Origin of the sequence: Rhizobium johnstonii 3841 (assembly GCF_000009265.1) — a bacterium.
Lineage (GTDB): Bacteria > Pseudomonadota > Alphaproteobacteria > Rhizobiales > Rhizobiaceae > Rhizobium > Rhizobium acaciae.
This window is the reverse complement of the sequence record NC_008380.1, coordinates 862017-976109: the sequence shown is the minus strand read 5'-3', so window position 1 is coordinate 976109 and position 114093 is coordinate 862017. Positions and strand designations below refer to the sequence as shown.

Here is a 114093-nt window from a genome sequence, read left to right as displayed (position 1 = left end):
AGACAAGTCCGCCGATGACTGTTGCCAGCGCCAGATTCGAGCCGACAGACAGGTCGATGCCGCGCGTCAGGATAACGAGTTGCTGCCCCATTGCTACAACAGCAATCACTGCTGTCTGCGCCAGGATGTTCCCCAGGTTAACCGGCTTTAGAAAAGCCGGCGTGATCAAACTGACGACGGCGATGAGCATAATCAGGATCAATAGAGGGCCGAGGCTCAATAGCTTCAGTCCGAATGTGATGCCAGATTGTCTCGGCTGGAAGGTTGCATCTTGCGAACCACCAGGCCGGGACGAATTCTGAGGCAGAATCCCGGAGTCTTCCAAATTCCCCTAGCCTCCCCCGTTTTTTATACATAAGAAACATATGATACACGTGCGTCAAATTGTTTTTTATGGATATCTAATCATACCGGGAGTTGCGCCATGAGAACGGATACGACTTTCAAGCGGGCATTCAATGATATGATCGACATCATTCGGACTCTCGATCTTGGGGCGGAATTGCCGTCCGAAAATGCACTGCGCACCCAGCTTGGCGTGAGCAGAACAACGGTGCGGAAGGTGCTGGCGGGGATGTCCGCACGTGGGATCATCATATCTGAAGCGCACAAGCGGATCATACGTGAGCAGCCACGGCAGAAAGAGCGCTATCCGAAGAAAGAGACTTTGGCAATTTCGGAACAGGTCGAGACGAGCTTCATGGAATGGATGCTGCGCGGTGATGCCTGTCCGGGCACAGAAATCAATGAGACGGAATTAGCTCGGAAATTCGGCGTCGCGACAACGATTGTCCGTGAGTTTCTCAATCGATTCCAGAAATATGGGCTGATCGAGAAGCGTCAGAATGCAGGCTGGGTTTTTAAAGGGTTCACAGCCAGTTTCGCGCTCGAACTGTTTGAGATCAGAGAGATGTTCGAAATGCGCTCCGCACGGCTTTTCGCTGCCCTGCCCGACGGGTCGCCCGTCTGGAAACAGATCCAATCTATGCGGGCGGCGCATTTGGAACTGCTCGCGGACATCGACGCTCGGTTTCAGGATTTCTCGGAGCTGGACAGCCGTTTCCACCGGCTGATTACCGCAGTCGCGCCAAACCGCTTTATCGAAAGCTTCCAAGACGTGATAACCATGGTCTTCCACTATCACTATCAGTGGAACAAGCGTGATGAACGCGCGCGGAATGAGGTCGCCATCAGGGAACATCTCGCCCTGATCGAAGCCCTCGAAAGCCGCAATATCGCCTTGATCGATCGCGCATGCCGGTTGCATCTGACTTCCGCCCGCGAAACTTTGCTTCACTCGATCGCGTGATAGCGTTGCATGCAGAGATGTGCGCAGAACGAGGCGTTTTGCAGCAGCCTGCTAGAGCCTTTCCGGGTTAGATTGAAGCATTCTGCCGGAGCAGGTTTTCGTCAGGGCAAAGGCGATTGGCGAAGGGCATACCCCAAGGTACGTGCGAGCCGATCGCCTTTGATCCTGGCGCAAAGATGCCCGGCCCTTCGGGTTGGCTGAAACGGGCCGGCTGATCGACCGGCCGGCTTGGCCGTAGAGCTGGGCTACGACGCGCGCCGGCCGGTCGACCATCCGACTCCGTTTGAGCCAACAGAATGCTTCAATCTAACCCGGAAAGGCTCTACAGCGGTTCAGCCTTTGCTGGAATCGCTTTAACTCCAGCCTTCATCTCCCGCAGGCGCCGTTCGCGGCAAGCGACAATCGCCCGGTCGATGATGAGGCTTGGGGCAAGGTGATCCTCGAAGACCATGTCGACCTCGATCACCCGGCTCTTTTCGACGAGCCGCGCCGCCTTGCCGTGATGGCCGGAAAGGCGGACGAAATCCTTGGAGGTGGTGACGATCAGGAGACCTTCACGCTCGGCGGTCGTCAGGATGTCGTCGATCTCCTCCTCGGTCAGGTGCTCGTGATCGCCGAAAGATTTGGCGACGACGATCTCCGCGCCGCGGGATTCGACCGTGCGGAAGAATTTGGCGGGATCGGCAATGCCAGCAAAGGCGAGCACCTTGGTGCCGGCCAGCGTATTGTCGCCGCGGACTCTCAGCGATGCGGTGAAATAGGGCTTTGCCGCGCGCGCCGCCATGCGGACGATCCTGTCGGCGGCGTTGCCGCCACCGACCTTCAGCAAAGCCGTCGCTGAACGCAGCTGCTGGCCGATCGGCGCGCGGACCGGGCCACCCGGCACGATATGGCCGTTGCCGAGGCCGCGCGTCGAGTCGATGACGAGCAGGGCATAGTCGATCGCCAGCCGGGCACTTTGGAACCCGTCATCCATGATGATGAGATCGGCGCCCTCCGCCACCAGCCGCGCAGCCCCTTCGACGCGCCGGCGGGAAATCACCGTCAGCGCTTCCTGGGCAAGCAGCAAGGGCTCGTCGCCGACGGCAATCGCCCGGTGATGATCGGGGTCGACGACGGTCGTCACATCGAGCGAGCCGCCGTAACCCCTGCTGAGAAAGCCGGGCTTCAGCCCCTTCGCCTTGGCGGCGCGGGCAATCGTCACCGCCGTCGGCGTCTTGCCGGCGCCGCCGACGGTGAAATTGCCGACGCAGATGACGGGAACCGGAACCGAGGCGCGGCGCGCATGGGCCATGCGGTGGCCGGCGATACGGCCATAGAGAAAAGAAAGCGGCAGCAGCAGCCAGGCCCGCCAATCGGCTTTCCTCCACCAGAACGGTGGCGCTTCAGATATCATCTTGCCGTCCCGCTCCCCTGTCCGGCTTGTTCTCACGCAATCCCTTGGGAAAGTCGCTGCGCGCTTTTCCCGGCAAAACCGCTATGCACTTTTGCTGGAATTGCTTTAGCCACAGCCAGTCCCTGCTTTTCGACCGGCCGGATTGAGAAGCCAAAACCTGAAAAAATGCAAGCCCTTACCCGTCAGGCCGGCTGCAGGTCCGGCAGCAGCGTCTCGATGGCGGTGATATCGTCGAGCACGTGGTCGGCCGCGGCGGCAAGCGTCTCCCGCGAACCGGTGCCGGTCAGGACCGCGATCCTCAGGCCGGTGCCGGCATTCAGACCCATGTGCAGATCGTGGTTGTTGTCGCCGACCATGGCGACCTCTTCAGGCGAAAGACCGGTCGCAGCGCAGAAGCCGAGCACCATGCCCGGCTCCGGCTTGACGCCGAAACCGCTGTCGTATCCGGCAATGTAATCGACATAGCGGGCAAAACCGAAGCGTTCCGCCGTCTGGCGGATCGATCGCTCATTGTCGCTGGAGGCGACACCGAGCTTGAAGCCGCGCCGATGCAGCCGGGCGAAGAAGCCGGCGAGGTCGGTCACCGGCACGGAAAATTCGGCGGCGCTGGAAAAGAGGTCATCGAGGCGGATGGTCAGTTCGCCGACGTCGACCATCGAGCCCGCGACAACGAGACCCTCGGCGATCTGGCGGGTATTGCCGGCGGCAAGCAGGCTGTCGGGAACGATATGGCCGGTCACCGGATCCATGCCGCAGGCCGACAGCAGCCGGTTGGCGAGAAGCTCATCCCCTTTGGCGGCGATGCGGGCAAGCTCGCGGTTGACCGGCAGCCAGCTCTCGTCATAATCGAGCAGCGTGCCGTCCTTGTCGAAGAGGATGCCTTTGATAGGGGACGCTGCCGACATCTTCGCTCCTCAGACCTGGGCCACGGCCTTGGGCAGCAGCCGCGCCTTCACCGTCAGCGGATTGATATAGGGTTCCAGCCCCTTTACCGTCGCCGTCAGCGCGCCGCGCATCTCGTGCACGGCGGTGATGCCGGCCTCGATCATGTTGCGGCGGGCCTCGTCGTTGATCAGCAGATAATGGACGCCCTTGGCCAGCATTTCAGTATCGCGCACCATGCGGGCGCTGCCGCTGCGGGCAAGCTTCTGATAGGCATCGCGGAAATTCTGCACATGGCCGCCGGAGAGAATGGCGCAGCCGAGCATGGCAGGCTCCAGCGGGTTCTGGCCGCCTTCGGCAAAGAGCGAACGGCCGACGAAGGCGATTTCCGTCAGGCGGAGATAGAGGCCCATTTCGCCGATCGTGTCGCCGAGGAAGATATCGACATCGGCCGACAACACATCGTCGCGGGTGCGACGGGCGACCTTCAGCCCCTGCTTGACGAGCGCTGCCTCGATCTCGTCGCTGCGCTCGGGATGGCGCGGCACGATGATCGTCAATTGATGGTCGCGCTCCCTGAGCGCCCGGTGAACGATGGCGGCGGCATTCTCCTCGCCGTCGAAGGTCGAGATCGCCGCCCAGGTCTTGCGCTCGCCGATCTGCTTCTTGTAGCGGGCGAAGACAGCGCTGTCGTAAGGCGGCGCGTCGGTATCGACCTTCAGATTGCCCGAGGTGATGACGGGGACGGCGCCGAGATCGCGGAAACGCTCGGCATCGACATCCGACTGGGCGATGACGAGGGCAAGATTCTCGAACAAGGCTTCGGCGATCGCCGGGCGGCGGCGCCAACGGGCAAAGGAGCGGTCCGACATGCGGGCATTGATCAGGATCTGCGGAATGCGGCGGCGGCCGAGCTCCAGAACCGTTGCCGGCCAGATCTCGGATTCGGCGATGATGGCGCAATCGGGCTGCCAGTAATCGAGGAAGCGGCTGACGGAGGGCTTCAGGTCGAGCGGCACATATTGATGGATCGCTTCCTGGCCGAGGCGCTCGGCGGCGAGCTTGGCCGACGTGATGGTGCCGGTCGTCAGAATGACATGAATGTCGCGGCGGCGGATTTCGCGGATCAGCGGGATGACGGCGTTGGTTTCACCGACGCTTGCGGCATGGAACCAGATGAGCGGGCCCTGCGGCCGGTTGGCGCTCGGATAGCCGAAGCGTTCCAGGCGGCGAGCCCGGTCTTCCTTGCCTTTGGCCGTGCGGTAGGTGATATAGAGGCCGACGACTGGAGAGGCCACGGTTCCCGCCAGACGGTATGCGCTCAGACCGAACCGCGCCATCCGGGAACTCATCGCGCCAGCCTCCGATCAAAACCGATCGACATCAAACCCATTCCCTAATTATCGTTGCGGCCGCAATGGCCGATTAATTTGTTCAGAATGCGTCAAACAATCCGGATCGACGGGCGCGCGCCATGCACCAAAGCCCGCTCGACGAGCGGCCGGCCGGCGGCACTTGCTAAGCTCAGCCCTTGGGCTTTTCCTGCGGATCGAGCAAACGATGCATGTGGACGATGAAGTAGCGCATATGCGCATTGTCGACCGTCTGCTGCGCCTTCGACTTCCAGGCCGTCAGCGCCGCGGCATAATCCGGGAAAATGCCGACAATATCGAGACCCTGCAGGTCACGGAACTGGACGTCATCGAGGCTTTCCAGTTCGCCGCCAAAAACGAGATGCAGAAGCTGCTTCTTGTCACCGGAGTCAGTCATTTTTTGTTCTCTTTCTGCCTATTCTCCTCCGCCACCCATCTGCGGGATTTTGACGGAAACGTCAACTGTCTCGTCGTCCCGCAAAGGCGGTGAGGAATTCATCGAGGCGGGGCGTTGGCGCCGCACATAGGACCTTGTGGGTAACTTCGGCGCGATTGTAGACGATCGGCCGGCCTTCGATGTCGACGAGGCCGCCGCCGGCGCAGGTAAGGATCAGATCGGCAGCGGCAAGGTCCCAATCATGTGAATTGCCCTTGACGAAGGTGCCTTCGAGACGACCGTCCGCCACCATGGCGATGCGATAGGCGAGCGAGGGAATGTATTTCTCGCGCGTCACCCGATCGCGGAATTCCGGTGGAAAGGTCTTCAGCAGGTCGTCGCCGATCGCAAGGCGGCTCATCTCTTCCGGTCTGGCCGCCGAGACCGTGAAGGGGACGCCGTTCTTCAGCGCCACGCCGCCCTCGACAGCCTCATAGAGCTCCTCGAGCGCCGGGGCATAGAGCACACCGGCGACCGGTCGGCCGCGATGAACCACCGCGACGCTGACGCACCAGACCTTCTGCCCGCCGAGGAAGGCGCGCGTGCCGTCGATCGGATCGATGATGAACAGCGTCTCGCGCGAGAGACGGTCGGCATCGTCGTCGGTTTCTTCCGACAGCCAGCCATAATCCGGCCGGGCCTTGCGCAGGATGGTCTCGAGCGTCTTGTTGGCGGCGAAATCGGCGGCGCTGACGGGAGACCGGTCCTCGTTCTTCCACCAGACCTCGGGAGACTGGTTGAAGAAGCCGAAAGCGACGGCGCCCGCCTCTCTCGCAGCATCGGCGATCAGCGTGAGATCGCTCTGCCAGCGGGCTTTCTCCATGTCGCTCATCAGATCAATCCATTTCTCAACGTCCGGCAAGCGTCATGCCTTCGATGGCGAAGGTGGGGGCCGCGACGCCGAACTTCCGGTCGATGTCGTTTGCCGGCGTCAGGCGCATGAACATCTCCTTGAGGTTCGAGGCGATCGTCACCTCGGAGACCGGGAAGGTGAGTTCGCCGTTCTCGATCCAGAAGCCGGTGGCGCCGCGGCTGTATTCGCCGGTGATCATGTTGACGCCGTGGCCGATCAATTCGGTGACATAGAAACCGTTGCCGACGCTGCGGATCAAATCCTCCGGCGAGATATCGCCGGGTTCGAGGGCAAGGTTGGTGGAGGAGGGCGAGACGGAAGTGCCGCCGCGCACGCCGCGGCCGTTGGTTTCGAGGCCGAGTTCGCGCGCGGTCGAGGTCGAGAGGAACCAGTGCTTAAGGACACCATCCTCGATCATCACCAGCCGTTCGCCGGACACGCCTTCGCCATCGAAGGGCCGCGAGGATGGGCCACGCACGATCAACGGATCGTCGGTGATCGACAGGCCTAACTTCAGCACCTGCTGGCCCATCTTGTCGCGCAGGAAGCTGGACTTGCGGGCGACGGCAGCACCATTGATCGCACCGGCGATATGGCCGACGAAGCCGCGGGCGACACGCGGGTCGAAGATGACGGTGACGTCCTTGCCGGTCGGCACCTGGCGCGGGTTGACGCGCTTGATCACCCGTTCGCCGGCGCGACGGCCGATTTCAGCGGGATCGTCCAGTTCGGCGTAATAGAGGCGGCTGTCATAATCATAGTCGCGCTCCATGCCGGTGCCTTCGCCGGCAATCACGCTGACGGAATGGCCGAAACGCGAGGCCATGTAACTGCCTTCGAAACCGTGCGAGGTGGCAAGAACAAGGCCGCCCATGCCGGCCGACGCGCCGGCGCCGGAGGAATTGGTGACACCCTTGACCGCAAGCGCGGCTGCTTCAGCGGCAAGACCCGCCTCGCGCAGCATCTCGGAGGAGACCTCGGTGGTATCGAGCAACTGCAGGTCGGGATAGGCTCTCGAAAGGCTCGCCTCATCCGCCAGGCAGGCGAAGGGGTCTTCCGGAGAAACCTTGGCCATGGCGACGGCGCGTTCGGCAAGCGCCTGAAGATCGAAGCCCGGATTGGCCGAAACGCTGGCGACACGCCTGCCGATGAAAACGCGCAGGGAGAAATCGTCGCTTTCGGAGGATTCCGTGCCCTCGACCTTGCCGAGGCGGACGCTGACCGATTGCGAGCGCGACCGGACGACGACGGCGTCGGCGGCATCGGCCCCTGCCTTCCGTGCCAGATCGATCAATTGACTTGCGCGGGAAAGAAGTGTCGAGGAATCAATTTCAGAGGACATGATTTGGCCTTTCCTTCGGCTTCCATTTATTGTGCACTCTCCCAAGCATCAAGGCCGCCGTCACCGATTCTTTATCGGGACTGCCTGCTTGCTCCCCGCCGTCGAAAGAATTGTCAGCATGTCAGCGTCCAATGCCTTTTTTTCCGAAACGATCCTGCTGCTTGGCGGGGCGGTGGTCGCCGCTCCGATATTCAAGAAACTCGGGCTCGGTACGGTGCTCGGCTATCTCGCCGCCGGCATCGTCATCGGCCCGGTCTTCCACGGCATCACCGATGGCGAACAGATCCTCGCCGTCGCTGAACTCGGCGTCGTCTTCCTGCTCTTCATCATCGGACTGGAGCTGAAACCCACCCGCCTCTGGCAGATGCGGCGCGACATCTTCGGCCTCGGCTCAGCGCAGGTGGTGCTGACGGGCCTGGCGCTGACCGCGCTTGCCTGGTTTTCCCAGGCTCTCGACTGGCGCGGCAGCATCGTTGCCGGATTTGGCCTGGCGCTGTCTTCGACGGCCTTTGCCATGCAGATCCTCGAGGGCGACGGCGACGTCAACACCAGATACGGGCAGCGCTCCTTTTCGATGCTGCTGTTCCAGGACCTGGCGATCGTGCCGCTGCTGGCGCTGATCACCATCCTCGACGGCGGCGACAAGGGCAGCAACGCGCCGCTGTTGGATTTCGCCATCGCCGTCGGCGCGGTTGCGGCGATGATCGTCATGGGGCGTTACCTGCTGACGCCGCTCTTCCAGATCATCGCCCGGACCGGCGCGCGCGAGGCAATGATCGCGGCTGCCCTCTTCGTCGTCATGGGATCGGCGAGCCTGATGCAGCTGGCCGGGCTTTCGATGGCGATGGGCGCCTTCCTTTCCGGCGTGATGCTTGCCGAATCCTCCTACCGGCACGAGCTGGAGGCGGATATCGAACCCTTCCGCGGCGTGCTGCTCGCCATCTTCTTCATCGCCGTCGGCCTGTCGCTGGAACTCGACGTCCTCGCTGACAACGCGCTCTTCGTCATCGTCGCCGTGCCGATCGTCATGGCCGTCAAGGCGATCATCATTTATGGGCTCTGCCGGATCTCGGGCTCCCCGCACAACGATGCGATCCGCATCGCCTTCCTGCTGCCGCAGGGCGGCGAATTCGGCTTCGTGCTGTTCACCGCGGCAGGTGCGGTCGGGCTGATGTCGACGAGCACGGCCTCGCTGCTGATCGCAATCGTCACGCTGTCCATGGCACTGACGCCGATCGGGGCGGCCCTTTCGAAGCGGCTGCTGCGCGGCGACGAACAGGAGGAACTGGACGAGGATTTCGAGGGCGCCGGCGCCGACGTGCTGATGGTCGGCTTCTCGCGTTTCGGCCAGATCGCCGCCCAGATCCTGCTTGCCGGCGGGCGCAGCGTCACCGTCATCGATTTTTCGGCCGACCGCATCCGCCAGGCCTCCTCCTTCGGCTTCCGTATCTATTTCGGCGACGGCGCCCGCAAGGATGTGCTGCGCTCGGCCGGCATCGACCGGGCGAAGATCGTGCTCGTCTGCACGCAGAAGAAGGAAATCACCGACAAGGTGGTGGAACTGGTGCAGGCCGACTATCCGCACACCCGGCTCTACGTGCGTTCCTACGACCGCATCCATTCGATCGAACTGCGCAACAAGGGCGTCGACTACGAGCTGCGCGAAACGCTGGAATCGGGCCTGCTCTTCGGACGGCGAACGCTGGAAGCGCTCGGGGTTTCCGAGGTCGACGCCTACGAAATCGGCGAGGATATCCGCAAGCGCGACGAGGCGCGCCTGGTGCTGCAGGTGTCCGAAGGGCTGCAGGCCGGGCGCGACATGCTGTTTTCCCACCCTGTCCGCCCCGAACCGCTGGTCAAGCCGAAACGCGCCGCCGATCCCTTCGAGGACGATCCGCTGGCCGGAACCGCGGATGCGACGGCGGATGCCTGATCACCCCTGAGCGGCTTGCGAAATTGACGCATTGAATATCAAGGGGGCGGCGTTTATCAAACATCCGATCGCAGCGATCCAAGAGGGAATCTTGATCAGACGGACGACACAGATCGAACAATGGGCGCTCCGCATCCTGTGCGCGGTCGCACTGGTGTTCGTCGGCTTCGCCCATCAGGTGCCCGCGGCAGCGGCTGGCGAATTCGATCCGGCCGAACTCGGCCAATATGTGCTTCCGGATGGGTCACTGCCGACACTTTGCGTCACCACGACGGACAAATCCGGTCAGAGCCAGCATGACAACGCGCATTCGCATGGTTGCGAAGCCTGCCGGATCGGCGCCGCCATTCTCCTGCCGGCGCCGATGGACATCGCCGGTGCTGCCATACCCTTTGCGGCTGCGGTTGAACTGCCGATCCGGGCCGAGGCCTTCCATCGCCAGCTTTTCCCACCCAATACCGGTCCTCGCGCTCCGCCTTCCGATCCGATCCCTGCCTGAACTTCGCGTTGCGGCAGGCGCCGTGATGCGCCTTTCAACGCCGGCCGACCTGCATGCGTGCTGTCGGCCGTGGATACGGATCCATTCTCATGTCGACTATTACTGCTGCCGAACCGGCAGAGGACGCCGCAAACGGCGTTTCGCTCTACCGTGCCATCTGGCGCTGGCATTTCTTTGCCGGGCTTCTCGTCATACCCTTCCTGCTCAATCTGGCCGTTACCGGATCGCTCTATCTCTTCAAGGACGAGATCAACAGCACCTTCTTCGGCTACCGCTACAGTGTCCAGCCGGCGGGCGAAGCGCTGTCGCCGGAGCGGATCGCAGAGATCGCCGCCTCCGCCGCGCCGGGCTCAACCGCGACATCCTACAAGGACCCGGTCCTGCCCGAGCGATCGGCCATCGTCACCCTCTCCAGCGATGCCGGCTCGATGCTGGTCTTCGTCAACCCCTATGACGGCAAAGTGCTCGATGTGGTCGGATCGACCGACGAGTTCAATTATGTCGTCAAGCGCATCCACAGCCTCGCCTATTTCGGCACCATAACGAACCGGCTGATCGAAATTGCCGGCGGCTTTGCCATGGTGCTCGTCGTCACCGGCATCTATCTCTGGTGGCCGCGACGCCAGACGGGCGGCGTTGTCAGCGTGCGGGGAACGCCCGGCCGCCGCGTTTTCTGGCGCGACCTGCATGCCGTGACGGGTGCCTTCGCCGGCATCCTGATCTTCTTCCTTGCGATGTCAGGCATGCCATGGTCGGGCTATTGGGGGGCGAACGCCAATGCCTGGCTGGCCGAACACGGCCTCGGCTATCCGGTCCAGCTCTGGGACGACGTGCCGAAGTCGCGAAAAGTCACCGAGGATATCCTTCCGAACAGCGGCTGGATCGTCGAGAAGGCGCCGGTCCCGCTTTCCGATATCGCCGCAGCGCAATCAGGCAAGCCAATCGGCCTCGACAAAGCGGCGGAGATCGCCAAACGGCTGGGCATGGCGCCAGGCTTCGACGTGGCGATCCCCTCCGACGAGACGGGCGTCTATACCGCCTCGCTCTTTCCCGACGATCTTACCGACGAACGCACGCTCCATATCGACCAGTATTCCGGCAAACCATTGATCGATATCGGCTTCGATCAATATCCGTTCCTCGGCAAAGCGATCGAGTGGGGCATCAATGTCCACCAGGGACAGGAATGGGGGCGTTTCAATCAGTTGCTGATGTTCGCAACATGCCTTGCAATTGTGCTCAGTTGCGTGACCGCCGTCATCATGTGGTGGAAACGGCGCCCGATCGGCCGCCTCGGCGTGCCACCCATGCCGCCAAAGCCTTCGATCTATTACGGCCTGTGGGTGATTGTCGGGATCTTCGCCGTCGCCTTCCCGATGAGCGGGCTCGCGATTGTCGCCATGATCGCCTTCGACCAGATCGTCGTGCGGTTCGTACCGTTGCTGAAACGCGTTCTCGCCTGAGGGAGGCCATCGGATGAAGAAGATCATCGCTATTCTTGCCGGCGTGCTGCTTGCGTCCATGGCATGTGCGGCCGACGACCCGCAACAGGCGATCCCGGCGAAGCTGAAGGTGATGTTCGAAAGGCTGGACAAGCCGCTCGATATCGCGCCGGTCGTGGTTCATGCCGATTGGGCGATCGTCGGCTGGCGGCAGGACGGACGCGGCGGACGGGCCCTGATGAAGAAGACCCATCACGGCTGGAGCATCTATCTCTGCAGCGGCGACAGCCTGAAGGATGCCGGGACACTCGAGACAATCGGGCTCTCCGCAGTTGACGCCGCCGGGCTGGCTGCGAAGCTGAAGGATGCCGAGGCCGGCCTCGATTCTTCCGCGCTTGCGCTCTTCTCAAGCTTCGAGGGCACGGTGACGATGAATGAGGCTTCAAACGGCGAGGGTCATGCCGGCCACGAGGGCCACGCCCAATGAGGAGAGCGGACAGCTAGCGTTTCAGCCGAGCCTCGATTTCCCGGTCAAGGGCGAATTTCAGGTCGTCCTTGACGCCGACGGACATGGCGAGGACTTCGCGGGCCTTGAGGAAATCCATGACGCCGGTGCGGCCGACAGTCGGGCGCAGGAAGATATGCGGCGGGCGAAGCTTCAACTTCAGCGAGATCGCCGTCTGCATCATCAGCTGGCCGGAGCCGAAGATGCTCTCCATACGGTTCGGAATATGGGTGCCGTCGCCTTCCGGCGCGCCGACGACATCGATGCCGACGACGATGTCGGCAAGATCCATCAGGCATTCATAGGGCACCGGATTGCTGATGCCGCCGTCGATCATCACCCGGTCGCGCAGGCGCACCGGCATGAAGACGGCGGGGATGGCGGAAGAGGCCGCGAGTGCGGGAAACAGTTCGCCCTGTTCGATGATGACTTCGCACTGCCCGTAATAATCCGTGGTGATCACCTTCATCGGGACCAGCAGATCCTCGAAGCGGGCCGGCAGCTCGGACGGCAGGAAGGCCTTGAGGATCCGCTCCAGATTGAACTGGCCGATGCGGATACCCTTGGCCACCGCATCGCGCACCGTCGCCGGCCTCAGGCCCCAGATGCGGGCGACGACGGCCGTCTTGTTGCCGACGGTCGCCAGTGCATGTTCGCGGATTTCGGCGCCGGACATGCCAGCCGCCATGCCGGCCGCCATGATCGCGCCGATCGACGAGCCTGATACCGCCACCGGGCGGATGCCGAGTTCATCGAGCGTCTCGATGACATGGATATGGGCAAGTCCGCGCGCACCGCCGCCGCCAAAAGCGACGGCGACCGTCGGCACATCGCTGATCGCAGGCAATTTCGGGCTGATGATCTCTGCCTGCTGCACGCCCGCCCCCGCTTATTGCGGCTGATATCGGAAGAAATGCACCCTCGTATCGCCGAAGATGCGGCTTTCGAGGAAAACATAGGAAGGATGGACGGAAACGACAATATCGGCGCGTTCTTCGAGCACCGCGATTGCGCCAGGCCGCAGCCAGCCGCCCTCGGCCGCCGCCGCCATCGCCTTCTCACCGAGACCCTTGCCATAGGGTGGGTCGGCAAAGAGCACGTCGAAGGGGTCGAGATTGCCGACGCTGCCGAGATCGGTCGCATCCCGGCGCAGGATGCGCGTGCGGCCATGCAGGCCGAGCGCATCGATGTTCTCCCAGAGCAGCGCCCTGCCCTCGACGCTGTTTTCGACGAAGAGCGCATGGCGACAGCCGCGTGAAACGGCTTCGAGCCCGACGGCGCCGGTGCCGGCAAAGAGGTCGAGAATCCGGGTGCCATCGACGCATTCCGGATAGGCATGGCTCAATATATTGAACAGGCTCTCGCGCGTCCGGTCGGCAGTCGGCCGGATCTCGTTGGATTTTGGCACGGCGAGAGGCCGTCCGCGAAACTCACCGCCGACGATCCGCACCGCGCGTCATTCCCTTTCCTTTAGCACCACCTCTGGACGGCCCGCCCGCAGGCCTATCGCCGCCCGGCCTGTCACCGCCCGGCTTCGCGCCTTTCGGCTTGCCGGAAAAACTCTTGGCCCCACCAGGTTTGGTCCCACCAGGCTTGGCCGCAAAGCCCTTGCCACGAGGCTTGTCACCCGAAGGCTTGTCGCCGAACGATCTTTCGCCGCGCGGACGCTCGGAGCGGCCCTCGCCGGCAAAACTTCTGGCTGCCCGCGGGCGTTCGTCACCGTCCTCGCGCGGCCTGCGATCAGCACGCGGCTTGTCGCCGAAGGGCCGGTCTCCACGCGGGGGACGATCACCGAACGGCCGGTCGCTGCGCGGACGCTCCGAACGGCCCTCGCCGGCAGAGCTTCTCGCGGCCCGAGGACGCTCGTCACCATCCGTACGCGGCTTGCGATCACCGCGCGGCTTGTCGCCGAAGGGCCTATCCCCACGCGGGGGACGATCACCGAACGGCCGGTCGCCGCGCGGACGCTCCGAACGGGCATCGCCGGCAGAGCTTCTCGCGGCCCGAGGACGCTCGTCACCATCCGTACGCGGCTTGCGATCACCGCGCGGCTTGTCGCCGAAGGGCCGGTCCCCACGCGAGGGACGATCACCGAACGGCCGTTCGCCGCGCGCCGGGCGGTCGCCAGAACCGCGGTCTTCGCGGGCGGGACGATCACCAAAGCCGCGCTTGCGGCCGAAGCCCTCGCCCTCATCCTTGCGACGGGGCTCTTCGCTCGAGCGGATCCACTCGCCATCCTCTTCACGCACGCGGTTCACCTGGGTGCGCGGGCGATCTTCGATGCGATCGAAACCAGCGCCTCTTGCCGGCGACTGCTCGCCGCGCTTGCGTGCGGTCTGCGCATTCTTGGCAGCTTTCGCCGCGGCCTTTTCGCCGAGCGGCCGGGCGCCCGGCGCCATCCAGACATTGGCGCTGCGGCGCTGGCCGAGCGGCTGGGGACGCTTCGGCCTTTCATCGTCCCGACGCCCGCCGTCGCGGCGGTCGTCCTCTTTGCGCGCGCCACCGTGGCGGTCGTCGCGCTTGGTGTCGAGACGGCTCAGCGCCCGTTCGCGCTTGTCCTCGTCGCGGCGCGGACGCTCGCGCCTTTCCGCTGCTGCGGGCTCTGCCTCTTCCTCGGCAGCGACCGCCGCCGCGTTGTAGATCGGCGCATCGAAATTCGCCTTGGCTTCCTCGATGAGGCGCGGGCCGAGCTGGTCGCGCAGTGTACGGCCGCGCACTTCGACGACATGGCCTTCCGGCAGGTCGCCGAGCTGGAACGGGCCATAGGAAATGCGGATCAGGCGATTGACGTCGAGGCCGAGCGCGCCGAGCACGTTCTTGATTTCGCGGTTCTTGCCTTCGCGAAGACCCATGGTGATCCAGACGTTCGAGCCTTGCGTGCGGTCGAGCGTCGCCTCGATCGAGCCGTAGAGCACGCCGTCGACGGCAATGCCGTCCTTCAGCTTGTCGAGCGCGTCCTGATCGATCTCGCCATGGGCGCGGACGCGGTAGCGCCGCAGCCATCCGGTCGCCGGCAGCTCGAGCGCGCGGGCGAGACCGCCGTCATTGGTCAAGAGCAGCAGGCCTTCGGTGTTGATATCGAGGCGGCCGATCGACATGACGCGCGGCAGTTCTTCCGGCAGGTTGTCGAAGACGGTCGAGCGGCCTTCCGGATCGGCATTGGTGGTCACCAGGCCGGCAGGCTTATGATAGAGCCACAGCCTGGTGCGCTCGATGCCGCGGATCGGCACGCCGTCGACTTCGATGCGATCGGCGAGCGTGACGTTGACGACGGGGGTTTCGAGAACCCTGCCGTTCAGCGTCACCCGGCCTTCCATGATCATGCGTTCGATGTCGCGGCGGGAGGCGACGCCGGCGCGCGCCATCACCTTGGAAATGCGTTCGGCCTTGGCCTCGCCTTCGGTCTCGGCGGCGACCGCGCGGGCGACCGCAGGCTTTGCCGGCTTCTCGCCGTCCGCCTTCGGGCCGGCTTTCGACCTGATATCCCGTGAAAGGGGCTTTGCGCCCGGGCGTTTTGGCTTGTCTTTGGGTGTCATTTGTTGTTTGCCTGCCTTTTGGGCCTGTCTATCAGGTCACGCATCTGCGGTTAAGTGGAAATTCTTGCGATCGTGAAGACAAATCGTTTCATGGAGATGGCGCTCGAAGAAGCGCGTGCCGCCGGAGAACGCGGCGAGGTGCCGATCGGCGCCGTCGTCGTTGTCGACGATATTGCCGTTTCACGCTCGGGAAACCGCACGCGCGAGCTCAAAGACGTGACCGCGCACGCCGAAATCGCCGCGATCCGGCTCGCCTGCGAAGCGCTCGGACAGGAACGTTTGGTCGGCGCCGATCTCTACGTGACGCTGGAGCCTTGCACCATGTGCGCGGCAGCCATCTCGTTTGCGCGTATCCGCAGGCTCTATTACGGCGCCGAGGACCCGAAGGGCGGCGCCGTCGACAATGGCGTGCGATTCTATGGGCAGCCGACCTGTCACCACGCCCCGGAGGTCTATTCCGGCTTCAACGAGGTCCAATCGGCCGATCTGCTGCGAAAGTTCTTTTCGCAAAGGAGAGAGGCGCCGTAATCCCAGCGCCGGTGCGCGGCGCCGTCATCCTTGCCGGCGCACCGAAAAGCTATTGCAGGAGGTTCCACCACTGCTTGCCGGTGTTGGCGACAGCTGCATCTTTCTTGCGCTTCTTCTGCTTCTTGAGCTCGGGCTCGCCGACATCATCGAGCTTTGCCGGATCGTCGACGGTGCGGTAGCCGGGCGGCGGATCGGATATATAGCGGCGCTGGTCGACATAGGAGCCCTTCTGCAGGGCACGGGCTTCACGATAGGCCTTGGTCTGGGCTTCCGTCGTGCGCCGGCCGCCTTCGATCGCAGAGCTGGCGAGCGGCGAGCGGTAATTCGGATTGTCCGAATTCGCGTCGGCTTCCGAAACGAGACGAGCACGCGTCTCCTCCGGCGATTCAAGCCATTGCGGATTGTCCTTGTTGGCGACCGTCTGCTGCGGCGCAACGAGAGTCTCCTTCTGCGCCTGCGCCGGTAGCACCAGCGTCGGACGCGGCGTGTACTTGACGCCCTTGTTCTTCGGGTCAGGGCCGGTCAACGACACGGACTGGCCGAGATCGTCGGTCAACTGTTCCATGGCGGTCTTGTCGGTGCCGTAGGTCGGGCTGCTGGCGCAACCGGACACCAGGGAGCATCCCGCCACTACAACAGACAGGCAGGCGCCTATACGGAACCAATGCGTTGCTAACATGAAAACCCTTCCACCCTGCCGGTGCAATCGTCGCCCAACCGGACAACCGTCCCCCTGACGCAAAAATCCGGCCATTTTCAGGCAGCTCTTACCGGATGAACCGCAAAAACGCAATTCACCCGGCAATATTCTTCACTTGAGCGCGGCAAGCTCGCGAAGGGCAGCAGCGTCGCGGGCCGAAACATCGGGATATTCCGGATCGGAACCGACATCCCTGGTGATGCGCCAGGAGCGGGCGCATTTCTCGCCCTCTGCAAGCTTCGGCACGACGCTGACCTCCGGCACCTCAGCCAGGCGGAAGGCATCCACGGGTCCTTCGCCGGCCTTGATCTCGATTGCCGAGGTGATGCAGACTTCGGTGAAATCCTGGCCTTCCAGCGCCTTCAGCAATTCCGGATCGGCGATGTGGACAAGCGGAGCCGCTTCCAACGAGGAGCCGATGCGCTTGTCCTTGCGCTCGATTTCCAGAGCGCCGGTCACAACCGAACGCACTGCACGGATCTTCTTCCACTTCTCGGCCAGGGCATCGTTGCGCCATTCCTTTGCGACCGGGGCAAACTGCTCCAGATGCACGGAAACGGCGGACGGGTTGCGCGACAGCCAGGCCTCCTCGGTGGTGAAGGGCAGCATCGGGGCAAGCCATGTCACCATGCAATCGAAGATCTGGCGGATGACGTGCAGGCTGGCGCGCCGGCGCAGGCTCGACGGCGCGTCGCAATAGAGCGCATCCTTGCGGATATCGAAATAGAAGGCCGAAAGCTCGACATTGGCGAAATCGATCAGCGCACGGGCAATCTTCTTGAAGTCGAAGGTGTCATAGTTCTCGCGCACCAGCTCGTCGAGCTCGGCAAGCCGGTGCAGCATCAGCTGCTCCAGCTCCGGCAGATCGGCAAGGGCGATCTCCTCGCCCTTATCGTGGGCAAGCGTGCCGAGCATCCAGCGGATGGTGTTGCGCAGCTTGCGATAGGCATCGACATTGGTCTGGATGATCGTCTTGCCGACGCGCAGGTCGTCAGCATAATCCGAGGTCATCACCCAGAGGCGCAGGATATCGGCGCCGGCATCCTTCATCACTTCCTGAGGTGCGGTGACGTTGCCCTTCGACTTCGACATCTTCTCGCCCTTCTCGTCCATGGTGAAACCATGGGTGAGGACGGCATTGTAAGGCGCACGGCCGCGGGTGGCCGCCGATTCCAGCAGCGACGAATGGAACCAGCCGCGATGCTGGTCGGAACCTTCGAGATAAAGGTCGGCCGGCCACTTCAGGTCCGGGCGGTCTTCGAGCGTGAAGGTGTGCGTCGAGCCGGAGTCGAACCAGACGTCGAGGATATCCATGACCTGGGTCCAGCGGGAATGGTCATGGTCATTGCCGAGGAAGCGCTCCTTGGCGCCTTCGGCAAACCAGGCGTCGGCGCCCTCATGTTCGAAGGCTTCGAGGATGCGGGCGTTGACGGCTTCGTCGACCAGGACCTCGCCCTCATCGTCGGCAAAGACGGCGATCGGCACACCCCAGGCGCGCTGGCGCGAGAGCACCCAGTCCGGGCGGCCCTCGATCATGGCGCGCAGGCGGTTCTGGCCGGCGGCGGGCACGAAGCGCGTATCGTCGATCGCACCCAGCGCGCGCGAACGCAGCGTCGTGCCATCGGCAAGGGTCTTGTCCATATAGACGAACCATTGCGGCGTGTTGCGGAAGATGACCGGCTTCTTCGAGCGCCAGGAATGCGGATACTGGTGCTTCAGCCGGCCGCGGGCAAAGAGTGCGCCGCGGGCGATCAGCTCCCTGATGACGCGGTCGTTGGCATCGCCCTTCTTGCCGTCATCGTCGATGACGCGGGCGCCTTCGAGGCCGGGGGCGTCGGCGGTATAGAAACCGCCGTCATCGACGGGGAACGGGATTTTAGTGTCGATGCCGCGGGCATCAAGCGTGCGGACAGCCGACATCCAGGCATCGAAGTCTTCGCGACCGTGGCTGGGAGCGGTGTGCACGAAGCCGGTGCCGGCGTCATCGGTGACGTGGTCGCCTTCGAGCAGCGGGACATCGAACGTATAGCCATTATCCAAATTTCTGAGTGGATGAGCGCAAACAACGTTAGCCAGTTCGTCGTCACTTACGTCCCGCACAAAACGCAAGGTTACTTTGGCTTTCGAAGCACAATCCTCAGCCAAGCGCTTGGCGAAAACCAATTTCTCGCCTGGCTGCGGGCCGAAATCATTCGTAGCGCTTTCGACCTCATACAGGCCATATTCAAGGCGAGCAGAAAATGCGATCGCGCGATTTCCCGGGATCGTCCAAGGTGTTGTTGTCCAGATTACGATGAACGCATCTTCATTGACCAACGGCGGGTTGACCTCATCCGCTGTGGGCGATGTTCCATCACGGCGATAATCGGCCGTCACTCCTCTAACGACTGGGAATTTCACCCAGATCGTGTCGCTCTCATAGTCCTGGTATTCGACCTCGGCCTCGGCCAGCGCCGTGCGCTCGACCACCGACCACATGATCGGCTTGGAGCCGCGATAAAGCTGACCGCTTGCGGCGATCTTCAAGAGTTCGCCGGCGATGCGCGATTCCGCGTGAAAATTCATCGTCGTATAGGGATTGTCGAAGTCACCCTCGATGCCGAGGCGCTTGAACTCTTCCGCCTGGACCTTGATCCAGCCGGCGGCGAATTCACGGCATTCCCTGCGGAATTCGTTGACCGGAACCTCGTCCTTGTTCTTGCCCTTCTCGCGGTATTTCTCCTCGATCTTCCATTCGATCGGCAGGCCGTGGCAATCCCAGCCGGGCACGTAATTGGCGTCGTAGCCGCGCATCTGGAACGAGCGGTTGATGACGTCCTTGAGGATCTTGTTCAGCGCGTGGCCGATATGGATGTTGCCGTTGGCATAGGGAGGGCCGTCGTGAAGGACGAATTTCTCGCGGCCGGCGGCGGAAGCGCGCAGTTTCTTGTAGAGACCCATCTCCTGCCAGCGCTTGACGAGTTCCGGTTCCTTCTGCGGCAGGCCGGCGCGCATGGGAAAGTCGGTCTCGGGCAAATAGAGGGTCTTCGAATAGTCGATCTTTTCGGCTGTGTCGGTCATGTCTGACAATCGTTTTCTGGCGGCCCAGGAAGGGGCGCAACGGGCGTGAAATAGCTGGTGACGGAAGCGCTCGTATCCAAGCGCCAAAAACCCGGACCTTCCGGCCGCTTAGCGCGCGCGGAAGGCCGGGCCGATAATTCGCATCATCATTGCCAGCCGATATTTCTTCATCGCGCCGGTTCATAGGCGTTTTTGCCGGGAAAAGGAAGAGAAGAATTCGCGGTTTCCAATCGGCTTCAACGGCTAGAATCGGCGGTGCCCGTATCGTTCCGGAAAGCCTAAGGCTGGAAACTCAGTGCGGCTTGCGTTATATACCTGACTATCTGACCAGATTAGATCGAGAGCCAGAGGCATGAAAAAAATCACGAAGCAAAGCTGGAAGCTCGAGGACGCGAAAGCGCGCTTCAGCGAGGTGGTCCGCCGCGCACATAGCGAAGGACCACAGCGCGTGACCGTTCGCGGCCGGGACAGCGTCGTCGTCATCAGCGCCGAAGAACTCGACAAACTGACCAAAGCCGAACCGAAAAAGCCTTTCGTCGCCTTCATGGAAAGCCTCGATCTCAAAGAGCTCGACCTCGAGCGAGAGGCAGATTACGGACGGGATGCCGAGCTGTGATCGGCTGGCTGCTCGATACCAATGTCATTGCCGCGCTGATCAATCCAAACGGCGCACCTTCCGTCAAATCCTGGGCTGCGGCTCAAGACGAGGAGCGGATGTTTATCAGTATCCTCACGCTGGCGGAATATGACAAGGGCATCGAAAACCTGCCTGAGGGCGATCAAAATCGCTATCGTTATGCGGCCTCCCGCGATGCGCTGGAGGAGAGGTTTGCACAACGCGTTCTTTCGCTGAGCGACGCAGCCGTCAGGCACTGGGGCGTCATTTCGGGGCGGGTAAAACTCAAGACCGGACATGCGCCGTCGGTTGTCGACACGATGCTCGCCGCCACCGCAATCGAGTACAATCTCTATCTGGTGACGCGAAACGTCAGGGATACGCGCTTCTCCGGCGCGGCGATCTTCGATCCATGGACGAACGATCCCGGTCAGTTTCCACTGAGCCGGAGATAACTCAAGGCGACCTCAGGAAAAGCACAGTTTCTGATCAAGAGTGCCGAGTGGCTTAACACCCGCAAGCAGCGCCCTCGCCTCTTCCTCATCACGCTTGATCTGGGCGACCAGCGGATCGAGGCCGTCGAATTTCAGCTCAGGGCGGAGATAGCCGAAGAACGAGACGGAGCAGAGCTGGCCGTAGAGATCGCCGCTGAAATCGAAAAGATAGGTTTCGAGCAGCGGTGCGCCGTTTTCCGTCACCGTCGGGCGGCGGCCATAGCTTGCGACGGCATCGTGGAGCGTGCCGTCCTGGCGGCGGAAGCGGACGGCGTAGATGCCGGCGGCAAGATCGACCTCCGGCGGCAGGCGCATGTTGGCCGTGGGAAAACCCAGCTGCCGGCCGAGCTTTTCGCCATCGATCACCTCGGCTTCCACCGTATAGCGGTAACCGAGCATGCCGGCGACTTCGCTGACATTGCCCTCCTTCAGCAGCGCGCGGATATGGCTCGAAGACACGACATCGGCGTTTTCGTCGCGAAAGGCATCGATCAGGGTGACGCCGAAGCCATAGGTATGACCGGCATTCATGAGGAAAGCCGGACCGCCCTCGCGGCCGCGGCCAAAATGGAAATCGAAGCCGGTGACGACTTCGGAGGCGCCGAGCCAATCCTTCAGGATCGAATGGATGAAATCATCGGCCGAGCGCTGCGAAAATTCGTAATCGAAGGGATATTCGATGACAGCGCTGAAACCCAGCGTTTCCAGGATGCGGGCCTTCAACGGCGCCGGCGTCAGGCGAAAGACCGGTGTCTGCGGTCGGAAGACCGTGCGCGGATGCGGCTCGAAGGTCAGCACCAAAGCGGGGATACCGCGCGTCTTGGAGATCTCCAGCGCCCGGCTCAACACCGATTGATGGCCGCGGTGCACGCCATCGAAATTGCCGATGGCAATGACGCCGCCCTTCAGATGGGGGGGTAGGGGTTCCCGGGTTTCATTGCGGTGGAAGACGGTCATCGGCTGGCTTCTCTTCATGCAGGCGTGTCTTCATGCAAGGCGGGGCATCCACCACTTCGGCGCGGCTTTTTCCCGTTCGAGATAGGCTTTGAGGATCGCCTCGTCGGTCTCGCCGTTGAGAGTGTATTCCTTAGCGTGGATACCGCCGCTGATGTAGAGGAGGTCGAGGCCGTAATTCAAGGCGCCGCGCACATCGGTCGGCATGCCGTCGCCGATTGCCAGCACGCGGTCGACTGGGAAATCGCCGCGAAGCTCGCGGGCAGCCGCTAGCGTCGCCTCGTAGATCGGCCGGTGCGGCTTGCCGGCGATGCGGGTTTTGCCGCCAAGCTGCTCGTAATGGGCGGCCATGGCGCCTGCGCAGGGGATGATGCGATGGCCGCGCTCGACAATGAGGTCGGGATTGGCGCAGATCATCGGCACGTCGCGGGCTTTGAAATCGAGAAGCATATCGGTGTAATCCTCCGGCTTCTCCGTCTCGTCGTCGAAAAAGCCGGTGCAGACCAGCGATTGCGCTTCGCCCGCCGGCCGGCGCTCGACGCCGATGCCTTCGAGCAGCGCCTTGTCGCGCTCGGGGCCGAACAGAAAGACGGTCTTCGGCCCTTCGGCGATCAAACCGCGCGTGACGTCGCCAGAGGTGACGATCCTGTCATAGGCGCTGTCGGGAACGCCGATCTGGCGCAGTTGCTCGACCACCTGCCAGGAAAGGCGCGGCGAATTGGTAATGAGGACGACGGCTAGACCGCTGTCGCGTGCCGCTTCAAGGGCTGCGGCCGCCTTCGGGAACGGATCGACGCCGTTGTGAACGACGCCCCAGACATCGCAGAGCACCACATCATAGTGACCTGATATCTCCGAGAAGTTTTCTATCCGCTTGGCCATCCCGATTTCCCGATTTGCTTCAGTCACCGGTGACATTGCAAAGGCGAAAGGCGATGGCAAGGCATTTTCTTCGCTGTCGGCCCAATGCGAGGAGCTCGAACGACGGTCCGGCAGAGCGGAAGGGCTAAGGGTTTTGACGATTATCGCCAAGCGGCAGATCGCCGATGGCGGACGAGTTCGGCAAAGTTCGGCAGCACCTGGTTTTCGGCCGCAATCTCGCACTATTCTCCGGCCTCTTCACAATTCCGGCACAAAAATTCGTGATTGCTCTCATTGACTCCTCGCGGAGCCATCCCTAAATGCTCGTCGCTAGCACTCACCGCAAGGGAGTGCTAACATCTATCCATGTGGGCCACTCCGGTCCGCGAATGTCATTCGATCGAGGGATTAGACAATGGCAAGCACCAACTTCCGCCCCCTTCACGACCGCGTCGTTGTTCGCCGCGTTGAGTCCGAAGCCAAGACCAAGGGCGGCATCATCATTCCCGATACCGCCAAGGAAAAGCCGCAGGAAGGCGAAATCGTCGCCGTCGGCTCCGGCGCGCGCGATGAGTCCGGCAAGGTCGTCGCACTCGACGTGAAGGCTGGCGACCGCATCCTGTTCGGCAAGTGGTCCGGCACCGAAGTCAAGATCGACGGCGAAGACCTTCTGATCATGAAGGAAGCCGACATCATGGGCATCATCGGCTGATCGGCCGACCTGCTTTCCCGAAATGGCTGACGGGCCTTTTGCCCGAACAACTCGAATTCAGGAGTTAAGAATATGGCATCTAAAGAAATCAAGTTTGGCCGCACCGCGCGCGAAAAGATGCTGCGCGGCGTCGACATTCTCGCCGATGCAGTGAAGGTCACGCTCGGCCCGAAGGGCCGTAACGTCATCATCGACAAGTCCTTCGGCGCCCCGCGCATCACCAAGGACGGCGTCTCGGTCGCCAAGGAAATCGAACTCGAAGACAAGTTCGAAAACATGGGCGCCCAGATGGTCCGCGAAGTCGCTTCGAAGACCAACGACATCGCCGGCGACGGCACCACGACGGCTACCGTTCTTGCCCAGGCGATCGTTCGCGAAGGCAACAAGGCCGTTGCAGCCGGCATGAACCCGATGGACCTGAAGCGCGGCATCGACCTCGCTGTCGCCGACGTCGTGAAGGATCTCCAGGCCAAGGCCAAGAAGATCTCGACTTCGGAAGAAGTTGCACAGGTCGGCACGATTTCGGCAAATGGCGACAAGCAGGTCGGTCTCGACATCGCTGAAGCCATGCAGAAGGTCGGCAACGAAGGCGTCATCACGGTTGAAGAAGCCAAGACCGCCGAAACCGAACTCGAAGTCGTCGAAGGCATGCAGTTCGACCGTGGCTACCTCAGCCCCTACTTCGTGACCAACCCGGAAAAGATGATCGCCGACCTCGAAGACGTCTTCATTCTCCTTCACGAGAAGAAGCTCTCGAACCTGCAGTCGATGCTCCCGGTTCTCGAAGCCGTAGTTCAGACCGGCAAGCCGCTCCTGATCGTCGCTGAAGACGTCGAAGGCGAAGCCCTCGCAACGCTCGTCGTCAACAAGCTGCGCGGTGGCCTGAAGATTGCTGCCGTCAAGGCTCCTGGCTTCGGCGACCGCCGCAAGGCCATGCTCGAAGACATCGCCATCCTGACGGGCGGCACTGTCATCTCCGAAGATCTCGGCATCAAGCTCGAATCCGTTACGCTCGACATGCTCGGCCGTGCCAAGAAGGTTTCGATCTCCAAGGAAAACACCACGATCGTCGACGGTTCGGGCGCCAAGACCGACATCGAAGGCCGTGTTGCCCAGATCAAGGCGCAGATCGAAGAAACCACTTCGGACTACGACCGCGAGAAGCTGCAGGAACGTCTTGCCAAGCTCGCTGGCGGCGTTGCCGTCATCCGCGTCGGCGGCTCGACGGAAGTCGAAGTGAAGGAAAAGAAGGACCGCATCGACGACGCGCTCAACGCGACCCGCGCTGCTGTTCAGGAAGGTATCGTCCCCGGCGGCGGTATCGCTCTGCTCCGCTCCTCCACGAAGATCACCGTCAAGGGTGCAAACGACGACCAGGAAGCCGGCATCAACATCGTTCGCCGCGCCCTGCAGTCGCTCGTTCGTCAGATCGCTGAAAACGCAGGCGACGAAGCCTCGATCGTTGTCGGCAAGGTCCTCGACAAGAACGAAGACAACTTCGGCTACAACGCCCAGACGTCCGAATATGGCGACATGATCGCCATGGGTATCGTCGACCCGCTCAAGGTCGTTCGCACGGCGCTGCAGAACGCTGCTTCTGTCGCATCGCTGCTGATCACCACCGAAGCCATGATTGCCGAACTGCCGAAGAAAGAATCGGCTGGCGGCGGCATGCCGGGCGGCATGGGCGGCATGGGCGGTATGGACATGATGTGATAGGCCAACGGCCTTTCACAGCATCGTTCATGAAACCGCCCATCATCTAAGATGGTTCAGCGCGTCAAGCGCGCTGAACTGGCGGTATGGACATGATGTGATCGGCGAAAGCCATCACTGACTACTATTCCGGCATCAGGAACAGGAAGGGCGGCCCTCGGGCCGCCCTTTTTCTTTTGCCCAAAGCGATTCGATGTACGGCACAGTGATTTGCATAGCCGACGAACGCCTGCCCGGCTCCCTCTTACGGGCCCCGGGCACGAAGCTTGCGCCAAACTTGCGCTGCCTGCGTATTTCTCAGCCTGCCGACATGCGAGAGATCGCAGTGCTGCTGCAACATTTCCGGCCTGACGGGGGGTGAAAACGTTTGCAAAGGTCTCAAGGATGATCTTCCCATGCCAATTCTCGCGAAATAGGCCGAAGATGCAGGCATCTCCCGAAATGAGGCCGATCCGAATACCCCTTAAAAAGCCGTTGCCGTTTGTCCAAAAGCCCCTATAAATCCGCGCTGCAATTAAAGCGCGCCCGGCGATAATTTTTCGCCAATAGACGAGGCCGGAGCGCGGAAGGCGATACGTGAACGTTCGGCTTCGAGGGGCTCCGGTTACGGAGGCCAGATGGCCGTGGCAATAATCGCCGGATGAAGCGCGGGCATCATGCCCGCTGCTGCGTGATCCTGTTTCTTTGTGTTTGCCGAGCGTGCGGCGGGAGCCGCATCCGAACGGGAGAACGCCTTGTTTAAGATCGCCAGAGCCAATACAGCCGTACCTTTGACGCCCGGCTCGTTTGATGACGCCAATCAAAATCACGAGATGTTGGCGCAGTTTTCCGTTTCCGAAGCCTGGACTGGAGATTTTTCGAGCGGCATGCTCCGTCTCGGCGAGTGGAGCGCGATGCTGCACGGCCTCGCCGCACAGGAATGCGGACTGCTCAGCCTGATCCGCTGCTATGATGCCAAGGACCGCAGCCACATATTGGAGCTGTTCGAGCAGGCGGCGACGCTCTGCTCCTCCTTCTGTTTTTCGACGACGATCATCATGCCGAACGGCTTTCGCCAGCCGCTCTTCTGCATGGGCGAGTCCAACGGTCTGGAAGAAAAATTCAGCGGCAGCATGGTCGGCGTCTTCGTATTTCCGCGCTTCAAGCTGGAAGGCGCAAAGCAGATATCAAGCCGGCGATAGGCCGGAAATCAAGATAAAAGGCCGCATCGAGGGCGGCCTTCGTGCTTTCCGGCGATCCGTTCGCTACTCCGGCTTGACCGGTATGTTGAGGCCCCTGGCACTTGCCGGACGAGCGATGCAGCGCTCCAGCCAATCCGAGACGGCGGGGAATTTCGTGTATTCGAGAACCTCGCGGCCGCCATAGAAAATATCGGCGCCGCGAACCCAGGTGAAGGTGGTGATGTCGGCGATCGTGTACTGGTCGCCCATGATCCACTGACGGCCCTTCAACCGGTCTTCGAGCACACCGAGCAGGCGTTTGGATTCATCGCGATAACGCTCCACCGGGTAGGAATTGTTGGCGACCTTGTCGGCGGCAAATTTGTAGAAATGGCCGAACTGGCCGAACATCGGGCCGATGCCCGCCATCTGGAAAAACACCCACTGGATGGTTTCATATCGGCCGGCGGCATCGGCAGGGATGAGCTTGCCGGTTTTTTCGGCGAGATAAAGCAGGATGGCGCCGGATTCGAAAAGGCCGATCGGCTTTCCGTCCGGACCGTTCGGATCGATGATCGCCGGAATGCGGCCGTTCGGGTTCAGAGATTCGAATTCCGGCGACTTCTGCTCGTTGGCGGCAAAGGAAATATAATGCGGCTCATAGGCAAGGCCGAGTTCTTCGAGGGCGACGGAGACCTTCACCCCATTCGGCGTCTGCAGGGAATAGAGCTGGATGATGTCGGGATTTTTCGCCGGCCAGCGCGTCGTGATCGGAAATGCGGAAAGATCTGCCATCGGATTCTCCATGTTGGGCGCCGACCATAAAAACCGGGCCCGACAAAGGCAAGCAGGCGGCGGCCAATGCATGTCGCCCAAAAGTGTGCAGCGGTTTTGGGACAACGACATGCATGAGAACAAAAGATCCAAGCGCGTCGCATGAAAGCAGTCGAACGCGACGCGCTTTGGAGATCGTTCGATATTAGTGAACGAAGTGTCCGCTTCCGTTTATCTTTCCACAACGCAAGAAAAGAGCGACATAGAGGCATCCGAGGTCGAACCGGTGCCGGGGCACCAAGATCTCCAAAGTCCTTGAAACGGAGACAACGTCCATGTCGAACAACGTCATCATCCTCATTGCCCGTATCCTGCTTTCCTTCATGTTCATCTTCGCCGGCTTCGGCAAGGTGACCGATCCGGCCTCGACCGCAGGCATGATCGCCGGTGCCGGCCTTCCGGCTTCCACCGCGCTCGCCTATCTCGCCGGCCTCTTCGAACTCGCAACCGGCATTGCCGTGCTCGTCGGCTTCCAGGTCCGCATCGTCGGCTGGCTGCTCGCCGTCTTCTGTGTTTTCACCGGCCTCGTCTTCCACCTTGCGCCGGTCAACGTTCCGGATTTCCCGGCTGCGGCTAACGGCTGGATCAACGGCCTGAACTTCGTCAATCTCATGAAGAACATCACGCTCGCCGGCGCCTATATCATGCTCGCCACCAACGGCGCAGGCGCCTACTCGCTCGACGCCCGCCGCGGTGCCTACGCGGCTGCGTAACGCCAGCAGACATCCTCCCGGACATACAGAACCCGCCGTCATCAGACGGCGGATTTTTCTATGCTTTTATGACTGAGATCAGAGGGCGGAGCGCACTGCTTCGATGATCGCCTGCACAGCGGGTTCGCCGGCATGGCCCTCCTTGCGGGCGCGCACCAGGCAGGCCTGCGAATGCAAGATGACGCCGTCCTGGAGCACCTTCAGGTGGTTGGCGCGCAGTGTCGAGCCGGTGGAGGTGATATCGACGATGATATCGGCCGAGCCGGAGGCGGGAGCGCCCTCGGTGGCGCCCAAGCTTTCGACGATGCGATAAAGCTGGATGCCGTGCTGGCTCGAAAAGAACTGCTGGGTCAGCCGCCAGTATTTGGTGGCGATGGCCAGGCGCCGGCCGTGGCGGGCGCGGAAATCGGCGGCAACGTCGACGAGATCGGCCATGGTGTCGACATCGAGCCAGATCTCCGGCACGGCAACGACGACATCGGCATGGCCGAAGCCGAGGCGGGCGCAGAATTCGACGCGCTTGTCGACCTCGGCAAAACCCTCCCGCATCAGATCCTCGCCGGTGACGCCGAAATCGACGGTGCCGTTGCCGATTTCACGGGAGATTTCGGAGGCCGAGAGGAAGGCGATTTCCACATCGTCCCAGCCTTCAACGCGGCCGCGATAAGAGCGATCGTTGCCGACCGCAGAAATCGTCATGCCGGCACGTTCGAAGATCGCCGAAGCGTCTTCCTTCATCCGGCCCTTGGAGGGAAGCGCGATGGTGATGGTCATGCGGCTGCCCTTTCGGTTTCGATGCGGTCGAGCCAGAAAGAGAAGCCGACGGCCGGGATGCGGTCCGTCGCACCGAGGAAAGTCAGGAGCCGATCGAAGCGGCCGCCGCCGGCCAGAACCGCGGTCGAGCCTTCCACCGTCACCTCGAAGACGAGGCCGGTGTAATAGTCGAGCGGCCGTCCGAAGGCGGCGCGGTAGTCGAGGCAGGAAAGATCGACGCCGGCATTGGAAAGCGCTGCAACGCGGCCGTTGAAGCGGGAGAGCGCATTGCCGAGTTTCAGGCCGGCAGCATCGGCGAAACCGGAAAGGGCCGCGGACGCATTGACGAGCGGCACGTCGAGCGACAGGAACTCTTCCAGCACATGGAAGGCGGCATCGTCGAGGCGCGTTTCGGACAGGATGAGCTTTTCCTTGAGCCGTCGGGCGATCTCCAGGGCCGAGCGGCCGGCATTCGTCGAATAGCCGGTCTTCTGCATCTCGCGCTCGAGATGGGCGACGAGCGCCTGCTCGTCGCCGGAGGCGACAAGCCTGGCGATATCATCGTCCAGCCCGGTGACGAATTGCGGGCTGACGAGGCTGGCAAGCAGTGCTTCCAGCTGGGTCATATTGCCGAAGGCGTGGATCAGGCGCTTCTGCCAGCCGAGCGGCAGGCCGAGCGCCTGGACGACAGCCTCGAACACAGCCTGGTCGCCCAATGTCACGGCTAAGTGCCGGCCCGGCAGCAGGCGGGCGAGAATGCCGGTGGCATCGCCGATGGCGCGGGCGTCGGCGTTTGACAGGTCGATATCGCCCAGATCCTCGATGCCGGCCTGATAGAATTCATTGGCGCCGTCGCGACGCTGGCGGAAAACCTCGCCGAGATAGGCATAGCGCTTCGGTGTGCCGGTCGCCGTCTCGATGTGGCGCAGACAGACGGGAATGGTGAACTCGGGACGCAGGCAAAGGCTGGCCCCGGTTTCACTCTCCGTCATGAAGATGCGGCGGCGCAGATCCTCGCCGGCGATATCAAGGAAAGGTTCGGCCGGCTGAATGACAGGCGTATCGATGCGCTCGGCGTTGCGCTCGACGAATTCGGCGATGAGGTCGTTGGCGAAGTCGGGGAGATTGATCAGGGGCATTGGCTTGACTTCCCTCTTCTCCCCAGCGGGGAGAAGATGCCCGACAGGGCAGATGAGGGGGATGAGGAGTGTAAACGACGAATGTCCTGAGCGGCGAGCGAAGGACAGCTTCTGCCGTGATGCCCCCTCATCCGACCCTTCGGGCCACCTTCTCCCCGAGGGGAGAAGGGGAGATTCCTCTCAAGCGTTCTCATCAGTGTCACCGACTTGGGCGGGATCATATGGAAGTGCGAAGCCGTAGGCCGCTCGCTTCCGATCCTCGGCCTGCGCAGCAAGGATCTCCCTGACCTTGGCCACGAGGTCGGCTTCCGGCGCCGTTTCCTGTGCCACGCGCGCTTCGCGCCAGCTGGCATTGTCCTCGATCTCGCCGGAGAGCCGCTTGCCTTCGATCAGATCCTTGATCTGCACGACGCTTGTCGCACGTTCGTCGCCGCCCTGGATGATGGCGACGGGGCAGCCGCGGCGATCGGCATATTTCAGCTGGTTGCCGAACTTCTTCCAATTGCCCTGGAACATCTCGGCGCGGATGCCGGCGGCGCGCAGTTCCTGCGTCATCTTCTGATAGCGGCCCATCGCCTCGACATCGCCGTCCATGACGGTCACCAGCACCGGCTCGATGACCTCGCTGGCGCCGAGCTTGCCGAGGTTCTTCAGCGCCGTCATCAGCCTGGAGACGCCGATCGAAAAGCCCGTCGCCGGAACCGGCTGGCCCATGAAGCGGGAGACGAGGCCGTCATAACGGCCGCCGCCGCCGACCGAACCGAAGACGACCTTCTCGCCCTTTTCGTTGGTGACGTCGAAGGTCAGTTCGGCCTCATAGACCGGGCCTGTATAATATTCGAGGCCGCGCACGACGGAGGGGTCGATCTTGATGCGGTCAGGGCCATAGCCGGCGCTGGTCACCAGCGCACCAATGAAATTCAGCTCCTCGACGCCTTCGCCACCCCTGGCGGTTCCCGCAACCAACTCGGCGAGACGGACAGCGCTTTCGCCATAGTCCGTGATGCCGACAAAGAACAGCACCTTGTCGATCTGCTCCTTGTCGAGACCGGCGCCCTTGGTGAAGTCGCCGGATTCATCCTTGCGGCCGGGACCGAGCAGCAGGGCCACTCCCTCCGGGCCAAACTTGTCGAGCTTGTCGATGGCGCGCAGCACGTTGAGCCGCTGGCCGGCCTTGTCGTCGCCGCCGAGACCGATCGCCTCGAGCACGCCATCCAGAACCTTGCGGTTGTTGACGCGGATGACATAGTCGCCGCGCTTGATACCGAGGGCTTCCAGCGTATCGGCCATCATCATGCACATTTCGGCATCGGCCTGAACACCAGGCGCGCCGACGGTATCGGCATCGAACTGCATGAACTGGCGAAAACGGCCCGGTCCCGGCTTCTCGTTGCGGAAGACGTAGCCGGCGCGATAGGTGCGATAGGGCAGCTGGATCTCGTTGAAATTCTCAGCGACATGACGGGCGAGCGGCGCCGTCAGGTCGTAACGCAGCGACATCCATTGCTCGTCATCGTCCTGCAGCGAGAACACGCCCTCGTTCGGCCGGTCGCTGTCGGGCAGGAACTTGCCGAGCGCATCGGTATATTCGAACAGCGGCGTTTCGAGCGGATCGAAACCATAATGCTCATAGACTTCCCGGATCTTTGCCGTCATCTCGTTGACGGCGCGGATATCGCCGGCCGTCCGGTCGACGAAGCCGCGCGGCAGGCGGGCCTTGAGCTTTTGCGGTTTCTTCTGCTTGTCGTTCATTTCCGGCAATTCCACTGACTGTGACAGTGGCGGTTTCCTAGCGGATTGGGCGGGGAGCGGCAAGGGCGAAGGCCCTTGATCTCAAGACCGGAATCGATTGAACGAAGAGGCATCCATCAGAAATGCGGATATGCTCATGATCACCGAGGCGCTTCTCTATGCCGCGACCTTGCCGCTGACCGGCAAGCCGCATCGAAAGTTCATCCGCTATTCCGTCAATCTCTGGTCGCGGGCCGGGCGCTGCGCGGCGGATTGGGCCGAACATGAGGAGATGAGCCGGAAGGCGATCCTGGCGGCAACTGCCGGCCTCAAGCAGAAGCGGACCGCCGTCGTCCTCGGCTCCGGCCTGTTGCGCGACGTGCCGATCGAAGTGCTGGCGCGAGATTTCGACACCGTCGTCCTGGTCGATCTCGTTCATCTCGCCTCGGCGCGCCTGTGGCTATCGGCCAAGTTCTATCGCAATGTCCGGCTGATCGAGCGCGATCTTTCCGGCTACGACGACCTCGCCGCCGGCCGCGAGCCGGAACCGCTCGGCTTCCTGCGCAATGTGCCCTATCTCGATTTCGTGGTTTCCGCCAACCTGTTGTCGCAGATCGGCCGCGGCGTGAAACGGCGCCATGAGGCCGAGGCCGGGCGAATGCCTGAAGACACGGTGGAAAGGCTGGTCTCGGCACATCTGACCGGACTGTCGGGGCTTCCCTGCCGCAGCTGCCTGGTGACCGACATCGCCTATGCCGTCATCGACCGCAACGGCAAGACGCATGAAGTGGCCGACCTGCTGCACGGCGTTTTACCGCCGCCGGCAAAAGCCGCCTGGACATGGCCGGTGGCGCCGCTCGGCGAAGAGAGCAAGGATTATAGGATCGAGCATAAGGTCATGGCTGCTTGGTGATCAGGATGTGACCGCCGGTCACCTTGGCTTGTATCCAGCATTCGCCTATAAAACAGCATGCGCACGCTCGCTCTCATCACGATGTTGCTCGGCTGGCTGGTCTACAGCGTCATGTCAGCATGGGCAGGCTGTCCGACATGCGCGTCGATGAATGCAGCCGCCATCGAAACCGGCATGCATCATGAGATGGCAGGCATGGACATGCCCCAGATGACGGAGAAGGCCGCTCCCTCGAAAGACCCCTGCGCCGCCGGCAACGCCGCACATATGCCGCTTTGCGCCGCCTGCCTGCTGTTGCCGCCGACAGTGACGGTCATGGATGGCGGAAAGTCCATTTTCGCCTATCCCGCCCCGGCGCTTGCCCGCGCCCTCGACGACGACAAGCCAGTACCGCAGCCGCCCCCTCCCCGACTGTCCTGAGAAACGCCTATCCATGCAGAATGGGCGGCCCGGCTGCCTGGAAGACCTATTGTCAGACAGAGGAAGGAACTCTCATGTCTTCGAAAATCATCACCCTCACCGCAATGCTCGCCATCATTGCCGCTCCCGTGCTTGCCGAAGACAAGCCGATGGACATGAGCAAGCCGATGGGCAACCACGATGCGGCGAGCCACGCCTTCAGCGAGGCGAACGCCAAGATGCACAAGGATATGATGATCGAATATAGCGGCGATGCCGATACGGATTTCGTCCGCGGCATGATCCCGCATCATCAGGGTGCGATCGATATGGCCAGGATCGAACTGCAATACGGAAAAGATCCCGATATCCGCAAACTCGCCGAATCCGTCATCAAGGCACAGGAAACCGAGATCGCCGAGATGAACGCCTGGCTCAAGGCCCACGGCAAGTAGTCGATCGTTGATGGAAAAGGGGAACGCCGGAAATGTCAGGCGTTCCCCAAGACTTATGTTGGCGAGGTCAGTCCTTCGGCTCGAAATCGGCCGGCCGGCGGCCGGCGCCCTGTCGCGCCAGCATCCAGCCCGGATATTCGGGCGCAAGCGCGCTCACCTCGTCGAGCTTCGTCATATCGTCTTCATCGAGCTTAAGCTTGACGGCGGCAAGGTTCTGGTCGAGCTGGTCGACACGCTTGGCGCCGATGATGACTGTGGTGACGAAAGGCTTGGCGAGGATATAGGCGAGCGCCACGGTGGCGACGCTGACGCCGTGTTTTTCGGCGACTTCGCGCATGACGGCGACGCAGGCCCAGGCCTTGTCCTTGTCGACGGGCGGGAAATCGAAACTGGCGCGGCGGCCTTCACCATTGCCGGGCGCGCCGGGGCCATATTTACCGGAGAGCAGACCGCCGGCGAGCGGCGACCAGACCATCAGGCCAAGCTTCTCTTCCTGCATCATCGGCACGATGTCGCGTTCGAGATCGCGGCCGGCGATGGAGTAATAGGCCTGCACGGTTTCGAAACGGGCAAAGCCCCGGCGTTCGGAGAGGCCGAGCGCCTTGGAAATGCGCCAGGCCTGCCAGTTGGAGACGCCGATATAACGCACGAGGCCGCGGGAAACCAGATCGTCAAGAGCGCGCAACGTCTCCTCGATCGGCGTCACCGTATCGGTCGCGTGGATCTGATAGAGGTCGATATGATCGGTCTGCAGGCGCTTGAGGCTTGCCTCCACCGAATCCATGATGTGACCGCGCGAGGCGCCGCGGTCGTTCGGCTTGTCGCCCATGACGCCGTAAACCTTGGTGGCGATGACGACGTCCTTGCGCGGGATGTCGAGGTTCTTCAGCGCCTGGCCGAGCAGCCTTTCGGACTCGCCGGATGAATAGACGTCGGCCGTGTCGATGAAATTGACGCCGGATGCAAGCGAGCGCTCGACGATCCGGTCGGCGGCATTCTGGTCGACGTCGGCGATGGCGCCCCACATACTGCCCTGTTTGGCTTCGCCGAAGGTCATCGTGCCCAGGCAGATTTCCGAGACGAAAAGTCCCGTATTTCCGAGTTGATTGTAACGCATGGTCGAAAAATTCCTTTGTGTCTGCCGCAAGAGGGGCTTGCGAACTCAAGAACTTCATTTTTTGATTATTGGCCTGCATATGACAGGCACAGCCGTGGCTGGCTGCAAAGTGAGGCGATTTTCATGTAGTGCGGCGGCGGCGCTTTTCAACGCCGTAGCGGAGGCGAATGCCCTTGTCTCGACACAGGCAGCCGATAGATTGCCGGCCATATTTTAAGAGGTGCGCATATGACGACGCGACCACTGACCACGATCGGCTTCGATGCCGACGATACACTCTGGCAGAACGAACAATATTACCGGCTGACGGAAGCCCATTTCACCGGGCTTCTTGCCGATTTCGCCGAAGGACCGAAGATTTCCGAACGGCTGCTGGAGGCCGAAAAACGCAACCTTCGCCATTACGGCTTCGGCATCAAGGGCTTCACGCTGTCGATGGTCGAAACCGCGATCGAGATCACCGAGGGTAAGGTTCCGGCGAGCGTGATCGCCAAGATCCTCGATACCGGCCGCGACCTTCTCAACCATCCGGTCGAGACTATGCCGCATGTGCGCGACACGCTGGAAGCGCTTGCCGGCAAATACCTGCTTGTCATGATCACCAAGGGCGATCTCTTCGATCAGGAGCGCAAGCTTGCCCAATCCGGGCTCGGCGACTTCTTCGATGCCGTCGAGATCGTCTCCGACAAGACGGCAGTCACCTATCGCCGCATCTTCGCCAAGGTCGGCGACGGGCCGGAACGGGCGATGATGGTGGGCAATTCGTTGAAATCGGACATCGTGCCGGCAATCGCCGCCGGCAGCTACGGCGTCTTCGTGCCGCACGAACTGACCTGGGTGCTGGAACATGTGGACGAGCCGAAAGAGGCGCCGCGTTTCCGCAAGATCGACCACCTCGGCGAATTGCGCGACCTGATCGACCGGCTCGGCTAAGCCGGGCGCTACCTCTGCCTCATTGCGGTTTCGGCGGGGCCTTCGGGAACAGCGAGGGGCGCTCCGGCTCGGCCGGCGGTTTCGGCTGCTGCGGGGCAGCCGCCAGCGGCTCGATCAGGATGCTGAAGGGAGCGCCGAGGCCGCGGCGCGGCGAAACCTTGGAATAATAGGGACGCAGCAGCCAGGTGGCGTTTTCCTTGATCGTCGTCTCGAAGCTCAAGCCGTCCTCGTCGGTGCCGAAGAAGGCCTCGTCATCGGGTTTCGACAGGTCGAAAATCGCCAGGAAGGCAAATTTGCTCTTGGTGGAAAAACTGATCTTCAGGTGCTGGCCGGCGCGCACCGGCAGCGTATAGACATGGCCATTGCCGAATTTCGTCCAGCCCTTCAACTGCATGGTGACAGCAGGGAATTGCAGCTTCTCCAGCTTCTCGCCGGGGTCGAGTTGCGGCGTCTGCGCCATGGCGGAGACCGTCAGGAGGAAAAGGGCGGCGGCGGCGATCAGAGTTCTCACGGAATCATCTTTCATGGGCGAACCAGAGCGGTGCGCATCGACTCGACCTCGGGCCGACAGAAGCAGCCTTCCAGATGATCGTTGACGAGACCCATCGCCTGCATGAAAGCATAAACTGTGGTCGGGCCGACAAAGGTCCAGCCGCGTTTCTTCAGATCCTTCGAAATGACCATCGATGTCGGCGTCGTCGGATTGGCGATGATATGCTCGCGGTCGACCACCGCCGGCCGCTCGTTATGGCCGGGCTCGTAGCGCCAGAAATAATGGGCGAGCGAGCCGAATTCATCCTTGAGCTCGATTGCGCGCTTGGCATTGTTGATGGTCGAGACGATCTTGCCGCGATGGCGGATGATGCCCGCATCGGCAAGACAGCGAGCAACATCCCCTTCGCCGAAGAGGGCGACCTTGTCGAAATCGAAACCCGAAAAGGCGGCGCGAAAATTCTCGCGTTTGCGCAGGATCGTCAGCCAGGAAAGACCGGACTGGAAGCCTTCGAGGCAGATCTTCTCGAACAGGCGGATATCATCGGTGACAGGGCGGCCCCATTCCTCGTCATGATACCGGAGATAGTCGGGCAGATTGGCGTGCCAGTGGCAGCGGCTCCTGCCGTCCTCGCCGATGATGATGCCTGTCTCGCTCATGATCCTTCATTCTGCGGGGGTCCGCTTCGTTCTCCGGGCTTTGATTCCGGCTTTACCATTTGCAAACCGTCTTTCCAAACCGAACGGTAACCCTGACGAAAAGTTTATCCGGCCGGTCGGCTTTTCATGAATCGATCTTTACCATTCGCTGGCGGATTGGGTGGCAGCGTCATTCACGCGCGGAACATCTCCGCCCCGGGCGGACATGTCCCGCCAGTGCATTTTCGGTCATTTGTAGAGAGTTCGTCCGATGATGAAACAGCTTGTTCTTGCCGCAGCCCTCTTCGGCATTTTCTCCACGGCCGCCCTTGCAGACGACCGCTACGCCACCCGCCCGCCCGTCGTGCTCAGCCCCGATCTGACCGCGCCCTGGATCAACCAGTTGGGCGGCGGCAGGGTTCGTCCCGTCGTCTATCAGCGGCCGGTCATCCAGCCGCAGCAGCGCGGCCTTTTCCAGCGCCGGATCATCCGCCGGGCGCCGCAGGTGTCACCGCAGACCGTTTCGGCGATCAATCCCGGCATCCCGTCGATCCGCCGTCCGATCGAGCCGCAATACCTGCCGCAGATGGTCGATTACGACACCACGGAAAAGCCCGGCACGATCGTCATCGATACCAACAACCGCTTCCTCTATCTGGTGATGCAAGGCGGCAAGGCGCGGCGCTATGGCGTCGGCGTCGGCAAGCCGGGCTTCGAATGGGCAGGCGCCCACAAGATCACCCGCAAGACCGAATGGCCGGATTGGACACCGCCTTCCGAGATGATCAGCCGCGAAGCCGCCAAGGGCCATTATCTGCCGGCCCGCATGGACGGCGGGGCGGAAAACCCGCTCGGCGCCCGCGCCATGTATCTCGGCTCGACGCTTTACCGCATCCACGGCACCAACGCGCCCTGGTCGATCGGCAGCGCCGTTTCCTCCGGTTGTATCCGCCTGCGTAACGAAGACGTCGTCGACCTCTACGACCGCGTCAATGTCGGGACCCGCGTCATCGTCATGTAACGGCGGCGCAATACTTGCAGCGCCGCGCGTCTTTTCTGATCCGCAAACAGCGCTGGAACCTTTAAATTGCTGCATAATTTTTCCTTAAGTCGATTCCGATTTGGGGATAAATTATGCAGTGGGAGCCGCAAGAACATCCGGCTCCCCTTCTCCAAAAATGCTTTATCCGGCCACACCGATCTTGAATCGGGCAGAAGTTCATGTAGCTTCGAGCGGATTTGCTTGAGGGGAATCGATCATGATCAAACTAATGCCGGGTCTGGCTGCTGCCGGACTTGTCCTGTCCTTGATGTCCACATCCGCCTTTGCTGCACCCGCCGGCTCCGCGTCCGACAATGCCCGGCGCCCGGCGCAGATCGTGCGCGTGGCGCAGATGCCGAAATATGTGAAGCCGCAGTTCAAGCGCAAGAAAGTGCGCCTGGTAACGACGGAGGCCGCCGGCACCGTCATCATCGATACCAACAACAAGTATCTCTACCTCGTCGAAGGCAACAACCGCGCCACCCGCTATGGCATCGGCGTCGGCCGCGACGGCTTCGGCTGGTCGGGGGTCGTCAAGATCGGCCGCAAGGCCGAATGGCCGAGCTGGACGCCGCCGGCGGAGATGCGCCGCCGCGAAGCCGCCAAAGGACATATTATTCCTGCGTTCCAGGAAGGCGGCGAGGACAATCCGCTCGGCGCCCGCGCCATGTATCTCTACCAGGGCGGCCGCGACACGATCTTCCGCATCCACGGCACCAATCAGCCCTGGACGATCGGTCTCAACATGTCTTCTGGCTGCATCCGGATGATGAACGAGGATGTGACCCATCTCTATGATCGCGCCGCTATCGGCACCAAGGTGATCGTCATCGGCCCCGGCAACAGGCAGGGCAAGGTGGCATTCGAGGACAGGGGCATCGACGTGCTGCGCACGATGTTTGGCGGCTGAGCAACACTTACCAAAAAAACGAAAGGCGCATTTGATGCGCCTTTTGTTTTGCTTGGACTTTGCGGCCAAAAGCTGGCAAATCCGCCTAAGAGTCGACATATTCATATCGGGGCTATTCAATGACATATGCGCTGCGTTCTTCCGCCTCCCTGCTTGCGGGCATCGCGTTTTTGACCATCTGTTCGGCAGTTTCCGCCTCGGCGGAAGACCTGCAATTCTCCATCTACGGCGGCTACCAGACCGCGCCGCACAGCGGCGTCGATCTTTCCGACGGCACGAGTTTCACCGCCGGCTGGGAAGGCAAATCCTTCGGCAGCCCGCCTTATTACGGTGCCCGCGTCACCTGGTGGCTCGAGAACTTCAACAAGCCGAACTGGGGTATCTCGCTCGATTATACCCATGACAAGGTCTATGCGGACGACGATACGCTCGCCAAGGCCGGCTGGTCGCATTTCGAATTCACCGACGGCCTGAACCTCATCACCGTGAATGGTCTCTATCGCTTCCAGGATCCGACCCGCCGCTGGACGCCCTATCTCGGCGCCGGCATCGGCGTGAACATTCCGCATGTCGAAGTGATTCGCCCCGAGGGCAAGACCTGGGCCTATGAATTCGGCGGCGTGACGCTGCAGGCCCAGGCCGGCGTCGACTTCAAGGTGACCGAGCGCTGGTCGACCTTCGTCGAATACAAGGGAACCTATTCGCGCATCGACGTTCCGATCGACAGCGGCGTGGACCTGAAGACCAACATCTTCACGAATGCCGTCAACGTCGGCGTTTCATTCCACTGGTAAGGATAAATTTCGGCTGCGGCTCTATTTGGTGCCGCAGCTGACCTTGCCCTCGACGGCATAGGGCTTTTCGCCGCCTGCTATCGTCAGGGAATATGTGCCGCTGAAATTTGCCGTCGGCTTGCCGCGCTCGCCGGCAACGACCACCAGATCCAGCGTTGCGCCGTCGGTGTCATCTTCGCCGCCGTCAAAGACTTCCATGAACAGTTCGCCGTCACGCGACCAATGGTTGGTCAGGTGCTGCGATTCGAAAACACGCTTTCCGAACACGGCCTCCTGGGCCGGATCCTTGACGATCAGCGCGCCGCGGAAATGGTTGAGCTTGTGGCCGGCAGCGCTTTCGAAACCGCTTTCGAGTGTGAAGCGCGCTTCCTTGTCATCGGCGGAACAGAAAAAACGACTGTCGGCATGGGCAGTGCCTGCCGCACCGAGCAGTCCCGCAAGCACAATCATTCCACGCCACATCGCCTAACCTCCCGAGACAGCGTCCTTTGCGGCTCTCGAAAAGATGCGCGGCGCTGTAATAGACCTCAGCCTAACGGCAAACCTGTTAATTTTTCCGGCACAGCGCCGCCATAGGCCCAATCGAGAAGCTCCACCGTATGCAGGATCGGCATGCCGGTGCCGGTGGCGATCTGGGTGATGCAGCCGATATTGCCGGTGGCGATGATATCGGCCTTGGTGGCCTCGATGTTCTTGACCTTGCGCGCCTTCAGCGCGGCTGAGATCTCCGGCTGCATGATGTTGTAGGTGCCGGCGGAACCGCAGCAGAGATGACCTTCCGCCGGATCGCGCACCGTAAAGCCCGCCGCTTTCAGCAATTGCTTCGGCGCCAGCGTGATGCGCTGGCCGTGCTGCATGGAACAGGCGGAATGATAGGCGACCGTGATTCCCCTCGGCATGTGCGCCGGCAGGTCGAGGGTTGCGAGATATTCGGTGACGTCCTTGGCCAGCGCCGAGACCCTGGCCGCCTTGGCCGCATAGGCGGGATCGAGGCGCAGCATGTGGCCGTAGTCCTTGATCGTGGTGCCGCAGCCCGAAGCGGTGATGATGATTGCGTCGAGGCCCTGCCCGTCGATCTCGCGCGTCCAGATATCGACATTGGCGCGCGCACTTTCGAGCGCCTGTTCGGCGCGGCCCATGTGATGGACCAGCGAGCCGCAGCAGACCTCACCTTCCGGCATCACGACCTCGACGCCGAACCGCGTCAGCAGGCGGATCGCCGCCGCGTTGATGCCGGGATCGAGCACCGGCTGGGCGCAGCCGGAAAGGATCGCCACCCGGCCGCGCCGTTCCGTCTCGGGCCGATACGTGCCGGGCTTTGCAAGGTCCGAAGCGGCCGGGATCCGCCGCGGCGCAAGCGCCAGCATGGCGGCAAAGGGTTTCAGCGCGCCACCGCGCATCAGGCCGGCGAAGGGCCGGCCGAGACGGGCAAGATTGAGCGCCAGGCGGAAACGGCCGGGATAAGGCAGCACGGCGGCAAGGATGGCGCGCGTCAGCCGGTTCATGAACGGGCGTTTATAGGTCTTTTCGATATGAGCGCGGGCGTGATCGACCAGATGCATGTAATCGACGCCGGAGGGACAGGTGGTGACGCAGGCAAGGCAGGAGAGACAGCGGTCGATATGGGTGACGACCTCGGCATCGGCGGGCCGGCCATTCTCCAGCATGTCCTTGATCAGGTAGATGCGGCCGCGCGGGCTGTCGAGCTCGTTGCCGAGCGTCACATAGGTGGGACAGGTGGCGGTGCAGAATCCGCAATGGACACATTTGCGCAGAATCTGCTCGGATTCGGCGACATCAGGGTCGAGGAGCTGGGTCGGGGTGAAGTTGGTTTGCATCTAGCGGGACCTCCGCTTTGGGAGGATGCCAGGTATCGTCAGACCCATCTTATCCCTCATCCCATCTTCCCGGGATTAAATATGCCGGCCGGATCGAACTTTTCCTTCACCCGCCGGGACAACATCGCCACCGCCTCGGGCTCCGGGTGGAAGGCAGCGGTGACCGCCCTCGCCTCACCGGAGGCACGGATCAGCGTTGCGTGGCCGCCGCCGAGCGCCTTTATGTAGCGACGGACCAGTTCCGCTTCGGGGCCTGCCTCCAAGCGCATCCAGACGAGGCCGCCCTGCCAGTCGTAGAAGGCGTCGACGCCTGCTTCCAGGCGGAGTGCCGCGACCAGCTGATGGCCGGTGCCGGGGGCGACCGAGACGCGCCAGACCGGCCGAGCGGTGCCGTCGGCATAGGGCAGCACGTCGCGGATGTCCTGCCAGAGCCTGGAGCTTTCCGGCTGTTCCAGCCGCGTGACCGTGGCGAGGCCCGACATTGCCGCGGCAAGCTTTTCGATGCGCACGTCGACCGAACCCGGCAGGCCTTCGATGCGCAGAACCGTTGCCTCACCCTCGGGCAATTTGCCGGCGAGGAATTTCCACGTCACCGTCAGCGGCAGGTGGGCGGCACCTGAGACTTCCACCGGCAGGGCCATCGCCGCCGCCATGGCGTTTGCCGCCTCGGCATCGTTGAGACCTGATAGCACCACCGTCCGCTCCGTCTTCGGGCGCGGAGGCACACGGAAGGTGACTTCGGTGAGGAAGCCGAGCGTGCCATGCGAGCCCGCAATCAGCTTGGCGAGGTCAAGGCCGGTGACATTCTTCATCACCCGGCCGCCGGCCTTGATGATCTCGCCCCTGCCGTTAACGAAGCGCACGCCGAGCAGGCTGTCGCGGGCGGCACCTGCGATCAGGCGGCGCGGACCGGAGACATTGGCAGCGAAGACGCCGCCGATGGTCGGCTCGCCCGATGTGCCCATCACAGGGCGATGATCCATCGGCTCGAAGGCGAGCATCTGGCCGCTCTCCGAAAGTGCCGCCTCGACCTCGGCAAGCGGCGTGCCGGATCGGACGGTCATGACCATTTCGCCGGGGTTGTAGGCGACGATGCCGGAGATTTCGCTCGAGCGCAGCCGGTCTTCGGCGGCAACCGCATTGCCGAAGCCCGACCGGCTATCGCCGCCGCAGATTGCGAGCGGCCGGCCGCTCTCCGCATGGGCGCGGACGATCGCCGACGCCTCTTCCTCGGTCTTGGGCATCAGATCGATCATGCGGCGGGACGCCCTTCGAGCGGGAAGACCTTCGACGGATTGAGGATCCAGCCGGGATCGAAGGCGGCGCGCGCCGCCATTTGCTGGGCGAGATCCACCTCGGAATATTGGTGCCGCATCAGGTCGCGCTTCTCGATGCCGACGCCATGTTCGCCGGTGAGGCAGCCGCCGGCATCGACGCAGAGCCTCAGGATATCGTTGCCGGCGGCTTCGGCGCGGGCGGCATCCTCCGGATCATTGGCGTTGAAGAGGATCAGCGGATGCATGTTGCCGTCGCCGGCATGGAACACGTTGGCGACGCGCAGGCCGTAATGATCGACGATCTCGGCGGTTCTTTTGAGCACGTGGGAGAGCTGGCTGAGCGGCACGGTGCCATCCATGCAGATATAGTCAGCGATGCGGCCGGTGGCGCCGAAGGCGGATTTGCGACCTTTCCAGATCAGCGCCGCCTCGGTCGCCGACTGGCATTCGCGCACGGTCTTGACAGCGTGCTGGCGGGCGATCTCGACGATGTCCTTCAGCGCGGCGTCCATCTCCGCTTCCGATCCCTCGACCTCGACGATCAGCAGCGCGCCGACATCGAGGGGGTATCCAGCATGGGCGAAGGCCTCGCAGATCTCGATCGCCGGCTTGTCCATGAATTCGATCGCAACCGGGATGATGCCGGCGGCAATGACATCGGCAACGCAGGCGCCGGCCTCCTCCGAATTCTCGAAGCCGAAGAGCACCGGGCGCGCGCCTTCCGGCTTGGCGATCAGCCGCACCGTCGCCTCGGTGACGATGCCAAGCTGGCCTTCATGGCCGCAGACGAGGCCGAGCAGATCGTAGCCTGCCGCATCCAGCGCCTTGCCGCCAAGCTCGATTACCGTGCCGTCGACCAGCACCATCCTGACGCCGAGCAGATTATTGGTGGTGACGCCGTATTTCAGGCAGTGGGCGCCGCCGGAATTCATGCCGATATTGCCGCCGATGGTGCAGGCAAGCTGCGAACTCGGATCGGGTGCATAGAAAAAGCCGTCCGCGGAGACGGATTCGGAAATGTTGAGATTGGTGACGCCGGCCTGGACCACGGCGACGCGGTTCGACAGATCGATTTCGAGGATGCTGTTCATCTTCGACAGGCCAAGAACGACAGCATCTTCCTGCGGAATGGCGCCGCCGGAGAGTGAAGTGCCGGCGCCGCGCGGCACGACGGGAATGCCGTAGCGATTGCAATAGCGCATGACGGCAGAAACCTCGGCCGTGGTGCGCGGCAGGGCAACGGCGAGCGGCAGGCGGCGGTAGGACACGAAGGCGTCGGTTTCGAACGGCACCAGCTCGCGCGCCTCATGCACCAGGCATTCCGGCGGCAGAAGATCGGTCAGATCGGCGACGATCTGGGCTCGGCGCGCCAGCACGTCGGCGCGAGGCTCGAGAAACGAAATGGCGTCGGACATGGCGTTCTCCCTGGCCCTGACGACGGGGAATGACAGCGGGAAGATGACAACAGAAACCGGCCGCGACCTCCCTGCCGCCGATAAACCGGCTTAGCACTTTCCCGAAAGTGGCGCAAATGCTAAGCACTTATGCCAAAAGGGGAAAAAGTCACAAAACCGTATGACCAATCTGGGTGATCTCGAAATCTTTGCCAAGGTCGTTTCGACCGGAAGCATGTCGCTCGCCGGGCGGGCGCTCGGCTTTTCGCCGGCCGTCGTCTCCAAACGGATCAAGCGACTGGAGGACCGGCTCGGCACCCGGCTTCTGCAACGCACGACACGGCAGATCTCGCTGACGGAGGCCGGACAGGGCTTCTACGACCGCGTTCTCGGCATTCTCGCCGGGCTCGAAGAGGCGGAGTTCTATATTTCCGGCCGCTCGGCGCAGATGCACGGCACGCTGAAGATCTCGGCCCCGACCTCCTTCGGGCGCATGCATATCGCGCCGCATCTGAAGGATTTCATGGAGGCGCATCCGGAGCTTGCGATCAACCTGGTGCTGACCGACGAATTCAGCGACATCGTCGGCGGCGGCTTCGATCTGGCGATCCGCATCGCCGAACTCACCGATTCGAGCCTCGTTGCCCGAAGGCTGGCGCCGGTGCGCCGGCTGCTCTGCGCTTCGCCGGACTACCTTGCAGCGCATGGCGAGCCGAAGCACATCGACGAGCTGAAACACCATCGCTGCCTGCCGGCGCACAATAACGACACCTGGCGGCTGAAGGGGCCGGACGGGGCGCTGAGTCTCAGGCCGGAAGGTTTGCTGATCACCAATTCCAGCGAGGTGATCCGCGAGGCTGTCATCGCCGGTCTCGGGATCGCGCTGCGCTCCACCTGGGATATCGGCGAAGAGCTCAAGAGTGGCCGACTGGTGCAGGTGCTGCCGGCCTATGAGAGCTCGCACAATGTCGCGCTGTCGGCGGTCTATCCCAGCCGGCAGTTTCTGCCGGCCAAGGTGCGGCTGTTCATCGACTATCTGGCAGAACTTTATGGGCCTATCCCCTATTGGGAGCGCTGATGGCGCCGCCGGTTCAGCGCGCCAGCCTCTCGATGACGAGATCCAGCAGGGCGCGCAGCCGCGCCAGGCGCTTCATGTCGCGGTGATAGCCGACCCAGGTGTCGCGGCCGGGCGGCGGTTCACCGAGATCGACCAGTTCGATGGTCGCAAGAGAATCGCCGAGCGGCCGTGGCAGGACGGCGAGCCCGGCTCCATTGGCACAGAGTGCCGCCTGCACGTCGCGGCTGTTGCTGCGCATGACGATGCCGGCCCGCGGCAACAGGCGCTGCAGCCAGCCGACATCCGGCATGTCGCCGAAAGCTTCGTCCATGGTGACGAGGCGGGTGCCCGCGCCGTCGCCGGCTTCGGGGTGCGGCGCGCCGCGGCTGATGTAAAGGCCGTATTCGATATGTATGAGCTTGCGCGATATGACCTCCGCTTCCGTGAAAGGCTGAATACGGAAGACGAGGTCGGCTTCACGTCGCGACAGGCTGAGAAACCGACTGTCGGTCAACAATTCGACCACCACCTTCGGATGGACTTGCGAGAATTCCGCCAGCACCGGTGAAAGCACATGCGCACCGAACCAGTCGGATGAGGACAGCCTGAGAAAACCATCGAGCTGACGGCTGCCGCCGGCAAGGACGCGCTCGACGGCGAGCGCCTCCTCCTCGATCCGTTCGGCGCCGGCGAACACGGCCGCACCTTCATCCGTCAGGACGAAGCCATCGGTCGTGCGCTGAAAGAGCATCTGGCCGAGAGAGGTTTCAAGGGCACGCAGCCGCCTGCCCATCGTCGGCTGCGTCAGTCCGAGGCTGCGGGCTGCTGCCCCCAGCGTACCGAACCGCGCGATCGCCAGAAACAGCTTGAGGTCGCTCCATTCCATCGTTCGCATCCGCCAAACAAAAATGCATGGACTTCAGTCGTTATCTTTCATTTTCATTCGCGTTTCAATGGACCATCTTCTTCCAGAACAAACTCATTGCGGAGGTCTCTACAGACACCGCACTGCGAATGAAGGAGAGTTCCATGTCCGTAAAATCAACGATGAAAGCGTTGCTGGCGGAAGCGCCGAATTCGCCATTGCGCAACGCCGATATTGCAAGACCGGTGCCCGGCGAAGGCCAGATTCTGGTACGCGTCAAGGCAAGCGGCGTCAATCCGCTCGACCTCAAGATCCGGGCCGGCAATGCGGCCCATGCCCGCCACCCGCTTCCCGCCATTGTCGGCATCGATATGGCCGGCATCGTCGAAGAGATCGGGGCTGGCGTCAGCGGTTTCCGCCAGGGCGACGCGGTCTACGGCATGACCGGCGGGGTCGGCGGCATTCAGGGATCGCTTGCCGAATTTGCAGCTGTCGACACCGCACTGCTGGCGCCAAAGCCGCAGAATCTGTCGATGCGCGAGGCAGCCGCCCTGCCGCTGATCTCGATCACCGCCTGGGAAGGGCTGGTCGACCGCGCCGGGGTCAAGGCCGGCCAGAAGGTTCTCGTGCTCGGCGGCGGCGGTGTCGGCCATATCGTCGCGCAGATCGCCAAGGCTGTGGGAGCCGAGGTCTATGTCGTCGACAGTGCTTCGAAAGCGGACTATCTCGCCGGCCTTGGCGCAACGCCGATCGATCGTGATGCGGAAACGGTTGAAACCTACCTCGCAAGACATACCGCCAGCAGGGGTTTCGATCTGGTCTACGATACGATCGGCGGCCAGGGGCTCGATACGGCATTCCGAGCGGTCAGCCAGTTCGGCCATGTCGTCAGCTGCCTTGGCTGGGGAAGCCACGCGCTGGCGCCGCTCTCCTTCAAGGCCGCCACCTATTCCGGCGTCTTCACGCTGCTGCCGCTTCTGACCGGCGAGGGACGCGCCCATCACGGTGAGATCATGCGGGAGATGACGAAGCTCGTCGAAGCCGGCAAGGTTATACCGAAGCTCGACCCGCGCCGCTTCAGCCTTGCCGATACAGATGAGGCGCATCGGCTGATCGAAGAGCGGCAGGCGGACGGAAAGCTCGTCGTCGAGATCGACTGATCTTAATCCGTCGGCTCTTAATCCGTCGGCGGAACTAGCGCGTCAGATCGAGATAGGCGTTCGCCACCAGCGCATCGATATCGGAGGGCACAGGCACGAGGCAGGATTGGGCACCGGCTTCGCCTCGGGCGATGCGCTCCAGGCAGCGGGCCTGAAGGGTGAAGCCGAGATCCATCGATTCGACGGTATTGCCGAGCGGCCGCGGGCCGGCGAGATTGGCCATGTGGCCGCCGCCAAGTAGATGGAAGGAGCGGCCGTCGCTGAGATGGAAGGTCTCGATGTGATCGGCCTCATAGCGGTCGATGCCGACGACATCGGGATGGCGGCGGAAAGCCTCGACATCGATCTCATGCGGGAAATGGCCGCCATTCATCAGGATCGCGCCGTCCTTGACAAGCGGCAGGTCGGCCGCCGTCACGATAGCGGCAAAACCAGTGACGGTGACGATGATATCGGCCGAGCGGATCGCAGCGTCGCGTAGCGGCGTGACGAAGCCGTCGAGATGGGCTTCGAGCGTCGTCACCGGATCGATATCGACGACGCTGACGGTGGAAAAGGCATTGCGGAAACAGGCAGCCGTGCCCTTGCCGCACGCGCCGTAGCCAAAGACCGTCACGCGTTTGCCGTTGGTGGAGCGGTTGGTGAAGCGCAGGTAGCTTTCGAACAGGCTCTGGCCGACGGCATGCCTGTTTTCGGCGAACTGCTTGATCGGGCTGTCGTTGATGACGAGGATCGGCATGTTCAGGCGCTCGCGCAGCAGCAGCAGCCGGGTGCGGCCGGAGGTGGTTTCCTCGGTGCCGCCGCGGAGATTGGCGTAGGGTTTTTCCGCCGCAATGGCGAAGAGATCGCCGCCATTATCGAGCAGCAGATCCGGCTTTTCGGCGATGACCGCTTCGAGGCTCTGATGATGCGCGGCGGGATCGGTCGTCTGCGTCGCGAAGACCGTGATGCCTTGGGAACGCAGGAATTCGACCGTCGACGGCTGGGTGCTGTTGAGATTGCCGGTGCAGACGAGCCGCGCGCCGCCGGCGCGAAGCGTCATCAGCAGCGCCACCGTCTTCGGCTCGAGATGAATGCCGGTGCCGATCGACAGACCTTCGAAGGGACGCGTCCGCTCGAATTCGGCCGCCGTCGCCTTGAGCAGCCGGCAGCTGTTGCCGATCCAGTCGATGCGGGTTGCGCTCTTTTCCATCATCTCTTTCCTATTTGCGTGTTGGTGCTGTTTTTAGCGGAGCAACAGGACTGCGAATATGGAAGTAATTCTGACGAATGGGCAGAAAATCTGCCCTTTCAGGCCGGTGTCCCGCAACGGAGCAACCAGCTGGCCAAGGCGGCAAAGGCAGGCCGTTTCGCATCCGGCGTGCGGCAGCAGAGGCTATAGCCCGATGGCCGGGAGATGAAGCCATAGGGCGCGACCAGATGCCCGCGCTGAAGATCGTCTTCGATCGACGCGCGCGGGGCAAGTGCGATGCCAAGCCCGGAGCGGGCGGCACCCAGCGCCAGCAGCAGATCCTCGAATTCCTGGGCGCGGGAAAAGACGACCGGCGGCGTGCCGCTTTCGGTAAACCATTCGTCCCAGAGCTTCGGAACGCTGCGGCTGACAAGCATCGTCAGCGCGCCCATCGCCGCCGGGGCGCTCGATAGTGTCGCGGCAAGCGAAGGCGTCGCGATCGGGCCGAATTCGTCCGCCATGAATCGCAGGGCGGTGATGCCTGCGGCCGGCCGATATTCGCCGCCCATGATCACGGCGTCCAATTCCGGGTGCATCTGCAGCGGCTCGACCATGGTCATCGGCACGATGTCGACGGTATCGCCGAGGCTCGCCTGCATGTCTGCTGCGCGCGGCATTAGCCACCAGACCGCGAAGGCGGAGGGCACGCCAAGGCGGATGCGGCCCGGCACGACGCCTTCGAGTTCCGAAGCGGCGCGCAGCAGAATGTCGAAAGCCGCGCTCGAAGCCTGGGCGAAAGCGCTGGCCTGCGGGGTCGGGACCAGCCTGCGGCCGTCACGCGTGAAGAGCTTGCGGCCGAAGTGATTCTCCAGCGTCGCGATCTGCTGGCGTACGGCGCCGCGCACCACCTTCAGCTCTTGGGCAGCCTTCAGAATGCTGCCGTGACGGCAGACGGCCTCGAAGGCGCGGACGGCATTGAGCGGTGGAAGGCGCATGAGGACGACATTCGCAAAATCATTGTGGATCACTAGATCTCGCCATTGAACGAAAGGCAAGATCACGCCATATTGTACAGCTGTGCAATATGACGCATTCGAGACAGGGTGTGACGGATTTTCCGAACCTGTCCCACCTCGATTTCCCTATGAATGGCGATCAGATCGCGTTTCGCGTCGTGCTGCGCCTTTTGAAATGCGTAAGCTTTCCGTGATATACGTATATGAGTGATTCCTAACGACGACTGCGAAGGTGACCCGACCATTGACTCTTTTCGCCCGACTGGCTTCCGATGTGCAACTGATGTTCCGGCGTCCGCCGCGACAGCAATATGGTGCGCTCTGCTATCGAGCGAAGAAGAAGAGCGGTGAGATCGAGGTGCTGTTGATGACGAGCCGCGACACCGGCCGCTGGGTCATTCCCAAGGGCTGGCCGATGACGCGCAAATGCGCCCATGAGGTCGCGATGCAGGAAGCCTTCGAGGAAGCCGGCGTCCGAGGCGTCGTCGAAACGGAAACGCTTGGCGCCTACACCTATTCGAAGGTGCTGCGTGACGGGGTACAAGTGATCTGCAAAGTGCAGGTCTATGCGCTAGAAGCCACCGACATGGCGAAGAACTTCAAGGAAAAGGGCGAGCGCCGGATCGAATGGGTTTCATTCGACGAAGCGGCCGGGCGCGTGCATGAACCGGAGCTCCGCCACCTTTTCCTCGCCTTCAAGCAAAGGATGGGCGACAGGCTTGCGGCCAAGGCGGCGAAGCAAATTCCAGAAGTGAGACAAATTCCGGCGGAATGAATCCTGCCATCTTGCACTGCTAGGAAAGCAGCGTAGAAGCAGATTCATCCTCAGGAACAAGAATGCCGCCACGTCCCGCAGTCCTCACAAAACGTACGCTCGACAAGGACCTCGACAAGATCACCCATGCCGAGGACGTGGCGAAGCATGTTTTGCGGCGGCTGGTGACGCCTGGACTCGGGCTGATCTTCCTCGGTCTGGCCATGCTCTTTGCCGGTGTCTATATGTTCGACCGGCCGGGAGCAGTGCTCGTCGTGGCGGCGGCAGCCCTTGCCGGCTACATGGCGCTGAACATCGGCGCCAATGACGTGACCAACAATGTCGGTGCCGCCGTCGGTGCGCGCGCCATGACGATGGGCCAGGCACTGGTCATCGCTGCGATTTTCGAAGTTCTTGGCGCCACGGTCGGCGGCGGCGAGGTCGTCAAGACGATTTCGGCAAACATCGTCGACGCCGTCCAGGTACCGCCGGCGCTGCTCGGCTGGATCATGATGGCGGCGCTGATGGCCGCAGCTCTCTGGATCAACCTCGCAACCTGGATGAACGCGCCGGTTTCCACCACCCATGCGATCGTCGGCGCGGTTATCGGCGCCGGCATCTCAGCTGTCGGGCCTGAGCCGGTGAACTGGCGGGTGATGTTGGAGATCACTTCGAGCTGGATCACCTCGCCGCTGATCGGCGGGCTGATCGCCGCCGGGCTGCTTTATCTCGTCAAGACCCTGATCATCTACCGCGAGGACAAGGTCGCGGCGGCTCAACGCTGGGTGCCGGTGCTGGTCGCGGTGATGGCCGGCGGCTTCATGGCCTATATGGTGCTGCAGCTCTCGCCCCCGGGCAGGTTCCCGCCGCTGACCGTCCTCCTCATCGGGATCGGCATCGGGCTGGTAGGCTGGCTTGCCGCCCGGCCGCTCGTTGTCACCCAAGCGCGGGCTCTCGAAAACCGCAACAGCTCGCTGCGGACGCTGTTCCGGCTGCCGCTGATCGGCTCTGCGGCGCTGCTTTCCTTCGCGCATGGCGCAAACGACGTTTCGAACGCGGTCGGGCCGTTGTCGGCGATTGTCCAATCGGTCGGCATCGGTGGTGGCGGCGGCATTGGGCATCCGCCGCTCTGGGTGATGCTGATCGGCGCCTTCGGCATCTCCGTCGGCCTGCTGCTCTTCGGCCCGCGCCTGATCCGCCTGGTCGGCGAGGAAATTACCAAGCTCAATCCGATGCGGGCCTATTGCGTCGCGCTGTCGACCGCCTTCACTGTCATCGTCGCCTCCTGGCTCGGCCTGCCGGTCAGCACCACGCATATCGCCGTCGGTTCGGTCTTCGGCGTCGGATTCTTCCGCGAATGGTACACGCGCCATTCCAAGCGTCGCATCGCCTATATAAGGCGCAGGGCCGAGAGCTGGGACATCGACGAACCGGAAGAGCCGAATATCCACGAGACACGGCGGCGCTATCTCGTGCGCCGTTCGCATTTCATGACGATCATCGCCGCCTGGATCGTCACCGTGCCGGTTTCGGCAGCGCTTGCGGCAATGATTTATTGGGTTATGTTCGCGCTCTTCGTCTGAGATCCCGAGTTTTTTAAATGCGCGCCAATTTCCGTATGCAACGGCTTTTCGTCGACGCGCCGCTTTCCAGCGGCGCCGTCGTGGAGGCGAATGCCGATCAGTTCAACTATCTCGGCAATGTGCTGAGGATGGAGGAAGGTGCGGAGATCCTGCTCTTCAACGGCCGCGACGGCGAGTGGAAGGCGACCCTTACCTTCCCCACGCGCAAACGCATCCTTTTGACGGCTACCGAAGAGACGCGGCCGCAGCCGCAGCCTTGCGACCTGCACTATCTCTTTGCGCCGCTCAAGGTCGGCCGGATGGACTACCTCGTGCAGAAGGCGGTCGAAATGGGAGCCGGCCTGCTGCAGCCGGTCATGACCCAGCACGTCCAGGGCAAGATCACCAATCTCGACAAACTGCGCGCCAACGTCGTCGAAGCGGCGGAGCAATGCGGCATCCTCGGCATCCCCGATGTGGCCGAGCCTGTGAGGCTTCTCGACCTGCTCGACCACTGGCCGAGCGAGCGCCGCATCATCTATTGCGACGAGGGCGATGCCGGGCAAAACCCGCTGCCGGTGCTGTCTGCGATCAGGGAAAGACATCTCGCTTTGCTCGTCGGGCCGGAAGGCGGCTTTTCGGAAGAGGAACGGGCGCGGCTTCGAAGCCTCGATTTCGTCACCGCCATTCCGCTCGGACCGCGCATCCTGCGGGCCGATACGGCAGCTGTTGCGGCCCTGGCGGTGGTGCAGGCGGCGATCGGCGACTGGAATTGACCTCGAAAACGGGTTGACATGGAAATCGGCGCTATTTTTTTGATGCGTCGTTGAAAGAATTTCACTTGCAACATAGGTGGCTTGGGTCCAAATCACCCTTCCAATTGCCCGGCCCCCTGGGCGCCTTTTTGAATACAGGTATCCCGCATGGCCCGCGACACTACCGACCAGACACCGCTCTCTTCGGTCCAGGATCTGACCGATTATATCGCCGCGGGCAACAAGCCGCGGGAGCGCTTCCGGATCGGCACCGAACACGAGAAATTCGCCTTCTTTCGCGCCGACAACAGCCCGGTTCCCTATTTCGGCGATGCCAGCATTTCGGCCCTCCTGACCGGCCTGCAGAAAAAAAGCGGCTGGGAGCCGATCACCGACGGCGGCAACATCATCGGGCTTGCCGAGCAGAACGGCATGGGCGCGATCTCGATCGAGCCCGGCGGCCAGTTCGAACTATCCGGCGCACCGCTGGAGACGATCCACGAGACCTGTCGGGAATCCAACCAGCATCTGGCGACGCTGCGCGAAATCGCCGAACCGATGGGCATCCGCTTCCTCGGCATCGGCGGCAGTCCGAAATGGACCTATGCGGAAACCCCGCAGATGCCGAAATCACGCTACGAGATCATGACCCGTTATATGCCGAAGGTCGGCACCCAGGGTCTCGACATGATGTACCGCACCTGCACGATCCAGGTGAATCTCGATTTCTCCTCGGAAGCCGACATGCGCAAGAAGATGCGTGTCTCGATGAAGCTGCAATCGCTGGCGACCGCGCTTTTCGCATCCTCGCCCTTTACCGAGGGCAAGCCGAACGGGCTGCTCTCCTGGCGCGGCGATATCTGGCGCGATGTCGACAACCGGCGCGCCGGCCTGCTCGATTTCACCTTCCGCGACGATTTCGGCTTCCGCGACTATGCCGAATGGGCGCTCGACGCGCCGATGTATTTCATCGTCCGCGACGGTCGCTATCACGACTGCACCCATGTCACCTTCCGCCAGTTCATGAACGGCGCATTGAAGGGCGAGGTCGCCGATCCGGCGCCGACGATGGGTGACTGGACGAACCATCTTTCGACACTTTTCCCCGACGTGCGGCTGAAGCGTTTCCTCGAAATGCGCGGCGCCGACGGCGGCCCGTGGCGGCGCATCTGTGCCTTGCCGGCCTTCTGGGTCGGCCTGCTCTACGACGATGCCGCACTCGAAGCCGTTGATGAGTTGACGAAGGATTGGAGCTTTGCCGAGATCAGCGCCCTGCGCAATGCCGTTCCGGCCGAAGCGCTGAAGGCACAATTTCGCGGACATCCGCTTTTCGACATGGCGCGCGAAGTGGTCGGCATATCAAGGGCCGGCCTCAAGGCGCGCGGCAGGCTCAACCGGGAAGGCCAGGACGAGAGCATCTTCCTGGCGCCGCTCGAAGAAGTGCTTGCCAAGAAGGCGACGCTCGCCGAGGATCTGCTGTCGCTCTATCACGGCCGCTGGCAGGGTTCCGTGGAACCGGTGTTCCAGGACTATCAGTACTGAACTGAGGCCTGAATAATTCCCTAAATCGGAACCGATTCAAGGAATATGCAGTGGCAAGCTGTGGTCACTGCGCCTGCGCGCGATTCCTGGCTTCGCGCGATCTTGCCGTGCGACGGGCGGGCCTCAGTTCCTCGATCGCCGGCAGCCACCACTCGGCGTCCTGAACTGGTGGCGTCTTCGCAGGCCAGGTGCGGACGAGTTCTTCCAATGTGGGCACCCGCCAATATCCCCAAACATGATCCTCGGTCACGCCGGCATAGAAGTCCGTAACGACGTTCGGGTCGACCAGTTCACCTGAGATTTCGGTAAAGACGACGATTCCGTAGGCGGTGACCACGGGACGACCTATCGGCGGCAAGTCGTCGCTCTGAAGCGGGTAGCGATGACGCTTCCGTTCCGCAGAGCGGAGCTTGCTGCGCACATCCTGTTCTGTTCCCTTCCGCTCCTCGGCTCGACGTCGTCTTTCTTCCGGCTCGTTTCTGCACGCCGCCGCCTCGATCTCCGGCCACCGGCGTCTGAGTTCCTCATAGGACCGGAAGGGAACGTGCCATATCTTGAGATCGCCGTCCCATCGCGAGAATGGCACCTCGCGCAATTCGTCGACGACGGTCTTTGAGTACGGCGTGCGAATTCGAAAGCCCGCCTTGCCGAGTTCAAGGTAAGGACTGTCGATGGGATCGAAGGCGAAGGCGTCGCGGCCCTTCGCATCTGCATGGGCGTCGGCTTCGACCTCCATCTCGGCAAGCCATCGCCCGATGCGGCGGGACGCCGTCCGCCCGGGAACGAACCAGGCCTTGCGGGCATCATTCCAGCGGGCTCGGGGGAAGCGTCTTCGGAATTGTTCGACGGTCATCCTGTCATAGGGGAAGGAAATGTCGGCGCCCGGCTTCGCACCGTCTTCACTCGGCGGCGCCTCGTCGTGACCAGTGGAGGATTTGGTTTCGGCCATGGAAGAAGAACGCCGGTGCGCAGGGATCGGTTTCCGGTGAGGATATCATATAGGCCGACGGAGGGTGACGGCCGGCCGTCGTTATGGCCGCATTCGCCCCGTCAGGCTAAGTTCTTATGGCAAAAAGCCGTTTGCGCATTGCCATTTCCGGTTATAGTGGCGTTACAACACGTCACGACCGGGGAAAGGAACTTCCATGCTGCCACTCTTCGACATGATGATGCAGGCGCAGAACGGCGCGGCGATGGAGGCGATCGCCCGGCAGTTCAACCTTGCGCAGGAGCAGGCGACGAAGGCGATGGCGGCGCTGATGCCGGCCTTTTCCGCCGGGCTGAAACGCAGCACCAGCAATCCCTATGATTTCGTCGGGCTGATGCAGGCGGTCTCCTCCGGCAACTATGCGCGATATTTCGAGGATATGAACCGGGCCTTCACGCCGGAGGGCATTTCCGACGGCAACAATATCCTTGCTCAACTCTTCGGTTCGAAGGAGGTTTCGCGCGCGGTCGCGGCCCAGGCCGCGCAGATGACCGGCATCGGCCAGGACATTTACAAGCGGATGCTGCCGGTGCTCGCCGATACGCTGATGGGCGGGTTGTTCAAGCAGACGACCGGCCAGATGGCCTCGCCGGTCAACCCCTTCGTCAACTCCGCGATGAACGAGACCATCCAAAAGTGGCTGGAAAGCACCGGCTTTGCGCCGAAGCCGAAGACGTCCCCGGAACCCAGCATCTTCGACAATCCCTTCACGCAGGCGATGCAGCTGATGTTTTCGGCGCCGAAGCCGGAAGCGACATCTCAACCGAACCCCTTCCTCGACAATCCCTTTGCCAAGGCTTTCCAGGAGATGATGGGCGGGCTCGGCCAGCAGCCGGCGGCCCCAACCAAGACCAAGACGCCGGAGGCGCCGAAGGAAGAGACGAAGGTCAATGCTGACAGCTATACCGAGATGCTGAACGCCATGTTCGACAGCGGACTTGAAGTGCAGAAGAACTACCAGCGGAACCTGGAAGCGATCTTCGAAACCTATCGGCCGAAGCCCTCCTCGGAAAAGAGCGAATAGCGCTCTGAAGCGCGTCGCGATCCTTCAGATTCGCTTGCCACGCTTTAGGTCCTTGGTTTCGCGCATATCGTTGCCGCAAAACCGCGACACACTTTTGCGCGACATGCTTTAGATTCTTGCGCATGTCGTTATCGCAAAACCGCGACACACTTTTGCGCGACATGCTTTAGCGCATAAAAAAACCCGGAGATGGCTTGGGAAAGCCGATCACCGGGTCAAGCGGCAGGGCTATTGGCTATCACCCTGCGGGGAAACTTAACGCTCCTGCTCCTCGTAGGGGCGCAAGAACGACGACAGGCGCCAACGATTGCGCGCCGAGCGCGTCAGATGTTCCGACGGGTCTTCGAAGAAGGTCGACGCCAGGAACGCGGAGGTTAGGTCGGCCCTGCTAAGGCCGATATCCCTCAGCTGAGCGTCGCTCAGATCGTGCAGCGTGTTGATCTCCATTCGATTGCGGAACCCGCGAAAGAGGGAGGTCAGCGGTGCGAGGCCTGCTGCCAGACGCTGGGGAAACGTCGGGGTGAGCTTGCCGCAGTCGAGTTCTATTGTTCTGTCTGTCATCCGCATGGGACTCTCCTTTCTTTCGATTTTCTTTCAGGCGCGCAACAACCCACCCCTCCCGCGAGGTCGCACGGGAAGGAGCAAGGCTGAATTGGCTCGGACAGGCAGGGTGTCTGTCCTTCACTTTGCTTGATTTGCATCCCGAAGATGCCAAAGACCTATTGATCAGTCCAACGAATGTTTCTAATGATTATCATCAGCTATCTTTATGGGTGACAACATGTCCGCGCCTCTTGATCTCGACCAATTGCAGACTTTCATCGCCATCGTCGATTCCGGCAGCTTCACCAAGGCCGCCGACAGGGTCTACAAGACCCAATCGGCCGTCTCCATGCAGATGCGCCGTCTCGAGGAGCGCATCGGCAAGCAGCTGTTCATCAAGGACGGCCGCGGCAACCGGCTGACGGTCGAGGGCGAAAAGCTGCTCAACTATGCCCGACGCATCATCCGCCTCAACAATGAGGCGATCGCCGCCTTCGACGACAACAGGCTGGAGGGGACGCTGCGCATCGGCACCCCGGACGACTACGCCGACCGCTACATGCCTGAAATCATCGGGCGCTTCGCCAAGACGCATCCGAATGTCGAGCTCTATATCGTCTGTGAGCCCTCGGTGGATCTTGCCGAACGCATGCACAAGGGCGAGCTCGACATAGCGCTTGTGACCCACAATCCGCGCGAGCGCATGTCGGATGTGGTGAGAACCGAGCCGCTCTGCTGGGTGGGCTCGGCCAACCATCCGATCCGCGACGACGCGCCGGTGCCGCTTGCCGTCGGCCGGCGCGATTGCCAGTGGCGCCAGCTCGCCTGCTCGGCGCTCGATGCTGTGGGACGCGAGCACCAGATCCTGTTCACCAGCTGGTCCTGCACCGTCGTTGCCGCCGCCGTGCTTGCCGGCATGGCGGTTTCGGTGATGCCGGAATCGGCACTGCGGACGGGCATGAAGGTGTTGAGCCAGGCGGACGGCTTCCCGGCGCTGCCGCCGGTGCAGATCGGCATCATGAAGCGACCGGGCGTTTCGCTCTCGCTGATGAACGCTATCACGGCGCATATCACCGCCTGCCTCGACAACATCACGCCCACTGTCGTCGATGACAGCCTCGAGGCAGACGTCAAATCCGCCCACGCGCGCCTTTATCCGCGGCTGAAGGCGGCCAATATGGTACCAAGCTGGTAAGAGATCAGGCGGCGCGCGCCACGGTCGTGGCGAAAAGGGAGGCGCGGATGACGCGCTTCCACTCATCGAGCATACGCCGCGCCAAGGCCTCCTCGCTGACGGCGGCAAGCCGGATGACGGCGCCGATCAGGTGGCTGAACAGGTAAGTGCGCGCATACATTTCTTCGTCGCAAAGGTCGGGAGCCAGCTGACGCACGGCGTCACGGAAGATGCCGGCGACGTGACCGCTGTGCTCGATATTCAGTTGCAGCAGATCCTGATCGGTCTCCGTTCCCATCCAGACGCCGAGATAAACGGGATCGTTGTGGTAGGAATCGTAATACCAGTCGATGGTGGCGCAGACGACGTCCAGCGCCTGGTCGATTGACTGTACGTCAGCAAACATCGCCGCCATCTTCGCCTGGATCGCCGAGGCGTGCTGGTCGAACAGGGCTTTGACGATCGCCGCCTTCTCCGGGAAATACTGGTAGACCGAACCGATCGGCACCTTGGCGGCGATGGCGAGTTCCGTCATCCGCATGGCGCTGACGCCCTTTTCGGCGATGATCTTGGCGGCGGCGGCGAGAATGAGGTCCAGCCTCTGGATGCTGCGCTCCTGCTTCGGCTTCCTGCGCAAGCCGATCCGATCCATGCTTTCCGCGCCCATGTCGTTCCCATTCTTTTTGTCGCGACGGAGGCATATGCCAGCCAGCGCGTCGGGCGGGTATGACATGCAAGCCTTCACCTGCCGTAAATGGAACCGTTCAGATTTTAACGGTCGGCAAAAGCCTGTGAAATCAAGGTCTCACAGCATATAGCGGGGATTGACGGAACATCGAAAAGACCTCGACAGGTTGTGCCATCCTCCCTCAGAGAAGAGAGACAGTCATCGCGTTGTCGAGGACATCGAGCACGGCCTCCTATTGGCTGCGATCGACGCAGGTTCAGCCGATTGCCATCCAAACGGCGAGCCAGATCCACATGGCAGCGAGTACGGCATAGCCTGCCGCAAAAAGCGGGCTGCGATAGCGCAATTCGTTGCTGGTGACGTGGACGGCGGCGTGAGCATAACGCAGGACGACGAAGGCCCAGGCAAGCCCGACGGTGACGATATTGTCGGCGTCCGTGATATAAAGAAGAATGCAGCAGACATGGAAGAGCACAGGCAGTTCGAACTGGTTGGCGAGACAGTTCTTGACGACGAGGCTTTCGGCCGGCTCGCTGCGGTTTTCGCGATAATCCGATTTCGCGATGCCGCCGGCACGGACCATTTTTGCGCGCCGAAGCCCAAGAAGCGCGTAAAGACCATAGACCAGGGCCACATGGGCAAGGAGTGGCCAGAAGATTTGATAGCCGGTCATGTGTGGCCGTTTCCTTTCCGCTTCCGCTTTCGACGCGAGCATTAGCTGAAAGGAAAGCCGGATGCCAGCGCTGCCCCGCATCGGCACCGGCGTTGCCAAATGCATGCCGTCCAGGCGTACCGGTTTTGCAATCCGTCACGGTGTTGGGTGGATTACCCGGCGCTTCAGTCCCGGCGCGGTGAGAGCCAGCGGGCGATGGCGAGCCGAGCGATGAGGATGAAGCAGATGGCGAGGCTTGCGAATTTCAATCGCGTCATCCAGGGCAGCAGGTACGTTGCAAGACCTGCATCCGCCCCGTTGCCGAAGGCGATGAGGCTCGAGATGTTTTCGCCGTAGTCGGCGATGCCGTAGATGAACGGCAGCAGGTAAACTGCCTTGCCGACAAACGGATGCACCGATTGACCGAACCACGAACCGACAGGACCGAGCTTGAGGAAGGCGAGGAACAGCAGCGCCGTCAGCAATGCCGGGAAGATCAGCTCCGGCCCGAAATACATGGCGCGCAGCAGCCTGGTCGCCGTCTCGTTCTCATCGAGCAGCTTCTGCATGTGGAAGACCGCCGACTCGTCGTAACCAGCGAAATAGGTATCGAGCACCGCTTGGCCGGTTTCGTGCTTGAACGGAACGACGAAGCCGAAGGTCGTCCAGGCGAGCACGGCAAGGCAGAGGGCTGCGAGCAGCGAGACGACCCAGAGAGGAATCCCGCTGCCCGCCTTCATGGTCAGAGGCCGGCGCCTGGATAGTTCGGGCTCTCGCGGGTGATCGTCACGTCATGGGCGTGGCTTTCGCGAAGACCGGCACCGGAGATGCGCACGAAAGTCGCCCGCTCCTGGAAATCCTTCAGATCCTTGCCGCCAACATAACCCATGGCCGCCTTGAGGCCGCCGGCGAGCTGGTGGATGACGCCCGAGACCGGCCCCTTGTACGGCACCTGGCCTTCGATCCCCTCAGGCACGAGCTTCAGCGTGTCGCGCACCTCAGCCTGGAAGTAACGATCGGCCGAGCCGCGGGCCATGGCGCCGACGGAGCCCATGCCGCGATAGGCCTTGAAGGAGCGTCCCTGGTAGAGATAGACCTCGCCCGGGCTTTCATCGGTGCCGGCAAGCAGCGAGCCGATCATGACGGCGGAAGCGCCGGCAGCGATCGCCTTGGCAAGATCGCCGGAGAACTTGATGCCGCCATCGGCGATGACGGGCACGTCCTGATCATTCGCGGCCTGAACCGCCGACATGATCGCGGCGAGCTGCGGCACGCCGACGCCGGCAACGATGCGCGTGGTGCAGATCGAACCCGGACCGATGCCGACCTTGACGGCATCCGCGCCGGCATCGATCAGCGCCCTGGTGCCGTCATAGGTGGCGACGTTGCCGGCCATGATGCGCACCGAGTTGGAAAGCTTCTTGACGCGGCTGACGGCATCGAGGACGCGCTGCGAATGGCCATGGGCGGTATCGACGACCAGAAGGTCGACGCCGGCCTCGATCAGCCGCTCGGCGCGCTCGAAGCCGTCGTCACCGACGCTGATGGCGGCCGCGGCGCGAAGCCTGCCCTGTGCATCCTTGGAAGCGTTCGGGTTCAGCTGCGACTTCTCGATGTCCTTGACGGTGATGAGGCCGACACAACGGCCTTCGGTATCGACCACCAGCAACTTCTCGATGCGATGCGAATGCAGCAGGCGCTTGGCCTCCTGCTGATCGACGTTTTCCTTGACGGTGACCAGATTGTCCCTGGTCATCAATTCGTGGATCTTCTGTTCCGGATCGGAAGCGAAGCGGACGTCGCGGTTGGTCAGGATGCCGACGAGGCGACCGGACTTCTCGACGACAGGGATGCCGGAAATGCTGTAGGACTTCATGAGCCCGAGCGCATCGGCAAGCGTCGCATCGGGGCCGATCGTCACCGGATTGACGACCATGCCGCTTTCAAACTTCTTCACTTGCCGGACCTGCTCGGCCTGCTCGATCGGCGTCAGGTTGCGATGAATGACGCCGAGGCCGCCGGCCTGGGCCATGGCGATCGCCAAGCGGCTCTCGGTGACGGTATCCATGGCGGATGAGATGATGGGGATGTTGAGTTCGAAATCCCGGGCGATGCGGGTGGAGATATTCGTCTGGCCGGGCATGACCTCGGAATGTCCCGGCTGCAGCAGCACGTCGTCGAAGGTAAGCGCGTCTGCGCCGGTTGCCGTTTCAATGATGCGTGCCATGGCCAAATTCCTTCGTTTAATAAAAATGCGACCCTGTCCGGAAACGAATCGTCCGCCCCGGCGGTCTGCATGGGTTGCTTGGAAGTTGGCGAGGGCTGGTAACACGTCTATGACAGGAAGGAAATAGCAAAAAGCCCGGCATGTCCGCCAGGCTCGTCATGGGTGCCATGCGCCCAGAGCATTTCGGGAAAAGCGCTAAGCACTTTTCCGTTCGAAATTGCATAAAAACAAGAAGTTAGAGCGGCCCAGCGCTTCCGTGAAAGGCTGAACCGCTTCGGATTAGATGTCGAACTGATAGGTCTTCGGCACGAAGCGATAACCGCCATCCTGCCTCTCGACGAAGCCGACTGCCGGGAATGGCATGTGATAACCGAGGAAGGCGATCTTTTCGGTCGCGATCATCTCGAAAACCTTGCGGCGGGTGGCGGCTGCCTGCGTCTTGTCCATGTCGAAGCGCACCTCCCAATCCGGCCGCAGCAGCGACAGGATATAATGGTTGGCCGTATCGCCTGTGAGCACCAGGCGTTTGCCCTCGGATTCGACGTGGAACACCATATGGCCCGGCGAGTGGCCGGACGCCAGCATCGCAGTCACACCGGGTGCGACGCTATCACCGTCCTTAATAAAGGTGGTCTTCTCGGCGAGCGGCACGACATTGGCGAGCACCGCCTTGTGGCCGCCCTCGGCCGGTGTGCCCTCACGTGCCTTGTCCGACCAGAAATCATATTCCGCCTGGCCGACGACATAGCGGGCATTCTTGAAGGCAGCCGCGCCGCCTTCCATCAAGCCGCCGATATGATCGCCGTGCAGATGGGTGAGCGCCACCAGCGTGACGTCGTCGGCCGAATATCCTGCCGCCTTCAGGCCTTCTGCAAGCTGGCCGGCGCCGCGTGCACGGCCGCCAGCGCCGAAGCCGGTATCGACGAGGATGACGTCCGAACCGGTATCGATGAGAGCCGGCGAATAGCCATTCATGAACTTGTCGGCCGGCAGGAAGTTTGTAGTCAGCAACGCCTTGACCGTTTCGGGATCCTGATTGGTGCCGAAGGTTTCATAGGGCTTTTCGACAATGCTGGTGCCGTCGCGGACGACGGTGAACTTATAGGAACCGAGCTTGAATTGATTGATCTCAGGCAAAGGCGTTCCATCCATATGATTGTGTGCTCCAGTTGCGGCCGCTTCGGCCTTCTCTCTTAAAACGACCGGCGCCGCCAGCAGGCCAAGACCTGCGGCAAAAAGGGTGCGCCGCTTTATTCCCGACGAAATTGTCATATGTCCATCCTTCATGACGTGCAGGCCTTCATGACGTGCAGGTGCGCCACCGCACGGCCCCCAGTGTCGATTCCGGCCGGATTTCTTGCCCCGGCCAGGTAAACATATGTCAATCTTGACAAGCGACGTTAATGCGCAAGCCGTCTCACGCAGACGTGAAGCAAACGTGTCATCGGCCCGGATTTGGGGATTGGCAGAACCCGCAGCTGGGACTAAACAGCACCGGCCTTCCCCGCTCCATTCCGCGCCCATCAAGGCTCCCGCCTATGAATCGCATCGTCCCGCTGATCCTTGCCGTCGCCCTCTTCATGGAACAGATGGATTCGACCGTCATTGCGACGGCGCTGCCGGCGATCGCGGCGGATCTCAATGTCGGGCCGATCACGCTGAAGCTGGCGCTGACCTCCTACATGGTGGCGCTGGCGGTGTTCATCCCGGTCAGCGGCTGGATGGCCGACAGGTTCGGCGCCAAGAAAATCTTCCGCCTTGCCATCTCGGTCTTCGTCATCGGCTCGATCTTCTGCGCAATTTCGTCCAACCTCATCGAATTCGTGTTTGCCCGCTTCCTGCAGGGCATGGGCGGCGCGATGATGACGCCGGTCGGCCGCCTCGTGCTGGTGCGCACGACGCAGCGCAGCGATCTGGTCTCGGCCATGGCGCTGCTCACCATCCCCGCTCTTGTCGGCCCTCTCACCGGCCCGCCGCTCGGCGGCTTCATCACCACCTATTTCAGCTGGCACTGGATCTTCCTGATCAACGTGCCGGTCGGCATCATCGGCATCTGGCTTGCGACGATTTTTCTGCCGGAGGTGGAAGCGACGGCGCCGCCGCGGCTCGATTTTACCGGTTTCGTGCTGACCTCGCTTTCGGCTGCAGGCGTCGTCTTCGGCCTGTCGGTGGTCAGTCTGCCGGCCCTGCCGCCGATCATCGGCGTCACCGCCACCTTGATCGGCCTCATCTGCGGCGTCCTCTACGTGCGCCATGCCAAGCGGCATCCGGCGCCGATCCTCAATCTCAACCTGTTCAAGAACCCGACGTTTCGGGCCTCCACCTTGGGCGGCATGCTGTTTCGCATTTGCGTCGGCGCCATGCCCTTCCTGACGCCGCTGATGCTGCAGCTCGGCTTCGGGCTGACGCCGTTCCAATCCGGCCTCATCACCTTTGCAGGCGCGATCGGGGCGATCACCACCAAGTTCATGGCGAAGCGCGTCTTCGCCGCCGCCGGCTTCCGCACAACGCTTCTCGGCGCCGCCATGGTGACGACCCTGGTGACTGTCGCCACCGGCCTGTTCACGCCGTCGACGCCGCACCTCGTCATCATCGGCGTCCTGCTGCTCGGCGGTTTCTCCCGCTCCTTCATGTTCACCGGCGTCAACGCGCTTGCCTTCGCCGATATCGAAGATTCGGAAGCCAGCCAGGCGACATCGATGAGTTCGGTGATGCAGCAGGTCAGCCTGGCGCTCGGCGTTGCGGTCGCCGCCGCGATCCTGGAGAGCTCGATCTATTTCCGCGGCGAAGCGCTGCAAGTGGCCGATTTCCACCTCGCCTTCTATATCATCGCCGGACTGACCGTCATTGCGACCATTCCCTTCATCCGGATGGACCGCAATGCCGGCGCACTCGTTTCCGGCCACCGCTCCAAGGCAATAACCGCAGCAACTGTTGAAGCCGAACAGCACGCGGTGAAATAAAGCGTGTCGCGCAAAAGTATGCAGCGGTTTTGCGGTAACGACATGCGTGGGAACAAGGACCTAAAGCGCGGGGAGCAAATCTGAAAGATCGCGACGCGCTTTCGGCAGCCGCTACTCCGGGTTTTCGCAAACGGCAGAGAGCTTGTTGCCGTCGAGATCGCGCACATAGGCGGCGTAGAAATGGGCATGGTAGGAGCGCAGGCCGGGCTCACCCTCATCCACGGCGCCTGCCGCGATTGCCGCCGCATGGAAGGCATCGACATCCGCTCGGCGTTCGGCCGCAAGCGCCACCATGGCGCCATTGCCTGAGGTCGCCCGGCGGCGATTGAACGGCGTCACCACCCAGAAGCGGCAGCGCGTATCGCCGTCGGCGGCATAGCCGATTTCCTCTTCGGAAGAGCGCTGCCGACGATAACCGAGCACAGGCAGCACGGCATCGTAAAAATGCCCTGCGCGATAAAGGTCGTTGGTTCCGAGCGTGACGTAAAGAAGCATGGGATCAGCGGTTCAAATCCTTGCAGCGCCGCGCCTCCTTTGAGACGCGCAAAGGAGGCTGTGGCGCTTTTAATTGCTGCATAATTTATCCCTACATCGATTCCGATTTAAGGAATTAGGCAGTCGATCGCCATCATCGGACAGGACCAGCCCAAAGATCAAGCTTCCTCTGCTTCACCTTCGGCCTTGCGCCCCTTGAACCCCTTGGCCAGCAGGAACATCTCGACCGATTCGGCGCGCGACGAGTTCGGTTTGACATGGACGACCTGGCGGAAGTTCTGCTTGAGCATGGCGAGCAACTCACGCTCGGTGCCACCCTGAAAGGTCTTGGTGAGGAAGTGTCCACCTTCCCCCAGCACTTCGACGGCGAAATGCGCCGCGACTTCGCACAGATGCATGGTGCGCAGATGGTCGGTGCGGTGGTGGCCGGTGGTGGGCGCTGCCATGTCCGATATGACGAGATCCGGTGTACCGCCGACGGCCTCCAGCAGCTTTTCCGGCGCACTGGGATCGAGGAAATCGAGCTGCAGGATCTTGACCCCCGGCAGTTGGGTCATTTCGAGGAAATCGATCGCAGCCACACGAATATCATCATCTGTCGAGCCGGTGACCTTGGCGGCGATCTGCGACCAGCTGCCGGGGGCAGCGCCGAGATCGATGATGCGCCTGGCGCCGCGCAGGATGTGATGTTTCTCGTCGATCTCCAGCAGCTTGAAGGCGGCACGGGCGCGATAGCCTTCAAGCTGGGCGCGCTGCACATAGGGATCGTTGATGTGGCGCTCCAGCCATTGGCGGGAGGAGGCCTTCATCTTCTTGTTCTTGACGCGCTGGCCGAGCTTGCGGCCGGTGCGGTTTCCCGCGATCGGTGCCTTGGTCATGCCTATTCCTTATCTCGCGATCTCACGCGCTGGCCGCGGCGGTTGCGGTTGCGCCGCCACACGCCGTCATCGGCCATCATGTCGGTGAGCAAGCCTTCCCTCAAGCCGCGATCGGCAACCCGCATGCGCGGGCTCGGCCAGCGGCGGCGGATCGCCTCGAGAATGGCGCAGCCGGCCAACACCAGATCGGCCCGGTCAGGCCCGATGCAGGGATTGGCGGCGCGGCTTGCGAAATCCCAGGAGAGAAGCTTTGCCTGCATGGCGGAGACCTCATCGTCGGACAGCCAGATGCCATCGACCTTGCGCCGGTCATAACGCGGCAGGTCGAGATGCACGCCGGCAAGCGTCGTCACCGTGCCCGATGTGCCGATCAGGTGAAAGTCGCCGGTCTGGGCGACCTCGATCTCCGGGCAATCGAAGCTTCCAAGCATGCCTTCGACTTCACGCACCATGCCTTCGAAGGCCTCCGGCGTGACGTCGTGCCCGCCATGGCGCTCCGACAGCGTCACGACGCCGACCGGAAGCGAGGTCCAGTGGGTGATGTGATTGGCAAGGCGGCTGAAGCGATTGTCGCCGATGCGGATGACGGCGATCTCCGACGAGCCGCCGCCGATATCGAAGAGCACGACGGAGCGCGTCTCACGACCGACCAGCGAGGAGCAGCCGGAGACGGCAAGCCGCGCCTCTGTCTCGCGATCGATGATCTCGAGCGCAAGGCCGGTTTCGGCAACGACCCGGCTGAGGAAGTCCTCGCCATTGACTGCCTGGCGGCAGGCTTCGGTGGCGATCAGCCGCATGCGGCGGATCTCCCGGTTCCTGAGCTTGGAGGCGCAGATCCTCAAGGCCTCGATCGCCCGCTCCATCGCCTCGTCGGACAAACGGCCGCTGGCCGCAAGGCCCTCGCCGAGGCGCACGATGCGGGAAAAAGCATCGACGACACGGAATTGACCCGGACGGGTCGGCTGGGCAATGAGGAGACGGCAATTGTTGGTGCCGAGATCGAGAGCGGCGTAGAGCTCCTCCGGCCACACATGCTCGCCGGCCTGGCGATCACCCTGATGCCCGGAATGGGAATGGCTTTCCTGGCGGCCCCTGCGGTTGGCGCTCGCGCCATTCAGTGCTTCACGCAGGTCGGCCCTGAGCACCGTTTCTTCCGCGCGGCTTTCCTGCTGCGGGGCACCTGCTGGTTTTGCCGATGTCAGCGGCCGGCCCTGTAGACCGCGCTTGCCGCGGTGTTTGCGGCGGCTGCGACGGCTCGGCGCTGAATCGCTATCGGAACGGACAGCATTGCCTGCCGCTGCCGTCTGTTCCATTGCCTGGGGGATAGATGGACCGTCCTGCACGGCACCATGGCCGCCACGACGGCGACGCTTGCGCTTGCGGGCCGGATTCCCGGCTGCATCTTCTATCGGGCGCGCTGGCTGTCCGGCACCGCCGGAAGGCTCATGCGAAGCGGGATGGGCCGCGTTGCGGGATTGCCCGCCACGTTTGCCCTTGCGGCGCCTGGACTTCTTGCCGTCCTTGCGCCCTGCCGCCGGCGCCCCGTCAAATTGCGGCTTTGCGCCGCCTTCGGGGTCTTCCACGTTGTTTTTCCATCGCGCCGCGCAAGTCTTGAGATATGCAGCAGGCGCTCATTCGATTTTTGCGTTGCGGCAAGAATATCAGCGCCCGCCGAAATCGCCAAATTCTTTTTTGGACCAAGGGATTTGCAGCGATTTCACCTTTCCGCGGCAGCACCGATTTTTTTCAAAACAGCTATTTGCAATTCCCCGGCTTTTGGTTATAAGCGCCGCACACCAGCCGACCGCCCGCCGGTTCGCTTATGCTGGGGAATAGTTCAATGGTAGAACGACGGACTCTGACTCCGTTAATCTTGGTTCGAATCCAGGTTCCCCAGCCAATCAATTTCTTCGACAATTTCAGTTAGTTAGTGAGCGATCAGCCCACTCAGTCGAGCCAGTCCCATGTCGCAAGCGTGTTACATCTGCTTGCGTTGATTTCCAAGCGTTTCAATTAGGTAGCGGCGAATCCACGCGACATGGAATGCAACATGCGGCCCTGACACCCCTGAGCCATCATTCCTCTTGCCAACGGACTTCGAGGATGCCCCCGAGCGCCTTGACGGCTTTGCTTATCGCCTTGAAATCTGGATACTTGCGCCTGCTGCCGTTTCTCTGAAAGTAGCGGCCTGTGCCGCTTTCCTCATCCAGGTCCCGCATTATCCACCCCAGATCGTAGCAAAAAGCTCGAACCTGATCATTGGCTGCGATGCCCGTTATGACGTATCGCTTCTTTTTTCGCCGATAACCATAATAGCGAGCAGCGGCTTGGATGTTTTCCCAGGGGATGTCGGGAAACGTGGCGCATATCTCTTCCCGAGAAGCCTCGGGATACAACTTTCGAAGCTTCTGCCGTTCTAATGGGCCCCAGCGGTGATATTTCCGCCCAAATCCAAGCTCGCAGCAGCGCGCTTGAATTGCCCGCGCCGTTCGATGTCTGAGTATTTGGCGCAGCGCGAAGTGGTCAAAATACAGAAGACGACAGAAATCGTCTTCGATCTCCGTCCATACCTTGTGCCCTGCGGGAGTTACGCCGAGGCGAGCCATCCTGGCTCTCACACGCTCAGCGGTCGCCGCATTCTTCGCATAGTATGCCAGCGTCAAAGTCAAATACGTCGGCTGTTGGGATTGCCTACGCCTTCTTCACACGCATCACACGGTAGGAATTGAACGTTCCGGCCTTGTCGGTGAACACGGACTCGACTGCGTTCGGCAGCCCTCCGATTTCACGAAGCTTATAGGCGAGATCGGCAAATTCTAGTTTAAGCCGATCTATCTGGCCTGCCATGACCTCCTGAATTCTGGTTTCAAGTTCCGCCTTTTGCCTCAAGAGATCATCAAGTTCAGACATCATCTTCTCCGGTTACGATGGTGACGCGCATTTTCTATGGCGCGCCTTGGAGACATGTCCAACGGGGATGCCGTTTAGGCTTGAAGAAGTTCTACGGGAAAAGCCGACCGGATCATTTTGGACCAAGCCGCCGCGGTGTGATTGACATGGACGCGAGTGGTGCCACTGTGTGGCGTACCACGAATTGGAGCCTACCATGACCCCTGCTCGTTTCACCGAATGCCTTCTCCACATCCGCTGGACGCCAATAAACCTTGCCAGTGCGCTGCAATGGACCTCTCGTGGGTGGAAGCGCTGGAAGCTGGCAATACTGAAGTGCCGGCGGGGTTAGCAGCATGGCTGGAGACGCTTGCGCGGTGCCATGAGGCTGCAGGAATTCCTACAACCTACCGCGGAAAGGGACACGAGTGATTGATCCGAATAAGAAGGATATGGCGATCGCAAGATAGATCCGAGCGCTCTCGGCTTATGCTCGTGAAAATGCGTGGCTTTATGTTAGGTCAAGCCCCCACCTTTCCACGAAATCTGAGGCTGACGCTCATAAAGCAGCCGTAGAGTCCGTCTGTGACGCCATGGACGCCCTCGCCAACGAAGCCTTGGAGCGCAAAGTGGCATATTCTGAGTTCGATGCTCTGCGGAAACATTTGATCAAACTGAACTCGTTTCCGCCAAATGAGTATTTCGAACCCGTCGCTCGGGCGTTCGCGGAAAGCGGCGCCCTTCAATAGCGCCAGGCTGATGCCATGGGCCGGCCCAACATGAAGCTGATCAAAGTAAGGATTGCAGCTTGGTAAAGGATGACACCGCCACCCTCCTCGAAGACGCCGCCGATCGGATCGCAGCTATCTCGCGAGCGGATCTTCAGATCATGCTTCGTCGCGCCGCTCTACGGCTACGCAATGCCGGCGGCGTCTCGATGGAGGATGATGTCGAAGACGCCTTGCGCGACCTGGCGGGCGAGCTTGGCAAGACGCGCAATGACATGATCAGGTTTATCGTTCGAGAGTGGATGGAGAAGAACACCTATCTGCCAGTGCACGAACTGGACGAAGATGGCGATGTTGATGGGATTGCCTGAGCCGCACCGTACTTGTGGACTCGCGAACACTAAATGGAGCATCAGCATGGCAAGCCTCGAGCAGATGACTGGTTCACTGCATATCCACAATTCTATATCGGGAAGTTGAAAGTTAGGCAGGAGCAGCTTTTCGTGAGCGATCCCGAATTGGCGATGCTTCTCGACAATGTGGCTGCGGTTCTGTCGGAGCACGCTGCGGTGTTGGCTGACGATATCGCTGACATGGAATGCGATGATTGATAGCGTAACAGCTTGAGCTATTCAGCGGAGGATCAATTTTCAATGATCAAGCCTGAACTCGCGTTCGCCATCATACTTACGAGCAACCTCGCAGGTCCGATCTTGGCTTTGGTCGCTGGTCGGAGATGGCCACATTGCCGGAAAACATTGCATTTTTTGGCGGTGATCTGGGTCGTTCTGTCATCATACGTGTGCGACAGAATGACGTTCACGCCAGATATCACCACTGTGGACGACTCTTATGACGATTTAGACCAGTTTATAGCCGTCGTCGCCATCTTGTTGCAGCAGCTAGCCATTCTAATGACCTACGTAGCTTGGTTTGCGTGTAGCGCATTTGTTAAGCGGCAGCGGCATCTCAAAAAGAAGAAGGACGCCACGTGTAATAAACATATGCCATTTCGACATGTGTTGGCTTCGTCATGCTGGCCGATGGTCGCATCGAGATCGGCAAGAACGCCGTCGAGAGTACCATCCGTTAGATAGCCGGACCTGAGTCATTGTGCGCTCCTTCTCTAAGTATCTGTAAACATTGGAAGCGTCTCCGTGTCAGCAATGCGACACGGGCGGCCCTTCAGGGCTATCGCGGCTTGGACCGTCGCAGAAGCCAGGTCGCTGACCCTGATTTGATACGGCGCACCGCGAACCACCTGTTCGGCGGACAACACCTTCATCTTTATCAGATGGCGTATTCGATGGTTAGTTACGCCTAATGCCGCCGCAGCCTCAGTCATGGTCAGCCATTCGCCGTCTTTGTCGGCTGATTTGTACGCGTGGATCGCACGTACCCGCCTTACAGAAGCGACCCGATGGGCGGTCCAGGTTTTTCCTTGCCCCGTTGGCATGCCCATTCGATTCAGCGACGCGGCGATATGTTCATCGGACCAGCGACCAGCCATGCTGCGCATCACCGCCAGGGCATCCTCAGTGGTGGCACAACCGTGTTCACCGGTCTGAGGCTTACGGACCTTGAGTTCCGAATGCTGGCCGCCCTTCCAATGGATCGTCAGCACGACGTCACGCACCGCATCGTCGACATCAACGACAATGTCGGCGATGAGTGTACGCAGCAGTTGCTGGCGCACGCGCATGGTCACATCGGGCGACTCCCAGGCAGCTAAGAGATTGTCGGCCAAGTTCGCGAAAGTGCCTGGATCGACCGCTATTGTCGAAGGACTGTCGGCAGGCTTGCGCTCCTCCAGATCCCGCACGCGGCGTAATGCAGTTTCCCAATTCTTCTCAAGCTGCGCGGCGATGAGACGATTGTCGGGATCGCATGCCGCATAGCGACGCTCAGCCAGGCTGGCCTCGTAGCGAGCCTGTTGTAGCTCCAGGTCGTGAATGTGCCGCTGGTCTTCTTGCCGCTCCCGGTGCATCCGCTCTGCTTCAAAGGTCGCTTCGATCGCTAACGGTTCTACCGCGCGCAACAACTCGCGCGCAACCGCCGCATCGACCTTCGGGCCACCGAACGTCATGCACCGGGGCAAGCCCATCATTAGATTCTGCTTGTCGCAGCGATAGACAGGATTGTGTGGATTGCCCGTATAAGCAACACTCAGCCGCCGCCCACACCGTCCGCAGGTCAGGAGTCCCGATAATAACGCTTTGCCGCCACGGCCCGATTTAGTCCCGCCCGAGCGGCCATAATTATTGAGCGCCAATTGCTGTTGGTTGCGCTCGTACTCGTCCCAACTGATGTAACCTTCGTGATGATCCCGGATCATCACCTCCCAGGTGCCGACAGGCTTGCCATGCCCATAGCTGCGACGCGCTCGTCCATCAACGATGGCAGTCCGCTTCTCGCTCTTCCCATAGACGTAGACGCCGGCGTAGAAGGGGTTTTTGAGGATGCCGATTACATTGCGATAACGGACCGGCGTCCAGACGAAGTTGGTCATGCGCCTTTCATCCGAAGGCCGCGGAAAGTGGATTTGATCTTTCGTCATCGACAGCAGCACCTGACGCGCGCTTCCAAGCTCGTGGAAGCGTGCGAATATAGATCGGATTACGTCTTGCAGACGCAGATCGGGGTCCAGTCCAAGCCCCGCCTCCCGATGCCAAATGTAGCCGAACGGAACGGAAAGTCGCAATTCGCCACGGCGCGCTTTCGATCTGGCGGCATCGAGCATGCGGGCTCTCAGCACGCCAAGTTCGAACTCGCTGATACTGCCCTTCATCCCCAGCAGCAGACGATCATTGGGCCGACATGGATTGTAGACACCATCGTGATCTATGACGCGGGCTTCAACGAGGCCACATAGTTCGAGCAGATGGTGCCAGTCGCGGCCGTTACGTGCGAGCCGTGAGGCGTCGAAGCATAAAACGGCACCAACTTTGCCGGCGCACAGCAGGGCGACGAGACGATCGAAGCCGGGGCGCGCGACCGTTCCGCTGGCGGAGCGTCCGAGGTCATCGTCGATGACCTCAACGTCGAGAAAGCCGCGCTGTCGTGCGACGTCAACAAGGTCATACTGCCGTCGCTGGCTTTCCAGATTGGTCATCACCTGTGACTGAGTGGACTGCCGAACGTAAACGACGGCCTTGCGTTCAAGCAGCACTGTCGGAATCAGATCAGTGCTGATCATCGTTGAGCTCCTCGACGGCCAGACCGGCCGCCTGCATCAGCAGGCAAGCCAGTGTTGATATCGCCTTCTTGCGATCCTTGTCGCTCAGTCCGTCGAGCGTGCGGGTTTTGAATATCAGGTCGAGCTGCCGGCCCGACGCCGGCACCAGCGTGTTGCGGGATCTCATCATCTTCCTCCTGAGTGATTCTATGTTCACCTCGGAAGAGTGCCGCCTTCGCACCGCCTGAGACCAGTCTGTTCAGTTCGATCAGCGCCGCAAGATCGACGCGTGCCGTTCCCATGGTCATGCCGCTGCACACCACAGGATCTATCATCCACCCCGAAATCGCGATCACGACACCTGTCGGTCCCAAAACCTTCAAAAACCGACCTGTCGCTCGTTCTTCGACGCGCCGAACAGACACCTTTTGGCCGAAATACGGATGCCAGCGATAATGGACTTCGACTTCGTCGCCGACATGGGCAGAATGAACGGGGGATTGCGCTAAACCGGAAGAACGCGTCAATGTGCGAGAGAGCGACAGCGCTTACGGATCAGCGGGGGCGCACCCTGATTTGGCCATGCCACTAAGGCAATGTGCTGCCATCTGACCGGTAACTGGTCTTTTTGCAGATGAAATCACATGGCACTGGGCGCAACGATCGGAATTGGAATAGGCGCCGCCTTCGGCCTGATGATTTTTGACGACGCTGTGATTGGCATTACCTTCGGTGCGTCGCTTGGTGCTGCCGTCGGCGCCCTCATTACCAGTAGATGACCATCGGTTTCTCCGGGGATCAAGCCGTCATCCTAGGACCGCGCTGTTCATGGCCGAATTCGTGCCGGAGAAAAACACGACACCACTCTTCTTGACTCTACGCCTTTGTCGCCAAATATTTATGAGGTGCAATTCTCCGAGGCAAAGGACATGAATTACGTTGAAACGAAGCGTTTCCGCTGTTCAAACGCTGAAGGTCGAAATTATACTGTCATTGAACAAATGCGGACTTCTCGGCGGTCCGTAAATACAAGGACCGACTACGTCACCGAAGAAGGGGACGTTGCAGAGCGCCTCGACGATGGCAGTTTTCTGCTCCTTTTATCCAACGAGGTAATTCGCGTTTCCTAGGTGGCGTAAGGATTAAACGGCCAAAGGAGGCGGGCCTTGCGACCCGCCTCGCATCACATCCGCGGCAGAAGTCCGATGTGCTGACCGGCGTAAATTCCGACGATGAACAGCGCCACCAGGAACATTGCGATCATAACCGCCCGCAGGCTGCTGCGCTGATCCATCTCGGCCTCCCACCTTATCTCCACAAAATCGATGTAGCGCGACGCGAGTTTGAGGGAATGGCGGGCGTCGCGACCCCCCGCTGGGCATTTCCACTATCCGATGTACACCCATCCAAGCTTTGGCAATTGCGGAGTTTCAACACTCAGTTGGATGCGGCATGCCACTTCGCCCGCGGAGTGGGCGGCATCCCGCCAATCACACATTTTATCCATAGCCACAAAACGTGTTCGGCTTACGGTCGACGCATCCGCGTCACCTCGGTAGAAGGTGGCTATGAACGATTCGAAAAACCAAAACCGAGACGAAGACGAACGGCCGGCGAAGCCGCCGCTTCCAAAGGGCGAGAAATTTTTCGATCCGTGGGACGCAGAGTTTCGCCGGGCTTACAAGTCGGACACGTTCGAATTCTAGAGCGGCGGGAGCCTACTCTATCTCAGAAACCCCGGCATTATCCTGCTCCTCCCGCAGCCCCTTGTGAGATGCGTGCCGCAGCTTGCCGTCGTCGGCCCACCCCCTATACTCGATCTCGGCAATGAGCTTCGGCTTCACGAAAATTGCTCCCTTGCGATCGACGACCGCAGCCGGCGTAGATGTGATAAGGCGGTCTAGCTTCTGACGAAGCTCATAAGCATTCCGCTCATTGAAGCCGGTCCCTACCCCGCCGACGTAAACCAGCTTCATACCCTTGCGCGCGGCGAGCAGAAGCCGACCGATGCCGGCGCGCGCGACTGTGGATCGCTTACAACCGACGATGACAAAGCTGTCGCTCAGGACGCGTTTGATCTTCACCCAGTCGCCGAGACGTCCCGACCGATAGGGCGAGTCCCGGCGCTTGGCGATGATGCCTTCCAACCCATGTTCGCAGGCGCTCGCCAGCAGCTGATCACCGTCGGTCTCGATCTCCTCGGAAAGCCGGATATCCCTTTGGCCGCCTGCCGGCACCAAATCATGGCCGCCGCGCGTCAGGATGCGAATGCCCGTCGGATCGATATGCACCGACAGGCGATAGCCATCCCATTTGATTTCATACACCCAATCGTCGCCCTTCGGCGGTCTGGCTTTGAGCAACGCTAGGCAGGGCTCGATGCGATCAGGCATCGGATCTAAGGGGAGATTGGGCTGGTTAGGATCTCGGCGCCGATGTGGGCGACTGTGTAGCAGCGCGTCGGCGTCACCGAGCAGCGGCTTAGAAGGCTTGCGAGGCGGCTTGGTCATGCTGGCAGTTCATCAACAACGCCTTAAAAAGCAATTCGCCTAGATTGATTATTGACTCGCATCCAGATGAGAACATAATAAGAACATCGGCGAGGCGGCCGCCAATCTGAAAGTCTGTCTCGAAGGAGAAACGACGATGCTAGAGCAATCGGCCGACAGCGAAGCCATGCATGATGAAGATGAGATGGACCTTTCCGGTCTCTATTGGACGCCACCGGGCCAAATGCAGCGGGAGGACGCGCACAAGAACTTGTTGGACGCGATTGCCGGAAGGCGACCGGATCAAGTCAAGCTCTTCAGTGCCAGCGCTTTTGAAATACCTTCGGCCTTCCCGGCTGGCTTCTTTGATGTAGCAATCGACATGGCTACGCTTGAAGCGTGCGGTGTTTACAGAGCTTATCGCGACCACAACGACTATGCGACGAAGCCGGAATGGTTCTCCAGCAAACTGAAGGACACTGACGAAATATTCAGCGAAGTTTACAACCGCTTGATTAAGTCAGGCTTTTTCGACTGGCATTTTCAGGGGAAGCGTCCCGAGGAGCCTGTTGACCAAGGCACGACATCACACGGCCGCTGACATGCCTGAGACCCAAGCAAAACGTGGTGTTGTCCCCATTCGGGATGACGTTGAGACCGAGCGGGAAATTGAAGCAGTTCTTGCTTGGCATGACGACAATGTCCGCGCAGCGATCGGCACGCTACTCGACGATATCCGGCACCTTCGCCGGCAGTTGGCATTGGCAGAAGGTGCCATGAGCCGAGGCATGACCCGCGGATGGCGGCCGGACTATGACCGTCGATGATTGGAATTCGTCCGACGCCGGCACGGGGCTAAAGTCATATGCGGGTAAGCGGGTGGGCGTGATCTGCGAGGAATGCGAGATTTTGAAATTCTTCGACGGGGACGCGCTCATTGCAAAGCATGGCAATGCTTCTATGCCTTCGCTCCTCCCAACGCTCGCAAAGGAAAATCTCGGATGCCAGCGCACCGAAAACAGATACTACCAGCGGTGCAAGCTTACCTATCACCACGGTCCCGAAGAATGGGCACGACGAGATGGCTATGTGAAGCCTGAGGACGCGCAGAAGAGGGATCGTGCCCTCGGCGATCTGGCCGAGTGGGAGGGTCTAGTGGCCTTTTGCAGGAACGTGGACTGCAAACGGAAACGGCCGCTTGATCGATGGGCACTGCAAAAACGGCTCGGCAAGGATACGAAGATTTCGGCAATAGGCCCGCGACTGTAATGCAAATGCGGTCACCGCGGCGCCAGCATCGTCATTGGCTATGTGTCGAGGTGATCTTGGAGCGCAAGAAAAGGAATGAGAATTGATTGCTGGATTGATTACTGCGCATCGTTGACCGTCGTTGACGGCGACACGGTGAAATGCGATGGGCAGAACATGCGGCTGCTGGGCGAAGGTGTTCCGTTCGTCTCGGGCATCGATACGCCGGAGATCGGTTCGCACGCAAAGTGCGTCAAAGAACGGAAGCTGGCGCCGATCGCCAAGGGACGGCTGAAAGAGCTTTTGGCGGAAAAAGGATTGCGTGTCGTGACGAGCGGCGCAGTCGACAAGACGCCGTCGCACCGGCCACTCGTCAACATCTATCGAACGAATGGGGAAGAGATCGGCAAGAAGCTGCTTCGGGAGGGCTTCGCACGGTCGTGGAGCCCGAAACGGAGGAACGACTTGTGCGACTGAACCGGCCATATCGGCGATACGCCACTGAGACGCCGCAACTCCACTAAGCAGCGAATATTTGGCCACTAGAGATCTAATTCAACGATTGGTACGGAACCGTGCAGGAACTTTTCCGCTTATCTATCGTTAGACCGGAAGGATCGCAGAGGTGCCCCTTTATGACGGGGCCGTACGCCAACTCTTCGTTCCTGTGCGATCCGTCTTTCCAAAACTGCCCCGTTCAGCGGGGCTCCTTTTTGATCCTCGGCGAGCGATGACGGGAACCTAACCGGTCCCCGTTTTGTTATATCAGCAGGAAAGCACGGGTGTTCCTCCTGTGCGATCCATGAACTTGCCCTGTTTCGGCGGGGCTTTTTTTGGATCGGGCGCCGCGGAAGTAAACGCAATATCAGTCAGTTGATCTTGAGCCAATGCCTCAACGCTGAGACAGCCCCGTCGCTCATGTAAGCGACAACCCCGCCGATGGTGAGGCCGGCGAAGGCGATCAGCCCTGAGATCCCGTAGCCCAGGGTTTTCATTTTTTTCCACTCCTCAAGAGTGGGGGCGACCGCTTCGTGGTTCTTCTCGACGGTTTTCGTCAGGCTCTTGATCTCCTCACGAAGGGTCGCATCAACGCCGCCGCTTATCGCCATTGAAGTGCCCCCCGATTTTGGGCCAGCAGAAGCTGGAATTTTCCGGGGTTATGAAGGCATTGTCCGACGGGTTTGATGCACCAAAACCTTTGCATAACCGCGATCGACATCGCGTCTACCGCAGGTAGAAAACGTGCAGTTCTTACCTGATCATTAAAGTGGATCGATTGTCGCGGATAGAGGTATTCACGTACGCTCTCATTATTTGTATCCATGCGGTTCCCATCGGAAACGGGTTCATCGCAACGTCTCCAGACCCCGCATAATCCGCAGCAGCACGTCCACGTCGACATCCCGACCGACGATCACACGCCGGTCTTTCGCACTCACCACCTCCATGCGACCGTGGTCGCTGACAGGCGGCGGCACAGCGACAGTCGCCGCAGGTGGCGTGTTCGCAACAACCGGCTCGGCAACAACGATCGCTGGAACAAACCCGTTTGTCGAGCGGTGGACAAGCCGTCCTTCCCGGGCGGCCCTGCGCCAGGCATTCAACTGCCAGCGCGTGATCCCATGACGCTGCGCCGTGGCCGTCACCTGCCGCGGGCCGTTATAACTCTCAGCCACAATCGCCAGCTTCGCTTCATCCGTGAAACGCCGGCGACGCCCGCTATCGACAATCTCCATCCGGCTGAAATGCCCGGTGAGATCATTCATCAAGTCCATGTGTGAAGCACCGTCTATATTGCCGTCTATATAGACAGAGCATCCACACTCTCACTCACTCCACAATGCGGCCCAACTCGGATGCGTACTGTGCACTAGCACCAGCCTTCGCTGTCGCGTATGCGTTTCCGGTTGGGAATCCGCGCTATGCAGTACCATTGTTTCCGTTGTACTTTTTCGTTACGTCGATTGGGGCAACTCACGTTATTGCATGGTCGCGACTTTTGAGAGTTCATCAAAAGAGCGGCTCAAATATCTCATCTTAGGTCAGATAGCGCTTTGAATTCCGCGCGCGTCAGCGTTGCGGCCATCATCTGTGTCGAGGCTACCGTGATCACTGAGGCCAAGTGCCAATTCCAGACGGGAAATAGCAAGCTGCCACCACTCAGGAGGTGTGCGTAAGATTCGCGAAAAAACCACCGGTATGATCAGTATGCTCCGATTGATGAAGATTGACTTTTGTGGCGAGAACACCCAATGAGGCGTAACTAATCCTTTCCGCGCGAGTCCGACATGGCAACTGTGCGGTCGTAGATAAAGAAGCCGGGAAGCTTCCGGTCATGCCACGGGTGCGCGAGCAAATATGGGCAGTTTTCCAAAAATATTCGTAGCCGGGCATACTGGTATGGTCGGCTCGGCGATCGTACGGCGCTTGGTCGCCGAAGGGCATCCGCCCGATTCCGTCATCACCGCAAGGCATCAAGACCTTGATTTGATAGAGCAGTTGGACGTTCGTCGGTTTTTCGAAAAGGAGCGACCTGATCAGGTCTACCTTGCAGCGGCGAAGGTGGGCGGCATATACGCAAACAACACCTATCCGGTTGACTTTATCTACGACAACCTGATGATTGAACTGAATGTCATGGAGGCTGCTTTCCGGAACGGCGTTCGGAAGGTTCTTCTGCTCGGATCAAGTTGTATTTACCCGAAGCTTTCCGACCAGCCGATCAAGGAAGATGCGCTTCTTACAGGTCCGCTTGAGCCGACCAATGAACCTTATGCAATTGCCAAGATTGCCGGCATCAAACTTTGCGAGAGCTACAATCGCCAATATGGCAATACTCACCTTGTAGACTACCGTGCTGTGATGCCCAGCAATTTATATGGTGTCGGAGATACATATCATCCCCAGAATTCGCATGTCATTCCGGCGCTCCTGCGGCGCTTTCACGAAGCGAAAACCAGGAGTGCGCCCAGCGTGCTGATCTGGGGCAGTGGGATGCCGCTGCGAGAATTTCTTTATGTTGACGACATGGCCGCCGCCAGCGTGCATATCATGAATTTGCCGGCAGAGCGCTACAACGCCCTGAAGCCAAAAGGCCAGACCCATATCAACGTAGGATCTGGAAGCGACGTGACTATTCGCGAGCTTGCGACGACTATCAGCGACCTTGTTGGCTTCCGAGGGAAGATAGAATTCGATACCTCCAAACCAGACGGAACACCTCGAAAGCTCATGGACAGCGGGGTGGCAAGAGAGCTCGGATGGTCACCGGTAACCGATCTGAAGGAAGGTCTCAAATTTGCTTACGAAGATTTCCTGTCTCGGGAGAACGTCGCATAATGTCTAAAGTCGCTCTCATAACCGGCGTTACCGGTCAGGACGGTTCCTATCTAGCGGAATTTCTTCTCGAAAAGGGATACACCGTTCATGGAATCAAGCGACGCATGAGTTCGTTCAACACGCAACGCGTCGATCATATTTACCAGGATCCACACAGCAAGAATATGTTGTTCAAGCTGCATTACGGGGATCTGACGGATACAAGCAATCTCATCCGCATCATGCAAGAGACGCAGCCGGACGAGGTCTATAATCTCGGCGCCCAGAGCCATGTTGCCGTAAGCTTCGAGAGCCCGGAATATACAGGCGATACCGACGCACTCGGAACACTCCGCCTGCTGGAAGCCATACGCATACTGGGATTTGAAAAGAAAACGCGATTTTATCAGGCGAGTACGAGCGAACTCTACGGACTTGTACAAGAAACCCCTCAGAAGGAAACTACGCCATTCTATCCGCGTAGTCCCTACGCGGTTGCGAAGCTCTATGCTTACTGGATCACCATCAACTATCGCGAATCCTATGGCTTATACGCGTGCAATGGAATCCTATTCAATCATGAGAGCCCTCGTCGTGGCGAAACGTTTGTGACGAGAAAAATCACGCGTGGTCTTTCCAATATCGCGCAAGGTCTTGAAGATTGCCTGTACATGGGCAATCTCGATGCGTTGCGTGATTGGGGTCACGCCAAAGACTACGTTCGCATGCAATGGATGATGCTTCAGCAGGATCAGCCGCGGGATTTCGTAATCGCGAGCGGCAAACAATACAGCGTACGTCAGTTCATCCAATGGGCTGCAGAGGATCTCGGAATTACCCTTCGCTTCGAGGGAGAAGGCTTGAATGAGCGAGGGATCGTTGAGACCGTCACAGGCGACAAGGCCCATGGCGTGAAACCCGGCTCCGTAGTCGTACAGATCGATCCTCGCTATTTTCGTCCGGCCGAAGTCGAAACACTTCTCGGAGATCCTACGAAGGCCCGCGAACTGCTCGGCTGGGTTCCGGAAATTTCTGCGAGAGAAATGTGCCGGGAAATGGTGATGCATGATTTGGGGCATGCACAGAGACATGCCTTGCTTAAGCAGCATGGCTTCGATGTTAACGTAAGTGCCGAGTGATTGCGGGCGGATACGATCGCATGGGGAAAGAACTCTTGATAAAATTCGCTATTGTTGGCTGCGGGCGCATTGCCAAAAGACATTCCGAACTGTTGGGCCTGTCACAGATAAAAGGTGCGACGCTCGCTGCGGTTTGCGATATTGCAGAGGAAAGAGCGAGGGAGTTCGGTGAGCGATTCGGCGTTCCCTACTATCGGTCGATCGATGAGATGCTTCAGAACACTGAGGTGGATGTCGTATCGATATTGACGCCAAGCGGCATGCATGCAGAACACGTCATTACGGCAGCAAAATATAAACGACATATCGTTGTCGAAAAGCCTATGGCTCTGACTCTGGCCGATGCTGAAGCGATGATCAAGGCTTGCGACGAGAATAATATTCGATTGTTCGTCGTCAAACAAAACCGTTTCAATGTCCCGGTCGTGAAGGCGCGCGAAGCTCTTGATGCGGGCCGCTTCGGTAAGCTCGTGCTCGGGACGGTTAGGGTACGATGGTGCCGCGATCAGAGTTACTATGATCAGGATAACTGGCGCGGTACCTGGCAATATGACGGCGGTGTCCTTGCCAATCAGGCAAGTCATCATATCGACATGTTAACTTGGTTCATGGGCGATGTCGAAAGTGTTCACGCGCGGGCGGCGACAGCGTTGGTGGATATCGAGGCGGAAGACACTGCCGTAGCCACACTGAAGTTCCGCAACGGTGCTCTCGGCATTATAGAAGCCACCGCAGCAACGCGACCCAAGGACATTGAAGGATCGATTTCGATACTTGGAGCTGGGGGCTCTGTTGAGATTGCGGGCTTTGCGGTGAACAAGATCCGCACCTGGCAGTTCGGCGACCATGACTTAGGCGATGAGCAAGTTATGGAGAAGTACTCTGTTAATCCTCCAAACGTTTATGGTTTTGGTCATCAGGCTTATTACGAACACGTCGTCGATTGCCTCGTGAATGATACAAAAGCCCTCGTGGATGGTCATGAGGGCCGCCAGAGTCTTGAGCTGATCTCGGCACTTTACGAATCAATCGCTTCCAATCAGGAAGTGAAATTGCCTTTGGAAGTGAAACATTCGAAACTGGGACGATCTTCCCAGTGACCGACGGCTCCCCCATGCTTTGGAAGGTGCAGGTCAGAGACGTCGTTTGCGGCGCTCGCGTAAAAATCGTCGAGCCTGCCAATGTCTACGAATGCGAACTCGCAGATGATTGTTTTGTTGGCCCATTCGTAGAGATCCAGAAGGGCGTGAAGATCGGGCCGCGCACAAAAATACAGTCCCACAGTTTCATATGCGAACTTGTGGAGATTGGGGAGGATTGTTTCATTGGACATGGGGTTGTTTTTGTGAACGACCTTTTTTCGGGAGGTGGGCCTGCGCGGGGAAATCGCGAGCTCTGGAAGGAAACCCGAATCGGCAATCGGGTTTCGATCGGCTCGAACGCTACGGTCCTTCCGGTTCAGATATGCGACGACGTTGTCATCGGCGCAGGCGCCGTTGTAACCCGGGATATCACCATTTCCGGCACCTATGCCGGCAACCCCGCTCGGCCGTTACCTCGCTCGGCTAGCAACGAAACTTAGTTTGTGCGGAAATGTCGTCGTTGGTAGACAACCCGGGACCTTTGGCTTTGTGAGCTTCTCGCCGCAAGGTCGCCCATGGGAGGTCGTTGGCCTCGCCCCTTGGGAAAAAGTTGTTTCAGTGTTGAGCCAATGCATGGCCGAATGTTATTTGACTTGTTGCAGTGGCGGCGCTGCCGCGGAAATCATGAAAATTTACCAAGAGCAGGTTTAATGAAAGTTCCTTTCGCTGATCTTCATCTCCAATATCTCTCGCTAAAGGAGGAGATCGATGCTGCAATTGCTTCAGTCATCCGGTCTTCCTCGTTTATCAGGGGGCCATTCGTTCAGAAGTTCGAGGACGAATTTGCCGCCGCCGTCGGCGCCCCTTATTGCATCTCATGTGCTAATGGAACGGACTCACTCTTCATCGCCATGCGCGCGCTAGGCGTCAGACTTGGGGATGAAGTTATTACGACTGCCCATTCGTGGATTTCAACTACCGAGACCATTTCACAGGCCGGCGGCAATGTTGTCTTCTGCGACACCGACGCTTCGACATACACAATCGATCCTGTTCAAATCGAAGCGAGGATCACGCCTCGAACGGTTGGCATCATCCCGGTTCATCTCTATGGCCAACCGGCCGATATGACTGCTATCATGGCGATCGCCCGGAAGCACGGTCTCTGGGTCATAGAGGATTGTGCTCAATCCCATCTTGCTGAGATTGATGGGCAGGTCGTCGGGAGCTTCGGGGATGTCGCTTCCTATTCTTTCTACCCGGGAAAGAACCTTGGCGCGATGGGCGACGCAGGCGCCATTACCTGCAAGGACAAATCACTTGCCGATCGGATGGCAATGTTTGCGCGGCATGGCGGGCTTTCAAAGGGCGACCACCAGATCGAAGGCATAAATAGCCGCCTCGACGGACTGCAGGCCGCGATTCTGTCGGTGAAGCTGCCGCGTCTGCCTGAATGGACTGCAAAGCGGCAGGAATGGGCGAGGCGATATGCGCGCGCCCTCGAGGATATTGGTCAGCTGGAACTGCCTGAAACGGCAGCCGGACGAAATCACGTCTATCACCTGTTTGTGATCAAGCACGAGCGGCGCGATGCCCTGGCCGCCCACCTCAATCATGCCGGCATCCAAACTGTGGTCAACTATCCAATATCGCTGCCGTTCCTACCGGCTTACGAACGCCTTGGCCATCGGCCGGAAGATTTTCCCAACGCGTTTGGAAATCAATCCAAGATTCTTTCAATTCCGATTTTCCCTGAAATGACAGAAGCTCAACTCCTGTACGTCGTAGATACGATCAGGGGATTCGCCGAGTGAGTGATGAACGCCCGGAGAGCCATGGAAGGCGCAGCAATCTTCTTGGAAACTCAGGCTGGAATTTTGCGGGTTTCCTTTTTACGCTGGTTGCTAACCTTGCCACGGTGCCGTTCGTCGTACGCTGGATTGGACTGCAGGCGCTGGGAAGCGCCGGCATAGTGATCGCTATCGCAGCTCCCGTGACGCTGATCGGCACCGTGCTCGGGCAGGCCGTTGTCAGGGAAATTTCCGCGCGGATTGGACGTGGCGAGGAGCATGCCGCCGCCCGTATTGCTATCGTCGGAATAAAAATCTGCCTGATCGCTTCGGCGGCGGCGTGGCTAGGGATCGTGCTTGCCGGTCCATGGATCATGACCGGCATCGCCGGTGCGTCTCTTCCGTCACAGAATCTCACCGTCTCCTTCCTCATTGTCGCAACCGGCACAATGGCGCAGCAGTTCTCGTTTGTCCTGCAAGGTATTTGCGTGGGAAAGCAAAGTTTTCGATTGGTGGCCCAAGCATCAGCCTGGAGTTCATTCGCAACCATCATCATGACCTTGGGATGCACTTGGTCCTTTCCAGTGCTGAACGGCTATTTGCTCGGATTTTCTGGAAGTCTCGTATTGTCGACTGTAGGATGGATATGGATTACATCCTCGGAATTCCGTGAGAGCGGCAGATTGATCTCATCGTCTCCCGACGACCTGAAATCATTGCTTCATTTTGGAAAATGGCAAAGCCTCTCTCAGCTTGCGGGAATCTTTGGCAACCAGATTGACCGCTACGTTCTGGCTTCGCTCGCGCCATCTGCCGTTGTCGGCCAATATAACGTGTGCAATCGCGTCCAGGAGGCCGCCTACATCGCTGTCATACGTATCTGTGAAGTCCTGTTTCCTCGATTTGGCAACATGTCGAACAGCCGCGAAGAGGAGCGGCATGATTTCTTTATGCTCGCCTCATGGGGCAATTCGGCTTTCGGAGCCATCGTACTCTCGCCAATCGCGGTTCTCTCTAGGCCGCTGTTAACGGTTTGGGTCGGCGAAGAAACCGCTGCAGGCGGCACACATCTTCTCCAGATACTCATTCTCGGCGGCATCGTCGGGTGCGGTTCGAATGTATTCCAGTATTACGCCATGGGAATGGGCAGAAACGCACCGGCTGCATATACTTCGCTTGCGTATTCGGTGATGACGGTTGTTTTTTCTTTCGTTTCCATTTGGTGTTTCGGTCCATACGCTGCTGGAGCAGGCTTGCTTGCTGCCAGCCTTGTAAGAGTACCTCTCGCGCTTTTGGTGACTCGCAATTGCTTCTTTCGCACTTTCAGCGCGGAGCAAATGTTTGCCTGTACAGTTGCTCCTATCTTGGTTGGCATCTGCATAGTTGTCGGATCTTTAGGCCTGAATTTCACCTGGATCAATGGCTGGCTGTCCCTCGCTTTCGCGTATGTCTGTTCTGTCTGCGTTGTCTCCGCCGCGATCGCAGCCGTGGCGATGACGACGAAAACCGGGAGCATTATCTTGTCCCGTATCTATGGGTCCGTTAGAACGGCTTTGTCCGCGAGACGCCTGATTGGATGGAATAACCATCTTGTGAAACGCAAGAGAGGGTTTTGAGTGATCACTGTGGTAGACTATGGCGTCGGGAATATCGGCGCAATTACCAATATGGCGGAGTATCTGGGGATCGATGCTCGGCCAAGCGGTGATCCCAAGGAGATCGAAAGTGCCGCGAAGCTCGTTCTTCCAGGGGTCGGTGCGTTTGACAAAGCAATGGCCACGTTGAGAAACAGAAAATTAGTCGATCCACTGAATCACGCGGTGCGCGAACGGAGGGTTCCTGTTCTCGGCATATGTCTCGGTATGCAGCTGTTGGCGCGATCCAGCGAGGAAGGCTCGGAAACTGGACTAGGCTGGATAAATGCGGATGTGAAGCGCATCAGGCTGCCGGCAACATCATCCCTTAAGGTTCCTCATATCGGTTGGCTTGAGATAAAGCCGCGCCGAGAAAGCGCTCTGTTCGACAGGTCCAACCGGCGGGAGCGCTTCTATTTCGACCACAGCTATTTTGTCGATTGCGATGATCCGAATGACGTTACCGCCGTCATCGACTACGGCGAGGAGCTATGTTGCGCAGTGAGTTCGAACAATGTCAGCGGCGTGCAATTTCATCCTGAAAAAAGCCACCGCTTCGGGATGCGGGTTCTTGAAGCATTCGGAAAGCTTTGATGAGAAAAAGGCTTATACCCGTCCTGCTAGTCGATCAGAAGCGTCGGCTGGTGAAAACGATAGAGTTTGGCGAGCGCACCTACGTCGGCGATCCCTTCAATGTTGTTCGCCTGTTCAACGAAAAGGAAGTCGACGAGATCTGCATTCTCGATATCGACGCCACGCGTACGGGGCGAGGTCCTGACCTCGGCTTCGTTCGCGAACTCGCAACCGAATGTTTCATGCCTTTGGCATATGGCGGCGGCATCACCGAGCTTAAGCAGTGCGAGGAACTTAACCGCTCCGGCGTCGAGAAGTTTGTACTCGGTCAAGGCGCGCGCAATTCGCAACTGGTGGGAGCGATCGCTGCCGATATGGGCAGCCAGGCTCTGGTTGCCTGTGTCGACGTAGACGGTCGCGGCGCGGCGGCGAGCTGCTACGCTTCAAGCGGTGCGAGGCAAGAGCCGATAGAATTCTGCCTGAGGTTGCAGGATGCCGGCGTTGGCGAAATAATTCTTCAGTCGAAAACTCTCGACGGCACCCGCAACGGATATGATCTTGAGTTGATCCAGTCGATTACCCGAAAGCTGAGCATTCCGGTCGTTGCCTTGGGTGGCGCCGGAGACGTCGCCCACCTGATGGAAGGCCTTCATGCCGGCGCTTCCGCCGCGGCCTCGGGGAGCGCCTTCACCTTTATCGGTCGGCTAAGGGCAGTTCTTATAAGCTACCCTGCACCAGAAATTTTGGAGGAAGCGGAGCAAGGTGCTCATGGATAACGCGTCGCGAGTTTGCTCATTTTGCGTCATGGACAATTCCAACCCGTCGATCGTGTTTGACGCAAACGGCCAATGTAACTGCTGTCGTGATGCGCTGAATCGCAAGCCGCACGAGTGGTGGACCGGCCCCGAAGGCGACATACGAATGCGGCGATTGATCGCCACATTGAAGGAAGAAGGCGCAGGTAAGCCATACGACGCAATGGTCGGGCTTAGCGGTGGAATTGACAGCGCGTTTCTTGCGCATCTCGCCGCCCGAAAGCATGGTCTTCGTCTTCTGGCGGTCCATGTCGACGGCGGTTGGAATTCCGAGCCCGCCGTCCACAATATTGAAATTCTTGTCCGAAAACTCGATCTCGACCTTCACACGTATGTAATCGAGTGGCAGGAGATGCGCGATCTGCAGATTGCGTTTATGAAGGCTTCTGTCCTCAATCAGGACATCCCGCAAGATCATGCATTCTTTTCCACCCTCTATAGGACAGCAGCTAAATTCGGCATTCGTCACTTCCTCAGCGGCGTAAACTTCGCGTCAGAATCGGTGATACCCCGCGGCTTTGGCTATCCGTCGATTGACGGAACGCATGCGAGCGCGATTCAAAAACGCTTCGGCTCCTTGAAGCTCACGACCTATCCCTTCATGAGCCCTCTTGAGTATATTTGGCTTACCCGCGTCCGCCGGCAACTCACCATTCACCGTCCGCTCAACTACATCGACTACAATAAAGAAGAGGCGCGCACTGAGCTTCAGCGCGAATATGGGTGGCGTGACTACGGTGGCAAACACAGTGAATCCAGATTCACCAAATTCTACCAGGATATCTATCTTCCGAGAAAATTTAACTTTGACAAAAGACGGCTTCATCTTTCAAGTTTGATTGTTGCCGGACAAATGACACGGGAGGAGGCGCTGCGCGAAATTTCAACGCCCATCATCTCCGTTCAGGATGCCCGCAGGGAAACAAAGTTCGTGGCCAAAAAACTGGGATTGAAGCCGGAGGAGCTCCAATGGTATATCGAGGCACCGCCAGTACCGCACAGTAATTTTCCGAACGGCATGTGGCTTCATAAAGCGCTTTTGCGCCTGCGTAAGGTGACTCGAATTTTGCTGCCGTCACGTAGCGCAACCGTAGAGGCAGCTGATGTCGACTAGCCTCGTCTTCGCAATGGCTGTCACACTGTCGGTGGGCTTCTACATTTGGAAGGTGGGTATCAATCTGACGCTTTCGTCAGTATTTTTAGGCCTCATGCTCACGCTTCATGGCCCTATGTATCTATATTACACTCGAGTATGGGGTCCTCAGACCAAGTTCTTCGAGACAATCATGTCTGCTGCCCCCTATAATGATGCCATAGGCGCACTGGATCTCTCACTTGCCATTTCAATTGTCTGCATTACTCTCGGTATAGGGTTGGCAGATTTCGCGTTTGGCATTAGTCATCAGCAGATCCACGCTGCTCTGCATTCCTGGCGTACTCGGCCTGTCCGCATATCTGAAGGCGTCGCTCAACGCGTCGAGCTTATTTCAACAATCGGACTCCTTATCATTTTGGCGGTTGTTGTGTTAGAAAACAACATACCCAAAACTATCGTCTACTTTATTTCAGATGTAAGTGAGGTCGCGAAAATTGCGATGCGACGAGAGTCGGGTGGAAGCCGCTTCTATCTTTTCAATCTCCTGGTCTCCAATGTGCTTCCGTTCTGTGCCTTTTGCTGCTTTATAGCGATAAGACAGCGGTCAATGAAACTGAGAGCGATCGCTTGGGCTTTTATAATCGCCGTTATGTTGGCCAAGGCCTCAACTCTAAGCAAGGCACCACTGGCGATATTTATGCTGCAGTTGCTAGTCGTTGAACATCTTAGAAAATCTTTAGATTTGCCGTTGGGGATGGCGATCAGATTTATTCTTTTTGGCGTACTTCTGTTCGGAGCGATGGTACTTATTGCCATTCGTGAATTACACGGTGTCGGTGACGCACTCGACTTTCTCTTTTACCGGATATTCATGATCCCGAATGAGAGCTTGCTTGAGTATTATACTGCAATTCCAAGTGTTCTCCCCTATGGTTGGGGTAGTAAGTTCAGTTGGCTGGTCGGCTCTCTGACCGGTCAACCCAGCCAACCAACCTATCTACTGGTCGGCGCCGTCCATCGTGGCGTGGAAGGTTCCACCTCGACAGCGATGTTTATCGCCGATGCCTGGGCCGACTTCTCTTGGATGGGTGTCCTTCTATTTTCGCTATTCGCCGGATTTTTTATCCGCTTGCTAGATATCCAGCTGATAGTGAAACGAGGGAAGACCGTCGCAACGATTGCGGGGCTGGCTCTCGGCCACTATGGAATATTCGTCATGCTTTCGACCGCACTTCAAACCGCGATGATGACCGGCGGTTTGGTTTTGGTTGTTCCATTAGTGCTAGCGCTATCCAGCGCCATGAAGTGGGTGCCAGAAAAGAACGACGGTGGACAAGAGCATCTTGTCCACCTCGGATCGGTATAGAACCCAATATGCGCGTTTTTCAAAATTCCGGGGTATATGCTGCTTATATGCGGCGGCTTGATATGCTTGCAGTTGATGCGAGAAGTTTTTCAGACAGATTGGCTCTTTTTCTGGATGATCGCTATGGCGCTTGCCATATACTGCAACCGGTAATGGAGACCTCTCCAGACATCTTCTTTACGAACGGCGATGACGAGATACTTCAACGATACTGGGCGGTAGAAAATGGTTTGCCCGCCACCTCCGACATGGAGCAGATCTTGCTGAGCCAGATCGAACATCACCGCACCGAGATATTTTATAATTCGGATCCGATGCGATACGGGAACGACTTCGTCCGCAAACTTCCTGGCTGCGTTCGGAAGTCAATCATGTGGCGAGCGGCGCCTTCCGGCAATACCGACTTCGGCGCCTACGATTTGATCGTCTGCAACTTTCCTGTCATATTGGATGGTTATCGGAAGCTTGGCTGGCGCGCGGAATATTTTGCACCAGCCCATGATCCGGCAATGGATAGCTATGCCGAAAATCGAGACCGGCCAATCGATGTGCTTTTTGTCGGCGGCTATAGCCGTCACCATCGTCGGCGTGCAGAGATACTGCAAGCCGTTTCGGCTATTCGAAGGGATTTTAAAGTTTACTACCACCTTGATCGATCGCGATTGACTAGGCTTGCTGAGAGCCCGATTGGTTGGCTTCTGCCGCTTGGGAAGCACAGACGTCCGAAGAATATTCGTGCAGTGTCCCGTACCCCACTCTTCGGACGTGAGCTTTATGAAGCGATTTCGCAGGCGAAAATTGTTCTAAATGGCGCCGTGGATATGGCGGGAACGGACAGGGGAAATATGCGATGCTGGGAGGCGCTAGGATGCGGTGCGCTAATGGTCTCGGACTCCGGTGTTTATCCTGAGGGGATGGTCAATAATATCAGCATGGTAACATATGAAGATGCAGAATCCGCGGCGCGGACAATTGTAAATCTGCTTCGGGAACCGGAGCGCCTCCAGGCGTTAGCCAACGAAGGAACCCGTACTGTACGAACCGTGTACAACAAGCGTGCCCAATGGCTTAACTTCCAACGGCTGGCTGCAAGCGCATGAAGCTTAGCCTGACCACGATCGCAAACATGGCGGCGGGATGGTTGGCTCGCAAGCGGAGCAAATTTGTCGTTGGGAGTGGTAGCAATGTCCGTTGGCTGGTATTGCGATCCGTTCGCGGAGGCAATGTGAAGATCGGCGAGAACTGTATCATCAATTGCAATATCAGCTTCGATGATCCCCGCGGCCGCATCAGCATTGGCGATCGCTGCTATATTGGTGCCAGTCACCTGGTATGCCATTCCGGAATTACGATTGGAAACGATGTCATCATCTCATGGGGAGTGACAATCGTGGATCATGATTCTCATTCTCTCGACTGGGAATTGCGCAAGAACGATGTGACCGATTGGGGCTTAGGAAAGAAGGATTGGACCGGGGTTTCCATCAAGCCAGTGTTTATTCAAAACAAGGTGTGGATTGGTTTTGGCGTGAGTATCCTGAAGGGGGTGACAGTCGGCGACGGGGCAGTTATTGGAGCCCATGCTGTTGTCACGCGCGATGTCCCCCCTTACACCGTCGTCGCCGGTAACCCCGCTCGCATAATTCGGAATCTCAAGCCGACGCAAAAAGAGACAGAAGGTCAACCATGACGGCAACAAAATTGGACACGTGGGAAGCAGCCGTCCAGTGGCTTCGGCAACAGCCTGACCAGCAAAAGCTGGTGCTCGATGCCTACTACGACGATCCGATTCTGCAGGCGGCCGAGCGGTATTGGCGGAGCGGCGAGTGGGGTGCCATCCGCGAATTTCTCCCGCAGGCGCCAGGAACTGCAGTCGATATCGGCGCCGGTCGTGGTATTGCCAGCTATGCTCTGGCCAAGGAAGGTTTTGAAGTAACGGCACTGGAGCCCGACGCGAGCGACCTCGTGGGTGCTGGTGCAATTCGTGCCCTCTTCAATGAAGTTCATCTTCCCATTTCGATCGCCGAGGAGTTTTCCGAAAGGCTCCCATTCTCCGACAATGCCTTCGATGTGGTCTTTGCCAGAGCCGTTCTGCATCACACCTCCGATCTGTCGGCCGCGTGTCGTGAATTCTTTCGAGTGCTCAAGCCCGGCGGGCGCTTCATCGCAGTTCGCGAACATGTGATATCGAGCGAACGCGATTTGCCGATCTTTCTGGATCGCCATCCCCTGCACAAACTCTATGGAGGGGAAAACGCCTTTCTTCTGAAGGAGTATCAGAACTCTATAGTTTCGGCCGGTTTCAAGATGGACAAGCTCCTTATGCCGCTGGAGAGCGAGATCAACTTCGCCCCCTACACTCCGGCGGAGTTGAAGGCGCAGATTGCCATGCGATTGCCGCTCTTCGCAAGAGCCGCTCCAGCGCTTTTGAGTTCTCGGTCAGTCTGGACGATCTTCTCGCATATCGCAGCAAAATTCGATCGGCGGCCGGGCCGGCTGTATTCGTTCGTCGCCACGCGGCCCCAATAAAGAAAAAGAATGGCTCGTATATTAATCACAGGCGCTCACGGATTTATCGGAAGATATCTGGCAAAGTCGCTTGCACTTGCCGGGAACTCCGTATTCGGCCTTGGGCACGGTACCTGGTCACCGCTTCATGCCCAACGCTGGGGGCTGGTTTCTTGGCATAACGGTGGGGTCGATATCCCCAATCTTCGGTTGATTCAACAGCAGTTTGGGACGGTGGACATTGTGTACCATCTTGCGGGGGGCTCGTCGGTCGGAGCAGCAATCGCAAATCCTCGCGAAGATTTCCACCGCACGGTCAGCTCGACCATTGAACTGCTTGAATGGCTGAGACTGGAGGCCCCTAAAAGCAGCTTAGTGGCGGTTTCTAGCGCTGCTGTTTACGGGGCAGGCCACATAGGTCAGATAGCTGAGACGGCGAAACCCAACCCCTTCTCTCCATACGGTCATCACAAGCATATAATGGAATCTCTCTGCATCTCCTATTGCGAGAGCTACGAGTTAAAGGTCGTGATCGGTCGTCTGTTTTCAGTTTATGGGGAGGGATTACGCAAGCAATTGCTCTGGGACGTTTGCTCCCAGCTCGAGGTTCATCCTGAGCGACTCCTTCTCGGCGGCAGTGGCAACGAGCTTAGAGACTGGACGGCGGTGACCGACGTCGTGCGCGCGCTGTCGCTTATCCACACCGAGGCGAACCCCTCGCCAAAAGTTATCAATATCGGCACCGGCCGCGGCACCAATGTTCGTGCGATCGTTGAAGGCATTGCCCAAGCATGGGCGGTCGATGCTAATTTGGAAGCCAGGATTGAATTTTCGGGTAAAGCAAGAGCTGGCGACCCTCAAAGCCTGATAGCCCAATCCGAGCAGCTCGCAGCCCTCGGGTTCGAGTGGCAAAAGGATTTGATGGAAGGCCTCTCAGGCTATGTCAGGTGGTTTCGATCGGAATCCGGTGTGAGATCATGACCCGTATTGCCTTTACGATGATCGGCGGAAAAAACTGGACCGGCGGTTATAACTATCTGATAAATCTCGCTAGGCTGCTGTCCGCTGATCAGAGCAGAGCTCTTACGCCCGTTATGTTCTTTGGAACCGACGTCGATGAAGAAGATATAACTCCATTTGCGGCTCTGAATTGCGTTGAGGTGGTCCGTAGCCCGCTCTTTAACAGATCCAGGAGCTTCAGATCTCTGCTCACCGGTCTTGTCACCGGCGCCGACTGGCGTGTGCGTAAGCTGTTTAGAACTCACCGGATAGATGTCGTATTTGAGGTGGCTCAATTTTTTGGTTTCAATCTCGGCATCCCCGCTATTGCCTGGATCCCAGATTTCCAGCACCGCTTCCTCCCCCATCTCTTCAGTAAGCTTGGCTACTGGAAACGCGATATAGGGTTTAGAATTCAGGTCCTGGGAAAACGCGAGATCATGTTGAGCAGTGAAGACTCGCGCGTCTCGTGCGAAGTTTTCTATCCGTCCTCCCGGGGGCGCACACACGTCGTCAGGTTTGCGGTGCCGCCCAAGGGAGTAATTGTTCCTGCGGCTGCTCGTGCTCTTGCCGACAAATATGGACTGCCTGAGCGGTATATCTTCCTTCCCAACCAGTTCTGGCAGCACAAGAACCATCTTCTTGTCGTGGAGGCATTGACGATCCTCCGTCGCCGCGGTCAAGACGTTACTGTCGTAGCATGTGGCAGTCAGTCTGATCCGCGCGACCCCTCTTATTTTCCGCGTGTGAAGGCTGCTATCGACAGTTCCGGTCTCTCCTCGAACTTCATTCTTCTCGGTCTTATCCCATATGGCGATCTTGCTCCACTCGCAACCGCTAGTATGGCCTTGCTGAATCCATCTCTCTTCGAAGGGTGGAGCACGACAGTCGAAGAGGCCCTGTCGTGGGGCGTGCCGTTGATTTTGTCTGATTTGGACGTCAACAGGGAACAAGCGGGCGAAGCCGCCGTATTTTTCGATCGCCATGACGCGCAGGCGCTTGCAGACGCACTTGCTCCGGCAAATCTGTCTTCGCCGGATATTCTGTTCGAACGGGCGGCGAAGGCACAGGCCTTCGCTAATGAACGCGTCAACCGTTTCATCACTGATTTCCATGCGCTTGTTCAACAGGCTGCCGCCAAACGCCGGTAGCAAACCACCGAAGAAGGCCCGGGGACCTCGCCTCTACCCACCAGCTACGAAAGTAAGTGTGAATGCGCGAACCGAAAATTTCAATCATCACCGTTGTCTTCAACAACGAAGCCACGATTGCTGATACGATCGAATCCGTTCGCGCTCAAAACTACCCAAATATGGAGTATATCGTCGTCGACGGACTCTCAAAGGACCGCACGCTTGATCGGATCAACGAACGCCGCGATGTTATTACGCGCCTGGTTTCCGAAGAGGACTTCGGCATCTATGATGCCATGAATAAAGGAATAAGTCTTGCGACCGGCGAAGTTATCGGCTTCATCAATGGGGATGACTTCTACATGCCGGGCGCTCTGGCAAAGGTCGCGGAGGCGTTCCGGGATCCGGCCTTGGAAGCATGTTACGGGGATCTCTGCTATGTTCGGCAAAATGATACCTCAACGATAGTGCGCGACTGGCGCTCTTCGCCTTTTGTACCTAAGGCTTTCGAAGAAGGCTGGTGCCCGCCTCATCCAACCTTCTTTGTTCGGCGCGAGGTCTACGAGCGCCTTGGGTCATTTGACCTTAGTTATAGGATTGCTGCTGACGTAGAATTAATGATGCGCTTTCTAGAACGCCACTGTATCAAGTCGAAATACCTGCCCGGCATAATGGTGAAGATGCGAATGGGCGGCACTACAAATCGCAGCTGGAAGAATATCCTGCGGCAAAACAAGGAAATTCTACGTGCGCTTGAAACTCACGGGTTGAGAGCCAGCCCAGTACATTTCTTCTCTAGGAAGCTTATATCGCGGGGCATGCAGGTACTTCGTGCGGCCTTGCTTAAGGTGCGCTAACGCATTAGCCGTTCGACCGGCTACGGCGATTTCGATGCCTGAGGTATGCGCTTTTAAGAAGGTTGACTAGAACGCCGATAACGAACCCGACAAAGAGACCTGCAGTCAGAATAGTTATCTTGGTCGGAGAGGCGGCATTTGATGGAGCGTAAATTGGGGAAAGCAGAGTTGCAGGCTTGCTTAATTCTAGTTTACCCGTCAAGTCGGCAATGTCCTTACGTAATGCGATCGCATCGTCGCGTGTCGCGAGATATATTGCCTGCTGCCATCCGGAATCCTGCGCCTCCTTCAGGAGCTTCGAATTTTCCACGAGTTGATCCTGCAGTGACCTGATTTGAGATTTCAGATGTTCCAAGCTGATGGACGCAACCAACGTCTGCTGTTCTTGAATCCCCCGCACGATCGCGGCGACGCACTGCCGTGCCAATTCAGCGGCTGGGGCGGTAAAGGAAATCTCGATGACGTCACTGGGAACTGATGGTGCCGTCACCCTCACATTTTGCGAAATCTGTTCGGCGGTTACCGGGCCGCCGTCGGAGCACGCGGAGACGGTCTGCTGATCGAAAGCTGATGGAGATCGTAGACGAAAAGTAACATGCTCACGAGGCTCCACAAGAGCGACTGCATCAGGGTCTAGTTGCGTTGGATTGGACGAAGCCGCAAGCACGAGTTGTGCTGAGGCTTGATAAAAGGGTTGGCTACGCCACAGGAAAATGCCTGCTAATATAGCTCCGATGGAACAGCACAAAGCAATGGTGCCGATGCCCCTTCGTAGGAAGGAAACAACAGAAAAGAGATTAATTTCCTCGTCAAATGATCTCTGTTCCATCATCTCAGCTTTCAGAATCCACCGTAGGCTCAAAATTAGCAAAAAATTTCACAACAGCAGGCCTAAATGTCGCTTCAATCTTATTGGCCCTGCAATGTCAATCATGAAAAAATCACATCCAGCGCATATCGCGATGCCATGCTTCCTTAGGCCGTGACGAGGCCTGGAAAAAATACCTGAATCGGTCCTTGAGCTAGCGATTATGCTCGCTCCGCTTCTCGCCGTCAGCAACATCATAGCGGGAGCTTATCATGTTTGATCAAACAGCTCTGGAACCTATCTCCGCCTAACTCGTCGTGCTGATCTTTTACGGCTGCTGCACCCACCGCGCTTTGTCACTCGCAGCAACATTCGTCGACGTGGGCTCGCCGACCTTGGGTGTCTTAAGCCGCGTTGTTGGTTTTAAGGTGCCGGTGAAAGCCAGATCCGAGACCTCGCCGGTTGACGAATAGCCGGAAACAAGCTTCGCTAGTATCGCACGTGCAGCGATCATATCGTTCCGATCCAATACCGCATTGAGCGCGTTGAGCTTTTTCAAAAGCTCCGGCCACAACAGGAAATCCTCGCGCGCCTTCATAATCCGGGGATGTTCGGTTGTTTTCGGATTATCCCCGATCAACAGCTCTTCAAAGAGCTTCTCGCCGGGACGAAGACCGGTAACGGACAGCTCGATATCGCCTTCGGGATTGTCTTCGTCGCGGACGGCCAGCCCGGAAAGCTCGACCATCTTGCGGGCGAGATCGGCGATGCGAACCGGCTCTCCCATGTCGAGCAGGAAGACATCTCCCCCCTCCGCCATCGCGCCGGCCTGAATGACGAGTTGAGAAGCCTCCGAAATGGTCATGAAATAGCGGGTTATATCAGGATGTGTCAGTGTCACCGGGCCGCCCTCCTTGATCTGCTGCCGAAACAGCGGCACGACGGATCCGGAGGAGCCGAGGACGTTTCCGAAACGGACCATGGAGAAATTCGTTCGCATTCTGTCGGTCGCCGATTCTGCTGCGAGCGCCTGCAGAACCATCTCTGCCAACCTCTTGCTGGCGCCCATCACATTTGTCGGACGCACGGCTTTGTCTGTACTGATCAGCACGAAATTCGAGACGCCGCATTTATTCGCCGCGCGCGCCGCGACCAGCGTACCCATCACATTGTTCTTGATGCCTTCCACGGCATTGTGTTCGACAAGGGGAACATGCTTGTAAGCGGCTGCATGATAGAGTGTCTGAGGTCGCCAGCTCTGCATGACATGTTCCATGCGATCCTGATCGCGGACAGAACACAGAATCGGAACGATCTGCATATTTTCATGCTTGTACAGTTCGGCCAGCTTCTGCAATTCGGCATGGATATTATAAAGCGCAAACTCGTTCTGATCGATGAGGATGAGGCTGGAAGGCCCGGTGCGCAAAATCTGACGGCATAACTCGCCGCCGATCGAGCCGCCGGCACCGGTGACCATCACCACCTTGTTGCGCATCGACTTGTCGAGTAGCTCCTGGCGCGGCGCGACCGCTTCTCTTCCGAGCAGATCTTCGATCTCCAGCTCTCGGATGTCGGAGACGGCGATGCGTCCCTGAGCCAGGGCAGTGAGATCCGGCAACGTGCGAACATTGACCCTGGCTTTACGGATGTGCTCCAGGATTTCGTTGCGACGCTGCCGCGATGCGGAGGGAAGAGCAAGAAGCACGTTGTGCACGCCGAGAGATTCGGCAAGCACCGGAAGATCCGAGGGGTCGTAGATCGGCAAACCACCCATGACGCCGCCCTTGAGACGCGGATCATCATCCAGATAGCCGACGACATTGAGTTCGGCACTGTTGATCAAGGCACCGGCCAATTGCCGCCCGGCCGTCCCTGCCCCGTAGATCAGCACCTTGGCGAGCATATTCTTGTGAAGGATGCGCTGGTAGGCATCCCCGAGCCAGTAGCGGATACTTAACCTCGACAGCCCGATCGCAATCAACAGCAGGAAGGGCTGGAGGATGCCGACGGTTCTCGGAACACCGGGGACGCTGAGGGCTGTAAATATCGTCATAAAGGCGACGCCGTAGATCGCAATCGCCTTCAGAACAGTTATGAAAGCAGCCATATTGGCATAACGGAAGATCGCCCGATACATGCCCATGACGATGAAGATGGGAAGGGCCATGCACAGTGAAACGAAGACCGGCAGCCACTGCACACCGGTCAGCACCGTCCATTCGTTGAGGCGGAAGCAATAGGCGAGCCAGATGGTCAGAACACAAAAGCTGGAATCCAGCAGCAAGGCCAGAGCGCGTTTGGCAACCCGCGGCATCGCCAGCAGAGGGGCGACGAGCGCTTGCATCGGCATTAAGAACCATCCTGAGCGCGGCGTCTCAGTGGGGGTATTTTCGGGCATTGCTTACCAGCGTCTCGCGGATCAATCAGACAACCACCTTCTTGTCATTTTCTGCAACGAGCGCAACTGAAATAATCGGAAATCAAGGTCTTCCCTCGGATCTCGATAGGCGACAGTTCGCAGCCCTTCGAAGGTGCTGACGACGGCGATGCAGGCAGCAGCAATCGCGCTACCCTTCTTGAGGCGGCTTGCCATTGGCGAGGTCTCCAGAGACTTTCTGTTGAACGAAGATGCGGGCGATGATAGCGGCGACGGCCAAGAGGCCGGTGACCGCCGACATCCCAAGTTGGATGTAGATGTTCTTCGCGACCCATGTGGCGGCGAAGAAGGTGTAGATCGGCTCGATGATGATGCAGAGCAGGGCCAGGACCATGAACCTGATTGACCAGGCATGCTTGACCACCGCGCGCCAGTTGCTGACGAGCATGGGAGCTCCAGATTGTGGGATTTCACTTTGTGGTGTATCGATGCCCTCTCACTGCTCCGGAGGACGAGATGAACAGCAGCACCGAAATACTCGAGATGTACGAGGGGTATTACGCAGACGGCTCAGTCTCGGAGAAACGAGCCATAGCTGCGCGGCAGTCTGTCGGGCACATACGCAAAATCACGGAAGGCCAGACGTTCAACTCGGTTGTCGACATCGGCGCCGGCGAAGGTGCGGTTCTTTCCGAGTTGAGCAATTCTGCCTTTGCAAAGCAGTTCGCAGCCGTGGAAATCTCGAAATCAGGGCTGGACGCGATAAGCAACCGGCGCATCAAGAACTTGGCTTCAGTTGATCAGTTCGATGGCTACAAGATCCCCCACCCGGGCAAAGCCTTTGATCTCGCGCTTGCCATCCATGTCCTTGAGCATGTCGAGCATGAGCGTATGTTCCTCTACGAGGCCAGACGGGTGAGCCGGAAGCTCTATATCGAGGTGCCCTTGGAGCTGACGCGGAACCTAGACAAGTCGATCCGCGAATCCGGCCCGTATGGGCATATCAACTTCTACACCCCCGGCTCTTTCGAAAACCTGCTGAAGACATGCGGTTTTAAGGTGGAGCGCCTCATGGTGTTCCCACATGACATTGAATACGAGCAGCACCTTGCCGGTAAGGCAAAGGGGTGGCTGAAGTATCAGATCCGGCAGAATTTCCTGAAATTGGCTCCGAAGACTGCTGCGCGGAACATGGTGTATATGGCCGGGGCTCTCTGCTCCGCCTAGAGGATGTGGATTTCCGATATATAGGCGCACGCATAGTTCAGATGCCCGATCGTGTGCGGGTGGATGCCGTCCTCATCGCAATCCGTCGTGGCGTTGTAGAAGTTGTTCACCGGGACAGAGCGAACCGGGAACCCGGCACTTGCCTATTCGTCCACAACACCGTCGATGATCAGAGCAAGCACGGCGACCCGTGGGGAGCGAGACGCGTGGGCTGAATCAGTTGGTTCCCAATTTGCAGCTTACATCAACGGTCGGATTGAAATTGGAGAGGTGAAAAAAGCTAGCTTGGACCTCAGCATGAAAAAGCGGTTTTATATCACGTGAAAAGTGATCTAAGACGACTTTAACCACAACCGTGACAGGGTCGCTTAATCGAAGGCGATCCAGAAATAAGCAGCGAGCAGTCCAATATGGCGCTGAGTGAGAATTATAAAAGCGCCCCTGTCGCAGGCTCCAGTCACGCGATGACTGGCCTGACGCTAGCAGCAACAATGTTGATCCTCGGCTGGGTGCTCAAATATAGCTCCTACGGGATCGAGTTCACCGATGAAGGCTTTCATCTGGTGTCGATATCTAACCCGTTCATCTATGATTTTTCGATCACGCAGTTCGGATTTGTGTATCATCCTCTGTATGTTTTGCTCGGCGGGGACATTGCGGCATTAAGGCAGGCCAACATACTCGTCACATTCGCTTTGGCTGGGGGGCTGGCACATACACTTCTCGTGGCAGTCGCACCCGAATCAAGAGCGAATGATGTCGTCCTGTGCGCTGCCGCGGCTGGACTGGCAACTAGTGTTTTTGCCCTGTTCGACTCGTGGCTTCTAACGCCCAGCTATTATAGCTTGGCACTTCAGTCTTTGCTGGTGACGAGCATCGGTATGCTCATGTTTGAACCAGCATGGAACTGGCGGAGCGTTGCAGGCTCGATGTTGATCGGCGCAGGTGGCTGGCTGGCCTTCATGGCCAAGCCAAGCACTGCAGGCGCACTGGCTGTGGGCACCCTGGTCTACCTGATCGTTTCCAAAAAGTTCCAGCTGCGTCTGCTCTTACTTGCCATCACCAGTGCGGTCGTCCCACTTCTGCTCAGCGCATTCGTAATCGATGGCTCCCTTCGGAAGTTTGTGGAACGGCTACAGCTAGGACTTGAGTTTGGACAATATCTCGGTGGCGGCCACACATTCACCGAACTTTTGCGCATCGATAGTTTCTGGCTGAACGGCAAAGATAAACTACTTACCCAACTCGTATTCCTAGCAACGTTTATTGCCGTCTGGGGTTTCTTGTCGCGACGATCCGTGAGCGTGATTGTATCCCTGATCGCTGCGGTCAGCCTCTTCCTCGTGACGGCGCTCCTCGTATTTGGCCAGATCCCTAAGGTTGCAGAGCTGGGGCAGTTTCAAGGGTTGTCATTTTTCGGCGTCGTCTATGCTGCAGCGCTCGCAGGCCTAGCCTTTGGCAGGCCGAGACCATTCAAGGGCTTATCGGTGGCGCACTGGAGCATCGCGTGTCTCTTTTTGATAACCCCGCATATGTATGCCTTTGGGACAAACGTTAATTATTGGGAAAGTGGGATACAAGCGGGTTTTTTTTGGCTGCTGGCCGGCATTGTACTACTTAGCCCAATTGCTCGTGAACGATCAAATTGGTCGTTTTTGTTACCCCTCGTCCTTGCCGCCCAAGCGGTGACGGCGACCCTCCTTCAGACCGCACTAGAGCAACCGTTTCGCCAACCTCAATCGCTCAAGCTCAACGATTCCCCCATAAACCTTGGGCCTCATCGATCTGAATTGATACTATCGAAGGCGTATGCTTCCTATATTTCGGATGCGGTTATGGCTGCTAAAAACAGCGGTTTCAAACCAGGCGATCCCGTCATCGATCTATCTGGTCAATCTCCAACGCTCCTGTACGCCATGGGCGCCGAAAGCATCGGAGCCGCTTGGATGATTGGCGGCTACACCGGCAGCCTGAAATATGCGACCGCAGTGATGGGCCGTGTGTCGTGTGAAAAACTCGCCGCAGCTTGGGTTCTGGTGGAGGCAACAGGCCCTCGCAGCATTCCGACAGAACTCATGGCCGACATGGGAGCAATGTTTCCGCAAAACTACAAGCATGCGGGAACGTGGAGCACCGCTGATGGTGCGGGCGGTTACATCGCAAGCCGGGTTCAGGAGCTTTATCGGCCGATAAACCCCGCGGACACTCTGAAAGCGTGCAAGGCACTGCGAGATAAGGATGCGGAATGAAGAAAGTTGCGATAGTCCAGTCAAATTACATCCCTTGGAAGTCGTGCCTTGAGCTTCGCTCGATTCTAAAGTAAGCGTTCGCTTGAATAGAGGTCATGGAAGCAGGAGGCGCTAAGCTCCAGGCCGCTGAACGGTACGCCCCTAATGAGACTTAGCGAAGAAATCGAAGGCGACGGTTGGGCATGGTTGATGCGACGGATATATCAGCGGGCGTGGAGTCCCTTTCAAACGTGCGCCGCAGCAAAGGGATCCTCGTAACCAGCCTGATATTCATCATTGCTCTTTCCCTGGTCGCTCTTACCGGAACTTGGGACTGGTTCGCGAATCGCTTTTTCGGCTTTTTCCCGCTGCTGATCGGTTTGTTCGTACTCGGCATCCACCCCGTAGTTAGAGTGAAGGCCGCAGTCGTCCTCAGTGGTCTTGCGGATTGGCTCGCTAGACGCGGGGCCTTCGTATCAAATCCAGAGGAGGAAGCACCGAAATTCGCGCTGATCCGAATAGTATTTGGGCTCTTCATGATCGAGCGCGCCTTCTGGGTGATCTCCTATCTTGAGCCTTCGGATTGGGGGCAGCCATCGATTTGGTTGACTGCCATGATGGGATTGCTCTGCGGCGTCTTGGTGACAGCGGGTCTGCTGACGCAGTACACTCTCGTGTATCTGATCGTTTTTCAGTGGCAGATGGGAGACATACTACTCCGCACATCCACATTGGGAAACTGGATCGCAGCGATGCTTTCAGTGCTTCTGATTTTCGCAAACGCCGGAGCGAATTTTTCGCTGGACCGGCTGCTTATGAAAAGAGGCACGTTCGCGTGCAAAGTCATCTCAGCGTTCTACTATGACAACGGTTTGCCAAGTGAATCCGGGCTGCAGCTCGCAAAGTTGATGACGCTCGCCTGTTACTGGTGCGTGTGCCTGTACTCGCTTTCGATCCATTTGGCCGAGCCTGCCTGGATGTCAGGTTCGGCTGGCCCACTGCTGCTCACCAATAACTTCATGTCCAGATATTCGAGTGAGTTTAGCTGGCTGCTTTCGCAAGGCCCGATCCCGGTTTTCCTGGCGCGCGTATCACTCTGGGCGATGTTGCCGTGGTATCTTCTGCTGCTTCCGTTTGTGCTTCTCGGCGGAGTGTTTCGCAAATATGTAATCATATGGGGCTTGCTGTTCTTCGGGCTGAGCCTATTCATCCTCCAGCTCGGGTGGCTAGCCCAATTCGAGTTCCTGTTCTTGGCCGCCTTGTTTTGGACCAAGACATTCATCAGTGGCGCAAACAGGCTGCAGGTGGCGTACGATGACCGCTGCAATCTGTGCGATAGAACGGTGACGTTCGTAAAGGCCGTCGATCTCTTCAGGCGAGTCCACCTTAAGCCGTTGTCCAAGAACATTCCTTGGCTTATCGAAGTCGGCATCGATCCAGATGATGCACGAAAGGACCTTTACGCTGTCGACGTCAGCAGCGGGAATGCCGTCAAGGGTTACGAGTTCTATGTGCTTTTATCGAAGCACGTGTTCCTTTTGCTGCCGCTTCATCCGTTGCTCATAGTCGGTCGATATTTGGGCGGACCGGCAGTGTACAGGTTCGTTGCCGAGCGTCGGACGAGGATGTTCGGCGTCTGTCAAATCCCTACGCCAAAGCCAGAGTATACGCTGTTGCCAACGGGCCAGATGGTCCACAAGGACATCGTCCCGGGTGATCCGATCTCCACCGTCTTTTGTCATGTAATGATTTTGCTGGCATGCTTTGCTATCTCGCTTCCTCTGCCGTACCTGGTGAAGAATCCTCCGACGGTCCTGCGGAAAATCCAGAGATCCGTTGCGGCGCCGACGAACGCAGCTGGTATCTACGGGGTCGGTCCAATTGACGTGTTTAATTCTACCGATCTTCGGATGGCTGAGAACTGGTTTACCCTCAGCAAGAAGACCAAAGACGGCTTCGAACAGCTTCTTCCAATATTCTCCGAGGACGGGAAACGTCTAGCTGCTCACAGATCGGACCGGGTCTATTTTGGGAACACTGTGGCGTTCAGGCGCGGCGTAATCGGGAAGGAGGGCTGCCAATTTGAAGCGTTTCGCCAGCAGGTCAGCTACCTTGGCGAAAACGAACATTCAAACGGTGAGACCCTCATTTATCGTCAGTACGTGGAGCCGCTACCCAGCGTGGATTTGCTGCTGCGGGGCCAATATATGGCGAGCGAGAGACGACTGGTTTGCGAAGTGACATTTTAGCGGAACTGTCAACGTTTGAGGGGCGGCTGTCCATATACAATCATCTTTCATCAGGACTGGGGAGGCGAGTTCGCTAATCCTGAACCGTTTTTGCTGCGATGACCAAAAGGACTTTATCTGCTCCGGCTTCTTGTTAAAACCCTCGTGGTCAAGAGGATTATCGTCCTTCGTCGGCGGCTCCTGCGAACCGTCGAGCTGCTGTCCTGTGACGAGACTGGTTCAGTTCAACCCAGAGCTCCTTCGGAGCACGCCGCCGTATCGGCCTCCTATCATCGCGGGGCTCATCAAGACGCGAACCATACCATCTGATTGTTCCGAGACTCTGGTCAGCCCATGGACGATCAGCAGGCGCTGCCAATCTTCTTGAACTTTCACCACATACTATGACCAGACACGGCGAACCCACTGAAAGGCGCTGATGACTTCTTTCAGCCTCTCATTCCAGGATGCCCCGATCCGGCGTGTTGACGATCTCCCAACAAACAATGATGTGCAGCCGCAGGCGCAGGCGGCTATGATGCCAGCCGCACTCAAGAGCTTTACAAACCGACGGCAGCGAGTGAGGCTTTGAACGCCTGCCGAGCCATTCGAGCGAAGGAAATGAAGTGAAGAAGGTGGCTATCGTCCAGTCAAACTATATCCCGTGGAAGGGTTATTTCGATATGATCGCTGCCGTGGATGAGTTTATCCTCTACGACGACATGCAATATACGCGACGTGATTGGCGCAATCGCAATCAGATCAAGACGCCTCAGGGGATTCAATGGCTCACAGTCCCCGTTCAGGTAAAGGGAAAGTACCACCAGAAAATCCGAGAAACTGAGATAGAAGGCACCGAATGGGCGAGCGCCCATTGGAAGAGCCTGATCCAGAACTATCGTCGTGCTGCACACTTTGAGGAAATCGCTGTGTGGCTGGAGCCCCTTTACCTGAATGAACCGCCAAGTCACCTTTCGCCGCTCAATCGCCGATTCATTGCAGCAATCTGCAATTATCTCTCAATCGAAACTGTAATTTCCCATTCATGGGACTACACGTTAGTGGAAGGAAAGACAGAGCGTCTGGCTGCGCTTTGTGCTCAAGCGGGTGGCACAGAGTACGTATCTGGCCCCGCGGCAAAAGACTATGTAGATGAAGAAGTCTTTAAAGAACGAGGAATTAGGCTTACCTGGTTCGACTATGCCGGCTATCCTAAATACCCCCAGCTCTGGGGTGAATTCGTTCATGGAGTGACGATCCTCGATCTTCTCTTTAATTGTGGTAGGGACTCGCGAAATCACATGAGATACCTGAAATGAAACTTTTACAGCGCCAAATTTCTGGTCCGCTAGTGAATTGCGCTTGTGAGAGTGGCGGAAATGATTGGGCACCGCTGGAGGTGTTTCGGTGTTTCGACACTCTTGCCAACTCCCGGGAACAAGGAACGAAGGGTGGATGATCGGCGCTCTCTCTGAAGCCCGGGGGTTGCAATGTAAATAGCGTGGGGCAGTGTTGATCCTGGGAGAGGCATCATGAGTTGACTAACACTTGAACCTTTGGCGTGGGTCTCCGGTGCCGCACCACCCTTTGGAGCATTGGTGCGCGTGTGCAGAAAGAAGAAAGCGTACCGGATACTGGCGCCAATTCGCCACATTTTTAAGGCTTGCGCGTGGTAACAAAATTGCGTTATTGCGGTCCGCTAGCAAGCAATGCGGGGGACTTCGCTTGACTGAACATATTTCTACGTGTCCCGCATGTGGATCAGCAGATTGTAGAAATCTACCTATTCCGCATGCAGCCCGCTCGATGGTTAGCGACGGCAAGGTGGTATCGAATCCTCTTAAGCGCTGTTCTTGTAACAACTGCGGCCATGGCTTCCACACCCAGAATTTTTCAGAAGAGCAAATAAAAGAGATTTATAGCGCCGACTACTCGATCGGCCTGCGAGACGCGGTGGCGGAGGCTGCGCGCTCCGCCGAATATAGCCGACAGATAGAAGCTTTCTTGACGCATCATCTGGGGAATGAAGCCAATTTTTCCAAGATCATAGAGTTTGGATGCGGCAGCGGTACGTTGCTCGGTCATCTGACCAATAGGCTTGGCGCTCAAATTTCAACCGGAGTGGAGCCTAGTTCCCGGATAGCCGCGAATGCGCGTTCAAACGTGGGAGGTCGAATTTCCATCCACGAGGGTTTTGCTGAGCAGTTCGAGGCCTCCCGCCCCGGCTACAATCTTTGCCTGTCCGTTAACGTGATCGAGCACACACGTAATCCCCTCGGTTTTCTGCAAGCATGCCGACGCGTCATTGATAAAACAGGGAATATTGTCGTCATTTGTCCGGATGGAGAAATCGTGGGGTCGGAGTTGCTCTTTTACGATCATATATCCAACTTTACGTCCGCATCCTTGGCAATGATTGTAGCGGGTGCAAACCTGCGGATGGTTGCGAACTCCCCCTTAACGGGCAGCCTGCAGGGATTTAGGATTTACCTGTTGCAGTTCGGCGACGCTGACCTCGACAATCAGACCCGCGGCTTCGCCTTTCTTTCTCAGGAGCGCGCAGAGTATGTGAACACCTGGAGCAAGATACGAGACGCGACCAACCGGGTGCTTAAGGGCCGGAAGTATGGCATCTTCGGCACGGGTGAGTATTCGGATCTTCTTCACGCCTATAGCCCGTCCGTGATCGAAAACGCAGAGTTTTTTGTTAGGGATCAACCGGTAGAGGCGGATTTCTATGGTAAACCTGTTGTATCGGTCAAAGACTTCTTGAGCTTTCCGAGAATGCCCCTGATCGCGGCTGTGCATGAGCGAAGCTGGTCGCTTATCCGAGATCGTTTTGGATCGGAGGATGTTCCGATCTTTCATTCTCTTGAAATTGCAAGGCAGGATGCCATCCTATGACGGAAATTTCTCGCTACGGCGTTATTGCGACAACCGAAGCAAACGACATTTACGACATCCTCGCGGAGGAGGTCAGGCTACTGGGATACACTACGCTAGATTCCGGATTGGCCGGGGCTCAGCTCGATGAACTCTCGCAGTTTTTCAATAGAGCGGAGTTAGAATACGATACCGAGGCAACAGACCGAGGTTATGATCTTAGCAAGATTAATGAGCGTGATACGATTCGCCTCCTTCCGATGCTGTGCCCCAATTTCTGGGAGGTCGTTTTCAATGGGCCACTTCATGCGTTATTGTCGCGGCTCCTCGGCGGTTACTTCATCCTGAACCAGGTGAACGGCCTGATAAACCGCGGCCACCAAAGCAAATACCACCAAGCCCAGTATCACAGAGATCTTCCGTATCAGCATTTCACTAGCTCTCGGCCGCTCGCTATCAATGCACTCTTTGCACTAGACGACTTCACTATCGAAAATGGCTCCACGCGCGTGATCCCTGGAACCCATCATCGTGAAGCGTTTCCACCTGACGAAGTTGTTCGGCGTTTGGAGACCCACGTCACCGTCAAACGGGGGACGTTCATTGTCTTGGACTGCATGGTTTACCACGCCGGCGGCACCAATAAGACCGATAAAAATCGTCGCGCCATCAATCACGTCTTCACGATTCCCATGCTGCGTCAGCAGTTCCATATTCCTTCTGTGCTAGGTGAAGCTCCAGATTTTACAGACCAGCAAAAGAAAATACTGGGCTATGGCCTGGAAGAATTTCGTTCAGTTGGCGACTGGTTCAAGTCTCGGTTGCCGAAAGTCAAATGAGTTCCATGACACGCAAGTTATCCATTGTTACAACCCTATACAGGTCAATGGACACAATCGATGAGTTCATCCAACGTGCCTTGGCCGCGGGAGAGGCGGTGTCGGATGATATTGAAATCGTGATTGTCGATGATGGCAGTCCGGACGGTTCGGTGAACATCGTGCGAAATTGGGTTGAGCGCGACGCTCGGATCTCGCTATTATGCTTGAGCAGAAATTTCGGGCATCATAAAGCGATGCTCGCGGGTTTGGAGCATGCTCAAGGCGACCTAATATTCCTGATTGACAGCGATCTCGAGGAGCCTCCCGAGTTGCTTTCGGAAATGGCGCAGGTTTTGCGGGGAAAAGCTGTTGATTGTCTCTACGGGCTGCAGGAACGTCGGAAAGGCGGCCGGATGGAGCGGATATCGGGGCACCTTTTTTATTGGCTTTTCTCCGCGTTAAGCGAGGTACGCATACCCCAGAACGTATCAACGATGCGATTGATGACCCGTCGCTATGTATCCGCTCTACTTAAATTTCGCGACAAAAACCCAGTCTTCGTTCCACTAAGCATTCTTGTTGGCTATCCCCAGGCGTCGTTCCCTTTTGTCAAAGCCAGCTCCTCGGATACGACCTACTCGCTAGGAAGGCGGATTGCTCTGACTGCCCTTGCTATCACGACGTTTTCGGCCAAGCCATTGATATTAATGCTGTGCTTTAGCTTGATGATGGCTTTCTTAGGTATCGTCTACGGCGGGTTTGTTGTGGTGCGCGCGCTGACCGGACCGGTCCAAGACGGATGGGCGTCACTCATGGCCGTCGTGGTCTTTTTCTTCAGCTTGAATGCTGTTTTTACCGGGCTGATGGGCCTTTATGTCAAACAGATCCTGGAGGAGGTGAAGGATAGACCCCGCTCAATCATTCAAGATATCTATTCTAAAAGGAATTCCTCAGAGAGTTAGCCGATCTATTCCGAAAAATACTCACGCGCTTTACAAAAGTTGGAGGGGCCTTTCCAACGTCGTCAGCCGTGCGGTATATGCTGTCGCGGGTGTTGGAGTAGATATTGCTGGAATGGCTACGCCGCTAAAACATCAGCGCCCTTACACGTGGTGGGACATTCATGGTTGAATCGAGTGATGACATCCTGAAGGATGTGGCGAACTATTATTCGGGACGAATCGCTGAACATGGCCAAACTGCAGCAGGTGTTGACTGGAACAGCCAAGCTGGCCAAATCATGCGCTTCAATCAACTTCTCAAGGTGGTTGATTCTTCGCAACCATATTCTATCGCCGATATAGGATGCGGATATGGGGCGTTGCTTGACCACCTCTCGCAGTTGGGACACGCCACTCGGTATATAGGTGTCGACATTGCTCTGCCGATGATTGAAGCCGCCCGTTCGCGTATCGCCGCGTCGCCGGACGTGACTTTTAGGTTGGCTAACTCGCCAGGTGAGATCGTCGATTATTCCGTAGCGTCGGGAATTTTCAATGTGCGGCTTGGTCGGACGGACGAGGAGTGGCTTGCGTATCTGGTGGAAACACTGGACATGATGAACATATCCAGTCGGACAGGTTTTTCTTTCAATTGTCTAACATCCTATTCTGATGCAGACCGGATGCGGGGTGATCTTTTCTACGCCAACCCGCTGGACTTATTCGATCTTTGCAAACGGCGCTATTCACGGCGGGTAGCTTTGTTGCATGACTATGAGCTATACGAGTTTACGATGATCGTGAGGAAGTAGCTATGACGCGGAAGCTCATCATTTTTGGGGCCGGCGATATCGCCCAACTCGCGCATTACTATTTCCAAAATGACAGCGATTATGATGTGGTCGCGTTCACTGTGGACGAAGCCTATTTAACTAATCGAGAGTTTTGTGGCCTGCCGGTCGTTGCCTTCGAAAACGTCGCTGATCTCTATCCACCGGCCGACCATGCCCTTTTCGTCGCACTCAGCTACTCCAAGCTGAACCAAATCCGCAAGGAGAAATTCGAGGCCGGGCTGGCTCTCGGTTACGATCTTGCAAGCTATATCAGTTCTAGCGCAACAGTCCTCAACGGGCATTCCTTCGGGCGTAATTGTTTTATTCTTGAAGACAATACGATCCAACCATTTTCGCATATCGGCGATAATGTCACGTTGTGGAGCGGTAACCACATAGGTCATCATTCGGATATCGGAAGTCACACGTTCATATCCTCCCATGTTGTGGTGTCCGGTGGTGTCAGGATCGGCGAGCAATGTTTCATAGGGGTCAATGCCACGCTTCGTGATCACGTTAGTATCGGGGCAAAGTGCGTTATCGGTGCCGCAGCACTCATACTGTCCGATGCCGAGGCTGATGGAGTTTACGTAGCTAGCGCCTCTGAACGCTCGCGTGTTCCCAGCTCAAAACTGCGCAAGATATGACCGGCACATGGGTTAAAACCGACCTGCTCTTCAAACCGTCCGGTTTGCACCCGAAGCTGAGGAGTCACGCTGCCAACCCGCTCGCACTCCACCTTGAAGGTGACACATACAGGGTGTTTTTTAGCGGGCGCGACAGCGAGAATCGTTCCTCTGTGGGCGCCGTTGATATTAATCTCTTGACGCGAGAAGTCGTTCACGAACACAAGCAGCCCTTTCTGGTACACGGTGCTGGCGGCAGTTTCTTTGAAGCGGGTATCAGCATCGGTAACTGCTATTATGCGGGAGTGCAGCGCTATATGCTATTCATGGGATGGCAGAGGCCTCCGGGAGGGCACTGGCGTGGCGATATAGGCCGTATAAAGGTTCGACCCGATCTGACGCTTGAGCTGGACGCCGACGTAGCGTTCATGGCTTCGGATGAGGAAGATTCAGTCAGTCTTTCCTATCCATGGGTTGAAAAGACGGATAGTGAAAAGTTCAGGATGTGGTATGGGTCCACCGTAACCTGGGACGCGGGCAACGGTGAAATGCTCCATGTTATCAAGTCCGCAAGTTCAAGGGATGGCCATATATGGCACAAGGAAGGTGTGGCAATTCCCTATGAAATTGGTAGGGCGCAAGCCTTCTCCAGGCCCACGGTTCTCATTGATGCGGCGTGTGGTTACCGGATGTGGTTTTCTTATCGCAGCGGTCAGGGCGAAGCCTATCGGATCGGGTATTCTGAAAGCCGGGACGGAATCGCGTGGATCTTGAAATTGGACCAGGTGGGTATAGACGTTTCCGAAAACGGCTGGGATAGCGCGATGATCGAGTACCCTTACGTGTTTCGGCACGAGGACAATACCTATATGCTATACAATGGCGATGGCTACGGTAAAACGGGTTTTGGCTTGGCTGTTCTGGACGACAATAAGGTGGAGAGATCTGATTCTGTCTAGAAATAGTATGTTGCAGCTGGCCCGTTTTGGATTTATCGGCTTATTGACCAACGGCTTCGGATATATCCTTTACCTCATTGTCACCTTTTCTGGGGTTCCGCCAAAGTTGGCGATGACTATACTTTATTTGGTCGGAGTTTTGATGAGCTTTGCCGCCAATCGGCGCTGGGTTTTTATTCAGGCTGCGGAGCAGCAGGGGGCCCTAGTCCGATATGGAATCATCTATGGCATTGGTTACGCGCTGAACTACAGCATCCTCTACGTGTTCGTGGATAGGCTCCATTATGCGCACTTCTATGTGCAAGCATTTGGTATAGTTGCTGTGGCCGCATTCGTATATCTGGCGTCCAACATTTATGCCTTCCCGTCCACTAGCAAGAGAAAACAAAACCCGTGAGCTCCCGTTGTTTGGGTTGTGGAACTAAATTCGACAGCGAAGCCGGCAGGCCTCGTTGCCCCGCTTGCCGCTGGGAGCCTGAAGAAATAGGCGGAATAGCAGCTTACGCTCCACAGTTTGCTAACCAAGGAGGTGGATTTGAGGCTTCCTATTTCAAAGTTCTGTCGGAATTAGAGGCCACAAATTTCTGGTTCCGGTCCCGAAACGATCTTATCCTATGGGCTTTACGCAAGTACCATCCCAAATTCCGCTCTTTTCTGGAAATTGGCTGTGGAACGGGTTTTGTTCTTTCCGGCGTCACCGGAAAATATCCTGAAGCTGAGATTTTCGGAAGCGAGATATTTATCGAGGGTCTGCGATTCGCTTCTCAGAGATTGCCTAATGCACGGCTCATGCAAATGGATGCCCGGGCAATTCCATTCGCGGAGGAATTTGAAGCCATCGGCGCATTTGATGTTCTTGAGCACATCGAGGAAGATGAAACCGTCCTGCAGCAAATGCACGCCGCGCTGAAGCCTAAAGGTACGCTGCTGGTGACTGTTCCGCAACATCCATGGCTGTGGAGTCCCCTTGACGATTACGCTCACCATTGCCGTCGGTACACGGCCAACGAATTGAGCAGGAAAGTTACTGCCGCGGGCTTCACCATCCTTCGCAACACCTCCTTCGTCTCGTTCCTGCTGCCGGCGATGCTAGCTTCGCGTTTGCTAAGCCGAAATAAATCGGTTGACGAGATCGACGTTCGAACCGAGATGCAACTTCCAAGCCTGCTCAATAACGCTTTCAGATGGATATTGCGTGCGGAAAGCGCTCTCATCGGAACTGGTTTCGATTTCCCTTTGGGTGGTTCGCGACTGCTCGTCGCCAGAAAGATGTGAGGCTGATGTTGTCCCTTTTCATTTTGTCGAGTGGAAGGGCATTCATCTAACGGACACCGATCGCGGCGACGATATCGTGTGGGGAGACATGAATGAAAGCGATTGTTCTTGCTGGCGGCGCGGGGTCGCGACTGTATCCTCTGACGCAAGTCTCCAGTAAGCAGCTCCAGGCTGTTTTCGACAAACCTATGATCTATTACCCTCTGACCGTTCTGATTGCGTCAGGGGTCAGAGAATTCTGCCTCATTGCGACGCCGCATGACTTGCCTCGGTATCAGAATTTGCTTGGGGATGGCAATCAATGGGGAGTGGCAATCCAGTATCGCGAGCAGCCGAGACCCGAAGGGATTGCACAGGCATTTTTGATTGCGGCGGATTTTGTTGGCTCCGATGACGTGATCCTGATGCTGGGCGACAATATCTTTTCCGGTGGGGACGATTTCCCCCGGGCAGTCTCCAGCTTTACGGGTGGCGCAACAATTTTCGCTTACCATGTCAAGGACCCAGAGCGCTATGGCGTGGTGGAGTTCGACCGGAACGGAAAGGCAATCTCCATTGAAGAAAAGCCCCAGCACCCCAAAAGCAACTACGCCGTGCCTGGCGTGTATGTCTACGACAACAGCGTGTTGGGCATTGCAAAGGCAGTGAAGCCGTCCATCCGGGGGGAACTGGAAATCACGGACATCAATCTGGAATACCTGAGGCTGGGCAAGCTGCAGGTGCGGCGCTTGAGCCGCGGCTTTGCCTGGCTTGACGCCGGTACCAGTACTGCGCTGCACGAGGCGTCTAGCTATATCGAAGCGATCGAACGAAGACAGGGCGTAAAAATTGGTTGCCCGGAAGAGGCTGCCCTCGTAAGAGGCTTCCTCAGTATTGAGCAATTCGAAGGCCTGATAACTCGCATGCCAAAATGCGAATACAGCGAATACCTGCACAGTGTCTCCGAGGAATGGCACAGACTTCAAGGGGGAAGCAGTGAGCAATAAAATAGAATTCAACCGTCCTTTCATGACAGGGAAGGAACTCTATTACATTGCTGAAGCAAAGTTTGGAAACATGCTTGCCGGAGACGGCCCATTTACCAAAAGATGTCATGAGTGGCTTGAGCAAACAAGCGGCTGCAACAAGTCGCTACTAACTCACTCATGCACTGCGGCGCTCGAAATGGCGGCTCTGCTTCTCGACATTCAGCCGGGTGACGAGATCATAATGCCATCATACACTTTCGTCTCGACTGCAAACGCCTTCGTCCTGCGCGGCGGAGTCCCGGTATTCGTCGACATCCGTGAAGACACTCTGAATCTAGATGAAAGCTTGATTGAAGCGGCGATCACCCCGCGCACTCGCGCTATAGTCCCAGTTCACTACGCGGGCGTTGCATGCGAAATGGACACCATTATGCGCATCGCCAAACAACACGGTCTCAAGGTCGTAGAGGACGCGGCACAGGGCGTGATGGCCGCATATAAGGGGCGCCCGATCGGCAGCATCGGCGATCTCGCGGCATACAGTTTTCACGAGACCAAGAATGTCATTTCTGGCGAAGGCGGAGCGCTATTGGTCAATGATCCTGCGCTGGCTCTGCGGGCCGAAGTCATCCGTGAAAAAGGCACTGATCGCAGTCGTTTCTTCCGGGGTGAAGTTGACAAGTACACTTGGCAGGAAGTGGGCTCGTCCTTCCTGCCGGGGGAGTTGATCGCGGCCTTCTTGTGGGCGCAACTCGAAGAGTCAGAGCGCATTACAAAAGACCGTCTGGCGATCTGGCATTATTATCACGCGATCCTTGAGCCGCTCGAAACGGAGGGGCTGCTCCGTCGCCCTATCGTGCCTGATGATTGCCAGCATAATGCCCACATGTACTATGTACTGCTGCCGGAAGAGAGAGACCGTCAAAAGGTACTAGGTGAGCTGAAAAGCAACGGCATTTCGTCAGTCTTCCATTACGTCCCTCTTCATTCCTCGCCCGCAGGAAGACGATATGCGCGGATGTCAGGCGAGTTGCCGGTAACGACTTCGCAGTCAGAGCGTCTGATACGCTTGCCCTTGTGGGTAGGCCTGACGTTCGAGCAGCAGAACCGCGTTGCGGCAGTTCTGGCTGACGCGCTGGAAGGATGGGCGGCGTAGTTTGTCATCCGCGCCTAACCTCAGCCCAAAATTCCGCGAACGAGCGGCTGTTCCTTATAGAGGCTGGATACGCAAGCTGCCATCCGCTGAATTTCCAAGGTTGTTGTGATCTGAACCCTTCAAACTGGACCAGTATTGGTTAGAGTTTTCCGGTGCATTTTCCTGGCTGGGAAAGGAACGGAAGACGATGAAGGCATCGCAGTTTTCGGACGCTCAGAAAGCGCTTGTTCTGAAGCAGGGTGACGAAGGTGTGCCGGTGGCGGAGATCTGCCGGAGGGCGGGAATCAGCCAGGCGACCTACTTCAATTGGAAGAAATATGCCGGCATGTTGCCGCCGGAGATGAAGAAGCTGAGGCAACTCGAGGACGAGAACGCACGGCTGAAGAAGATCGTCGCGGACCTAACACTCGACCGTGAGATGCTGCAGGACGTCATTCGCCGAAAGCTCTAAGGCCTGCTCGCAAGCGGGAGGTGGTGAAGGGCATGTGCCGCGATTGGGCGATCTCGATCCGGCGTGCCTGTGGGGCGCTGAACTTCGATCGTTCAAGCTACCACTACACCTCTCGCCGTGCCGATCAGGCCGGCCTGGAACGTCGTATTCGCGAGATCTGCGAAACCCGAGTGCGCTACGGCTATCGTCGCGTGCATGTGCTCTTAGAGCGTGAGGGTTGGGGCACCAACATCAAGCGAACCTATAAGATTTACAGGGACTTGGGCCTTCAACTGC

112 protein-coding genes, 1 tRNA gene and 2 pseudogenes (2 of these 115 running past the window's edge) are annotated in these 114093 nt (G+C 58.8%); 67 read left to right on the top strand and 48 right to left on the bottom strand.

The features are described 5' to 3' along the window. A protein-coding gene (locus RL_RS04735) for an ABC transporter permease (RefSeq protein WP_011650648.1) crosses the window boundary here: on the bottom strand, positions 1 to 325 show its 5' portion. It extends 734 nt beyond the left edge of the window; the window shows 325 of its 1059 coding nt (coding positions 1-325); the start codon lies at positions 323 to 325; its stop codon lies off the left edge, out of view. A gap of 99 nt (positions 326 to 424) precedes the next feature. Between RL_RS04735 and RL_RS04730 the strand changes: the two genes are divergently transcribed. Continuing rightward, on the top strand, positions 425 to 1309 hold the full coding sequence (locus RL_RS04730; protein ID WP_011650647.1) for a GntR family transcriptional regulator: 885 nt from the start codon (positions 425 to 427) through the stop codon (positions 1307 to 1309). Between the two features lie 322 nt (positions 1310 to 1631). Here the strand turns inward: RL_RS04730 and lpxK are convergent, their stop codons facing one another. From lpxK to RL_RS04700, 6 genes are all read right to left on the bottom strand, one after another. Further along, on the bottom strand, positions 1632 to 2705 hold the full coding sequence (lpxK, locus tag RL_RS04725) for a tetraacyldisaccharide 4'-kinase (protein WP_011650646.1): 1074 nt from the start codon (positions 2703 to 2705) through the stop codon (positions 1632 to 1634). Positions 2706 to 2887: 182 nt separating this feature from the next. Further along, positions 2888 to 3610: an HAD family hydrolase gene (locus tag RL_RS04720; protein ID WP_011650645.1), complete on the bottom strand. Its 723-nt coding sequence runs from the start codon at positions 3608 to 3610 to the stop codon at positions 2888 to 2890. Positions 3611 to 3619: 9 nt separating this feature from the next. Continuing rightward, a complete protein-coding gene (gene waaA / locus RL_RS04715; protein ID WP_003545821.1) occupies positions 3620 to 4939 on the bottom strand; it encodes a lipid IV(A) 3-deoxy-D-manno-octulosonic acid transferase in 1320 nt (439 codons plus the stop codon). Positions 4940 to 5111: 172 nt separating this feature from the next. Continuing rightward, entirely contained in the window at positions 5112 to 5357 is a 246-nt protein-coding gene (locus tag RL_RS04710) for a DUF4170 domain-containing protein (RefSeq protein ID WP_028743728.1), read from the bottom strand. Positions 5358 to 5418: 61 nt separating this feature from the next. Next, positions 5419 to 6228, bottom strand: a complete 810-nt coding sequence (locus RL_RS04705; protein WP_011650643.1) for a 3'(2'),5'-bisphosphate nucleotidase CysQ — start codon at positions 6226 to 6228, stop codon at positions 5419 to 5421. 16 nt (positions 6229 to 6244) lie between these two features. Continuing rightward, positions 6245 to 7591, bottom strand: coding sequence for a TldD/PmbA family protein (locus RL_RS04700; protein WP_011650642.1), 1347 nt, complete (start codon positions 7589 to 7591; stop codon positions 6245 to 6247). A gap of 118 nt (positions 7592 to 7709) precedes the next feature. Here RL_RS04700 and RL_RS04695 point away from each other — a divergent pair, with 118 nt between their 5' ends. The 4 genes from RL_RS04695 (at position 7710) to RL_RS04680 (ending at position 11952) form a co-directional block, all read left to right on the top strand. Beyond that, positions 7710 to 9524, top strand: a complete 1815-nt coding sequence (locus RL_RS04695) for a monovalent cation:proton antiporter-2 (CPA2) family protein (RefSeq protein ID WP_011650641.1) — start codon at positions 7710 to 7712, stop codon at positions 9522 to 9524. 91 nt (positions 9525 to 9615) lie between these two features. After that, positions 9616 to 10023: a DUF2946 family protein gene (locus RL_RS04690; RefSeq protein ID WP_011650640.1), complete on the top strand. Its 408-nt coding sequence runs from the start codon at positions 9616 to 9618 to the stop codon at positions 10021 to 10023. 89 nt (positions 10024 to 10112) lie between these two features. Next, positions 10113 to 11486, top strand: a complete 1374-nt coding sequence (locus tag RL_RS04685) for a PepSY-associated TM helix domain-containing protein (protein WP_011650639.1) — start codon at positions 10113 to 10115, stop codon at positions 11484 to 11486. A 13-nt stretch (positions 11487 to 11499) separates the two neighbouring features. After that, positions 11500 to 11952, top strand: coding sequence for a copper uptake system-associated protein (locus RL_RS04680; protein ID WP_011650638.1), 453 nt, complete (start codon positions 11500 to 11502; stop codon positions 11950 to 11952). A 13-nt stretch (positions 11953 to 11965) separates the two neighbouring features. On the opposite strand, the gene RL_RS04675 is transcribed toward RL_RS04680, so the two are convergent. From RL_RS04675 to RL_RS04665, 3 genes are read right to left on the bottom strand one after another with little or no spacing between them, the layout of a single operon-like run. Then, positions 11966 to 12847 carry a patatin-like phospholipase family protein gene (locus RL_RS04675; protein WP_011650637.1) on the bottom strand — a complete coding sequence of 294 codons (882 nt, stop codon included), beginning with the start codon at positions 12845 to 12847 and terminating at the stop codon, positions 11966 to 11968. 12 nt (positions 12848 to 12859) lie between these two features. Then, positions 12860 to 13420, bottom strand: a complete 561-nt coding sequence (rsmD, locus tag RL_RS04670; protein WP_011650636.1) for a 16S rRNA (guanine(966)-N(2))-methyltransferase RsmD — start codon at positions 13418 to 13420, stop codon at positions 12860 to 12862. Next, a complete protein-coding gene (locus tag RL_RS04665) occupies positions 13401 to 15506 on the bottom strand; it encodes a pseudouridine synthase (protein ID WP_011650635.1) in 2106 nt (701 codons plus the stop codon). The genes rsmD and RL_RS04665 overlap by 20 nt, the downstream gene beginning before the upstream one ends. Before the next feature lie 90 nt (positions 15507 to 15596). Between RL_RS04665 and RL_RS04660 the strand changes: the two genes are divergently transcribed. Further along, a complete protein-coding gene (locus tag RL_RS04660; RefSeq protein ID WP_041936180.1) occupies positions 15597 to 16034 on the top strand; it encodes a nucleoside deaminase in 438 nt (145 codons plus the stop codon). Positions 16035 to 16083: 49 nt separating this feature from the next. On the opposite strand, the gene RL_RS04655 is transcribed toward RL_RS04660, so the two are convergent. Together RL_RS04655 and ileS are read right to left on the bottom strand one after the other, a co-directional pair. After that, entirely contained in the window at positions 16084 to 16713 is a 630-nt protein-coding gene (locus tag RL_RS04655) for a hypothetical protein (protein ID WP_041936179.1), read from the bottom strand. Between the two features lie 132 nt (positions 16714 to 16845). Further along, positions 16846 to 19794 (bottom strand): isoleucine--tRNA ligase, encoded by a 2949-nt coding sequence (gene ileS / locus RL_RS04650; protein ID WP_011650632.1) that lies wholly within the window; start codon positions 19792 to 19794, stop codon positions 16846 to 16848. Positions 19795 to 20146: 352 nt separating this feature from the next. Between ileS and RL_RS04645 the strand changes: the two genes are divergently transcribed. After that, positions 20147 to 20410 carry a type II toxin-antitoxin system Phd/YefM family antitoxin gene (locus RL_RS04645; protein WP_011650631.1) on the top strand — a complete coding sequence of 88 codons (264 nt, stop codon included), beginning with the start codon at positions 20147 to 20149 and terminating at the stop codon, positions 20408 to 20410. After that, positions 20407 to 20865, top strand: coding sequence for a type II toxin-antitoxin system VapC family toxin (locus tag RL_RS04640; protein ID WP_011650630.1), 459 nt, complete (start codon positions 20407 to 20409; stop codon positions 20863 to 20865). The genes RL_RS04645 and RL_RS04640 overlap by 4 nt, the downstream gene beginning before the upstream one ends. A gap of 12 nt (positions 20866 to 20877) precedes the next feature. Here the strand turns inward: RL_RS04640 and RL_RS04635 are convergent, their stop codons facing one another. Then, positions 20878 to 21861, bottom strand: coding sequence for a bifunctional riboflavin kinase/FAD synthetase (locus RL_RS04635; RefSeq protein WP_011650629.1), 984 nt, complete (start codon positions 21859 to 21861; stop codon positions 20878 to 20880). 30 nt (positions 21862 to 21891) lie between these two features. Continuing rightward, the gene (locus RL_RS04630; RefSeq protein WP_011650628.1) at positions 21892 to 22740 is read right to left on the bottom strand and encodes a TIGR01459 family HAD-type hydrolase; all 849 of its coding nucleotides are present in this window, start codon (positions 22738 to 22740) and stop codon (positions 21892 to 21894) included. A gap of 394 nt (positions 22741 to 23134) precedes the next feature. Between RL_RS04630 and groES the strand changes: the two genes are divergently transcribed. The 3 genes from groES to RL_RS04615 all read left to right on the top strand — a co-directional run bounded on the left by groES (position 23135) and on the right by RL_RS04615 (position 26328). Continuing rightward, entirely contained in the window at positions 23135 to 23431 is a 297-nt protein-coding gene (gene groES, locus RL_RS04625) for a co-chaperone GroES (protein WP_003545797.1), read from the top strand. 72 nt (positions 23432 to 23503) lie between these two features. Beyond that, positions 23504 to 25147 (top strand): chaperonin GroEL, encoded by a 1644-nt coding sequence (gene groL / locus RL_RS04620; RefSeq protein WP_003545786.1) that lies wholly within the window; start codon positions 23504 to 23506, stop codon positions 25145 to 25147. Between the two features lie 734 nt (positions 25148 to 25881). Next, positions 25882 to 26328 (top strand): hypothetical protein, encoded by a 447-nt coding sequence (locus tag RL_RS04615; RefSeq protein ID WP_011650627.1) that lies wholly within the window; start codon positions 25882 to 25884, stop codon positions 26326 to 26328. A 63-nt stretch (positions 26329 to 26391) separates the two neighbouring features. On the opposite strand, the gene RL_RS04610 is transcribed toward RL_RS04615, so the two are convergent. Next, entirely contained in the window at positions 26392 to 27102 is a 711-nt protein-coding gene (locus RL_RS04610; RefSeq protein ID WP_011650626.1) for a glutathione binding-like protein, read from the bottom strand. Positions 27103 to 27416: 314 nt separating this feature from the next. On the opposite strand from RL_RS04610, the gene RL_RS04605 reads away from it, so the two are divergent. Continuing rightward, complete coding sequence (locus tag RL_RS04605) at positions 27417 to 27854, top strand: DoxX family protein (RefSeq protein ID WP_011650625.1); 438 nt, start codon at positions 27417 to 27419, stop codon at positions 27852 to 27854. Positions 27855 to 27932: 78 nt separating this feature from the next. On the opposite strand, the gene hisG is transcribed toward RL_RS04605, so the two are convergent. From hisG to hisS, 3 genes are all read right to left on the bottom strand, one after another. Further along, a complete protein-coding gene (hisG, locus tag RL_RS04600) occupies positions 27933 to 28628 on the bottom strand; it encodes an ATP phosphoribosyltransferase (protein ID WP_011650624.1) in 696 nt (231 codons plus the stop codon). Then, positions 28625 to 29746 carry an ATP phosphoribosyltransferase regulatory subunit gene (locus RL_RS04595; protein WP_011650623.1) on the bottom strand — a complete coding sequence of 374 codons (1122 nt, stop codon included), beginning with the start codon at positions 29744 to 29746 and terminating at the stop codon, positions 28625 to 28627. Before RL_RS04595 ends, hisG begins: the two co-directional genes overlap by 4 nt. A gap of 180 nt (positions 29747 to 29926) precedes the next feature. Beyond that, entirely contained in the window at positions 29927 to 31498 is a 1572-nt protein-coding gene (hisS, locus tag RL_RS04590) for a histidine--tRNA ligase (RefSeq protein WP_011650622.1), read from the bottom strand. 130 nt (positions 31499 to 31628) lie between these two features. Here hisS and RL_RS04585 point away from each other — a divergent pair, with 130 nt between their 5' ends. The 3 genes from RL_RS04585 to RL_RS04575 all read left to right on the top strand — a co-directional run bounded on the left by RL_RS04585 (position 31629) and on the right by RL_RS04575 (position 33244). Next, positions 31629 to 32390, top strand: coding sequence for a hypothetical protein (locus tag RL_RS04585; protein ID WP_011650621.1), 762 nt, complete (start codon positions 31629 to 31631; stop codon positions 32388 to 32390). Positions 32391 to 32447: 57 nt separating this feature from the next. Next, the gene (locus RL_RS04580; RefSeq protein WP_028743744.1) at positions 32448 to 32810 is read left to right on the top strand and encodes a hypothetical protein; all 363 of its coding nucleotides are present in this window, start codon (positions 32448 to 32450) and stop codon (positions 32808 to 32810) included. Between the two features lie 74 nt (positions 32811 to 32884). Beyond that, on the top strand, positions 32885 to 33244 hold the full coding sequence (locus RL_RS04575; RefSeq protein WP_028743745.1) for a CopM family metallochaperone: 360 nt from the start codon (positions 32885 to 32887) through the stop codon (positions 33242 to 33244). Between the two features lie 67 nt (positions 33245 to 33311). Here the strand turns inward: RL_RS04575 and RL_RS04570 are convergent, their stop codons facing one another. Next, complete coding sequence (locus RL_RS04570; protein ID WP_011650619.1) at positions 33312 to 34361, bottom strand: aldo/keto reductase; 1050 nt, start codon at positions 34359 to 34361, stop codon at positions 33312 to 33314. Positions 34362 to 34589: 228 nt separating this feature from the next. Between RL_RS04570 and RL_RS04560 the strand changes: the two genes are divergently transcribed. After that, complete coding sequence (locus RL_RS04560; RefSeq protein WP_003545777.1) at positions 34590 to 35294, top strand: HAD family hydrolase; 705 nt, start codon at positions 34590 to 34592, stop codon at positions 35292 to 35294. Between the two features lie 19 nt (positions 35295 to 35313). Here the strand turns inward: RL_RS04560 and RL_RS04555 are convergent, their stop codons facing one another. Continuing rightward, the gene (locus RL_RS04555) at positions 35314 to 35820 is read right to left on the bottom strand and encodes a hypothetical protein (RefSeq protein WP_041936178.1); all 507 of its coding nucleotides are present in this window, start codon (positions 35818 to 35820) and stop codon (positions 35314 to 35316) included. Further along, positions 35817 to 36446 carry a DNA-3-methyladenine glycosylase I gene (locus tag RL_RS04550; protein ID WP_011650617.1) on the bottom strand — a complete coding sequence of 210 codons (630 nt, stop codon included), beginning with the start codon at positions 36444 to 36446 and terminating at the stop codon, positions 35817 to 35819. Before RL_RS04550 ends, RL_RS04555 begins: the two co-directional genes overlap by 4 nt. Before the next feature lie 250 nt (positions 36447 to 36696). Here RL_RS04550 and RL_RS04545 point away from each other — a divergent pair, with 250 nt between their 5' ends. The 3 genes from RL_RS04545 (at position 36697) to RL_RS04535 (ending at position 39171) form a co-directional block, all read left to right on the top strand. Further along, on the top strand, positions 36697 to 37446 hold the full coding sequence (locus RL_RS04545; RefSeq protein WP_003545770.1) for a L,D-transpeptidase: 750 nt from the start codon (positions 36697 to 36699) through the stop codon (positions 37444 to 37446). A gap of 238 nt (positions 37447 to 37684) precedes the next feature. Continuing rightward, entirely contained in the window at positions 37685 to 38377 is a 693-nt protein-coding gene (locus tag RL_RS04540) for a L,D-transpeptidase (protein ID WP_011650615.1), read from the top strand. Positions 38378 to 38496: 119 nt separating this feature from the next. Beyond that, positions 38497 to 39171, top strand: a complete 675-nt coding sequence (locus RL_RS04535) for an outer membrane protein (protein ID WP_011650614.1) — start codon at positions 38497 to 38499, stop codon at positions 39169 to 39171. 21 nt (positions 39172 to 39192) lie between these two features. On the opposite strand, the gene RL_RS04530 is transcribed toward RL_RS04535, so the two are convergent. The 4 genes from RL_RS04530 to RL_RS04515 all read right to left on the bottom strand — a co-directional run bounded on the left by RL_RS04530 (position 39193) and on the right by RL_RS04515 (position 43701). After that, a complete protein-coding gene (locus RL_RS04530; RefSeq protein WP_011650613.1) occupies positions 39193 to 39633 on the bottom strand; it encodes a hypothetical protein in 441 nt (146 codons plus the stop codon). A 65-nt stretch (positions 39634 to 39698) separates the two neighbouring features. After that, positions 39699 to 41009, bottom strand: a complete 1311-nt coding sequence (gene glcF, locus RL_RS04525; RefSeq protein WP_011650612.1) for a glycolate oxidase subunit GlcF — start codon at positions 41007 to 41009, stop codon at positions 39699 to 39701. Positions 41010 to 41065: 56 nt separating this feature from the next. Continuing rightward, the gene (gene glcE, locus RL_RS04520; RefSeq protein WP_011650611.1) at positions 41066 to 42265 is read right to left on the bottom strand and encodes a glycolate oxidase subunit GlcE; all 1200 of its coding nucleotides are present in this window, start codon (positions 42263 to 42265) and stop codon (positions 41066 to 41068) included. Then, positions 42262 to 43701, bottom strand: a complete 1440-nt coding sequence (locus tag RL_RS04515) for an FAD-linked oxidase C-terminal domain-containing protein (protein ID WP_011650610.1) — start codon at positions 43699 to 43701, stop codon at positions 42262 to 42264. The genes glcE and RL_RS04515 overlap by 4 nt, the downstream gene beginning before the upstream one ends. A gap of 160 nt (positions 43702 to 43861) precedes the next feature. Here RL_RS04515 and RL_RS04510 point away from each other — a divergent pair, with 160 nt between their 5' ends. Further along, positions 43862 to 44758, top strand: coding sequence for a LysR family transcriptional regulator (locus tag RL_RS04510; RefSeq protein ID WP_028743750.1), 897 nt, complete (start codon positions 43862 to 43864; stop codon positions 44756 to 44758). 13 nt (positions 44759 to 44771) lie between these two features. Here the strand turns inward: RL_RS04510 and RL_RS04505 are convergent, their stop codons facing one another. Further along, positions 44772 to 45623 carry a LysR family transcriptional regulator gene (locus tag RL_RS04505; RefSeq protein ID WP_011650608.1) on the bottom strand — a complete coding sequence of 284 codons (852 nt, stop codon included), beginning with the start codon at positions 45621 to 45623 and terminating at the stop codon, positions 44772 to 44774. Between the two features lie 143 nt (positions 45624 to 45766). Here RL_RS04505 and RL_RS04500 point away from each other — a divergent pair, with 143 nt between their 5' ends. Continuing rightward, entirely contained in the window at positions 45767 to 46762 is a 996-nt protein-coding gene (locus RL_RS04500; RefSeq protein WP_011650607.1) for a zinc-dependent alcohol dehydrogenase family protein, read from the top strand. A gap of 34 nt (positions 46763 to 46796) precedes the next feature. On the opposite strand, the gene RL_RS04495 is transcribed toward RL_RS04500, so the two are convergent. Beyond that, positions 46797 to 47954, bottom strand: coding sequence for an adenosylhomocysteinase (locus tag RL_RS04495; RefSeq protein ID WP_011650606.1), 1158 nt, complete (start codon positions 47952 to 47954; stop codon positions 46797 to 46799). Between the two features lie 98 nt (positions 47955 to 48052). After that, positions 48053 to 48961, bottom strand: a complete 909-nt coding sequence (locus tag RL_RS04490; protein ID WP_028743752.1) for a LysR substrate-binding domain-containing protein — start codon at positions 48959 to 48961, stop codon at positions 48053 to 48055. Positions 48962 to 49193: 232 nt separating this feature from the next. Here RL_RS04490 and RL_RS04485 point away from each other — a divergent pair, with 232 nt between their 5' ends. The 4 genes from RL_RS04485 to RL_RS04470 all read left to right on the top strand — a co-directional run bounded on the left by RL_RS04485 (position 49194) and on the right by RL_RS04470 (position 53562). Next, on the top strand, positions 49194 to 49724 hold the full coding sequence (locus tag RL_RS04485) for an NUDIX hydrolase (protein WP_011650604.1): 531 nt from the start codon (positions 49194 to 49196) through the stop codon (positions 49722 to 49724). Between the two features lie 62 nt (positions 49725 to 49786). Continuing rightward, the gene (locus RL_RS04480; RefSeq protein ID WP_011650603.1) at positions 49787 to 51286 is read left to right on the top strand and encodes an inorganic phosphate transporter; all 1500 of its coding nucleotides are present in this window, start codon (positions 49787 to 49789) and stop codon (positions 51284 to 51286) included. Positions 51287 to 51303: 17 nt separating this feature from the next. Then, a complete protein-coding gene (locus tag RL_RS04475) occupies positions 51304 to 52041 on the top strand; it encodes a 16S rRNA (uracil(1498)-N(3))-methyltransferase (RefSeq protein WP_011650602.1) in 738 nt (245 codons plus the stop codon). A gap of 147 nt (positions 52042 to 52188) precedes the next feature. Continuing rightward, the gene (locus RL_RS04470) at positions 52189 to 53562 is read left to right on the top strand and encodes a glutamate--cysteine ligase (RefSeq protein WP_011650601.1); all 1374 of its coding nucleotides are present in this window, start codon (positions 52189 to 52191) and stop codon (positions 53560 to 53562) included. A gap of 64 nt (positions 53563 to 53626) precedes the next feature. On the opposite strand, the gene RL_RS04465 is transcribed toward RL_RS04470, so the two are convergent. Next, positions 53627 to 54511 carry a hypothetical protein gene (locus tag RL_RS04465; RefSeq protein WP_011650600.1) on the bottom strand — a complete coding sequence of 295 codons (885 nt, stop codon included), beginning with the start codon at positions 54509 to 54511 and terminating at the stop codon, positions 53627 to 53629. A gap of 196 nt (positions 54512 to 54707) precedes the next feature. Between RL_RS04465 and RL_RS04460 the strand changes: the two genes are divergently transcribed. Then, positions 54708 to 55574 (top strand): DUF937 domain-containing protein, encoded by an 867-nt coding sequence (locus RL_RS04460; protein ID WP_011650599.1) that lies wholly within the window; start codon positions 54708 to 54710, stop codon positions 55572 to 55574. 255 nt (positions 55575 to 55829) lie between these two features. Here RL_RS04460 and RL_RS04455 read toward each other — a convergent pair whose 3' ends face one another. Further along, positions 55830 to 56141, bottom strand: coding sequence for a DUF1127 domain-containing protein (locus tag RL_RS04455; RefSeq protein ID WP_003545730.1), 312 nt, complete (start codon positions 56139 to 56141; stop codon positions 55830 to 55832). A gap of 214 nt (positions 56142 to 56355) precedes the next feature. Here RL_RS04455 and RL_RS04450 point away from each other — a divergent pair, with 214 nt between their 5' ends. Next, positions 56356 to 57312, top strand: a complete 957-nt coding sequence (locus RL_RS04450; protein ID WP_011650598.1) for a LysR substrate-binding domain-containing protein — start codon at positions 56356 to 56358, stop codon at positions 57310 to 57312. Between the two features lie 4 nt (positions 57313 to 57316). Here RL_RS04450 and RL_RS04445 read toward each other — a convergent pair whose 3' ends face one another. The 5 genes from RL_RS04445 to RL_RS04425 form a co-directional block, all read right to left on the bottom strand. Beyond that, the gene (locus tag RL_RS04445; RefSeq protein ID WP_011650597.1) at positions 57317 to 57958 is read right to left on the bottom strand and encodes a TetR family transcriptional regulator; all 642 of its coding nucleotides are present in this window, start codon (positions 57956 to 57958) and stop codon (positions 57317 to 57319) included. A gap of 277 nt (positions 57959 to 58235) precedes the next feature. Further along, positions 58236 to 58652, bottom strand: coding sequence for an MAPEG family protein (locus RL_RS04440; RefSeq protein ID WP_011650596.1), 417 nt, complete (start codon positions 58650 to 58652; stop codon positions 58236 to 58238). Positions 58653 to 58816: 164 nt separating this feature from the next. Further along, positions 58817 to 59371: a membrane protein gene (locus tag RL_RS04435; RefSeq protein WP_011650595.1), complete on the bottom strand. Its 555-nt coding sequence runs from the start codon at positions 59369 to 59371 to the stop codon at positions 58817 to 58819. Between the two features lie 2 nt (positions 59372 to 59373). After that, a complete protein-coding gene (gene guaB, locus RL_RS04430; RefSeq protein WP_011650594.1) occupies positions 59374 to 60858 on the bottom strand; it encodes an IMP dehydrogenase in 1485 nt (494 codons plus the stop codon). A 279-nt stretch (positions 60859 to 61137) separates the two neighbouring features. Then, a complete protein-coding gene (locus RL_RS04425) occupies positions 61138 to 62130 on the bottom strand; it encodes an MBL fold metallo-hydrolase (protein ID WP_041936530.1) in 993 nt (330 codons plus the stop codon). 266 nt (positions 62131 to 62396) lie between these two features. Here RL_RS04425 and RL_RS04420 point away from each other — a divergent pair, with 266 nt between their 5' ends. Next, positions 62397 to 63821 (top strand): DHA2 family efflux MFS transporter permease subunit, encoded by a 1425-nt coding sequence (locus RL_RS04420; RefSeq protein WP_011650592.1) that lies wholly within the window; start codon positions 62397 to 62399, stop codon positions 63819 to 63821. 111 nt (positions 63822 to 63932) lie between these two features. Here the strand turns inward: RL_RS04420 and RL_RS04415 are convergent, their stop codons facing one another. The 3 genes from RL_RS04415 to RL_RS04405 all read right to left on the bottom strand — a co-directional run bounded on the left by RL_RS04415 (position 63933) and on the right by RL_RS04405 (position 66777). Further along, positions 63933 to 64316, bottom strand: coding sequence for a VOC family protein (locus RL_RS04415; protein WP_011650591.1), 384 nt, complete (start codon positions 64314 to 64316; stop codon positions 63933 to 63935). Between the two features lie 158 nt (positions 64317 to 64474). Then, entirely contained in the window at positions 64475 to 65194 is a 720-nt protein-coding gene (locus RL_RS04410) for an RlmE family RNA methyltransferase (protein WP_003545710.1), read from the bottom strand. A 2-nt stretch (positions 65195 to 65196) separates the two neighbouring features. After that, positions 65197 to 66777, bottom strand: a complete 1581-nt coding sequence (locus RL_RS04405) for a Ppx/GppA phosphatase family protein (protein ID WP_011650590.1) — start codon at positions 66775 to 66777, stop codon at positions 65197 to 65199. 243 nt (positions 66778 to 67020) lie between these two features. Here RL_RS04405 and RL_RS04400 point away from each other — a divergent pair. Further along, positions 67021 to 67094 (top strand) — tRNA-Gln (locus tag RL_RS04400). Positions 67095 to 67269: 175 nt separating this feature from the next. On the opposite strand, the gene RL_RS04395 is transcribed toward RL_RS04400, so the two are convergent. Both RL_RS04395 and RL_RS04390 read right to left on the bottom strand, forming a co-directional pair. Beyond that, positions 67270 to 67800, bottom strand: a complete 531-nt coding sequence (locus tag RL_RS04395) for a hypothetical protein (protein WP_017993023.1) — start codon at positions 67798 to 67800, stop codon at positions 67270 to 67272. Positions 67801 to 67885: 85 nt separating this feature from the next. Next, positions 67886 to 68104 (bottom strand): hypothetical protein, encoded by a 219-nt coding sequence (locus tag RL_RS04390; RefSeq protein ID WP_026157258.1) that lies wholly within the window; start codon positions 68102 to 68104, stop codon positions 67886 to 67888. Between the two features lie 196 nt (positions 68105 to 68300). Here RL_RS04390 and RL_RS40420 point away from each other — a divergent pair. Further along, positions 68301 to 68515: pseudogene (locus tag RL_RS40420) on the top strand (hypothetical protein). Between the two features lie 376 nt (positions 68516 to 68891). Then, the gene (locus RL_RS04385) at positions 68892 to 69182 is read left to right on the top strand and encodes a ribbon-helix-helix protein, CopG family (RefSeq protein WP_011650586.1); all 291 of its coding nucleotides are present in this window, start codon (positions 68892 to 68894) and stop codon (positions 69180 to 69182) included. 755 nt (positions 69183 to 69937) lie between these two features. Here RL_RS04385 and RL_RS04370 read toward each other — a convergent pair. Together RL_RS04370 and RL_RS04365 are read right to left on the bottom strand one after the other, a co-directional pair. Continuing rightward, complete coding sequence (locus RL_RS04370; protein WP_011649403.1) at positions 69938 to 72007, bottom strand: recombinase family protein; 2070 nt, start codon at positions 72005 to 72007, stop codon at positions 69938 to 69940. Next, the gene (locus tag RL_RS04365; protein ID WP_025393262.1) at positions 71994 to 72173 is read right to left on the bottom strand and encodes a hypothetical protein; all 180 of its coding nucleotides are present in this window, start codon (positions 72171 to 72173) and stop codon (positions 71994 to 71996) included. Before RL_RS04365 ends, RL_RS04370 begins: the two co-directional genes overlap by 14 nt. 457 nt (positions 72174 to 72630) lie before the next feature. Here RL_RS04365 and RL_RS40970 point away from each other — a divergent pair, with 457 nt between their 5' ends. Further along, complete coding sequence (locus tag RL_RS40970) at positions 72631 to 72765, top strand: hypothetical protein (RefSeq protein WP_011650582.1); 135 nt, start codon at positions 72631 to 72633, stop codon at positions 72763 to 72765. Between the two features lie 939 nt (positions 72766 to 73704). On the opposite strand, the gene RL_RS04350 is transcribed toward RL_RS40970, so the two are convergent. After that, the gene (locus RL_RS04350; RefSeq protein WP_011650580.1) at positions 73705 to 74496 is read right to left on the bottom strand and encodes a DNA ligase; all 792 of its coding nucleotides are present in this window, start codon (positions 74494 to 74496) and stop codon (positions 73705 to 73707) included. 136 nt (positions 74497 to 74632) lie between these two features. On the opposite strand from RL_RS04350, the gene RL_RS04345 reads away from it, so the two are divergent. The 4 genes from RL_RS04345 to RL_RS04335 all read left to right on the top strand — a co-directional run bounded on the left by RL_RS04345 (position 74633) and on the right by RL_RS04335 (position 76200). Next, positions 74633 to 75076, top strand: a complete 444-nt coding sequence (locus RL_RS04345; RefSeq protein WP_011650579.1) for a hypothetical protein — start codon at positions 74633 to 74635, stop codon at positions 75074 to 75076. A gap of 1 nt (position 75077) precedes the next feature. Then, positions 75078 to 75302 carry a hypothetical protein gene (locus RL_RS40415; protein WP_017993019.1) on the top strand — a complete coding sequence of 75 codons (225 nt, stop codon included), beginning with the start codon at positions 75078 to 75080 and terminating at the stop codon, positions 75300 to 75302. Then, complete coding sequence (locus RL_RS04340; RefSeq protein WP_011650578.1) at positions 75289 to 75744, top strand: hypothetical protein; 456 nt, start codon at positions 75289 to 75291, stop codon at positions 75742 to 75744. Before RL_RS40415 ends, RL_RS04340 begins: the two co-directional genes overlap by 14 nt. A 75-nt stretch (positions 75745 to 75819) precedes the next feature. Beyond that, positions 75820 to 76200, top strand: coding sequence for a thermonuclease family protein (locus RL_RS04335; RefSeq protein ID WP_011650577.1), 381 nt, complete (start codon positions 75820 to 75822; stop codon positions 76198 to 76200). Between the two features lie 392 nt (positions 76201 to 76592). Here the strand turns inward: RL_RS04335 and RL_RS04330 are convergent. After that, positions 76593 to 76838, bottom strand: a pseudogene (locus RL_RS04330) (hypothetical protein); the annotation flags it as partial. A gap of 231 nt (positions 76839 to 77069) precedes the next feature. Further along, positions 77070 to 77498 (bottom strand): IS66-like element accessory protein TnpA, encoded by a 429-nt coding sequence (locus tag RL_RS04325; RefSeq protein WP_011650575.1) that lies wholly within the window; start codon positions 77496 to 77498, stop codon positions 77070 to 77072. Between the two features lie 583 nt (positions 77499 to 78081). On the opposite strand from RL_RS04325, the gene RL_RS04320 reads away from it, so the two are divergent. The 16 genes from RL_RS04320 (at position 78082) to RL_RS04245 (ending at position 94033) form a co-directional block, all read left to right on the top strand. Next, positions 78082 to 79062, top strand: a complete 981-nt coding sequence (locus RL_RS04320; protein ID WP_011650574.1) for a GDP-L-fucose synthase family protein — start codon at positions 78082 to 78084, stop codon at positions 79060 to 79062. Next, positions 79062 to 80180 carry a GDP-mannose 4,6-dehydratase gene (gene gmd / locus RL_RS04315; RefSeq protein ID WP_011650573.1) on the top strand — a complete coding sequence of 373 codons (1119 nt, stop codon included), beginning with the start codon at positions 79062 to 79064 and terminating at the stop codon, positions 80178 to 80180. The genes RL_RS04320 and gmd overlap by 1 nt, the downstream gene beginning before the upstream one ends. Before the next feature lie 20 nt (positions 80181 to 80200). After that, a complete protein-coding gene (locus RL_RS04310; protein ID WP_011650572.1) occupies positions 80201 to 81280 on the top strand; it encodes a Gfo/Idh/MocA family protein in 1080 nt (359 codons plus the stop codon). Next, entirely contained in the window at positions 81277 to 81762 is a 486-nt protein-coding gene (locus RL_RS04305; RefSeq protein ID WP_011650571.1) for an acyltransferase, read from the top strand. Before RL_RS04310 ends, RL_RS04305 begins: the two co-directional genes overlap by 4 nt. A gap of 210 nt (positions 81763 to 81972) precedes the next feature. Then, complete coding sequence (locus RL_RS04300; protein WP_011650570.1) at positions 81973 to 83076, top strand: DegT/DnrJ/EryC1/StrS family aminotransferase; 1104 nt, start codon at positions 81973 to 81975, stop codon at positions 83074 to 83076. Then, on the top strand, positions 83073 to 84668 hold the full coding sequence (locus tag RL_RS04295) for an oligosaccharide flippase family protein (protein WP_011650569.1): 1596 nt from the start codon (positions 83073 to 83075) through the stop codon (positions 84666 to 84668). Before RL_RS04300 ends, RL_RS04295 begins: the two co-directional genes overlap by 4 nt. After that, the gene (hisH, locus tag RL_RS04290) at positions 84669 to 85280 is read left to right on the top strand and encodes an imidazole glycerol phosphate synthase subunit HisH (RefSeq protein WP_011650568.1); all 612 of its coding nucleotides are present in this window, start codon (positions 84669 to 84671) and stop codon (positions 85278 to 85280) included. A gap of 50 nt (positions 85281 to 85330) precedes the next feature. Further along, entirely contained in the window at positions 85331 to 86035 is a 705-nt protein-coding gene (locus RL_RS04285) for a HisA/HisF-related TIM barrel protein (RefSeq protein ID WP_244432349.1), read from the top strand. Next, on the top strand, positions 86028 to 87188 hold the full coding sequence (locus RL_RS04280) for an N-acetyl sugar amidotransferase (protein WP_011650566.1): 1161 nt from the start codon (positions 86028 to 86030) through the stop codon (positions 87186 to 87188). Before RL_RS04285 ends, RL_RS04280 begins: the two co-directional genes overlap by 8 nt. Continuing rightward, entirely contained in the window at positions 87178 to 88536 is a 1359-nt protein-coding gene (locus tag RL_RS04275; protein WP_011650565.1) for an oligosaccharide repeat unit polymerase, read from the top strand. Before RL_RS04280 ends, RL_RS04275 begins: the two co-directional genes overlap by 11 nt. A gap of 8 nt (positions 88537 to 88544) precedes the next feature. Continuing rightward, a complete protein-coding gene (locus RL_RS04270) occupies positions 88545 to 89636 on the top strand; it encodes a glycosyltransferase (protein ID WP_011650564.1) in 1092 nt (363 codons plus the stop codon). Next, the gene (locus RL_RS04265) at positions 89633 to 90226 is read left to right on the top strand and encodes an acyltransferase (RefSeq protein WP_011650563.1); all 594 of its coding nucleotides are present in this window, start codon (positions 89633 to 89635) and stop codon (positions 90224 to 90226) included. The genes RL_RS04270 and RL_RS04265 overlap by 4 nt, the downstream gene beginning before the upstream one ends. Next, positions 90223 to 91065 carry a class I SAM-dependent methyltransferase gene (locus RL_RS04260; RefSeq protein ID WP_011650562.1) on the top strand — a complete coding sequence of 281 codons (843 nt, stop codon included), beginning with the start codon at positions 90223 to 90225 and terminating at the stop codon, positions 91063 to 91065. The genes RL_RS04265 and RL_RS04260 overlap by 4 nt, the downstream gene beginning before the upstream one ends. A gap of 9 nt (positions 91066 to 91074) precedes the next feature. Continuing rightward, positions 91075 to 92025 (top strand): NAD-dependent epimerase/dehydratase family protein, encoded by a 951-nt coding sequence (locus tag RL_RS04255; protein ID WP_011650561.1) that lies wholly within the window; start codon positions 91075 to 91077, stop codon positions 92023 to 92025. Continuing rightward, positions 92022 to 93194: a glycosyltransferase gene (locus RL_RS04250; RefSeq protein ID WP_011650560.1), complete on the top strand. Its 1173-nt coding sequence runs from the start codon at positions 92022 to 92024 to the stop codon at positions 93192 to 93194. Before RL_RS04255 ends, RL_RS04250 begins: the two co-directional genes overlap by 4 nt. Positions 93195 to 93256: 62 nt before the next feature. Beyond that, positions 93257 to 94033, top strand: a complete 777-nt coding sequence (locus RL_RS04245) for a glycosyltransferase family 2 protein (RefSeq protein WP_011650559.1) — start codon at positions 93257 to 93259, stop codon at positions 94031 to 94033. Positions 94034 to 94037: 4 nt separating this feature from the next. Here RL_RS04245 and RL_RS04240 read toward each other — a convergent pair whose 3' ends face one another. The 3 genes from RL_RS04240 to RL_RS04230 form a co-directional block, all read right to left on the bottom strand. Beyond that, entirely contained in the window at positions 94038 to 94865 is an 828-nt protein-coding gene (locus RL_RS04240) for a Wzz/FepE/Etk N-terminal domain-containing protein (RefSeq protein WP_011650558.1), read from the bottom strand. Between the two features lie 304 nt (positions 94866 to 95169). Next, positions 95170 to 97242, bottom strand: coding sequence for a polysaccharide biosynthesis protein (locus tag RL_RS04235; protein WP_011650557.1), 2073 nt, complete (start codon positions 97240 to 97242; stop codon positions 95170 to 95172). 169 nt (positions 97243 to 97411) lie between these two features. Beyond that, a complete protein-coding gene (locus RL_RS04230) occupies positions 97412 to 97669 on the bottom strand; it encodes a hypothetical protein (protein WP_011650556.1) in 258 nt (85 codons plus the stop codon). A 68-nt stretch (positions 97670 to 97737) separates the two neighbouring features. On the opposite strand from RL_RS04230, the gene RL_RS04225 reads away from it, so the two are divergent. The 15 genes from RL_RS04225 to RL_RS04150 all read left to right on the top strand — a co-directional run. Beyond that, positions 97738 to 98448, top strand: a complete 711-nt coding sequence (locus RL_RS04225) for a class I SAM-dependent methyltransferase (RefSeq protein ID WP_011650555.1) — start codon at positions 97738 to 97740, stop codon at positions 98446 to 98448. Positions 98449 to 98858: 410 nt separating this feature from the next. Next, positions 98859 to 100697, top strand: a complete 1839-nt coding sequence (locus tag RL_RS04220; RefSeq protein ID WP_011650553.1) for a hypothetical protein — start codon at positions 98859 to 98861, stop codon at positions 100695 to 100697. Positions 100698 to 100879: 182 nt separating this feature from the next. Further along, positions 100880 to 102925 carry a thiol-disulfide oxidoreductase DCC family protein gene (locus RL_RS04215; RefSeq protein WP_017993006.1) on the top strand — a complete coding sequence of 682 codons (2046 nt, stop codon included), beginning with the start codon at positions 100880 to 100882 and terminating at the stop codon, positions 102923 to 102925. Between the two features lie 605 nt (positions 102926 to 103530). Next, positions 103531 to 104223 carry a WbqC family protein gene (locus tag RL_RS04210; protein ID WP_011650551.1) on the top strand — a complete coding sequence of 231 codons (693 nt, stop codon included), beginning with the start codon at positions 103531 to 103533 and terminating at the stop codon, positions 104221 to 104223. 487 nt (positions 104224 to 104710) lie between these two features. Continuing rightward, positions 104711 to 105808 (top strand): class I SAM-dependent methyltransferase, encoded by a 1098-nt coding sequence (locus RL_RS04205; RefSeq protein ID WP_017993004.1) that lies wholly within the window; start codon positions 104711 to 104713, stop codon positions 105806 to 105808. Then, positions 105805 to 106626 (top strand): phytanoyl-CoA dioxygenase family protein, encoded by an 822-nt coding sequence (locus RL_RS04200; RefSeq protein WP_011650549.1) that lies wholly within the window; start codon positions 105805 to 105807, stop codon positions 106624 to 106626. The genes RL_RS04205 and RL_RS04200 overlap by 4 nt, the downstream gene beginning before the upstream one ends. Then, complete coding sequence (locus RL_RS04195) at positions 106623 to 107570, top strand: glycosyltransferase family 2 protein (RefSeq protein ID WP_011650548.1); 948 nt, start codon at positions 106623 to 106625, stop codon at positions 107568 to 107570. The genes RL_RS04200 and RL_RS04195 overlap by 4 nt, the downstream gene beginning before the upstream one ends. 161 nt (positions 107571 to 107731) lie before the next feature. Next, a complete protein-coding gene (locus RL_RS04190) occupies positions 107732 to 108361 on the top strand; it encodes a class I SAM-dependent methyltransferase (protein WP_017993003.1) in 630 nt (209 codons plus the stop codon). Between the two features lie 2 nt (positions 108362 to 108363). Then, positions 108364 to 109029, top strand: a complete 666-nt coding sequence (locus tag RL_RS04185) for an acetyltransferase (RefSeq protein WP_011650546.1) — start codon at positions 108364 to 108366, stop codon at positions 109027 to 109029. After that, positions 109026 to 109967, top strand: coding sequence for a hypothetical protein (locus RL_RS04180; protein WP_011650545.1), 942 nt, complete (start codon positions 109026 to 109028; stop codon positions 109965 to 109967). Before RL_RS04185 ends, RL_RS04180 begins: the two co-directional genes overlap by 4 nt. Positions 109968 to 109974: 7 nt before the next feature. Further along, the gene (locus tag RL_RS04175; RefSeq protein WP_011650544.1) at positions 109975 to 110364 is read left to right on the top strand and encodes a GtrA family protein; all 390 of its coding nucleotides are present in this window, start codon (positions 109975 to 109977) and stop codon (positions 110362 to 110364) included. Next, on the top strand, positions 110361 to 111242 hold the full coding sequence (locus tag RL_RS04170) for a class I SAM-dependent methyltransferase (RefSeq protein WP_011650543.1): 882 nt from the start codon (positions 110361 to 110363) through the stop codon (positions 111240 to 111242). Before RL_RS04175 ends, RL_RS04170 begins: the two co-directional genes overlap by 4 nt. A gap of 92 nt (positions 111243 to 111334) precedes the next feature. Next, positions 111335 to 112228 (top strand): glucose-1-phosphate thymidylyltransferase RfbA, encoded by an 894-nt coding sequence (gene rfbA / locus RL_RS04165; protein WP_011650542.1) that lies wholly within the window; start codon positions 111335 to 111337, stop codon positions 112226 to 112228. Next, positions 112218 to 113366 carry a dTDP-4-amino-4,6-dideoxygalactose transaminase gene (gene rffA, locus RL_RS04160; protein WP_086935539.1) on the top strand — a complete coding sequence of 383 codons (1149 nt, stop codon included), beginning with the start codon at positions 112218 to 112220 and terminating at the stop codon, positions 113364 to 113366. The genes rfbA and rffA overlap by 11 nt, the downstream gene beginning before the upstream one ends. Before the next feature lie 187 nt (positions 113367 to 113553). After that, positions 113554 to 114093, top strand: a protein-coding gene (locus tag RL_RS04150; protein ID WP_122330847.1) for an IS3-like element ISRle5 family transposase whose coding sequence is annotated in 2 segments (ribosomal slippage) — positions 113554 to 113812 and positions 113812 to 114093 — 1101 coding nt in all (it continues 560 nt past the right edge of the window). Because the reading frame shifts where the segments join, the coding sequence is not laid out codon by codon here.

Excerpts from the sequence above, each read along its gene's own strand:
- RL_RS04730 (WP_011650647.1), top strand. The coding sequence starts at position 425 with ATGAGAACGGATACGACTTTCAAGCGGGCATTCAATGATATGATCGAC.
- lpxK (WP_011650646.1), bottom strand. The coding sequence starts at position 2,705 with ATGATATCTGAAGCGCCACCGTTCTGGTGGAGGAAAGCCGATTGGCGG.
- RL_RS04720 (WP_011650645.1), bottom strand. The coding sequence starts at position 3,610 with ATGTCGGCAGCGTCCCCTATCAAAGGCATCCTCTTCGACAAGGACGGC.
- waaA (WP_003545821.1), bottom strand. The coding sequence starts at position 4,939 with ATGAGTTCCCGGATGGCGCGGTTCGGTCTGAGCGCATACCGTCTGGCG.
- RL_RS04710 (WP_028743728.1), bottom strand. The coding sequence starts at position 5,357 with ATGACTGACTCCGGTGACAAGAAGCAGCTTCTGCATCTCGTTTTTGGC.
- RL_RS04705 (WP_011650643.1), bottom strand. The coding sequence starts at position 6,228 with ATGAGCGACATGGAGAAAGCCCGCTGGCAGAGCGATCTCACGCTGATC.
- RL_RS04700 (WP_011650642.1), bottom strand. The coding sequence starts at position 7,591 with ATGTCCTCTGAAATTGATTCCTCGACACTTCTTTCCCGCGCAAGTCAA.
- RL_RS04695 (WP_011650641.1), top strand. The coding sequence starts at position 7,710 with ATGTCAGCGTCCAATGCCTTTTTTTCCGAAACGATCCTGCTGCTTGGC.
- RL_RS04685 (WP_011650639.1), top strand. The coding sequence starts at position 10,113 with ATGTCGACTATTACTGCTGCCGAACCGGCAGAGGACGCCGCAAACGGC.
- RL_RS04680 (WP_011650638.1), top strand. The coding sequence starts at position 11,500 with ATGAAGAAGATCATCGCTATTCTTGCCGGCGTGCTGCTTGCGTCCATG.
- RL_RS04665 (WP_011650635.1), bottom strand. The coding sequence starts at position 15,506 with ATGACACCCAAAGACAAGCCAAAACGCCCGGGCGCAAAGCCCCTTTCA.
- RL_RS04660 (WP_041936180.1), top strand. The coding sequence starts at position 15,597 with ATGGAGATGGCGCTCGAAGAAGCGCGTGCCGCCGGAGAACGCGGCGAG.
- RL_RS04655 (WP_041936179.1), bottom strand. The coding sequence starts at position 16,713 with ATGTTAGCAACGCATTGGTTCCGTATAGGCGCCTGCCTGTCTGTTGTA.
- ileS (WP_011650632.1), bottom strand. The coding sequence starts at position 19,794 with ATGACCGACACAGCCGAAAAGATCGACTATTCGAAGACCCTCTATTTG.
- RL_RS04645 (WP_011650631.1), top strand. The coding sequence starts at position 20,147 with ATGAAAAAAATCACGAAGCAAAGCTGGAAGCTCGAGGACGCGAAAGCG.
- RL_RS04635 (WP_011650629.1), bottom strand. The coding sequence starts at position 21,861 with ATGACCGTCTTCCACCGCAATGAAACCCGGGAACCCCTACCCCCCCAT.
- RL_RS04630 (WP_011650628.1), bottom strand. The coding sequence starts at position 22,740 with ATGGCCAAGCGGATAGAAAACTTCTCGGAGATATCAGGTCACTATGAT.
- groES (WP_003545797.1), top strand. The coding sequence starts at position 23,135 with ATGGCAAGCACCAACTTCCGCCCCCTTCACGACCGCGTCGTTGTTCGC.
- groL (WP_003545786.1), top strand. The coding sequence starts at position 23,504 with ATGGCATCTAAAGAAATCAAGTTTGGCCGCACCGCGCGCGAAAAGATG.
- RL_RS04610 (WP_011650626.1), bottom strand. The coding sequence starts at position 27,102 with ATGGCAGATCTTTCCGCATTTCCGATCACGACGCGCTGGCCGGCGAAA.
- RL_RS04605 (WP_011650625.1), top strand. The coding sequence starts at position 27,417 with ATGTCGAACAACGTCATCATCCTCATTGCCCGTATCCTGCTTTCCTTC.
- hisG (WP_011650624.1), bottom strand. The coding sequence starts at position 28,628 with ATGACCATCACCATCGCGCTTCCCTCCAAGGGCCGGATGAAGGAAGAC.
- RL_RS04595 (WP_011650623.1), bottom strand. The coding sequence starts at position 29,746 with ATGCCCCTGATCAATCTCCCCGACTTCGCCAACGACCTCATCGCCGAA.
- hisS (WP_011650622.1), bottom strand. The coding sequence starts at position 31,498 with ATGAACGACAAGCAGAAGAAACCGCAAAAGCTCAAGGCCCGCCTGCCG.
- RL_RS04585 (WP_011650621.1), top strand. The coding sequence starts at position 31,629 with ATGCTCATGATCACCGAGGCGCTTCTCTATGCCGCGACCTTGCCGCTG.
- RL_RS04580 (WP_028743744.1), top strand. The coding sequence starts at position 32,448 with ATGCGCACGCTCGCTCTCATCACGATGTTGCTCGGCTGGCTGGTCTAC.
- RL_RS04575 (WP_028743745.1), top strand. The coding sequence starts at position 32,885 with ATGTCTTCGAAAATCATCACCCTCACCGCAATGCTCGCCATCATTGCC.
- RL_RS04570 (WP_011650619.1), bottom strand. The coding sequence starts at position 34,361 with ATGCGTTACAATCAACTCGGAAATACGGGACTTTTCGTCTCGGAAATC.
- RL_RS04560 (WP_003545777.1), top strand. The coding sequence starts at position 34,590 with ATGACGACGCGACCACTGACCACGATCGGCTTCGATGCCGACGATACA.
- RL_RS04555 (WP_041936178.1), bottom strand. The coding sequence starts at position 35,820 with ATGAAAGATGATTCCGTGAGAACTCTGATCGCCGCCGCCGCCCTTTTC.
- RL_RS04550 (WP_011650617.1), bottom strand. The coding sequence starts at position 36,446 with ATGAGCGAGACAGGCATCATCATCGGCGAGGACGGCAGGAGCCGCTGC.
- RL_RS04545 (WP_003545770.1), top strand. The coding sequence starts at position 36,697 with ATGATGAAACAGCTTGTTCTTGCCGCAGCCCTCTTCGGCATTTTCTCC.
- RL_RS04540 (WP_011650615.1), top strand. The coding sequence starts at position 37,685 with ATGATCAAACTAATGCCGGGTCTGGCTGCTGCCGGACTTGTCCTGTCC.
- RL_RS04535 (WP_011650614.1), top strand. The coding sequence starts at position 38,497 with ATGACATATGCGCTGCGTTCTTCCGCCTCCCTGCTTGCGGGCATCGCG.
- RL_RS04530 (WP_011650613.1), bottom strand. The coding sequence starts at position 39,633 with ATGTGGCGTGGAATGATTGTGCTTGCGGGACTGCTCGGTGCGGCAGGC.
- glcF (WP_011650612.1), bottom strand. The coding sequence starts at position 41,009 with ATGCAAACCAACTTCACCCCGACCCAGCTCCTCGACCCTGATGTCGCC.
- glcE (WP_011650611.1), bottom strand. The coding sequence starts at position 42,265 with ATGATCGATCTGATGCCCAAGACCGAGGAAGAGGCGTCGGCGATCGTC.
- RL_RS04515 (WP_011650610.1), bottom strand. The coding sequence starts at position 43,701 with ATGTCCGACGCCATTTCGTTTCTCGAGCCTCGCGCCGACGTGCTGGCG.
- RL_RS04510 (WP_028743750.1), top strand. The coding sequence starts at position 43,862 with ATGACCAATCTGGGTGATCTCGAAATCTTTGCCAAGGTCGTTTCGACC.
- RL_RS04505 (WP_011650608.1), bottom strand. The coding sequence starts at position 45,623 with ATGGAATGGAGCGACCTCAAGCTGTTTCTGGCGATCGCGCGGTTCGGT.
- RL_RS04500 (WP_011650607.1), top strand. The coding sequence starts at position 45,767 with ATGTCCGTAAAATCAACGATGAAAGCGTTGCTGGCGGAAGCGCCGAAT.
- RL_RS04495 (WP_011650606.1), bottom strand. The coding sequence starts at position 47,954 with ATGGAAAAGAGCGCAACCCGCATCGACTGGATCGGCAACAGCTGCCGG.
- RL_RS04480 (WP_011650603.1), top strand. The coding sequence starts at position 49,787 with ATGCCGCCACGTCCCGCAGTCCTCACAAAACGTACGCTCGACAAGGAC.
- RL_RS04475 (WP_011650602.1), top strand. The coding sequence starts at position 51,304 with ATGCGCGCCAATTTCCGTATGCAACGGCTTTTCGTCGACGCGCCGCTT.
- RL_RS04470 (WP_011650601.1), top strand. The coding sequence starts at position 52,189 with ATGGCCCGCGACACTACCGACCAGACACCGCTCTCTTCGGTCCAGGAT.
- RL_RS04465 (WP_011650600.1), bottom strand. The coding sequence starts at position 54,511 with ATGGCCGAAACCAAATCCTCCACTGGTCACGACGAGGCGCCGCCGAGT.
- RL_RS04460 (WP_011650599.1), top strand. The coding sequence starts at position 54,708 with ATGCTGCCACTCTTCGACATGATGATGCAGGCGCAGAACGGCGCGGCG.
- RL_RS04455 (WP_003545730.1), bottom strand. The coding sequence starts at position 56,141 with ATGCGGATGACAGACAGAACAATAGAACTCGACTGCGGCAAGCTCACC.
- RL_RS04450 (WP_011650598.1), top strand. The coding sequence starts at position 56,356 with ATGTCCGCGCCTCTTGATCTCGACCAATTGCAGACTTTCATCGCCATC.
- RL_RS04445 (WP_011650597.1), bottom strand. The coding sequence starts at position 57,958 with ATGGGCGCGGAAAGCATGGATCGGATCGGCTTGCGCAGGAAGCCGAAG.
- RL_RS04440 (WP_011650596.1), bottom strand. The coding sequence starts at position 58,652 with ATGACCGGCTATCAAATCTTCTGGCCACTCCTTGCCCATGTGGCCCTG.
- RL_RS04435 (WP_011650595.1), bottom strand. The coding sequence starts at position 59,371 with ATGAAGGCGGGCAGCGGGATTCCTCTCTGGGTCGTCTCGCTGCTCGCA.
- guaB (WP_011650594.1), bottom strand. The coding sequence starts at position 60,858 with ATGGCACGCATCATTGAAACGGCAACCGGCGCAGACGCGCTTACCTTC.
- RL_RS04425 (WP_041936530.1), bottom strand. The coding sequence starts at position 62,130 with ATGACAATTTCGTCGGGAATAAAGCGGCGCACCCTTTTTGCCGCAGGT.
- RL_RS04420 (WP_011650592.1), top strand. The coding sequence starts at position 62,397 with ATGAATCGCATCGTCCCGCTGATCCTTGCCGTCGCCCTCTTCATGGAA.
- RL_RS04415 (WP_011650591.1), bottom strand. The coding sequence starts at position 64,316 with ATGCTTCTTTACGTCACGCTCGGAACCAACGACCTTTATCGCGCAGGG.
- RL_RS04410 (WP_003545710.1), bottom strand. The coding sequence starts at position 65,194 with ATGACCAAGGCACCGATCGCGGGAAACCGCACCGGCCGCAAGCTCGGC.
- RL_RS04395 (WP_017993023.1), bottom strand. The coding sequence starts at position 67,800 with ATGGCTCGCCTCGGCGTAACTCCCGCAGGGCACAAGGTATGGACGGAG.
- RL_RS04390 (WP_026157258.1), bottom strand. The coding sequence starts at position 68,104 with ATGTCTGAACTTGATGATCTCTTGAGGCAAAAGGCGGAACTTGAAACC.
- RL_RS04370 (WP_011649403.1), bottom strand. The coding sequence starts at position 72,007 with ATGATCAGCACTGATCTGATTCCGACAGTGCTGCTTGAACGCAAGGCC.
- RL_RS04365 (WP_025393262.1), bottom strand. The coding sequence starts at position 72,173 with ATGAGATCCCGCAACACGCTGGTGCCGGCGTCGGGCCGGCAGCTCGAC.
- RL_RS40970 (WP_011650582.1), top strand. The coding sequence starts at position 72,631 with ATGGCACTGGGCGCAACGATCGGAATTGGAATAGGCGCCGCCTTCGGC.
- RL_RS04350 (WP_011650580.1), bottom strand. The coding sequence starts at position 74,496 with ATGACCAAGCCGCCTCGCAAGCCTTCTAAGCCGCTGCTCGGTGACGCC.
- RL_RS04345 (WP_011650579.1), top strand. The coding sequence starts at position 74,633 with ATGCTAGAGCAATCGGCCGACAGCGAAGCCATGCATGATGAAGATGAG.
- RL_RS40415 (WP_017993019.1), top strand. The coding sequence starts at position 75,078 with ATGCCTGAGACCCAAGCAAAACGTGGTGTTGTCCCCATTCGGGATGAC.
- RL_RS04340 (WP_011650578.1), top strand. The coding sequence starts at position 75,289 with ATGACCGTCGATGATTGGAATTCGTCCGACGCCGGCACGGGGCTAAAG.
- RL_RS04335 (WP_011650577.1), top strand. The coding sequence starts at position 75,820 with ATGAGAATTGATTGCTGGATTGATTACTGCGCATCGTTGACCGTCGTT.
- RL_RS04325 (WP_011650575.1), bottom strand. The coding sequence starts at position 77,498 with ATGGACTTGATGAATGATCTCACCGGGCATTTCAGCCGGATGGAGATT.
- RL_RS04320 (WP_011650574.1), top strand. The coding sequence starts at position 78,082 with ATGGGCAGTTTTCCAAAAATATTCGTAGCCGGGCATACTGGTATGGTC.
- gmd (WP_011650573.1), top strand. The coding sequence starts at position 79,062 with ATGTCTAAAGTCGCTCTCATAACCGGCGTTACCGGTCAGGACGGTTCC.
- RL_RS04310 (WP_011650572.1), top strand. The coding sequence starts at position 80,201 with ATGGGGAAAGAACTCTTGATAAAATTCGCTATTGTTGGCTGCGGGCGC.
- RL_RS04300 (WP_011650570.1), top strand. The coding sequence starts at position 81,973 with ATGAAAGTTCCTTTCGCTGATCTTCATCTCCAATATCTCTCGCTAAAG.
- RL_RS04280 (WP_011650566.1), top strand. The coding sequence starts at position 86,028 with ATGGATAACGCGTCGCGAGTTTGCTCATTTTGCGTCATGGACAATTCC.
- RL_RS04275 (WP_011650565.1), top strand. The coding sequence starts at position 87,178 with ATGTCGACTAGCCTCGTCTTCGCAATGGCTGTCACACTGTCGGTGGGC.
- RL_RS04270 (WP_011650564.1), top strand. The coding sequence starts at position 88,545 with ATGCGCGTTTTTCAAAATTCCGGGGTATATGCTGCTTATATGCGGCGG.
- RL_RS04265 (WP_011650563.1), top strand. The coding sequence starts at position 89,633 with ATGAAGCTTAGCCTGACCACGATCGCAAACATGGCGGCGGGATGGTTG.
- RL_RS04260 (WP_011650562.1), top strand. The coding sequence starts at position 90,223 with ATGACGGCAACAAAATTGGACACGTGGGAAGCAGCCGTCCAGTGGCTT.
- RL_RS04255 (WP_011650561.1), top strand. The coding sequence starts at position 91,075 with ATGGCTCGTATATTAATCACAGGCGCTCACGGATTTATCGGAAGATAT.
- RL_RS04250 (WP_011650560.1), top strand. The coding sequence starts at position 92,022 with ATGACCCGTATTGCCTTTACGATGATCGGCGGAAAAAACTGGACCGGC.
- RL_RS04245 (WP_011650559.1), top strand. The coding sequence starts at position 93,257 with ATGCGCGAACCGAAAATTTCAATCATCACCGTTGTCTTCAACAACGAA.
- RL_RS04240 (WP_011650558.1), bottom strand. The coding sequence starts at position 94,865 with ATGATGGAACAGAGATCATTTGACGAGGAAATTAATCTCTTTTCTGTT.
- RL_RS04235 (WP_011650557.1), bottom strand. The coding sequence starts at position 97,242 with ATGCCCGAAAATACCCCCACTGAGACGCCGCGCTCAGGATGGTTCTTA.
- RL_RS04230 (WP_011650556.1), bottom strand. The coding sequence starts at position 97,669 with ATGCTCGTCAGCAACTGGCGCGCGGTGGTCAAGCATGCCTGGTCAATC.
- RL_RS04225 (WP_011650555.1), top strand. The coding sequence starts at position 97,738 with ATGAACAGCAGCACCGAAATACTCGAGATGTACGAGGGGTATTACGCA.
- RL_RS04220 (WP_011650553.1), top strand. The coding sequence starts at position 98,859 with ATGGCGCTGAGTGAGAATTATAAAAGCGCCCCTGTCGCAGGCTCCAGT.
- RL_RS04215 (WP_017993006.1), top strand. The coding sequence starts at position 100,880 with ATGGTTGATGCGACGGATATATCAGCGGGCGTGGAGTCCCTTTCAAAC.
- RL_RS04205 (WP_017993004.1), top strand. The coding sequence starts at position 104,711 with ATGGTTAGCGACGGCAAGGTGGTATCGAATCCTCTTAAGCGCTGTTCT.
- RL_RS04200 (WP_011650549.1), top strand. The coding sequence starts at position 105,805 with ATGACGGAAATTTCTCGCTACGGCGTTATTGCGACAACCGAAGCAAAC.
- RL_RS04195 (WP_011650548.1), top strand. The coding sequence starts at position 106,623 with ATGAGTTCCATGACACGCAAGTTATCCATTGTTACAACCCTATACAGG.
- RL_RS04190 (WP_017993003.1), top strand. The coding sequence starts at position 107,732 with ATGGTTGAATCGAGTGATGACATCCTGAAGGATGTGGCGAACTATTAT.
- RL_RS04185 (WP_011650546.1), top strand. The coding sequence starts at position 108,364 with ATGACGCGGAAGCTCATCATTTTTGGGGCCGGCGATATCGCCCAACTC.
- RL_RS04180 (WP_011650545.1), top strand. The coding sequence starts at position 109,026 with ATGACCGGCACATGGGTTAAAACCGACCTGCTCTTCAAACCGTCCGGT.
- RL_RS04175 (WP_011650544.1), top strand. The coding sequence starts at position 109,975 with ATGTTGCAGCTGGCCCGTTTTGGATTTATCGGCTTATTGACCAACGGC.
- rfbA (WP_011650542.1), top strand. The coding sequence starts at position 111,335 with ATGAAAGCGATTGTTCTTGCTGGCGGCGCGGGGTCGCGACTGTATCCT.